This is a genomic window from Lacrimispora sp., assembly GCF_032078915.1.
Classification (GTDB): domain Bacteria; phylum Bacillota; class Clostridia; order Lachnospirales; family Lachnospiraceae; genus Lacrimispora.
Genome location: NZ_DAMAUN010000006.1, coordinates 1 through 115,343, shown reverse-complemented (window position 1 = coordinate 115,343; position 115,343 = coordinate 1). Strand labels below are relative to the sequence as shown.

Below are 115,343 nucleotides of genomic sequence, written 5' to 3'. Positions count from 1 at the left end.
GAGACTGGCTGGATGAAAAGGATTTTATTGCGGACAGTTACATTTTAGAGGTCAGCTCTCCGGGGCTTGGAAGACCGCTAAAAAAAGATAAAGACTTTAATAGAAGTATCGGAAAAGATGTGGATATTAAGTTATATAAGCCTTTAAACAAACAGAAGGATTTTTCAGGAACGCTTACATCCTTTGACAGGGAAACAGTGACCATTACCCAGGAAGACGGAATAGAGCTTGTGTTGAACCGCCCGGAAATCGCTTTGATCCGGCTGGCATTTGATTTCTAAACAGTAAGAGATATTAGGAGGATAAAAAAATGAATAAGGAACTGTTAGAAGCACTGAATATTCTGGAGAAGGAGAATAATATCAGCAAGGATACCCTGTTAGAGGCAATCGAAAATTCTCTCCTTACGGCGTGCAAGAACCATTTCGGAAAAGCGGATAATATCAAGGTCAGCATCAATCGTGAAACCTGTGATTTCAATGTATTTGCAGAAAAAGAAGTGGTGGAAACAGTTGAAGATCCCCTGTTGCAGATCAGCCTGGCAGATGCAAAGATGGCAGATCCGAAGTACGATATCGGCGATGTGATCCATTGTCAGATTGACTCAAAAAAGTTTGGAAGAATTGCTACACAGAATGCAAAGAACGTGATCCTGCAGAAGATCCGTGAGGAAGGCAGAAAATCTCTCTTTAACGACTGGTACTGCCAGGAGAGGGAAGTTGTCACAGGAATTGTGCAGAGATATCTGGGCAGGAATGTAAGCATTAATCTGGGCAAAGTAGATGCCATACTGAATGAAACAGAAATGGTAAAAGGAGAAGTGTTTAAGGCCACAGAGAGAATCAAAGTGTTTGTTCTGGAAGTAAAGGATACTCCCAAAGGCCCAAGAATTTCCGTATCCAGAACTCATCCGGACCTGGTAAAACGCCTGTTTGAATCCGAGGTTGCTGAGGTGAAAGACGGAACCGTGGAAATCAAGGCGATTGCAAGAGAAGCCGGTTCCAGAACAAAAATTGCTGTTAAATCCAATGATTCCAACGTAGATCCGGTAGGTGCATGTGTAGGCTTAAACGGTGCAAGGGTTAACTCCATAGTAAATGAGTTAAGAGGAGAGAAAATCGATATCATCAACTGGGATGAGAATCCGGCCTATTTGATCGAAAATGCATTAAGCCCTGCAAAGGTTATCTGTGTTGTTGCAGATGAGGAATCAAAGGAAGCTCAGGTAATTGTTCCGGATTATCAATTATCACTGGCTATCGGCAAGGAAGGACAGAATGCAAGGCTTGCAGCGCGTCTTACCGGATATAAGATTGACATTAAGAGTGAGACACAGGCAAGAGAACTCGGTCTGTTTGAAGAGCTGGGGCTTGATTATCAGGAAGCAGGAGCCGGATTTGAAAGCTTTGGAAATGAAAACCATGACAGTGGAAACAGCGAAACGCAGTACTACCAGGAAGAGTATCAGGACGGCTACCAGGAATAAGACCTGGCTGGTGATTACCAGTATAAAAAACAGGAAGTGATGGAAACGTGAGTACAAAGAAATTACCGCTCAGACAGTGCATCGGCTGTGGTGAGATGAAAAATAAAAAAGAAATGATTCGTGTTCTGAAAACCTCAGAGGATGAGATCCTTCTTGATACAACCGGACGTAAAAACGGACGGGGAGCTTATCTCTGCCCTTCTATGGAATGTTTTAAGAAGGCAGTAAAAAGCAAGGGACTTGAGCGTTCCTTCAAGATGGCGATTCCAAAAGAAGTCTACGAAGCATTGGAAAAGGAGATGGAACAGTTTGGATGACAGACAAAAGATCTTTAATCTGATTGGTCTGGCCACTAAAGCAGGAAAGACTGTAAGCGGAGAATTCATGACAGAAAAGACCGTAAAAACTGGGAAGGCATCATTAGTAATCATATCTGAGGAGGCCTCGGAGAATACTAAGAAAATGTTTACCAATATGTGTACTTACTATGAGGTTCCAATCTACTTTTTAGGGGGAAAAGATGAACTGGGCCACGCAATGGGAAAAGAGATGAGAGCATCCCTTGCTATCGTGGATCATGGGTTTGCAAAGGCAGTCGTGAAACTGATGAATACAAAGGTCGGTAGTGAATGTGAAGAGGACCTTTCACATCTACCGGTATGTGCTGCAGAGCGCGCACAGAATGGAGGAAAGCATGAGAGTATATGATCTGGCAAAAGAACTGGGAAAAGACAGTAGCAAGGAGATACTGGATATCTTGGAAAAACATAATATAAATTTAAAGAGCTCTTCCAATGTTACGGATGAGCAGGCGGCAATCGTGAAAAAAGAAGTGGGTGGCCACAGCCGGGGAACCGCTCCGGTACAATCCAATTCACCGGATGGGGATGATTCTGATGCGCCGAAGAAAAAAATTGCGGCGGTATTCAGACCGCAGAATGCGCAGATGAAGCCTCAGGGACAGCATTCCCAGTCACAGGGCGGAAGACCTTTTCAGTCTGACCGACAGAATGGAGATTCAAGAAATCGTCAGGTTTCAGAGCAGTCTGTATCAGGAACTGCTGATTTAACAAGAGAGCAGAATACAGAAAACCGGGAAGACGGAAGACCCCAGGGAGGCTATCAGGGAAACCGTGACAACCGGGAAGGAAGACCCCAGGGAGGCTACCAGGGAAACCGTGACGGAAGACCCCAGGGCCAGGGAGGCTACCAGGGGAACCGTGACGGAAGACCACAAGGCCAGGGAGGTTACCAGGGAAACCGTGACGGAAGACCACAAGGCCAGGGAGGTTACCAGGGCAACCGTGACGGAAGACCCCAGGGCCAGGGAGGCTACCAGGGCAACCGTGAAGGAAGACCCCAGGGTCAGGGCGGTTACCAGGGCAACCGTGATGGAAGACCACAGGGCCAAGGCGGCTACCAGGGAAACCGTGACGGAAGACCACAGGGCCAGGGAGGCTATCAGGGCAACCGGCCACAAGGCCAGGGAGGCTACCAGGGCAACCGGCCACAGGGCCAGGGCGGAGGCTATCAGGGCAACCGGCCACAGGGCCAAGGCGGAGGCTACCAGGGCAACCGGCCGCAGGGCCAGGGAGGCTACCAGGGCAACCGGCCGCAGGGCCAGGGAGGCTACCAGGGCAACCGGCCCCAGGGCCAGGGAGGCTATCAGGGCAACCGTGACGGAAGACCACAGGGCCAGGGAGGCTATCAGGGTAACCGTGACGGAAGACCACAGGGACCACGTACAGGCAGAGATGCTGCTCCTAAGACAGGTTCCTTTGATACTCCAATCCAGGCAAAGCCTACCAGCAACAGGGCCACAAAGAACGCTTACAAAAATGACAGATTTGATAAGAGAGATAAAGATGACGAGGCTAAGAAAAGAGCACAGGGCAAGGGTGGAAAGCCGTTAAAGGTTCCGTTTCAGCCTCCGGTGCATGTAGAGCCTAAGGTAGAAGAGATAAAGACCATAACCCTTCCGGATATCATGACCATTAAGGAACTGGCTGAGAAGATGAAGCTTCAGCCGTCTGTCATTGTAAAGAAGCTGTTCTTACAAGGTAAAATCGTTACCCTTAATACGGAAATCGATTATGACCAGGCGGAAGAGATCGCTATGGGATATGATGTTCTCTGCGAGAAAGAAATAAAAATAGATGTTATTGAAGAACTGCTGAAAGAAGCTGATGAAAATGAGGCAGATATGGTTTCCAGACCGCCGGTAGTCTGCGTTATGGGCCATGTTGACCATGGTAAAACATCCCTTCTTGATGCTATCCGCCAAAGCCATGTAACCTCCAGAGAGGCAGGCGGGATCACGCAGCATATTGGTGCTTATACCGTTGAAGTAAACGGAGAAAAGATCACATTTTTGGATACTCCGGGACACGAGGCCTTTACCGCCATGCGTATGAGAGGTGCTCAGTCTACTGATATCGCAATTCTTGTAGTAGCAGCCGATGACGGTGTGATGCCTCAGACCGTGGAGGCAATCAACCATGCCAAGGCAGCTGAGGTGGAGATCATTGTCGCCATTAATAAGATTGATAAACCAAGTGCCAATATTGACAAGGTAAAGCAGGAATTATCTGAATATGAACTGATTCCCGAGGACTGGGGCGGAAGCACCATATTTGTTCCGGTTTCTGCCCATACAAAGGATGGCATCAAGGAACTTCTGGAAATGATCCTTCTAACCGCAGAAGTAAAGGAATTAAAGGCAAATCCGAACCGCCGGGCAAGAGGTCTTATTATTGAGGCTGAGCTTGATAAGGGCAAAGGACCGGTAGCTACTGTACTGGTACAGAAGGGAACCCTTCGAGTAGGTGACACGGTTACCGCTGGCTCATGTTACGGAAAAGTCCGCGCCATGATGGATGACAAGGGCCGCAGAGTAAAAGAAGCAGGTCCATCCACTCCGGTTGAGATTTTAGGACTCAACGACGTTCCAAATGCAGGCGAAGTACTGGTTGGAACCGAAAATGAAAAAGAAGCAAGAACCTTTGCTGAGACATTTATTTCCGAAGGTAAGAATAAATTACTGGAAGATACAAAGGCTAAGTTATCACTGGATGATTTATTCAGCCAGATCAAAGCCGGCAACATCAAGGAGCTTCCGATTATCGTGAAAGCAGATGTACAGGGTTCCGTGGAAGCGGTAAAGCAGAGCCTTGTGAAGCTGTCTAACGAAGAGGTTATGGTAAAGGTGATCCACGGAGGAGTAGGCGCAATTAATGAGTCTGACGTTTCCCTGGCTTCCGCATCCAATGCGATCATCATCGGCTTTAACGTAAGGCCTGATGTAACTGCAAAATCCATAGCAGACCGGGAAAAAGTGGATATGAGACTTTACAAGGTGATCTATCAGGCTATTGAGGATGTAGAGGCAGCGATGAAGGGCATGCTTGATCCGGTATTTGAAGAGAAGATCATCGGCCACGCAATCGTGCGCCAGACCTTTAAGGCTTCCGGCGTAGGTACCATTGCAGGCTCCTACGTAATGGATGGTAAGTTCCAGAGAGGCTGCAGCGTCCGCATCACGCGCGCAGGAGAGCAGATCTACGATGGTCCTCTGGCCTCCTTAAAGAGATTTAAGGATGATGTGAAGGAAGTTGCAACCGGTTATGAGTGCGGCCTTGTATTTGAGAAATTTAATGATATTCAGGAAGACGATATGATTGAAGCATATGCCATGGTAGAGGTTCCCCGCTAGGAACCTGCATCCTGGAATTTTGAAAAGATGAGCCCGTAATGCGGGCTGGTCTTTTTGAAACTGCGGACAAAAAGCGAAAGGAATAACATGCGTAAAAACAGTATAAAGAATACCAGAATCAACATGGAGGTCCAGAGGGAGTTAAGTGAGATCATCCGTCTGGAAATCAAAGATCCAAGAATCCATCCCATGACTACCGTGGTTGACGTGTCAGTTACCCCGGATTTAAAATACTGTAAGGCATTCATCAGTATTCTGGGAGATGAGGAGGCCGGAAAGGCTACCATTGAAGGCTTAAAAAGTGCAGAAGGTTACATCCGCCGAGAATTGGCAAGGAGAGTTAACCTTCGCAACACGCCGGAGATCAAGTTTATTTTGGACCAGTCCATTGAGTATGGAGTAAATATGTCCAAATTAATAGACGAGGTAACAAAAGATATCAGAGATTAGGGAGGTGCCCTTGTGAGTTTTTTTGACACAGTGCTTGAAGATGTGAAAACGGTAGCAATCATGGGTCAAGTCCGTCCGGACGGGGACTGCGTTGGTTCCTGTCTGGCGGCTTACAACTATCTGGAAAAGCATCATCCGGAAGTGGAGGCGGTGGTTTATCTTGAGATCCCTCCTTCTAAATTTGATTATCTCAGGAATTTTGACCGAATTGTCAGTGACTTTTCAGAGGATAAGGAATATGACCTCTGTGTTTGCCTTGACAGCAGTGATACGCTCCGGTTCGGAGAGGCAGCAAAGTTCTTAAATACCGCAAAAAAAAGTCTCTGTGTGGATCACCACGTTACCAATTTAAGATACGCAAAAGAGAATATTGTACAGGATAATGCCAGTTCGACCTGCGAGGTGCTTTACGGCCTCTTAGATGAAAATAAGATTACCAGGGAAATAGCAGAATGCATTTACACCGGAATTATCCATGATACCGGAGTGTTTAAATATGACTGCACTTCAAAAAGGACGATGGAGATTGCAGGGAAGCTGATGGAAAAGGGGATCGACTTTTCAAAGATCATCGATGACAGTTTTTACCGGAAGACCTATATCCAGAATCAGATTCTGGGAAGGGCCTTATTAGAGAGCATAACCTTTCATGACAACCGTTGCATTTTCAGTGCCATCAGCAAAAAGGAAATGGATTTCTACGGTGTTACCGGTGCAGATATGGATGGAATTATTGATCAGCTTCGGATCACAGAGGGTGTGGAATGTGCCATATTCATGTATGAAGTCTCATGCAGGGAGTATAAGGTGAGTCTGCGCTCTACCACGGATCTTGATGTGAGCAGAATTGCCGTTTATTTCGGCGGCGGCGGTCATAAAAAAGCGGCAGGCTGTACCATGGCAGGAAGTGTTCATGATGTGATCAACAACCTGTCGAGTCAGATTGCAAAACAGCTTAACTAGGAGATGGATCTATGGCAGACGGTATCATCAATGTATACAAGGAAAAAGGATATACCTCTCATGACGTTGTGGCGAAAATGAGAGGTATTTTAAAGCAGAAAAAAATAGGACATACAGGAACCCTGGATCCTATGGCAGAGGGAGTATTACCCGTATGCCTGGGAAAGGCGACGAAGCTTTGCGATATGCTGACGGATAAGACCAAAACCTATGAGGCGGTCCTGCTTCTGGGCAGGGAAACTGATACCCAGGATACTACGGGAGAAGTTCTGGCGGAATATCCGGTCAATATAGATGAGGCGCTGGTGAAGGAAGCCGTACTCAGCTTTCTTGGTCATTACGATCAGATACCTCCCATGTATTCCGCCTTAAAGGTAGACGGAAAAAAGCTTTATGAGCTGGCCAGAGCCGGAAAAGAAGTGGAGCGGAAAGCCAGGCCTGTGGAGATTTTGGAGATCACTGTAGACCGGATCCAGCTTCCCCGGGTTACCATGACCGTAACCTGTTCCAAGGGAACCTATATCAGGACCCTTTGTTATGATATCGGGAGAAAGCTTGGCTGCGGAGGGTGCATGGAATCCCTTCTCCGCACCCAGGTTTCCGGGTTTTGTTTAGAGGATAGCCTGACCCTGGCACAGATCGAGGAACTTCGGGATGATGGAACCTTGGAGAACCATATCCTTGCTGTGGACAAGGTGTTTTCGGAATATCCGGCACTTAAGATGAAACAGGATTTTGACAAGCTGGTGCACAATGGGAACCCCTTTTACAGGAATCAGGCGGAGGGAGACTCCGGGTTACCTGACGGACCTGTAAGAGTATATGACAGCAGAAACCAGTTTATTGGAGTTTACGTGCCTGACAGGGAGAAGGTGCTTCTTAAGCCTCAAAAGGTATTTCTGGGAGGAACGTCTTAAGGCATACTTTGAGAAGCCGGGCAGGAGAGAGGAACGCCTTGGGGGCATACCTTTATGCCCAGAAAGCCGGGCAGGAGAGAGGAAATGAATCATGGAATATATAACCGGAACCAGAGAATTTCAGATTGAAGAGCCTGCAATCGTAACCCTGGGAAAATTCGACGGACGCCACAGAGGCCACCAGAAGCTGTTAAAGCTGATGGGTGAGCAAAAGGCAGCGAAAGGGTATAAGACGGCTGTCCTTACCTTTGACATGGCCCCCATTACCCTCATGACAGGAAGCCCCCAAAAGGCCATTACGACCAATCTGGAGAGAAAAAATAATCTGGAAAAGATCGGTATCGATTATTTAGTGGAATATCCCTTTACAGAGGAAACCTCGCATATGGATCCGGAGGAATTCGTAAAGCGTGTCCTGGCAGGCCAGATGAATGCCAGGATCATCGTCGTTGGTACGGATTGTTCCTTTGGATACCACGGAGCAGGTAATGCGGACAGCCTTTACCAGTGGAAAGACCGGTATGGTTATGAACTGATCGTTATTCCAAAAGAGCAGGATGACCACCGGGATATCAGCAGTACCTACATCAGAGAGCAGCTGGATGCCGGAAATATGGAAAAGGCCAACGAGCTTTTGGGAGAGCCGTATGCCATACATGGAACCGTGGTCCACGGCAACCATATCGGAGGAGCGGTTCTTGGATTTCCCACGGCCAATATCATGCCTTCGCCGGAGAAACACCTTCCTTTATTCGGCGTTTATGTGTCCAAAGTATATGTGGACGGTACTTATTATGGGGGAATTACGAATATCGGCAGAAAGCCCACGGTGGAGGGAACTTCACCTGTTGGAGCAGAAACCTTTATTTATGGTATAAATGAGGATATATATGGAAAGACTATAGAAGTACAGCTTTTGCATTTTGTCCGTCCTGAACGGAAATTTGAAGGGCTGGAACAATTAAAAGCACAGATCGGGAAGGATAGAGAATACGGGATGCGGTATTTAAAAGACCTTTCAGATCAGCAAATCACTCATTTGTAAAGGAAAGGCCAAAACTTGCGAGGAAAGTGCATATGACTGACAAAGCATGGAAGGTACTAGGCTTTGCTATAGCATGCGGCAGTGCCGTATGGATAGGAACAGCAGATGTACAGGCCGCAAAATCAGAACCTAACCTAAAGACCGGTTCGCCAGTAGCTGGAATTTCGGTCTACATGGATCAATATCAGGAATCCATGAAACAGGGAGGAGCGGAAACGCCGGCCGGTCTTACGCAGGAAAAAATGAGGTATGGAACCTTCAACTCAATCTTTCAGAATCTTGGGGTGAGTGTGGTGGAGGATTCCTTGAACATCAGAAAAGAACCAAAGAATGATGCGGAAATCGTGGGGAAATTGAGAAACCATGCCGGCAGCAGTGTGCTGTCAGAAGAAAATGGCTGGTATAAAATAAAGTCAGGGCAGGTAACCGGTTATGTATACGGAAAGTATCTGACCACCGGACAAGATGCCAGAGCAATTGCCTACTATAACATGAAGCTGATGCTCCGGGTAGACACCGAAACCCTTCGGGTCCGCAGCAAACCGAATACGGATTCTGAAGTACTCGGCAAGATTCATGAGGGTGAAACATATCCTTTTATCTCCCATAACGGGGGATGGGCAAAAATCCAATATAATGGTCAGACAGCCTATGCCTATGTACCAGAAAATGCCACAGTCGCATTTACCATACCTGAAGCGGAGAAATGCAGTGACCTTCGCAACCAGGTTGTAAACTATGCGGTCGGGTTTGTGGGGAACCCATATCGATGGGGCGGCACCAATCCTAATACAGGGGCGGACTGCTCCGGTTTTGTCCAGTATGTGATGGAGCATGCCGCAGGAGTTCATTTAGACCGTACCTCCAGGCAGCAGGCCGAAGAGGGAGAAGTCATACCAGCTTCCAGCATGGAGCCTGGCGACTTGCTGTTTTACGCAAGCGGAAGGCAGATCGACCACGTAGCCATGTATATTGGAAAGGGAAAAATCGTCCATGCGGCAAACCGCAGGAGCGGGATCAAAATCTCCACCTGGGATTACAGAAAGCCAGTTACCATACGGCGGGTGATTCCATGACAATGATATTAAAAAACATAAACAAAGGTTGCAGATTGGCGCCCCATATGGAAGGGGCCTCCTGACTGCAACCTTTGTTTTTAATTCTTCTTTTTTCCAAGATAAGCTGCTTTTACCGATTCATCGGCCAACAGCTTTTTACCGGACCCTGATAAGGTGATCCGCCCGGTTTCCAGAACGTAGCCGATATCAGCCGTGTGAAGGGCCATATTGGCGTTCTGCTCGATGAGAAGCACGGTTACACCTTTTTTATTGATCTCCCGGATTATAGAGAAGATATCCTTTACAATCAGCGGAGCAAGACCAAGTGAAGGTTCATCCATCATGAGGATCTTTGGCTGGCTCATAAGAGCTCTGGCAACTGCCAGCATCTGCTGCTCGCCTCCTGAAAGGGTACCGGAAAGCTGCCAGCTCCTTTCTTTTAACCGGGGAAATAAATCATAAATCCAGTCGATATCCTCCTTAAGATCATCGTTTCTTAAATAGGCTCCGATCTTGATATTTTCAATGACGGTCATATCCGGAAATACGTGGCGCCCTTCCGGTACCAGGGCTATTCCCCTGGAGATAATATCCGGAGTATCCTTGCCGATCAGTTCTTCCCCATCCAGGGTGATGCTGCTTCCAGCTGACGGCTTTACCAGGCCGACAATCGATTTTAAGGTCGTGCTTTTTCCGGCTCCATTGGCCCCAATCAGGGTCACAATGCTCTTATCCGGCACTTCAAAGGAAATTCCCTTAACGGCTTCAATTCCGCCGTAATTCACTCGCAAGTTATCAATCTTCAGCATCGTCGCTCACCCCCAGATATGCTTCAATTACCCGTTCATTGTTCTGGATATCCTCCGGCGTTCCCTGTGCGATCATCTTACCGAAATCCAGAACATAGATGCGGTCGGAAATCTGCATGACCAGATCCATATGGTGCTCGATCATGAATACGGTAAGATGGTAAGAATCCCGGATCTGTTTGATAAAATCCGTTAATTCCTGAGTTTCCTGGGGATTCATGCCTGCAGCCGGCTCGTCAAGCAGCAGAAGTTTTGGTTCCGTTGCAAGGGCTCTGGCGATTTCTAAGCGCCTCTGTAAGCCATAGGGAAGAGAGGTTGCAATTTCATCCTTTAAATGAAGCAGATTCTGTTCTTCTAAAAGGGCAGCGGTTTCCGCCCGCATCCGTTCCTCTTCCCTGCGGTTTAACCGAAGAGTTGCGGAAAATACATTCTGTTTTGCACGCATGTGCTTTGCAATGAGCACGTTGTCAAATACGGTCAGCTGTCCGAAAAGGCGGATGTTCTGGAAGGTACGGGCAATGCCTCTTTTTGTGATCACATCCGGCGTGCTGCTGATCACTGAGATTGGTCCTGGCGTTACTTCTCCCAGATAGTTTTTTTTCATTTTTCCCTTCGGGGTATTGGAAAGAATGGTTTCCCCCATAAAATCCACCTGCCCGAAGGTTGGTTCATAAATACCGGTAACACAGTTAAATGCGGTTGTCTTTCCAGCGCCGTTTGGACCGATTAAGGCCACGATTTCTCCCTGGTTTACGTCAAGGGTCAGACCGTTTACGGCCACAACACCGCCAAACTGCATGGTAATGTCCTGCATGTGGAGCACGTTGATTGGAGTTTTTGCCGTGTTTGACATTATGCGTTATCTCCCTTCTGTGCTTTGCTTTTTCTCTTCAGCCTGGATGGAATACTTCGGATAAGCCGCCCAAGCCCATCCCAGGAAAATTCGTTGCTGCCCATGATCCCGCGGCGGTAGAAGAGCACCACCATCATCAATAAAATAGAAAAGATGACCATACGGAAACCGGAACGGAACAGGGGTACTTCAAATCCTCCGATAACCAGGGGGTTATCAAAGAAACGGAGCCATTCCCTTCCTGCGGTGACCAGGAAGGCGCCGAGGACGCTTCCCGTAACGCTTCCGATTCCTCCAAGGACTACGATTAACAGGATATCGTAGGTTAAGTTGATGGAAAAGGTCTTCGAATCAATGGAGCGCATGAATATGGCCAGAAGTCCTCCGCCTACGCCTGTGAAAAAGGAAGAGATGACAAAGGCCAGCTCCTTATAACGGAATAAGTTAAGCCCCATGGCCTGAGCAGCCACTTCATCCTCACGGAGGGCCTTAAATGCGCGTCCGTAAGAGGAATTAATGAGAAGGACCATTAAAAGGATGCAAAGGGCCGGGAGCCCAAAGGCTGTAAAAAGGTTAGGAAACCCGGGAATACTTTTTAATCCGTAGGAACCGTTGGTGATCTTGTCTAACTGGGGAGCTGCAATGACAGCCCGGATGATCTCGGAAAAGCCCAGGGTTGCAATAGCCAGATAATCACTTTTCAACCGGAGAACAGGAATGCCGATAAGGGCGGCCATGGCTGCGGCAAGGAGTCCTGCGATAATTAAGGCCAGCCAATAAGGGCAGTGTAAGTTTGCGATGGCAGGAGAGATGCCGCTGACATAGTAAACGCTAGCCCTGCTTTCAACCGGAATGGTAAGGATGGCTACGGTATAGGCTCCGATCGCCATAAAACCGGCCTGGCCTAAGGAGAATAATCCCGTAAAGCCGGTAAGTAAGTTCATGGAAACGGCAACCACTGCGTAGATGGCACTACGCTCAAGGATGGAGATCTGATAGCTGTACTGGGCGCTGTTAGCCTGTAAGAAAGCCAGTAGGCCGATGATGACCAGAAGAGCGGCCAAAGTATAAAGTTTGTTTTTGGAAACTGCATTTTTCTTCATAGGGGGCACCTCACACTTTATCGGTCGTCTTCTCACCGAACAGTCCCGTAGGCTTGATCAGGAGAATGATGATTAGCAGAACAAAGGTAAATGCGTCGCTGAAGGTGGAATATCCCATAGCTACCAGGGCGGTTTCGCCAAGGCCAAGGATAAAGCCTCCGATCACGGCGCCTGGAATGCTGCCGATACCGCCGAATACTGCGGCAACAAAGCATTTTAAGCCAGGCAGGGAGCCGGAGAACGGGAATACGGTCATTCGGTCCGTAAAATAAAGCACGGAGCCGACAGCGGCTAAAAGGGAGCCAATGGCAAAGGTAAAGGTGATGATGCGGTTGATCTTGATTCCCATAAGGGCGGCAGTATCATAATCCTTTGCGACCGCGCGCATGGCCATGCCGATTTTTGTCTTATTGATCAGGGCAATAAGCCCATAAACAATGATAAGGGTCATGACCGGCGTTAAAAATGTTACAAAGGATGCGGAAAGACCGCCGATCTGGTAGATCTTCTTTAGAAACGGAATTTCCGGATATCCCTTTGGCAGGGCTGTGAACAGATAGGTAGCCAGATTCTGCAAAAGGTAGGATACACCGATGGCAGATATCATGACGGACATTCTGGGTGCAGTACGTAAGGGGCGGTAAGCCACCCGTTCAATGGATACGCCTAATAATACGGTGACCAGTAAAACCACTGGAATGGAAATGTACCATGGAAAACTAGCCATGGCAAATATCATAAAATAACCGGCCATCATGAAGATGTCGCCGTGGGCGAAGTTGATGAGCCGCAGGATACCGTAAACCAGGGTATAACCAATGGCTATCAGCGCATAAGCGCCGCCCAGGGAAATACCGGTCAGGCACTGCTGTAAAAAGGTTGTAAGACTCATGTGGCGAAATGCCTCCTATCTGTTGAGTATGTATTATGTAATGAATTACGGGGCATTCACCGAATAAACCTGCAGGCATTTTTATTCGGCTTATTGATCCCGCAAATGGAACGAGTGGGGAAGGAAATACGTCCCCACTCATCTGGTAATGACTGCATTGTCACGGTATCTCAGTTATTATTTAACCGTAGTAGTCGTTAAGAATTTAAATTTGCCGTCTTCAATGGTCTTTATGAACGCCATGTCTTTCTTGGCATCACCATTTTCATCAAAGGAAATGCTTCCGGTAACGCCGTCAATGGAAACGCCCTTTAATGCATCACGGATGGCGGAGCCGTCTGTGGAACCGGCGGTTTCAATGGCCTTTAATGCGCAGAGGTAAGAATCATAGCCGAGTGCAGATACAGCCGGGATGATTTCGTCCTGCTTATTTTCCTTTAAGTAAGCCTTAAAGCCGGAGATAAAGGCTGCTGCTTCTTCGTTGGCCGGTTCTGCTTCGTCAAAGAAGGTAGAAAGGACAACGCCTTCTGCGGAACTACCTGCGTTTTCGATGATGGTAGAGTTCTCCCAGGTATCACCGGCAGCGATGGTAGCTGTAATTCCAAGTTCACGGGCCTGCTTGATGATAAGAGGAGCCGTAGTTATGGAGGATGGTGCAAAAATGATATCAGGATTCTGAGCCTTGATGTTTGTAAGGATCGCCTTAAAGTCGGTTTGATTGGTCTGGAACTGTTCTTCGCTGATAATATTGCCGCCTAAGCCTGTGAATGCTGTTTTGAAGAAGGAACCAAGACCGGAGGAATAATCATCTCCTAACTGGGTGATGACGGCAGCCGTCTTTGCCCCGTTGTCATTGGCATAATTGGCCATAACCGTACCCTGGAACGGATCCAGGAAACATACCCGGAAATAGAAATCATTTCCCTGGGTTACCTGAGGGTTGGTACAGGAGGCGCCTATGGCAGGAATTTTGGCATCTGCAAATATCTGTCCTGCTGCAATGGAAACACCGGAACCATAGCTTCCCAGCACAACGGAAACCTTTTCGCTCACAAGCTTCTGTGCAGCGTTGACTGCTTCCGTTTTATCGGATTTGTTATCCACTTCCACCAGTTCCACCTTATACTCCTCTCCTCCGATTTTAACCGTCGGATGAGTCTGTCTTGCGTAGCGCATTCCCAGGACTTCCTGTAACCCGCCTCCTCCGTTTTCTCCGGTGGTAGGTTCGAACACGCCGATCTTAACGACCTTTTCGCCTCCGGAGGCAGAAGATGAGGAACCAGTGCTGCAGCCGGCGACCATGCTGGCGCTCATACATGCTGCAAGAGTGATTGCAAATACTTTTTTCAATTTCATAAATGATATCCTCCTTTATGTGTATCTCATACAAACACAACTGTCTCTGGTGCAGATACACGTTGCATTATATTATATACAGAAGATTGAAAAAGTGCAAGAAAAAAATGAAAGAAAATTATAATTTAAAGAAAAAAATTAGTTTTGCAATAAAATAAGGAGTCCGGACTCTTTGTTAAAAGTCCGGACTCCCTGCTATATGTTATAGTCTAATAGTTAACGGTTTTCAATGGCCGCGCCTATGAAATCCCGAAACAGCGGATGAGGTCTGTTAGGCCTTGATTTAAACTCCGGATGTGCCTGTGTGGCGAGAAACCAGGGATGAGATGGAATTTCTACCATTTCCACGATCCGTCCATCCGGGGAGATACCGGAAAGCTTCATCCCAGCGTTTACCAGATCATCACGGAAATCATTGTTTACCTCATAGCGGTGTCTGTGACGCTCATGGATCAGCTCCTCCCCATATACTTCATAAGCCTTGGAGGATTTGTCCAGCATACAGGGATAGGAGCCAAGTCTCAGTGTGCCTCCGATGTCCTCAATGCCGTTCTGGTCCGGCATTAAGTGGATGACCGGATGAGTGGTATCTTCATCAAGCTCTGAGGTATGTGCGTCGCCAAAGCCTGCTACGTGGCGTGCAAATTCCACGATGGCCATCTGCATGCCAAGGCAGAGGCCAAGGAATGGGATGTTGTTTTCCCGGGCATAACGGATGGATGAGATCTTTCCTTCAATGCCGCGGCTGCCAAAACCGCCGGGGACCAAAATTCCGTTCACATCACTGAAAAGGCTGGCAGCGTTTTCGTCGGTAACAAGTTCTGAATCGATCCATTTAATATGAACCTTGGCCCGGTGGAAGACACCTCCGTGTTTTAATGCTTCCACTACGGAAATATAGGCATCGTGAAGCTGGATGTACTTTCCTACCAGAGCGACCGTCACTTCCTTTTCCGGATGCTTCCAGTTTTCGATCATTAAGGTCCAGTCCGCTAAGTCTGGCTTGGGGCAGGGAAGGTTTAAGCTTTCACATGCGACTTCAGCTAAATGCTCTTCCTCCATGGCAAGAGGAAGCTCATACAATACTTCTACATCAAGGTTTTGGAGTACATGGGTTTTGGGAACGTTACAGAATTGTGCGATTTTGCTTCGGATTCCGTCATCAAGGGGCAGTTCGGAACGACATACAATGATGTCGGGCTGGATACCCATTCCCTGTAAGTCTTTTACACTGGACTGGGTGGGTTTGGTTTTCAGTTCGCCGGAAACCTTTAGATATGGAACCAGGGTCACGTGGATGAGAATGACATTCTCGTGGCCTGCTTCGCGTTGGAATTGACGGATCGCTTCAAGGAATGGCTGGCTTTCGATGTCGCCTACCGTTCCGCCTACTTCTATAATGGCGATCTCTGTTTCAGAGGAGTTGCTGTTGCTGCAGTGAAAACGGCTTTTGATTTCGTCGGTAATGTGAGGGATAACCTGTACGGTGCCTCCCCCGAAGTCCCCGCGCCGTTCACGGGTCAGTACGGTCCAGTAGACCTTACCGGTAGTAACGTTGGAATTTTGAGTCAGATTTTCGTCGATAAATCGTTCGTAATGGCCAAGGTCAAGATCGGTTTCAGCACCGTCCTCGGTGACGAAAACCTCACCATGCTGCACTGGATTCATGGTGCCCGGATCAATGTTGATGTACGGATCAAATTTCTGCATGGTGACCTTATAGCCTCTGGCCTTTAGCAGCCGTCCAAGAGATGCTGCGGTAATACCTTTGCCAAGCCCGGAAACAACTCCTCCGGTGACAAATACGTATTTCACTGACATAACAGTGTAACCTCCTTTTGTAATGGTATGGAATATTTTTAAAAAAGAAATTATACAGCTATTCTTTGAAAAAATCCAGTATTATATGAAAAAACTAAGAATATAAAGTATAAAATATTGTCTGAACCCTTTCTTATGGTAAAAATACATGGCTGTTAAATAAAACCAGCCCGGGTGTTTATAAGGATTTAATAATTCTTTTCTTGATTTATGGGGAAACTGACACTATAATGATAGAGGTATATAATGGGTAGAAACTATCCGGATTGGAGAATTCACACAGATGGATAACAAGAATCAAAATAATAATAATAAGATGCCGAAGAATACCCAGGCCATCGCCATATGGGTCATCGCGTTTCTTATTGCGGTAGCAGGGATTTCTTATCTGCACGGCGCGATTACGACGAGGACCAATAAAGAACTAAGTTACGATACCTTTATGAATATGGTAGATGAAAAGCAGGTGGAGTCGGTTAATGTAGAGGATACGAAGATTATCATAAACCCCAAGAAGACCTGGGAAGGTTATAAACCTGGCGTTACTTATTATACGGTAAGGATGGACAACGATTTAAATCTGGCGGAACGCCTTCGCACTGCCGGAGTGGAAACCCTAAGAACCCGCCGTGACGGCAACTTTTTCATTCAGACCATTGTCAGCTATCTGCTCTTGTTTGCAGCCATGGGATTCCTTTTGAACTTCATGATGCGCAGGGTCGGCGGAGGCGGACTCATGGGCGTTGGAAAGAGCAATGCCAAGGTTTATGTGCAGAAGGAAACAGGCATTACCTTTAAAGATGTGGCGGGGGAAGATGAGGCTAAGGAATCCTTAACTGAAATCGTGGATTTCCTCCATAATCCGGGAAAATATACAAAGATCGGTGCAAAGCTTCCCAAGGGAGCGCTTCTTGTAGGACCTCCCGGAACGGGAAAAACCCTCCTTGCCAAGGCGGTTGCAGGAGAGGCCCATGTTCCCTTTTATTCTCTGTCCGGTTCTGATTTTGTAGAGATGTTTGTAGGTGTGGGAGCTTCCCGTGTCAGGGATTTATTTAAGCAGGCCCAGGAATCTGCTCCCTGTATTATTTTTATAGACGAGGTAGATGCCATCGGTAAGAGCCGTGATTCCAAATTCGGCGGAGGAAACGATGAGAGAGAGCAGACCTTAAACCAGCTGCTTTCTGAGATGGATGGGTTTGATTCTTCCAAGGGACTTTTGGTGCTTGCAGCTACCAACCGGCCTGAAATCCTGGATCCTGCACTTCTCCGCCCAGGCCGTTTTGACCGGCGGATCATCGTGGATAAGCCGGATTTAAAAGGCCGTGTGGATATCTTAAAGGTTCATGCCAGGGATGTGCTTCTTGACGATACCGTTGATTTAGATGCCATTGCTCTGGCAACCTCAGGAGCCGTTGGTTCTGATCTTGCCAACATGATCAATGAATCCGCCATCCTGGCGGTGAAAAACGGCCGTCATGCGGTTGCTCAGAAGGACTTATTTGAGGCTGTGGAAGTGGTACTGGTAGGAAAAGAGAAAAAGGACCGTGTCCTTAACAAAGAGGAACGGCGCATTGTTTCTTATCACGAAGTGGGACATGCCCTGGTCAGCGCCCTTCAAAAGGATTCGGAGCCTGTGCAGAAGATCACCATTGTTCCAAGAACCATGGGTGCTTTGGGATATGTAATGCATGTGCCGGAAGAAGAAAAATTCTTAAATTCCAAGAAAGAGCTTCATGCCATGCTGGTAGGCTATCTGGCCGGCCGCGCGGCAGAGGAGATCGTCTTTGACACCGTTACCACCGGTGCAGCGAATGATATTGAACAGGCTACCAAGGTAGCGCGGGCCATGATCACCCAGTACGGTATGTCGGAGAAATTCGGCCTTATGGGCCTTGCATCAAAGGAAGACCAGTACTTAAGCGGACGTACCGTAATGAACTGTGCGGAAGCCACTGCTTCCCAGGTGGATGATGAAGTCATGAAGATGCTGAAAGAAGCATATGAAGAGGCCAAGAGTCTTCTCTCAGAGAACCGGGATGTGATGGATAAGATCGCAGAATTCCTGATCGAGAGAGAGACCATTACCGGTAAGGAATTCATGAAGATATTCCGTGAAGCAAAGGGAATTCCGGAGCCGAAGGAAGAAAATAAAGAATCTGAAAATGGGGAAGTGTCAAAGGAAGAGGAAGATGGCCTTTCCGATTGGACAGAAGAAAAGAAGGAAATGAAAGAATCCGTTATTGATGTTGGAAACGTTAAAGATTAATGCTTGAGAAACGTCAGGCAGCTGATGCATGGACAGAGCCGTGCAGCAGCTGCTTTTTTCATCCTTTGTCTGCCCGTTTAGTGAAAGGTATTGACCAAAGCAATAATACGTGTTATCATGTCTTGTATAGGAATACGTGTTAAGCTGTGTTGTTATTTTTACAGTAATATGTTAAAATATTCCATAGTGTATAGCAAAAATGGGTAAAGATTCGGAGCAGGAGGTTGCTATGGAGGAGTTTCACGATAATATTGCAACACCATTATATCAGCAGTTATATGATACCATATTGGCTAAAATAAAATCAGGGGAATATCCAGTAGGATACATGATTCCATCGGAAGCGAAGCTAAGTGAAATGTATAAGATCAGCCGCGTTACGGTACGCAGTGGCATACAGAAACTATGTAACGAGAACATTCTGGAAAAGAAGCATGGAAAAGGAACATTTGTCACCATGCCAGTTTATATGGATACAATATCGGAAGAAGGAAGCTTTACTAAGTCTTGCTTGAAAATGGGGAAAAGACCAAGTACGAAGATCATTTCAAAAGGGTTGATAGAGGGGGACAAGTGGATTACCAGACATCTGGGAATTGATGAAGGGGAAAGGGTGATCTGCATAAAGAGGCTGCGCTTGGTTAACGATGTGGCGTCCATTCTGGAAGAAGATTATTTTCATGCCAATCTGGAGTTTATCTTAAACGAAGATGTAGAGAATAATCAACTGATGGATATTATAAGAAAACGAACTGGCAAAAAAGCTCATTCTTTTAATGACATTATGGATATTAAGTATTCGAATAAAGAGCAATCGGAAGTGCTTGGCTGTGTAGTGGGAATGCCGCTTCTGTGCGTCAGCCAGAGCGTGCTTGGGGATCAGGGACAGATTCTATACTTTAACCAGCAGTATATCAGAACAGACATTTATAAATTCACAGTTAAATCTATTAATCAGTCCGATTAATCATTTTTCACCAGCAAAGAATGTAAAAAAACCTTTCAATTAGATATAAAATAATAAAAAGAATCATATTTTAAAAGCCCATAATTCCTCTGAGAAATATGGGCTTTTTCAGTGCTATCGGTTTTTAATGTAATAAATGCGTAATCACCAATGATAGTTATAATTTATCTGAAGATAAAACAAAGTGCGCAGCAGACAATAATCAAAGAGATTAATATGGTGGTGGTCTTTACTTTCTTACCTAATAGGAAGTACATGCCTCCAAACAGTCCAAGTTGAATCAGGCAAGGCATGATCTGGTCCAAATAGTTGGTCAAGGGCTCAGCAAAATCACCGCTTCCTACCATGATTGGTAAGTCAAGCCAGATTTGGTTACAAATCATACCGCCTATTACCATAAGACCAATGATACCTGCATAGTGGGATATTTTCTGCATGATTCCACTGTCAGCAACCTTGGAGATGAAGCTGGATCCTAACCCATAACCATATTTTAAACAGTAATAGCGGATAATAAAGGCTGGAATATTAAAAATCAGCAAGTACAGAAGTGGACCCATGATATTGCCTGATTGTGCAAAGGAGATTGCTATACCTGCAGCGATAATACGCAGGGTTCCAGGAATCAGTGAATCGCCAATCCCTGCCAAAGGTCCCATTAGAGAGGTTTTAACTGCGTTTATGGAATTACCATCAAATTCGGGGTTGCATGCGTTTTCTTCTTCCATAGCCGCATTGATACCCATAAGCAGAGTGGAAAGCTGTGGGGTAATAGCCATAAATTCCAGACCCCGTTTTAAGGCCTGTATGCGCTTTTCTTTATGTTCCTCGCCGGGATACAGTTTGCGGATAACAGGTGTCATGCCATAGGAGTAGCCAAGATGCTGCTGACGTTCATAGTCCCAGGAAATATCCAATTGGCAGGAGCGTATATAAATTTGTTTCAATTCTTTTTGGGATATTTTTTTCTTCTCAGAATTCGTTGTCATCGAATGAACCTCCTTCTACAACTGCCTTTTCTTCATGGGAATTAAAATGCAGGAATGCTACAATGCAGCACCCGATGCCAGCCAGGCCGATAACCGGCATTTTTAAATAGGCAGCCAGAAGGAAGCCAAGGAAAAGGAAGCAGGACAATTGTTTGTTCATAATCATTCTTGCTATCATGGCAAAACCAATGGCAGGAATAATCCCTGTGGCATAGTTTAAGCCGTCATTCAGCCATGCTGGTATACCGTTTACAATCTGTTCCATGACCGGTACTCCAAGATAGAAGCCCAGTGCAACAATCAGAGATTGAGGGATAACCTGGGCAATAATAGCCATATAATGCATATGATCCACACCATTGCAGTCACCTTTCTCTGCATAGCGGTCGGCCCGCGCACCAATCATGGGAACTACAAACATCATTAAGAAATTGGACAACATAGCGCAGAGAGTAGAGATTGGAACAGCAAGAAGTACCGCGGAGGCAGCATCGGAACCGGAAAGTATTACATAGGAGGTGCCGATCACTGCACCGGCAGTATAGTCAGGCGGATTGCTGGCACCGATAGGAAAGGCTCCCAGCCAGATTAATTCCAGGGTGGCACCTGTGATGATACCTAATTGCATGTCCCCCAATACAAGGCCTGTCAGTGTGGACATAATAATAGGGCGCCCAATGTTACCGCTTCCAAAGAAGCTGTTCAAATAACCGAATGCCGCAACTAAAAATAGCAGGGCGGCCTGGAATCCTAAGCTTTGCATATTTTATTCTCCTTTCGTAAGTATTATTTAGATTAAATCCATGGCATTTAAGGGTTTCTCGTCAGGAACCATGCGTATTTCCAATTTCACATCTTTGTCATTCATTTTGCGAAGCAGGTCGCAGTCATGATCAGATACAAAGATGGCTTTAGAAATCTGACGTTTATCAGAGGCAGATTTTATACCGCCAAGATTGATAAATTTAATTTCAGGAACCTCTTCTGTTAGGCGATAGGCATCCTCAATAGATTCCAGAAGGATAAAAAGGTTGTATTTGTCTGTTTTTCCTGCCTTAATGTTGGCTATGGAATCTTCCATGCTTTTGATTACTAATTTTACCCCGGACGGAGCGGCCATCCGAAGAGCACCCATACGCAATGTGTCCTTTGCCACCTCATCATTGGCAATGAGAATACAGTCTACGCCTAGAGTTTTGGTCCATGCAAATGCTACCTGACCATGAAGCAGCCTATGGTCCACCCTTACCATTTTAATCATATCATTACCTCCTTATATCGTTAACTAGTTCCATCAGTTCTTTTATATGACTGCCACAAAGCTCACCTGTATCTTTCCTTGTATCTTTAAAGTAGCTGCCTACGATCGCTCCATCGGCCACTTCAAATTGGCTGCGTATATTCTCCTTGGTTACTCCTGCTCCTACGATTAGCGGGAAATCTCCCAACGCGTTTCTGAACTGAAGGATCTTGTCCATGGAAGTTGCCTGTCCAGTTGCATCTTGTGTCACGGTCACTGCATCACAACGGCTTTTTGCAATCACCAGATCCTTTTCGGTTGTGTTTGCGGATAAGACAGGTTGGTATTTGAATCGTACACCGCCCATGACAGGTACGTTGCTGCGTTCACGGTACATATTTAAAAATGCTTCTACCGTAGCCTCATCTCTTGGTTTTACATGACCCACAACAGAATCAAGCTGAACAAAATAAGCACTGTGCCTTTTGGCCAATTCAAAGCCCATGACATCCATGTTCAGGCAGTTGACTCCATATGGTATGGGCAGGTTCTGAGTGTGGGCATATTCCAGTATTCTATCCAATTGGTAGTAGTTACCAAAATAATTCTCCAGAATAATACCATCAATTCCATTGTTCAAATAGATATCAATTTCTTTCTGTGCCCGTTGATAAACATCATTATCATCAATTCCTTTAAGATGTATCATGCCCATAACCGGTTTTGTTTTGGCGAATAACGCCAGAAAATCATTTTTTATCATTATAAAGAATCTCCTTCCTATTAATTTATATTAAAAATCTTCATCTTGCGATTCTGCCGCATCAGGTGCTACTTGCCGTAAGCCTTCCCTGGATAGCAATAACAACTGTTCAATATCTTCTTGTCTCAAAGGATTGGGGTAGGATACCATATACTCAATGATAAGGTTTAAGTTCATGCCTGCAAATAGAATTACATTAGGGTTTGCAGTCAAGGGATACATTGAGGTACATACACTTGCACCATATACATCGGTAAAGATAACGTACTCATCCTGCAGATTGGTTTGAACCTCCTCAGATATCTGTTTGGCAAAATCCAAAGCACTCTGGCCTGGATACAGGCTGTAGGTGACGATGGGGTCGGCCATAGATCCTAATATCATCTGAAGAGAATTTTTCATCCCTTTGGATAAATCTCCGTGAGACGCAATAATAATTTTTTTCATAGCTGGTCTCCTTAAAATAGGTTTCTGTTAACACAAAAGCTGTCTGTTGCTTAAATGAAATTATTTCATAACTCATGTTAACACGTATTGTTCAAACTGTCAATAATTTGCTAAAAAAAACTTGATTATCTAAAGTTAATAAGGATAAATGTTAAGATATACTTAAAGACGTTATAACATATGTTGTGAAAGTTGTATAAAATACTAAAAAACAGGCGGTATACAATGAGGATTAATTATCACAGGGTAATTCTGTTTTTTCATTTTCAAAAGTAAATTTACGCCGCCTGTTTCCATTATTTTATTGTAAGAAAAGGGGATTTTTGATATAATATAAAGAAGTAAGCCTTGGATTAAAAGAAAAACCAGTGAAAACGAAGATCAATCGGCTGTCAAAATGGTGATAGCCGTTTCTTTTTGTCTGCTTTTATAAGATAAAGCCGGTACTTCATGGTTTTAGTCAGAGGAAGCAGAAAAAACAGGAGATGAGGCAGAATCAAATGATATTAATGAATGAGATACCGGACCGGTTCTGGGGATTGTTCCGTTCCATTAACCGGTCCACCTACATAGAAGCTTTATTAAAAATCAATGAGGAATATGAATACAGCAACTACTTTTTAAGCAGGGAGGTGTGTATTCAGGTTCTGGAAGAATATTTTACGGCTAAACGGCTGGTCATCTGGCAGGATGAGCTGGAAGATGAGGCGGATGCCTTAGAGCCGACCGCGGTCAGGGTCTTAAACTGGCTGTTAAGGGCAGGCTGGCTTCGGAAAGTGGATGACTATGCCTCCATGACGGTCAATATCGTAATTCCTGATTATGCTGCCGTCATGATCGAGGCGTTTTTTAAGCTTGCAAGTGATGAAGAGGATGAGACCCAGATTTATATCCAGAACGTTTATGCAATTCTCTTTTCATTGAAAAATGATCCCAGGGCCGGCGTAAGCCTTTTGAATACGGCTTACATTAATACAAAGCGGCTTAACAAGACGTTGCAGGACATGCTTCACAACATGGACAAATTCTTTGCAAGCCTTTTGGAGAAGAGAGCGTATGGGGAACTGTTAAAGGAACATCTGGAAGGATATGTGGAAGAAATCGTAAAAAAGAAATACCATATGTTGAAAACTTCGGATAATTTCTATCTTTACAAAAATGATATCAAGCGGTGGATCAGCTCCATGCGGGAAGATACAGAATGGATCGGGCAGATGAGCCGCCGCAGCGGCCAGAAGGTAACGGCAGGGGATATTGTAGAAAAGCTGGATCAGATCGAACGGGGATTTGACGATATCGAGCACCGCATTGCCAACATGGACAAGGAGCATTCCAGGTATATCCGCGCTACGGTTACAAGGCTTAACTATCTGTTAAATCAGGAGGACAGCATGAAGGGGCTTGTTATCAGGCTTTTAAATCATCTGTCTGAAACAGAGGATCCGGATGAGGCTGTAAAGGAAGTGGGGGGCCTCATGAATTTATCCCAGGTATCTATACTCTCTGAGAAATCCCTCTATAAAAAGAGAAGGACCAGGACAGGCTTTAAGGAGAATTTAATGCCGGAGGAAGAGCCTGCAGAGCTTACCATGGAGGAGATCCTGAATTTAAACCGTTTAAAAAGCCGCTACAGCCGGAAGGAGATCGAAAGCTATATCGAAGCCCATCTGGAAAATGGCCGTATGGAAGTAAAAGAAGATACGGTGGGTTCTCCTGAGGAATTTGAAAAGCTGATCCTGGCCTATGATTACTCTACCAGAAGGAAAAGCATGTATCAGGTGGAGGAGCAGGAGGCGGAGCTCATTGACAACGGCAGATACCGCTATCCAAAGCTGGTATTTGTAAGGAGGAAAGAATCATGACCTATGAAGAAAGTGCTGGCATCATCTGCCAGATTCCATATTTTGACGCTTTGGGACAGGGAGAAAAGGAAGAGGTAAGAGCAGGTTTAAGGCTTCTTCAGCAGCAGACCTTTGTTCTGGAGCATAAGTACGACAAGCGTACCAACCGGTTTGCCTATAATCCGGAATTTAAAATCTGCAACAAGCATCTGGAATTTATCCGGGCCTATCTGGCAGTCAGCGGAGTGTCTGTTCTGGAAAACAGCCAGCTGGGCATTATTTATATCCAGGGAGAGAACACGGTGGGAGACAAGCTTCCCAAACTGGCTACTCTTTATTTACTGATCTTAAAACTGATCTATGATGAACAGATGGCGGAAGTTTCCACCAGTGTCAACATCTACACCACATTAAGCGAGATTCATGAAAAGCTGGGAAATTACCGTTTATTTAAGAAACAGCCTTCCCCGACGGAAATCCGTCGGGCAATCACATTGTTAAAAAAGTATCAGATTTTGGAGCCTCTGGATATTTTGGAGGACTTGGATGGGGACAGCCGCATGATCATCTATCCCAGCATCAATGTGGTGTTGTTCGGAGATGATGTGCGGGCCCTGTTAGAAGCACTTGGAGAAGGAGACGATGACGATGACGAATCAGAAATTTGAAGCCCTGTCCCGGATACTCCTTAATAACTGGCATTATATCAGCCGGAAAACCTTATCCTTTAACCAGGGGATCAACTTTTTTACCGGACATTCCGGCAGCGGAAAGTCTACGGTCATTGATGCCATGCAGATTCTCCTTTATGCCAATACTGACGGCCGGGGATTCTTTAATAAGGCAGCGGCTGATGATTCCGACCGGAGCCTGATCGAATATTTGCGCGGTATGGTGAATATCGGTGAGAACAATGAATTTGCCTATTTGCGGAACCAGAATTTCTCCACCACCATTGTGCTGGAACTAAAACGGACGGATACAGGAGAATGCCAATGCGTTGGGATTGTCTTTGATGTGGAGACGACCACCAATGAAATATCCAGAAAATTCTTCTGGCACAAAGGCCCTCTTTGGGAAAATGGCTACCGTACCGGTTCCAGGACCATGACCACTCAGGAAGTATCTGCTTATTTGCAGACCATTTACGCAAAAGAAGATTATTTTGCAACCTCCCATAACGAGCGGTTCCGCAGGCAGCTGTATGATGTATACTTAGGAGGTCTTGATTCGGAGAAATTCCCCCTTTTATTCAAACGTGCCATTCCCTTCCGCATGAATATCAAGCTGGAGGATTTTGTAAAGGAATACATCTGCATGGAGCAGGACATCCACATTGAGGACATGCAGGAAAGCGTCATGCAGTACGGGCGGATGCGAAAGAAAATTGAAGACACGGTTATTGAGATCGGTTATTTAAATGGAATGAGGGAAAAATTCTCAGCAGTTTGTGAAAAAGAAGCGGAGATAAGACAAAATACATATTTCTTCAGCAGGATGGAAATTCTGGATTATCAGGCAAGGATCCAGGCATTAACAGATAAGTCCAGGCTTGCCAGAGAGGATTTAGACCGTCAGGAAAGCCAGCGGACAGCGTTAGAAGGGCAGACGGAAGATCTGACCAGACAGGGAAATGAGCTCCTTGGGCGGATTTCTTCCACCGGCTATGAGGATCTTAAGAATCAGCTGGACACTGCGAAGGAATTATCAAACCATTTAAATAAGAGCGTTACCAAATGGTCTCAGACAGGGGAGCGGCTGAAGGAATGGATCGACGAAGAGGCAACCTCCAACCAGACCATATGGGATATAGAAGAATTTGAAAAAAATACCATTGATGAGGAAAAGTTAAACCGCCTGAAAAAATCCATTGCCGAGATGAGAAGGGAAACAGAAGAAGCTCAAAAAGAGGCAGAAGGAATTCTCCGGGATATCCGGAAAAAAGAGCGCCAGACAAGTGAAGAGCTGACCCAGCTAAAGGCCGGAAATAAGGCATATCCAAAATATTTAGAACGTGCCCGGTCCCTGATCCAGCAGCGGCTTTTGGAGGAAACCGGCAAGGCGGTGGAGGTCCATGTGCTTGCAGACCTTCTGGATATCAGGGATGAGACCTGGAGAAATGCGGTGGAAGGCTATCTGGGCAATAATAAGCTGTCCCTGGTAGTGGCTCCGGCCTATGCAGAAGCAGCCATGGCGGCTTACGGGGAACTGGACAGGACTGAATATTTTAATGTGGCAGTTCTGGATACGGAAAAGGCAGGGCAGAATTCCTATGAAGTAGTGAAAGATGGTCTTGCCGAAGAGGTTACGGTGAGAGAGGCTTATTTACAGCCGTACATTGACCTGCTTTTGGGAAAGGTTGTCAAATGCAGGAACTTAGAAGAGCTGCGCCGCAGCCGCATTGGAGTGACCCCTGACTGCATGCTATACCATACGTTCCGCCTGCAGCATATGAATCCAGATAATTATACCAAATTTGCATATATCGGCAAGGACAGCGTCAGGAGAAGGATCCGGCTTCTGGAAAAGAATCTGGTTTCCATGGAAGAGGAAAAAAAGCCTCAGGAACAGGTTTTAAAGGAATGCAAGCGTATCTTATCCATGGAGAGCTTAGGAGAAGACACGGTCGTTTACCTGGAATGGCAGCAGGATATGGAGGCCTTTAAAGAAAAGGAAAAAGAAATCAGGCGGCTGGAACAGAAGTTTGAAAAGCTGAAGGCCCAGGATGTAGAAGAATGGGTGAAGGAAAGGGAAGCCATCTTACAGCTCTGTGATAGAAAAAGGGCAGAGCAGAGTGCAGTGGCAGAACTGATTTTTGGCATCAACAGCGAGATCGAACGGTTCCGCAGAGAATCCTTGCAGCTGCAGGAAGAGCTGGTTTCAAAGGAACGGGAATTTGAACCGGATGAGGAGCTGGAAGTCAAGGTGAAAGAAATTTTGGAAAGCAGGGAAAATTGCCGGTATGACCGCCTTAAAAATGAATTTTTCGGAGAATTTAAGAAGTCAGAAGAAGCCCGTGATCAGGCATTCCAGGCCCTTGTAGGCTCCAGGGGTGAGTATGCCAGAAAATATCCAAATCGGAATTTTTCCCTGACTGCAAAAGATAATGGGGAATATGACCGACTTCTTGAGACCATGGAGTGCGGAAATCTGGAGGAATATAAAACCATGGCCGCTGAGCAGGCAAAGTCTGCAGTCCTTCATTTTAAGGATGACTTTATGTTCAAGATCCGAAGCGCCATAAGGGATGCACTTTTACGAAAAGATGAGCTGAACAAGATCATCAGCAGGCTGGATTTCGGCAAGGATAAGTATCAGTTTGTCATTGGAAGGAATAAAGGGCCTGATGGGAGATATTATGACATGTTCATGGACAATTCCCTGGAGGTAAATCCCGCTTATCTTACGGATTCCCTGGATGACCAGATGAACTTATTCACCATGGAGCATGAGAACCAGTACGGGGAAATCATCAATGACTTAATAAACATCTTCATCCCGCCGGAAAACGCCACACCGGAGGAGATGGAAGAGGCCAAGCGGAACATGGATAAGTATGCGGATTACCGGACGTACCTATCCTTTGATATGCAGCAGATCATTCAGAACGAGGATGAGGTCATTAAGATCCGTTTAAGCAAGATGATCAAAAAGAATTCCGGAGGAGAGGGGCAGAATCCTCTTTACGTAGCTTTATTGGCAAGCTTTGCCCAGGCTTACCGGATCAGCATGTCTCCAAAAATACAGAGAAATCCCACCCTCCGCTTAGTGGTGCTTGATGAGGCGTTTTCCAAGATGGATGCGGAGAAGGTGGCAAGCTGCATTGAGCTGATCCGGGGACTGGGCTTCCAGGCCATTATCAGTGCAACCAATGATAAGATTCAGAATTATGTGGAGAATGTGGACAAGACCTTTGTATTCGCCAATCCTAATAAGAAGTCCATATCCATTCAGGAATTCGAGCGGGAAAGCTTTCCGGAGCTGATGCGGGAGCTTGATGAAGGGGAGATCGACGAGGAGGAACTTGACGACAACCTTGATTTGCAGGATTCCTGAAAATAGCAGGGCTGCGGCTGCAGAGATTTTAGAATTGTAATTGTTTCATATAAAAAAGAGGGATCCCGAAAGTCATTCTACGACTTTTGGGATCCCTCTTTACTCTTTCACCGATCATGGCGATCTAATGGCTTTCGTTTAAATAGTTATAGATGCTGTATCTGGACAATCCCAAAAAGTCAGCCAGCTTTTCCGCTGCTTTTTTTATCAGGAAGAATCCCTTATCGTCTAAGGTATGGACAACAGACACCTTCTCTTCTTTTGTCAAATTCCCCACGGATTTTCCGGTCATGTTTACGGCATCTTTCATCATGATTTCCAGCAGTTCATCAACATTTCCCACAAACAGTTCCGGAGTCTGGGTAAGAGCCTGGGAGCTGGAACAGGTAAAGGTCCGTAAGGTGTTTTCACATTTGATCATATCTGTAATATCTAAATTAATGCACAAGCTTCCGTTCACTTTTCCATATTCGTCACGGAAGTACTTGCTGGAAGAGCGTAAGATCCGGCCGGTAGGTGTGGCGTTAACATAGCTGTACTGGTCATCCGGTGATGTGGATCCCTTTAAAATCTCTAATCCGGCATTGGTGCCTCCATCTCCGACTTTTCTTCCGGTCACATGCCCATTCCAGATTGCAACGATTGTCTGGTCATATGGCAGGGTAAGGTCATGCAAAACCACCTCACAGTTTTCTCCGAATTGCATCGCAATGCATTTAGCAATGTCAGACAACAGGTTTAGGTTATCAGAAACATATCCCATAGTAGTATTTTATCCTTTCAACAAAATGTCTAAATAAATTATAAATGAAATGTGAGATAAAGTCCAGTAATAATACAGTGTTTGTTGAATAAAAAAATTAACATTATAAAAAACAAACAAAAAAATATAAAGAACGCCATTATTATTGTTGACAAAATACATGAAGTATAGTATATATTGATTATGAGTTAAACAAAATGTTGAAAACTAATCAACAAAAAGTTCAAACCGTATTTTTCGAAGGAGGTATTTTATGAAAAGAGCAATTCGTATTATCATGGCTGCAGGTATGGCTGCATTGGCGGTCACAGGCTGCGGAAGCAGTTCACAGTCACAGGCCACCACCGCACAGACGACTGCGGCCGGCGGGGAGACAACCAGCGGGGAAACATCTGCTCCGGCAGAAAACAAGGAAGCACAGGTGATCACTTTCTGGTACAACAACACAGGGGATGAAGCGGCTGTCTATGAGAAAGCCATTAGTGAGTACAACGCTTCCCAGAGCAACTATAAGGTGGAAGGATTAAGCGTTACGGATGCACAGAAAGTAATCGTAGCCATGAGCAGCAACGAATCCCCCGATGTCATCAAAATAAGCAACCAGACCGTGGTGCAGTATCAGAAGAATGGCTTGCTGGAAAACCTGCAGCCATATGCAGACAAGGATTCCTTTGATTCTTCCATTTATTCTGAGCAGGCTATGAATGCAAATACCATTGACAGAAACATGTATGCCCTTCCCCTTGATGCATATACCATCCAGATGTATTACAACAAGGAACTGCTGAAGGAAGCCGGATATTCCGAGCCGCCAAAAACCATGGAAGAGATGTATGAGATGGCTGTAAAGGCTACAAAGGTAGATGGCAGCGGAAATATCGAGGTGCTTGGATATCCCTTATTCCCATATGCTTCTGCCAGACAGGAGCTGATCTACGGCTTTGGCGGAAGATGGTGGGATGAGGATTCTAATGTCACTCCTGATAACGCAGGCATTTTAGACAGTCTTAATATGAACGTAAAATACAGAAATCAGTTTGGCGGAAAAGCTCTTGATGGATTTATCGGTACGGCAAATACAAACCGCTATACAGAACAGGATATGTTCTTCCAGGGCAAGCAGTTGTTCCGTCTTGACGGTTCCTGGCTGCCGACCATGATGAAGAACTTTAATTCCACCGTTGATTACGGCATTACCCTGATTCCCGGTACACAGGCAAATCCGGAGCTGAGAGGAACCAGCCGCTATGAGACTGACTCTGTAGCAGTACCTGCAATGGCTAAGAATAAAGATGGAGCCTGGGACTTTACAAAATGGCTCTGCAGCCAGGAAGGCGCCAAGATCATTGACCTTGGAACCGGTAATCTTCCGGCTGTAAAAGCGTTATATGATGATGCTGATATCAAGGCAGTTCCTGGATTTACAGAATTTATTGACGCTCTGAAGCAGGAAAAGGGCATTCAGTATCCGGTAATGGCTGATTATGATGAATACATATCCATGATCAATGCAGCACTTGATACCGTATACTCAGGGTCAAAGACTCCGGAAGAGGCTCTGAAAGCTCTTGCAGGACAAAGCGCTAATTTAAAATAACAATTCACTTATTAAGGGCGCTGCAGGCAGAAATCTGCATAATGCAGTGCCCTGATCTTCATGTATGAGAGGGGAATAGGAATGAAGGGACGAAACGCGACACAGCGGGATTTTATAAATGGGCTGCTGTTTTCATCTCCGTGGATTCTGGGCTTTCTGGCTTTTAGTGTATATCCACTGATAAGCTCTCTGTATTACAGCCTTACAAAGTTTAATGCCGTAACAGCTCCGCAGTGGGTGGGACTTGATAATTTCAAAGACATCTTTAGTGATCCTCTTGTTTGGAAGAGCCTGGGAAATACCTTATTTATGGCCTTTGTATCTACGCCCATCAACCTGTTCGTAGCGCTGCTTCTGGCCAGCATCGTATGCGCCAATTTTAAGGGGCGGGGGTTTGTCAGGACAGCATTTTTCCTGCCTTCCGTAATCCCCATGGTTGCTGCGACTATGGTATGGATCTGGATGTTTGACCCTACCTACGGTTACATCAATAACGTATTAAGCTGGTTTGGCATCAACGGACCGGCATGGCTGATGGATGCCCATTATACCAAGTGGGCGCTGGTCCTCATGGGAACGTGGAACACCGGTACCATGATGCTGGTCTGTATGTCAGCTTTACAGTCCGTGCCAAAAAGTTACTACGAATCAGCCGAGATCGACGGAGCCGGAAAAGCTTCCAGATTCTTCTATATTACGGTACCATGCATTGCTCATGTTCTTGTGTATCAGGCCATTTTAAGCATCATAAATGCATTCCAGTATTTCCAGCAGGTATACATCATTATTACCGCTAATGCCGGAGTAAAAGGCGGAAGTGCCGCCGGCGGTCCTGAGAATTCCATTCTCATGTATCCGCTGTATGTATTCCATAATGCATTTACTTATTTAAAGATGGGTAAGGCTTCGGCAATGGCGTGGCTGCTGTTTGTCATTGTTGCGATTCTGACGGTTATTATGACAAAGGTAACAAGAAAAGCAACAGAAAATGCCGGAGGTGAATAAGGATGAAGAAATATATAAGCAAAATTTTATTTTTTGCTATGGTTGCCGTGCTGGCTTTGATTTTCATATCACCCTTTATGGTAATGGTGCTCACTTCTTTCAAGACCAACAACGATGCATTCACTATTCCGGTAAGGCTGTTTCCCCGTGAATGGGTGAAGGAAAACTATCCGGCAGCCTTTGCAGCAATCCCATATTTTAAGTACATGGGAAATACGGTGTTTATCACGGCTATTTCACTCATAGGCCAGCTTCTGGTCACGCCTATGGTCGCATATTCACTGGTGAAAATCAGATGGAAAGGCGCTGACATCATCTCAGGCCTGGTCATGGCGACGATGATGATACCTATAACAGTCACCATGGTGCCTTTGTATAAGATTTATTCTAAGCTGGGGCTTACCAATACATACGTTCCCCTGATCCTTCCTGCATTTTTTGGAAAGGCATATTATATTGTTATTGTCCGGCAGTTTTTTGCAGGCATTCCTAACAGCCTGATTGAGGCGGGGAAAATCGACGGTGCCACAGAATTCCAGCGTTATTATAAAATCGCACTTCCCCTTTGTAAACCGGTTTTGACTACGATCGGGATATATGCCTTTTTAGATGCATGGAGTGATTATTTGTATCCTTTGATTTTTATAACAAAGCCAGGTATGTATACCCTTTCTCTGGGTCTTCAGCAGTATATGAGTGAGTATTCCATAGACTGGGCAAGGCTGATGGCGGCGGCAGTTGTATTTGTTCTCCCGGTCATTGTATGCTTTGCGGTTTTCCAGAAAAACTTTGTGGAAGGAATTGCAACCAGTGGTTTGAAGGCGTAATGAGCAGGTGAAACTATGCGAAAAATACAATCATTAAATGGGGTTTGGAAATGGCAACCCGTAGGAACCTCCCACGATGCCGTATATACGGGAGAAGTGCCGGGAACGGTGATCAGCCATATGCTGAAACATAAGCTGATCGAGGATCCTTATTGGAGATGCAACGAGTATGCTGTCCGGGAATTGATGGCAAATGATTATCTTTATAAGAGAAGCTTTCCGGTGACAGGAGAGGATTTGGATTTTTCCCGCGCAGAACTTGTCTGTGCCGGGATTGATACCATTGCCTCCATCCGCATCAACGACTGCCTGGTGGCGGAAACCAGGGATATGCACAGAGCCTACCGTTTCCCTGTAAAAGAGTACTTACAGGAAGGGGAAAACCGGATAGAGGTCTTATTTCACTCCCCGCTGGAGTTTGTAAGGAAAGAGGATGAGGAAAATGATATCTTCTATGCCTCCACCGGATGTATCCACGGAAATGCGGCACTTCGCAAGGCTCATTATATGTTTGGATGGGACTGGGGTCCCCAGCTTCCGGATATGGGAATTTTCCGGGATATAGCCATAGAATATTTCAGCGAAGCAAAGCTTCAGGATGTCCATATCCGGCAGGAGCATGGGAGCAGCGGCAGAGTAGGACTGAAATTTGAGGTGAAAATCAATCAGCTGTCCCTTTATGAAGAAAGACAGGAAAACAGGCAGACATGGCTTACTGAGACTGAAATAACAGATCCGGAAGGCAGGCATGTATCCAGGACAGTCCGTAACAGCGGAGAATGGCAGTATGAAGAAATCATTCCCCACCCCCGGATATGGTGGCCCAACGGTTTGGGAGAGCATCCCTTATACAGGGTGAACATCCGCCTGCTAGATGAGGCGGGAACCTGCCATGATACCTATGAGTGCCGGATCGGCCTTCGGACCGTGACCGTCAGCACAGATAAAAATGAATACGGAAACGAGTTTGCCATTACGGTAAACGGTATAAAAATATTTACCATGGGAGCAAATTATATTCCGGAAGATAATATTTTAACAAGGGTGTCCAAGGAGAGGACTGCACGGCTGATCGAAGACTGTGCCTCCGCAAACTTCAATTGCTTAAGAGTCTGGGGCGGAGGTTATTACCCTGATGATTATTTCTATGATAAATGCGATGAAGAAGGAATATTAATCTGGCAGGACCTGATGTTTGGATGCAATGTCTATGCATTAAACGACACCTTTGAAGAGGACATTGTGGAAGAAACAAAGGACAATGTGCGCCGTTTAAGGCACCATGCTTGTCTGGCCCTGTGGTGCGGAAATAATGAGATGGAATGGGGCTGGGCAGATGAGTGGGCAAGGCTGAAAGGCCATCACCCCAAATATAAAGCGGACTATACAAAGATCTTTGAATATATACTTCCCCGGGCAATTAAGGCCTGTGATGACACTACCTTTTTCTGGCCATCTTCTCCGTCTTCGGGAGGAGCCTTTGACAATCCCAATGCGACCAACCGGGGAGATCAGCATTACTGGGAGGTCTGGCATTCAGGAAAGCCATTTACGGAATATGGTGACTTCAGCTTTTGCTCAGAATACGGATTTCAATCCTTTCCGCACAGCAAAACCATAGCCTCCTTTACCCTGCCGGAGGACCGGAATATTTTCAGCAGGGTCATGGAATCCCACCAGAAAAACCCGGCGGCTAATGGAAAAATATTAAACTACATAGCAGATTACTTCCTTTATCCAAAGGATACGGATTCTCTGGCATATATCTCCCAGATCCTCCAGTTAAAGGCTATTGAATACGGTGTGGAACATTGGAGAAGAAAGCGGGGGCAATGCATGGGCTCTCTCTACTGGCAGCTCAATGACTGCTGGCCGGTGGCATCCTGGGCGGGCATTGACTATTACGGACGCTGGAAAGCGCTCCATTACGGAGCGCGCAGGTTTTATGCGCCTTTTACCATTTCCATCGGTGAAGAGAAGGAACTCTCTCCTCATGTTTCCTATTATGTTCATAATGATACCAGGGAGGAACAGCAGTGCAGAGCGGAAATTTTCCTTAAGGATCATAAGTTCCGCGTATTATGGGAAGAAGCATGGGAAGGGAAACTGCCGGCGCTGTCGGTGTTAAAGTGCATGGAAACGGATTTTTCCCCATGGACCGGTGATGAGGCCCTTTGTTCTTCTGTTTTTTCCGTATTCCGGCTATACAGGGGAGAAGAACTTCTTTCGGAACGGACGGTGTTGTTTGTAAAACCAAAGCATTTTGATTATAATGCCCCGGCTTATGATGTTTCGGTTTCAGAATCAGAGCATAGCTTTGATATTACGGTGAAAGCTTCCTGTTTCTGCCAGTATGTGGAGCTTTACTTTAAAGACTTTGATGTTATTTTCTCTGATAACTTTTTTGATATCACTTCGCCGGAAGGAGTTACCGTTCACGTAAGCAAAAAAGACTTTAAAGACCAGATGAGCCCAGACCAGGTGAAAGAAAACCTGGTGGTACGGAGTGTGGCTGACAGTTATGAAAGCTGAGAAGGGAGGAAATAAAGATGAAACTTACACAGGAACAGATACAACAGTTAGAGACACCCTGCCTGGTTATTGATGTAGATCTGGCGGAAAAAAATATAAGAAGGATGCAGGAAGCAGCTGATCAGGCCGGCTGCCGGCTGCGCCCTCATATCAAGACCCATAAAATGCCCTTATTTGCCGAAATGCAGAGGAAGGCCGGTGCAAGCGGGATCACCTGTGCCAAGGTAAGCGAAGCGGAGGTCATGGCTGACGGAGGCATGGAGGATGTTTTTATAGCTTATCCTATGGTCGGGAATTTCCGTGTCCAGAGGGCGATTGCGTTGGCAAAAAGGATCAAAAGGCTTATTTTGACCATTGACAGCCTGGAAGGTGCGAAGGCGCTGAATCAGGCAGCTTCTGACCAGGATATGATCCTGGAAGTCCGTATGGAGATCGATACGGGAGCCGGACGCACGGGAGTGCCCATGGACCGGGCGGTGGAGCTGGCCCTTGCCCTTAAGCAGATGAAGCATTTAAACCTCACAGGTATATTTACGTTTAAGAGCCTGATCTTATCCGGCAAGCCAACGGAGGACAATTTGCTGGCTGCTGAGGAAGAAGGAAACATGATGGCTGAAACTGCCAGGATGTTGAAAGACGCGGGAGTGGAGATACAGGACATCAGCGCCGGTTCTTCCCCCACCGGTGTCCAGGTAGCACAGACGGGAATGGTAAATGAGATCCGCCCTGGCACCTATATTTTTGATGATTTTATGCTGACCAAGGAAAAGGTAGCCCATATCAGTGAGATCGCTGTCCGGTTCTATGCGACGGTAGTCAGCTGCCAGCATTCGGAATATGCCGTGGTGGACGGAGGAACCAAGTGCTTTCCAACGGATGTGGTTCCGGGACAGCCGCCGTTTTACTATCCCGGATATGCGGTGGTGGAAGGAGATGACAATCTAAAGCTGTCACGGATGAATGAAGAGCATGGGATCATCACGGCCATTAACGGGGAGACCGGGCTGCAAGTGGGTCAGGTTCTGTCCCTGATCCCTATCCATGTATGTACGGCTGTTAATATGCAGAATTCTGTTTATATTCTGGAAAATGGTTCTCTCAGAAAACAAAAAGTAGATGCAAGAGGGATGCTGATATGAGTTATATTCTGATCAAAAACGGACTGATTTATGACGGAAGCGGAGAACCGCCGTATCAGAGCGACATTCTCATAGAGGGGGAAAAAATTATTGATATTGCCACGGATATTGAAAAGAAAGACGCCCAGGTGATCGATGCTTCCGGGAAGGCGGTAACTCCCGGTTTCATTGACATTCACCGTCATTGCGATATTGCGCCTTTTACAAACCCTCATTTTGGGGAAATAGAGCTGGCCCAGGGGATCACCACCACCTTTGTGGGAAACTGCGGTCTTGCACCTGTGCCTTCGGTTCCTTCGTGGAGGAAGGAACTATATGATTACCTGGAGCCGGTGATCGGAAGACTTCCTGATGATCTGGCCTTTGAAACCTATGAAGATTACAGGAAAGCCCTGGAAGCAGCAGACCTGCCGCTCAACATGGGATTTTTTGCGGCTTCGGACAGCATCAAGGTAGCTTTAAAGGGGTTTGGAAGCAAAGCATATACGGAAGAAGAGCTTAAAAAGGCTCAGGAGTATGTGAAAGATGCATTGGCCCAGGGAGCCTTTGGGATTACGCTGGGAATCATGTATCAGCCGGAATGCTATTCAAACAGGGAGGAGCTTACGGCAGTTGTAAAGGCAGCTGCCGGAAATGGCGGCATTCTCTGTACCCACATCCGGGGAGAGGGGGACAGCCTGGTGGAGTCGGTGGAAGAAGTGATCGATGTGGCGGCAAAGGCAGGGGTTCCCTTAAATATCAGCCATTTGAAATCAACGGGAATCAAGAACTGGAATAGCAAGATATTCGAGGCGATTCAGAGGATTGAACAGGCAAGGGAATCAGGGCAGGATGTCACTGCGGATTTTTACCCCTATGACGGCGGTTCCACCACCCTCCAGTCCTTACTTCCACCAACCATTATGGAAGAGTCCTTTGAGGCTCTGGTTAAAGGATTATCAGGTCCAGAGGGGAAAGAGAGGCTGCGCTCAGAGTTAAATAAGGTTCACCAGGGCTGGGATAATATGTCGGAAAGCATTGGCTGGGATCGGATCATCATCAGCTCCGTCACCCTTGAGAAAAATGCATTTATGCAGGGACAGACAATCGGAGCGCTGGCGGAAAAGCTGGAATATGAAGAACCTTCCGATCTGGTGGCGGACCTACTTGTGGAGGAAAACGGGAAAGTGGGAATTATTGTGTTAAGCATGTCCCAGCAGGATGTGGATGCGGTGGCCTGCCTCCCCTTTACCCTATTGATTTCTGACTCCCTGTACGGCGGTGACGGAAAGAACGCCCATCCCCGCCTCCTTGGGACGACTGCCAGATTTTTAAATGATTTTGTTATAAAGCGAAAGGTGCTGTCCATGGAGCAGGCCATCAGTAAGATGACCTATCAGCCTGCAAAACGGATGGGCCTGGAAAACAGGGGGCTTTTAAGGCCCGGATACCAGGCAGATGTGCTGGTATTTCAGCCGGAGAGTTTCTTAGATCATGCAGATTACACCGGAAAGCATGACCCGTGTACGGGCATGGGCCTGGTGCTGGTGGGGGGAAAACAGGTGCTGGCAGACGGCATTCTTGTGGACCGCACCAGTGGGAAGCTGTTAAGAAAGGGCTTTAAATAAATTGAAGGAACCCCCTTCCAGGCATACTTATATGCCCTGAGAAGCCGGGCAGAAAAAAGGAAAGAAGGAAGCAGACATGAATATTTATGAAAAACTGAAGGAACTTAATTTGGAGATCCCGGCAGCTCCGCCTAAAGGAGGAGTATATGCCCCGTGCCAGGAATTTGGAAACAACCTGGTATATATATCAGGCTGCGGGCCGGTGATCGGAGGAGAAGGGATTCGTGGAAAGCTTGGAAATGAATTTACCGCAGAAGAAGGAAAAGCCTTTTCCAGAGATGCCATGTTAAATGTTCTTGCAGTGTTACAGGATAAAATCGGGGATTTGAACCGGGTTAAGCGTGCGATTAAAATTCTTACCTTTGTGGCAAGTGCAGATACCTTTTATGAGCAGCCGGCTGTGGCAAATGGAGGAAGTGAATTACTGTTACAGCTTTTAGGCCAGGAGAATGTACCGGCCCGTTCAGCCATAGGCGTCAACGTATTGCCTGGAAATATTCCTGTTGAGACGGAAGCTATATTTGAAATTGAAAAATAATCTTTTGGATGAGGGATAAAAATGGATCGTCAATTTAAAAAAAATTTAATAGAGTCATTATACGTACATTACCCCTTAAAACCGGAGTACGACAAAAGCATGGAGACCTATAATCTGAAAAAGCCGGTTTTGTCCTCCGTGAGTTTATGGGATGGAACCAGCCTGGAGCCATGGAGCTTTGACGGTGAGGGAGAAGTTCAGGTAAAGGCTGGAAATATATTGTATCTGGAAACAAAATCACGGGCAGACCACTGGCCGGAGAATGAAGTCAGGGCAAACGATGCGGCAGCAGGACTTTATGCTACCTTTGGAAGCTATATTGCAAGACTGAATGTGAAGGGGCTGGAACTGGGAAAAGGAAACCGGATATGGTTTAAGATCCGTCCCATTTGCCCCGGCCTTCACAGCCCAATCGTACGTGTCGGGTTTGTCAATAATGGGGCAACCAAGATACCGGATGTCTATTCAAGAGAAGGCTTTAATGCCATCAATCTGAAAAATAATGAATGGAATACCTGTACCTGGGAGATCGATTCCATTGCCCATGATGCAATCGAGGAAATTTCATTTAACATTCACCGCTATGGCAAGGAAGTGAGCACTGGCGATGACTTAAGATTCGAGCTTTGCGATATACAGCTTCAGGAGGTAAAACCAGGAGTCGTTCATGGATGGCAGTGTGAGGAAGAGGAAGTAGTATATTCTACAACCGGTTACTTTGCAGATGGCAGAAAAACAGCAATTGCCAATACCTCAGCCAAAGAGTTTGAAATCGTGAAAGAAGAAGACGGCTTAGAGGAAGAGGTGGCATACCGTGGACAGATTGAGAAGGTGGAAAACCATCTGGGAAGCTTCGGGGTATTGAATTTCTCGGACTTAAAAACCGAAGGTACATACAGGATCCGGTTTGGAAATACGGTAAGTGAGCGGTTTATCATAGGAAATGATGTCTTGAAAAGCACCTTATGGAAACTGACCAATTTCATGTACTGTGAGCGGTGCGGCTATCCGGTTCCTAACTGTCATGGAACCTGCCATCAGGATGTGATCGCAGAACACAACGGGGTGAAACTATTGTATGCTGGCGGCTGGCACGATGCGGCAGATGTTTCCCAGCAGACCATGCAGACGGCAGAGATCTTAGATGCCATGATCGCTTCCGCAGGGAAGGTGAAGGATTCTGATCCAATGCTGTACCGCAGAATGATGGAAGAAGCCAACTGGGGACTGGATTTTGTGCTTCGTATGCGTTTTGGAGACGGCTACCGTGCATCCCATGCGGCAATCCGCAGATGGACAGACAATTTTATCGGAAATATGGACGATTGTGAAGCAGATGTTCACAACCGGTCCTTTGAAAACTTTGTTTTTGCTGCGGTAGAAGCCGGAGCAGGAGAAGCCTTTAAGGAACTGGACCGGGAGCTGGCATGGAAGTGCGCAGATGCAGCGAAAGAGGATTTTCGTTTTGCCGATGAGCGGTTCCGGGAAGTTGGCGTGGAAGGACCCTATCATTTGCTGGAACATACGGCAGGCTCCAGTCTTTCCCAATACTATGCGGTTGCAGCATGGGCTGCGGCCAGGATTTACAAGATTACCGGAGACAGCTATTTTTATGATAAGGCTGCCGAATTTGCAGATAAGGTGATTTCCTGCCAGGAAACCAGGAATGACCTGCCCATGAGGGGATTCTTCTGCAGAGATGAAAGCAAAACACATATCGTCCATTTCTCCCATCAGGCGAGGGATCAGGTTTTTGCCATGGCCCTGGCAGAGGTATGCGGTGCACTTGCAGAGCATGAAAACAAGGCCGTGTGGGAAGAAGGCTTAAAGCTTCATGGGGAGTATTTAAAAGGCCTACAGAAATATACGGCTCCTTATGGCATGCTGCCGGCCGGAATCCATCACATCAGCGAGGCAGAGGACCAGGAAGCCTTCCATGTGGTGCACCCAAAGGTTGATTATGAAAGAGAACGGGGCAATTATGTGGAACAGCTGAAGCAGGGCATTGATCTTGGAGATGGATACTATATAAGAACCTTCCCGGTGTGGTTCTCTTACCGCGGAAACTCAGCGATCCAGCTGTCCATGGGAAAAGCGGCTTCCATCATAGGAACATATTTCGGTGATGGGGAGTTAATTGAAATTGCCAGAGAGCAGCTTTACTGGACCCTTGGAAAGAACCCCTTCGGCCAGTCTCTGATCTACGGGGAAGGAAACCATTACGGCCAGGAATATACGGCTTTGCTTGGAGAAACTGTTGGAGAGATGCCGGTTGGCGTCCAGACCAGAGGGAATGAAGACCTTCCTTATTGGCCGCCTGCTAATATAGCTACATATAGAGAAGTGTGGACAACGCCGCCGGGACGTTTTATGTGGGTCGCAGCTGATTTGATTTAAGTGTAAGGCGACTGCTTACGGCCAGTTATTTCGATATGAAGATCGGAATCCCGGAAAAACGGGCAATTGATGTGGCAGTTGATATGGCAGTTGATATGGCGGAAAGCTATATAAAAGAAATGTAAACGGATATCTTACAGAGGAGGTCTCAAAAGTAATTTTAAAACTCATTACAATATCTACAATATCATTGTATGAAGTTGAAAAAATTCGCTTTTGAGGCCTCCTCTTTCTTTGTGTATAGACTTAGAAATAAGCCGGGTTCTCCCTTCCTTCCCTTCCTCCCATCTGTGGTTATCGTATGATGAACGGAGAGGAAGGTGAGCAGCAGGAAGTCCCTGTTTTACTCTCTCTATCTATTTCTTCTCAGCATATTAAAAAGGGAAAGGCTATAAAACACAACTGCAGTACAAAGTAAGACCACAATGCTGGCCGTCGCCGTCACCTCATGCCCTCCAAAGCGGAAAGTCACTCCCATGTACTCCTTAAATTCTTCTAAATAGATGTCAGGTATTCCGTCAAAAGATTTCCCCATGGGCACCTCCATCATCACCTGGCGAAACAGAGATGCGCCATGGGAAACAGGAAATGCTTTTATAACCGTTTGCACCGATGCAGGCAAAGTTCCTATGGGAAGATATATGCCGGTCAGAAACCCGATCAGAGTGCCAAGAATGGTACTGGCTGTGCTGAATGCGCTATGGGTCTTGAAAAAAGACACCACAAAGCAAACCAAAGAGGTATTAGTTAATGCCGTAAGAAGTATTAACAAAAAGACCTTGATGAAGGCCATTGGAGTAAGCCATTCTCCGCCGCTGTTCACAATATAAATTTCCCCAACCACAGCCATAACAAGGGACATAATTACACCAATTAAAAAAGAGCTTCCAATATAACCTCCAGTTATGCTGCTTCTTTTGATGGGGGAAGAATCAAAATCCTTATTGATCTTTAGGACTTTATCATCGATCATAATACCAAACGCGCCCATTGTGGTTGTCATGGAAGTCACTGTAAGAAGTCCTGACACCAGCCAGCTGTTCATCAAGGCATGGGCATTCTTAAGATCCTTCATGGAATCGTTCATCCATACATCTCCTAAAAACAATGCATAAAGCCCGATTATTATGAAAACGGACATCAGAGAAAAAAATACTGTGAGTCTGTCACGAAAAAACAGCTTCAAATTACGTTCTATAAAAATATTCAATGTCTCAGCTCCTTTCCTGTAATGCTGATAAAGGCCTCATCCATGGTACCCTGCAGGACCTGAAAGCTGTTGATATAGCTTTGGCATTTTTCTACTATGGGAATAGCTGCCATAGTATCCGGCAGCTTTACAACAAACTCGCTTGCCGAAATGGTGAAATCCAGCTTTAGTTCCTCCAAGGTTTGCCGCAGGGATGTTTCATCCAGAATGGACATTCTCAAGGTGTCTGTGGTATACCGCGTCTTTAATGCGGCAGGCGTGCCCTTGGCTGCGATTTCCCCGTGATCGATGACAATCACATAATCCGATTCAGCGGCTTCTTCCATGTAATGGGTCGTCAGAAAAACCGTCATACCTGTTTTTATTTGAAGCTGTCTGATTGTATTCCAAATGCTTTTCCGAGTTTGAGGATCAAGACCGGTAGTCGGTTCGTCAAGGAACAGGATTTGGGGCGTATGGATCAGCGCACGGGCAATATCTGCCCTGCGACGCTGACCGCCTGAAAGTTTCCCGTAAGGCCGGTCTGCTAATTCACTCAATTCCGTTGCTGCCACGGCTTCAGATACGGCATTTTTGATCCTGGCTTTATCCGATGTATATAAGCCTGCCCGGATGGTCAGATTTTCTCTTACAGTCAGTAACGTGTCAAGCACACTGTCCTGGAATACTACGCCGATCATTTCCCGGATAGCCTGACTATCGTGCCGAAGGTCAAGTCCGTTGATCGTGATTTCTCCTTTATCAAAATCCAATAAGGTACATAAAATATCAATGGTAGTGGATTTTCCTGCCCCATTAGGACCAAGAAAGGAAAACAGTTTCCCCTGCTCCACATAAAAACTGATATCCTTTACCGCATTTATTTTGCCGTAATTTTTTCTTAGGTCGGCTACCTCTATAATTTTGTTCATAGTATGATCTCCCATAGGCAAAGCAGGTTTTAAAAAGGACGGAAAGCTTGAATGAGCAAACCGTCCAGGCATTATAATTATAATTGGTAATGTCGTTTCAGACTTTCATTTATCTGGAATGCCAGTGATTTCCGGCAACCTCGATTTTCTTCAAAGAACAAAAGATAACTTAAAAATAATCACTTGTTATAGACCGTAGCTTTTATGCTAAAGGACATTGGGAACTTATCCGTATTATAATCATAATTGAAAAGTCCATCTCCTGTATTGTGCAAGCCCCCGGCATCAAAAAAGTTTTCCTTAAATTCATTGAAATGCTCGATATGCAGTCCCGCAGAAGCAAGAGAATTGATTAAATCAGAAACCGTATACATCCAAAAATATGCCTTAACACCATGCTTTGGCTCAGAGGCATATCCGCCGATAGAATCATCAATATCGGGATATTTCCCGAAATAAGGATACTTTATTTCCATCACATTGTTGGCAAGCTTCTGTTCATCCATTGCAAGAAAAAACGGATGGCTGTCAAAAACGTAGAAAAATCCATCATCCTTGAGTAAATGCCGTATGGTTTCTCCCCATTTTTTAAGGTCAGGAAGCCAACCGATTGCCCCCTCGGATACGAATACGACATCATATTTTTCGTTATGACAATCCATAAACTTCATGATGTCGGATTCTATAAAATCAATATTAGTAATATTCAAATCTTCTGCCAGCTTTTTTGCATAGTGGATATTATCCGGCACCAGGTCAACGCCTGTGGCACTGGCTCCCATTCTGGCAAGCAATATCGTATCTGCGCCGGTATTACATTGTAGATGTATGATCTTTTTGCCGCTCAAGTCTCCAAGTTCATTCAGAATATATTTATTGAATTTATGGCTGCAATCCAAAAGAGATTTCTTAAATGCAAAATAGTGATCTTGTGAAACCTGGCTCCATGCGTGTTTGTTTGAATCAATCTCGTTCATATTCCCGCCTCCGTAATCATTGAAATTGTAAATTTCATTCATGGATTTTCAATGCTATGAATACCCTGTTACCGGACTATTTGGCTTTTGATCCATGATTCCATATTATACCATTCCTTGTATGGCAGAACAAGCTTTGCATGATTATTCAATATGCAAATTATAGCAGAAACCGGACGAAGAAAAAAAGGAGGAAATGCAGCAACCATGGGCAGAATGGGCAGTTAAACGAACAAGAATCAGTTTTTATTGTTGATTGTTGGTTCATGGTATTTGGCAAGAAGGTATGAGCCGGAATGGACACAATACGTGTTTGAAATTAAGGATTTTTCGAACAAATGTTTGCAATAAGAAAAAAGATATGATATAATAGAAAAAATCAGTTACTAAGTAATTCAGGTGCGGGCTAGATACGGTCCGCATTCTATTGTTCTCATATTCAGAATTATAGTTTATTACAGGAGTATATTATGGCTAAACAGTATATCAAGATAAGAGGCGCCAATGAGCACAACTTAAAGAATATTTCCGTGGATATTCCAAGGAATGAGCTGGTTGTTTTAACCGGCCTCAGCGGTTCGGGAAAGTCTTCCCTGGCTTTTGATACCATCTATGCCGAAGGGCAGAGACGATATATGGAGTCTCTTTCCTCCTATGCCCGGCAGTTCTTAGGGCAGATGGAAAAGCCGGATGTGGAAAGCATCGAAGGACTTTCACCGGCCATTTCCATTGACCAGAAGTCTACCAACCGCAACCCCCGTTCGACAGTGGGCACAGTTACAGAGATTTATGATTATATGAGGCTTTTGTACGCCAGAATCGGCATTCCTCACTGTCCAAAGTGCGGGCGGGAGATCCGCAAGCAGACCATTGATCAGATGGTGGATCAAATTATGGAGCTGCCGGAACGGACGAAGATCCAGCTTCTGGCCCCGGTTGTCCGTGGACGGAAGGGGGAGCATGCGAAGGTTTTGGAGCACGCCCGGAGAAGTGGATACGTAAGAGTGCGCATTGACGGAAATCTATATGAGCTTTCCGAGGAAATCAAGCTGGATAAGAATATCAAACACAGCATCGAGGTGGTAGTGGATCGTCTTGCGATTCGGGAAGGGATCGAAAAGCGTCTGACTGACTCCATTGAGACAGTTTTGGATCTGGCAGGCGGACTGATGACCGTAGATGTAGTGGATGGACAACCCATAAACTTCAGCCAGAGCTTTTCCTGTCCGGACTGCGGTATCAGCATTGATGAGGTGGAGCCCAGAAGCTTTTCCTTTAACAATCCTTTTGGCGCCTGCCCGGACTGTTTTGGGCTTGGATATAAGATGGAATTTGACGAGGATCTGATGATTCCGGATAAGAGCTTAAGTATTGACCAGGGAGCCATTGTGGTGCTGGGCTGGCAGTCCTGTACGGATAAGGGAAGCTATACCCGGGCTGTTTTGGAGGCTCTTGCCAAAGAATATAAATTCCGGCTGGATACTCCTTTTGAGGATTATCCTAAGGAAATCCATGATGTTCTCATCAATGGAACCAATGGAAAGGAAATCAAGGTTCATTACAAAGGACAGCGGGGAGAGGGCATTTATGACGTGGCATTTGAAGGCCTTGTTCAAAATGTTGCCCGTAGATACCGGGAGACTTACTCCGAGTCCTCTAAGGCGGAGTATGAATCCTTTATGCGTATCACTCCCTGTCCTTCCTGCGGCGGCATGAGGCTTAAGAAGGAGTCCCTGGCTGTAACAGTAGGAGATAAGAACATTTATGAAGCTACCAACATGTCCATTGTCAAGTTCCGGAATTTTATGGACGAGATGGAGCTGACCCCTATGCAGCACGCCATTGGAGACCTGATTTTAAAGGAAATACGGGCCAGAATTTCGTTCCTTATTGATGTTGGACTTGACTATCTGACCCTGACCCGTGCTACCGGAACCTTGTCCGGCGGCGAAGCCCAGAGAATCCGTCTGGCGACCCAGATCGGCTCCGGCCTGGTAGGCGTTGCTTACATTCTGGACGAGCCAAGCATCGGACTTCATCAGAGAGATAATGATAAATTGTTAAAGACCCTTTTGCACCTTAGGGATCTGGGAAACAGCGTGATCGTGGTGGAGCATGATGAGGATACCATGATGGCGGCAGATTACATTGTGGATATCGGCCCTGGAGCCGGGGAACACGGTGGAAATGTGGTGGCTACGGGGAATGCCAAGCAGATCATGAAGAATAAGGATTCCATTACAGGCGCGTACTTAAGCGGGCGGATTCAAATCCCGATTCCCAAGGAGAGAAGACAGCCTGCCGGTTATCTTACCGTTAAAGGAGCTGCGGAGAACAATTTAAAAAATATTGATGTGACCTTCCCCCTGGGAGTCATGACCTGCGTAACCGGTGTGTCCGGTTCCGGAAAGAGTTCTCTGGTCAACGAGATCCTTTATAAATCCTTGGCAAAAAAACTGAACCGAGCCAGGATCATTCCGGGAAAGCATAAGGCAATTGAGGGAACGGAGCAGCTGGATAAGATCATTGCCATCGACCAGTCCCCTATTGGACGGACGCCAAGGTCCAATCCGGCAACTTATACGGGAGTATTTGATTTGATCCGCGACTTGTTTGCTTCCACCTCTGATGCAAAGGCAAAGGGATATTCCAAGGGGCGTTTCAGTTTTAACGTAAAAGGCGGACGATGTGAAGCCTGCAGCGGCGATGGAATCATTAAAATTGAGATGCATTTCCTTCCGGATGTCTATGTTCCCTGCGAAGTCTGCGGCGGAAAGCGGTATAACCGGGAAACTTTGGATATAAAATACAAAGGAAAAAATATCTATGACGTCTTAAACATGACAGTAGAGGAAGCGCTGAAATTTTTTGAAAATGTTCCTTCTATTGCAAGGAAGATCGCCACGCTCAATGATGTGGGACTTTCCTATATCAGACTTGGGCAGCCGTCTACGGAGCTTTCCGGAGGTGAAGCCCAGAGAATCAAACTGGCTACAGAATTGAGCAAGCGAGGAACCGGAAAGACCATTTACATTCTGGACGAGCCTACGACTGGTCTTCATTTTGCGGATGTCCATAAGCTGATCGAGATTTTACGCAAGCTTTCGGATGGGGGCAATACAGTGATTGTTATTGAACACAACCTGGATGTGATCAAGACTGCGGATTACCTCATTGACATCGGACCGGAGGGCGGCGAAAAGGGCGGTACGATAATTGCCCAGGGTACGCCGGAAGAGGTTGCAGAATGTCCTTCCTCATACACAGGGTATTATGTAAAACGGTATTTGGAATAGGCTGCTGGCCGAATGAGATAAGACTTATAAGAACTTCTTTTCGCTTTCAATTTGTGAATCAAGTAGATGTGCAGGCATGTCTACTTGATTCATTCGTTTATAATAATGTTAAAAAGATGGAACAATAGAGCAGGGAAGATTTCAAGAAAATGCTTGTCAAGCAAGTGGAAGTAGAATATAATGTAACCCAAAGCTTTATTTGTTGAAGATGAAATTAGGAGGAATACCGTGGAAAGAGAAATGATTATCGTTCTGGATTTCGGTGGACAATACAACCAGCTGATTGCCAGAAGAGTCAGAGAATGCAATGTTTACTGTGAGGTTCATCCCTACACACTGTCACTGGATAAGATTAAGGAAATGAATCCGAAAGGAATCATTTTTACAGGCGGTCCAAACAGCGTGTATAAGGAGGATTCCCCACTCTGTTCAAAGGAAATCTTTGATATGGGAATACCGATCCTGGGAATCTGCTACGGCACCCAGGTTATGGCATATATGCTGGGCGGCAAAGTTGCCACAGCACCTGTCAGTGAATTCGGAAAGACAGAAGTTGACGTGGAGACTAACAGTAAAATTTTAGAAAATATAAGTTCCAAGACAGTCTGCTGGATGAGCCATACGGATTACGTAGAGAAAGCGCCGGAAGGGTTCCATGTTACAGCTCATACACCGGTATGCCCGGTTGCTGGTATGGAATGTGAAGAACGCGGCCTTTATGCCGTGCAGTTCCATCCTGAGGTTATGCATACCCAGGAAGGCACCAAAATGCTTTCCAATTTTATTTATAATGTCTGCAAGTGTTCCGGTGACTGGAAGATGGATTCCTTTGTGGAGGCTTCCATTGAGACCATCAGGGAAAAGGTTGGAGACGGCAAGGTGCTTTGTGCCTTATCCGGCGGTGTAGACTCTTCCGTAGCTGCAGTTATGCTGGCTAAAGCTGTAGGAAAACAGCTTACCTGCGTATTTGTTGACCATGGTCTTCTTCGTAAGAACGAGGGAGATGAGGTTGAGGCCGTATTTGGACCTGAGGGACCTTACGACTTGAATTTTATTCGTGTTAACGCACAGGAACGCTTCTATGGCAAGCTGGCAGGAGTGGAAGATCCTGAGACAAAGCGCAAGATCATTGGCGAGGAATTTATCCGCGTATTTGAAGAAGAAGCTAAGAAGATCGGAACAGTGGATTTCTTTGTACAGGGAACCATTTATCCTGACGTGATCGAGTCCGGTCTTGGAAAGTCAGCTGTGATCAAGTCCCATCATAATGTGGGAGGACTTCCTGAGCATGTGGATTTTAAAGAGATCATTGAGCCTTTGAGACTTCTGTTTAAGGATGAAGTGAGAAGAGCAGGTCTGGAGCTCGGGATTCCGGAATACCTGGTTTACCGTCAGCCATTCCCAGGTCCAGGACTTGGAGTCCGTATCATCGGTGCAATTACTCCTGAGAAGGTAAAAATCGTACAGGAGGCTGATGCCATCTATAGAGAAGAGATTGCCAAGGCTGGTGTTGATAAGGGACTGGGACAGTACTTTGCGGCATTGACCAATATGCGTTCTGTTGGATGCATGGGAGATGAAAGAACCTATGATTATGCCATTGCATTAAGAGCGGTGCTTACCTCTGACTTTATGACGGCTGAATCTGCGGAACTGCCTTGGGAAGTTTTGGGAACAGTGACCAGACGGATTGTGAATGAAGTGAAGGGCGTGAACCGGGTGCTTTATGATTGCACGGGGAAACCGCCGGCTACAATTGAGTTCGAATGATTAGAAACAAACCTCGAAACCCGCATAAATGCTGGGTTTTCGAGGTTTGTTTTTGCTTTGTGACATTAATATGATTTTACATAGGGATTTTGAAGCAGAAGAAAAGCATATTGTGAAATGGGCCAGCGCATGTTATAATTTTCCATGAGCACCGTGTACAGGGTGGAAGCCTCCCAACTTTAAGAAGAGGGGAGGTGGTGCATATGGATACATACCAGGCCTTAAGTATATTATTTTTAGGCGGGTCATTCCTGATCGCATTACTGACCTATATAGATAGGAACAATAAGCGAAAGTAAAAATGCCTACCCTGTCAGCCAACAGGATAGGCGGTGTCCGTAAGGACGCTTAATCTCTAATGGGCTTCCACCTTGTGGGCGGTCGCTCTTTTATATTGTTATTATAAACCATATCTTTGGAAATTTCAAGGCCTACAGATATTTTATTAGCATCCCCTGCTGGCAAGACAATAGACTAAGGCCGCCCCATTTGTGTATATTTTACATTTTTGGAAGGTTATGTTACGGTAAAACCACGCAGAGAGGTTCAATATAATTTAAGACCTATCTAGGAGGAGGTGATACCAATGGTTATTTAGCAATAAAAAATTGAAAAATCTCACATAAATGAAATGGATAGGAATATGAAAAAAAAAGTATTTATCTTTGCTTCCCTTGTTACATTTTTTTTGATTTTAATTTATAGAGACAATATAAATTATAAGGAGAAAAACGATATTGTCCCCAAAAGGTCTGAAAGTACATTAGTTTTAAATGATTTTAGTGGTGTAACTATGACTGTAGAAAGTGTAGTTGATACAAAAATTACAGTGCTTATTAATTGTTCTGCTGATGATCCAGTATTATTTGGTGCAAATTATATCCTTGAAGTAAAAGATGGTCAAAAGTGGTTTTCTTTACCGGTCAATGACGATATCATGTTTACTTCTATAGCATATGAATTAGAAAAAGGGAGCAGTTTCCCATGGTCTACTGATTTTGAAATATTATATGGTAAATTACCAGCCGGCCATTATCGAATAATTAAAGGATTTAATATCAAATCACAACGGGATGCACACGAAGAATATTTTGTAAGTGCAGAATTTTGGATTTAATAGGTATTTTCTCAACACATAATCAATAACAATCTAAAAACAATTAACATAATTCACTTCGATGATAAATCAATTAATCTAAATGATGTGTGTATGTCTCACACAGTATTCCCAATAGGTCAGATTTTACAAGCCTCAATTTATTGCAATATGATAGTAATAACACCAGCATTATCTTGCATTCTTTTTTGTCGGAATGTAGTAAACTATAACGGAAGGAGCAATTGACATATGATAAAAATTTTACTCTCTTCAAGGCTGGGTGATATGAGATGGACACAAGCTGATTTAGCTCGAAAAACGGGTATTCGGCCAACAACGATCTCGGAGCTGTACCATGAGATGGTAGAAAGGGTAAATTTAGAACATTTGGATCTGATTTGTGAAGCTTTGAACTGCGATCTCAGCAACCTGATTGTATATGTGCCCAATAAAGAGCCAAAGATTGTGCATACCATCAATGGATCACCGAAGCCAAAAGACATATAGTTATGTCCACAAAAGCTGCGTTGGTTTTCCAGCGAAGCTTTTGTGTTATTAAGCTTTTTATTTTTGTATACGGATTATGCAGGTGATACCAAAATGACACCTAAAAGGTGAAGCTGCTATTGGTTCTATTCGGAATGAGTGAACAATCTGAACTTGTTTGTGTAATCTTTTAATTCGTCTCTAAGGAATTCTGGTATAGATATAATGCGGATACTCATGGGTGTTTTCTTTTTACAAATTTTGTTGTATGATAAAAGGCAAAAAGAGGGAATGAGATATGAAAAATTATGATTTTGATGAAAAAAAAGAATATAAACAATATGGGGAAGTTGGTATAAAAGGTACCTATAAAAATTATACTGAATGGGATAATTACATTCGAAATAAATACAAAAATGTTACTTATAAAAGCATAATAAATTTTAAGGCATATTTAAAAGCAAAAAGTGATAATTATAAAAATAGACGTGATACATTAGTTCAGACATTGATTCCATTTTTAATATTAGTTATTAGTCTTTCAATAACATTTCCATCTATAATTGAAGGAATTACACAAAGACATGTAAATCTATTAAATGATATAAGCAGTACATTAAAAAATGTAGAATCAAGCAAAACTATAGATAAGGAGCTTGAGATTTTAGAAGTACGTATTAAACGGGAAGAGTCAAATGACAAGCTTATATCTTATAGCGTAATAATTTGTTATATCTTAATCATATTTTCAACAATTGCTTATTATTTAATTCATTTTTATCTATTAAAAAAAATAACTTTTTATAAAGATTATTGTAGAGTTTTAGAAAGTATAGAAAGAAGCATAAATGTCAAGTGACTATTTATCACATCTCTTATCTCTTTTTTTTAACAGAATTTGGTGTATGATGGAAGAAAACTATCGGGGTTTATAAGACATCAATTTAATAGATATGCATACAGTAGAGATGAAAGTATGTACGGAGATGCTTCCCCGCAGGTTGGGATGACATATTCAGGTTCTTCAAACTTTACATATTATTATCATACTAACTAGTATGGACGGATAACTACATAAATAAGTGAAGATTATTATTATGGGAGTTCTAAATACACTGCAAATGTAGATTTAAATTATGGAACATTATTAAGAAGATGATAAAAATATGTAAAAAAAGTTTTAAGTATACTGGATTTATTCAAAATTAAGTACGAGTACAAAGTATTCAGCCATAATAGTCAATGGGGAAGTTCGGGAAGTCGACGTGGCATGTTTGGGAATTTAGTCGAGTGATGTTAGATACCAGAACATTGGAAGATCTAGGGAGGGTTAGCTCTACTGTACGATTAAGAAGCAAAGGGAAAATATAGAATTAGGGTTTTCATATTTGTAATGTTCAGTGAAAACAGACTCTATTATAAACTGAGCCTTATTCAAGATGTTGTATCTGGCAATGATGGACATCACGAGAAAGTGGGAAGGAAAACCATGGAACTGGGGTCAGATACTGGAGCAGCTGTGTATATACCTTGAAGAACGGATTACCCCACAGGATCTGGATTAACCGGAATGGCAAAGAACAGGCTGCCAAAAGTTCTTAACTGCCTGTTCTCCATGTGCAACAATACAGACACAAAATCTAAAATCGATTTAACAGATATTTTTTCATTAATCCAATAGGTTTACATAAAATAACTTGCACTCTCATTAATATAGCGGGCCCGGAATACCGAGGCCCGCCCTTATTAATAACATCTTTTTGTCTGCACACAGTTGTCCTTTAAGTCTTACCAGTAGGCTTCTTTTATTTCTTATATTCACCATTCGCGTTCATGTTCGCATCCACATTCACGTTCATTTTCGAATTCGTATTCATTTTCATTTTCGTATTCGTAATCGTATTCACGTTCGTGTTCGCATTCACATTCGCATTTCGGTTTGCATTCGCATTCGCGTTTGCATTCACATTTTGTTTTGCATTCGCATTCACATTTTGGCTTGCATTCGTATTTTAGTTTGCATTCGCATTTTGGTTTGCATTCACATTTTTGTTTGCATTCGCATTCGCATTTAGGTTTGCATTTACATTTGCGCTCACATTCACATTTTGGTTTGCATTCGCATTCACGTTTTGGTCTGCATTCGCATTCGCGTTCACATTCACATTCACGTTTGGGTTCACATTTTTTACAACTTATTCTACATTTAATTGTTTCGCTTTTCATATACTTTAACTCCTTTCATGCCGTTCTACATTAATATTATATGGGACAAGCAGGCAAGGTGTGAATTTTGAGAATGGCTTACTATTACCGCATGAAGGCAGTCAAAAAATGATACGATTCTATGGATAGGCGAACCCAGTTACCAATTACCAGCCCAATAATGTTTTATTATCTGCCATAAAGGTTATTTATCTTAAATCCGCAATTACATCCAAAACATCTATTAAAACAGCACATAAATTATGTATTCTCCATAGAAAATCGTACTATAATGTATGAGCCAAATAGACAAAGTGTGTTAAAAGAGGTTTACCCTTAATAATTCAACCGGCCCTGGAAAATTTGAAGCCCCGTTCTGCTTCGTGAGGGAGCCTCATAGATTCCACAACCATCTAGCTTTACTGTCCAGATAGTAGACCTTTTCGGATTCCGCGGTCAAAGTACCATTAAGATAACACCGCCAGCATTAAGATAATACCAGCCGCCCTTGATTCTTACAAAGAGCTTGGATGTAAGACTAGCCCCACAGTGTCATACAATATTCTTATCCTCAATAGATTGTCAGATGGAGCGGTCAAATTTAAACGTGAATATGCATATGTGTACGCGAAAGGCTACTGGTCGATATTTAATTCAAATAAAATACTTAGAGCCAGACATCCTTGTAAATTCAAGGATGTCTGGCTCTTTTCTCTATAAAATGAAACTATAATGAAAAATGAGACATTATAAATTCGAAAGACCACTCCTCCAAAGGAACGGTCTTTCATTTGGCCTCCACTATATCGAATTTAAGTAAATAATATATAATAGAAAGATTCGTCAAACTCAAAAATTAGCAAAATTATATAACTTTACCACTGTATAATGCAAGTGTTTTCACGAGATTATGCTAAAATAAATACAAGAAAGCAAATCAAAAGAGGTGAACCTGTGAATCATTTAATTTATCCTTTAGATCAACAAAAAACAATCAACCGTTTTCTTACGACGGGCACATACTGCCAGCCACAGGAATTCAAAAAAGCGGTTCTAAAAGGCAATATCAATGAATGGCTAAAATATGGTTTTTCTATCCACGAAAACCCTTGCCGAGGTGAATTTCTCGAAAAAAGAAGGGCGCGGACACCAGAATACATCGATATCAGTCAATACAAGCTTCATGATACCATAACAGTATTTGACCAGGAGAGAACGCTTCAGGTCTACTACCCCTTCGGAAACGCAGGCCTTGATTTTTCAGAGTTTTATTTTAACCCTGCCTATCTGCGCAGCTACAGTTACTGCTGTCTGTTTTCCGACGCTCAGAGCAGCGAAGACTTTTTACTGGAGACTTGCGGAGGTGTCACTTTATGGCTAAATGATGCACTGATCACTGATTTTATCCCGTTCACGCGGAATATGGTCAAGCAGCAGAAGGTGACTCTTCCGTTGAAACAAGGCTTTAATAAACTGGTAATATGCCTGGATGACTTAGCTGAAAGAGATACTGATTACTATTTCCATCTGATTTACTTAGGTGAAGAAAAAATACGGATGTGTATCCCGGTACCGGCTGAGATTGAAGCGGAGAAGATCTATCAGATCGAACATATGATGGATGATATCTCCTTTGAAAAAGAGGTATACATCAGTGAACCTGTAGAACTTCAGATACACAATCCATTTCACGATCCGTTACAGATGACAGCTTTTTATAAGCCGGTGGCGGACAAGATGACCGATGCCGGAAGCCTGATAGAAAAACGGAACTTTGAGCTGACAAGTGACAAGACAAAGGTGTGTCTGTTTGAGGCAGATGACGTAAAACCCGGTTTTTATTACTTCCAAATAGAAGTTCTATACGAAGGTATTGCAGTAGGGCGTAGAATAGGCACCCAGGTATTTCATCGCAAACTGTTAGAAACTAAAACCTCTGGAATCAAGGAGCGTAAGCAGGAAGCACTTGCATACCTGCGGGATGTGGAAGTAGAGAATGTGTACAAAGCCGCTGCTATGCTTTATCTGGACGGAAATGCAAGAGCAGCCAACCAAATATTGTTAGAAGAGTTAAAAGGAATCGAGCTTCGCAAAGATTGCAGCGATTTCCATCTTGTTATCGTGATACAGATCTATATTCGGTTTTCCGGTCTTTTATGGGAGGAAACGAAGAAGCGGATCGAAGAAGTCTTGTTGAATTTCCGATACTGGTTTGATGAACCGGGGAACGATGTCATGTGGTTTTTCAGTGAAAACCATGCATTATTATTTCATATCTGCCAATATACTGCCGGGAGACTGTTTCCGGATCGAATATTTACTAACAGCGGTTTGACCGGAAACCAGCTGGTGGCAAAGGCGGAAGTACTGTTAGATAAGTGGTTTGCCGGATTCTTGGGAGAATATATAACCGAATGGAATTCCAATGCCTATATTCCGGTAGATGTACTGGGGCTTTGTTCCTTGTATAATCTGACAGAGGATGGAAACCAGTGGAAGGAAGCTGCCAGAAAGGCCCTTGACCATATCTTCTATGATATGGCGTTACTGGAACATAAGGGAACGGTCATGACTACCTTTGGCCGCAGTTATGAAAAGGAACTGAAAGGTAATTATACGGCAGGTACCACCTCTTTACTTTATATTGCATATAACAAAGGCTGTTTAAACCGTGCAGCTTTGGCCTACACATCCTTTGCCTTGGGAGAATATGAGCCGCCCGCAGAGTACCGGCAATTTATGGAACTTCCGGAGGGTGAGGCAATCATATATAAAAAGACCCAGGGATACGAAGGTTATGTAAACCTTTATCTGTATAAAGACTCCAAGGTACAATTATCGACAGCAGTAGATTTTTATCCCTTTACACCGGGGTATCAGGAGCATATCATGCAGGCGACTATCAACCCTACGGCCCAGGTATTCGTCAATCATCCAGGAGAAGTACAGCCTTACGGCAACGGACGGCCTAACTTTTTTGCAGGTAATGGAAGCAGGCCAAGAGGAGCACAGTACCGTGATTTAGGGATACTGCAATATAAAATTCCTCAGGAACATCCGGTTTCTTACACCCATGCCTATATTCCGCTCAGTGAATTTAAAGGATATATCGGTGATGATCAAGTGGTAACGGTGGAACAGGAGGACGGATATATCGGTGTGATTGCCCTAAACGGTCTGCATATGCAGCAGGAGGGCCCTTGCAAATACCGGGAATTTATAAGCCCCGGGCGGGAAAATATATGGCTGATCAAAATGGGAAGAAAAGATGTTTATGGAAGCTTACAAGCATTTTATCAGAAGATTAAGAAGATTCAATTGATAAAACAGGAGGATCGTGAGGTTTGGAATATTGTAGGAACCGAATATGGTGATGTGGTTCTTGCTGAGGAAGGACTTTTGATTGGCGGCAAAAGAGCGGCAGATTATCCCTATACCTATCAAGGGGTTATCGAAAAAACATGCAGCTAATGTAAATGGAGGAATCAAGGTGATTAGCAAGAATGAAATCGAAGGAATACTAGGCAGAGTAAGCGATAAAATGATGTATCTGAAAAATCCGGGAGTGAAAGAAAAGTTTCCGGTCAGCCTTATTGATATGAACTGTTGGGAGTGGCCTCAGGGAGTGGGCTTGTTTGGACTTTATAAGTATTACTGCAAATCTCAGAAACAAGAAGTGCTGGATTTTTTGATCCGTTGGTTTGACGAACGGATATCAGAGGGAATATCGGAGCGGAATGTGAATACGACAGCTCCCATGTTAACACTGACTTATATTTATGAGATTACCCAAAAAGAGTCTTACTTGGAATTGATACGTTCCTGGGCTGATTGGGTAATGGATGAAAACGGACTGTTAAGAACAAAGGACGGATGCTTCCAGCACATGATAACCGGAGATCCCAATGACGGAGAAATCCTGATTGATACCTTGTTTATGACTATTTTGTTCTTAAGCCGGGCTGGAAAATTGCTTAACAGGCCAGACTATGCGGAAGAGGCAGATTATCAGGTCGTCAATCATATCAAGTATTTATACAACAAAGAAGAAGGCCTGTTTTATCATGGCTGGAACTTTAATCATAACAACAATTATGGCAAAGTTTTATGGGGAAGAGGAAATAGCTGGTATACGGTTGGAATGATGGAATATCTGGAAGAAAGTGACGTTTATCCAGCCCTAAAAAGACATTATTTAAGTGTGTACCGTTACCAATGCCAGGCGATTAAACGCTATCAGGACAAGGCGAAAGGATTGTGGCATACGGTGGTCAATGATGAGAGCACTTATATTGAAATTTCCGCCGGCGCCGGTTTCCTGGCTGGTATGATGAAAGGGGTCCGTCTGGGATATCTGGAAGCAGAAGAATATCTTCCTGTGATTTCAGAAGGCGTCAAACATATCCTTGCGTACATACAGGAAGATGGAACCGTAGATCAGGTTTCTTATGGTACTCCCATTGGTATGAATGTATCATTTTATCAAAATATCCCCTGTTATCCGATGACTTATGGCCAGGCGCTTATGATATTAATGCTTCAGGAGATGATGGAGGATTATTGGCAGAGTTTATAAAGTAAGGAAGGAATGCCCTGAAAGGAAGAATACGGTGAAATCACGCATATTTTATGAGGAATTTGATTCATTTTACTATTATAGCGGCAGTACTCAGAATTGGAATATGCAAGGGTTCCATTTTCATAAGAATTATGAAATTATCTTGGTTATGAGTGATGGTGCCGGAATTTGTATTGACAACCGGGAATATGAGGTGGAAAAAGGGACCCTTTTTGTAATTAACAATCGGGAATATCATAAAACATCCGGTGTAAAAGGGCAGGATTATAACCGCTATGTGGTTATGTTTGACCCGGACCGTTTAAGGGATGTATCACAGGCGATGGATTATGACTTCTTTAAATATTTCGAACACCGGCCGGAAGGGTTTATTCACAAGCTGTATTTGAATAAAGAGCATCTTGGAGAAGTGATTGGGTTGTTTGAAAAGGTGGAGAAATGCAGTGTGTCCACGCAACAGGGTATGGACGGGGTTGTTTTAAATCTGGCTATTATGGAGCTGCTGGTTTACATTAACCGGCTGTATGATTTCTTCTCAGAAAAATCCATAGATGATGCAGAGATGGCAGCCTTTGCAGGTGAGAGCGGACCGGTTCATGACAGGGATCGAATCGAATTAATTAAGAAATATATCGCTGCTCATGTGGAAGATAAGCTGGATTTAGATGGTATCGCGGAACAGTTCTATATGAATAAGTACTATTTGAGCCATTATTTTAAAAAAGAAACAGGCTTTACCATCAGTCAGTATATCACTAATCTTAAGATAACAGCGGCGAAAGGAATGTTGAAGAATGGTTTTTCCGTGACTGAAACTGCGGTGGCTCTTTCTTATAACAGCGACAGCCATTTTATCAATACCTTTAAAAAGAATACAGGAACGACGCCAAAGAAATATGCGACCGAGAAGCAGTAGATGTTTGGTACGCAAGAGGGAAACAGGCCATGGGCTATGCTCTATCTGCCGAACGTGGGGCAGGTTTAAGTATAAAAATACAAATAAAAATTAAGGAGGAATTTACTATGAAAAAAGCATGGAAGAGAGTGGCAGCAGGAATGCTGGCAACCGTTATGGCTGCTTCTTTAGCCGCCTGCGGTTCTAAGGGATCGGGAACAGAGACAACAAAAGCACCGGAAACAACGGGAGCAGCAGGCGGGGCAGCCGCTGCCGGAACACTGAAAGTCCTGATGCCGGAGGAGCCGGGGGCAGAAAACTCACTGAATAATGCGCTTAAGGCCTGGAGTGAGGAAACCGGAAACCAGATTGATATGATTATCATTTCCCATGATGACCAGCTGACTAAATTCCCGGCTATGGCAAAGAATAAGGATCTGCCGGATATCATCGCAACTACCAGACTTCATCAGTTATATCCGGAAGAATTTATGGATATGGCCCAGGTAGTGGATTTAAGTTTATTTGAAGATTCTGCTTTAAAGATCGTAGGCAAGGATTATAAATCAGATAAGATATCAGGCCTGCCCAGACAGTTTACCACTACCTGTATGTATTACAATGAAGATGCATTTGCAGCAGCCGGAGTAGAGGCTCCGACGCTCGACAACCCATGGACCTGGGACGAACTGTATGAGAATGCTGCGAAGATCCAGGCCGGCGGTACTGTTAAATATGGCTTTGCGGCAGATGTATCGAGAGCCAGATATGATATTCTGATGTATGCCAATGGTGGTTCTTTAGTGGAAAAAGACGGAGACACCTTTAAAGTCAATGTAAACAATCCGGTGAACGTGGCTACTTTGGAGAAGTTTGTGGCTGCGAATGAAAGCGGTGTGATGCCAAAAGCCATCTGGGCCGGCGGTTCTACTGACAACCCGGTAGAGTATTTTAAGAATGGAGATGCTGCCATCCTTTTATCCGGTTCCTGGAACTATAATTCTTTGACCACGGATGTGTCTAAATTTAAGTTCGGTGTGATGCCGACTCCTAAAGGAAGTGCTTCACAGGCAGCTATTATCGGTGGTGAAGCTTTGGCTATACCGGAGAATGCAGCAGGAAAAGACCTGGCTGTTGAATTTGTAAAATGGTTCTACGATGAGAAAAATTTCAAGAATTATATTCAGGAAGACAAGGGTTTATCTTCACTAAAGTCAGTGATCTATGAACCAGCTGATGAAAAAGCAGCGGCAGACTTTAAGATTCTTCAGAATGAGGTTTCTTATGTGACAGACAGCTTTATGGTAGATGAAAGCTCTGCATGGAGAACCTACAAGGATAATGAATACCGGGATTACATAAAACGTGCGGTAAGCGGTGAGATCACGGCAAAAGAAGCTCTGGATGCATTTACAAAAGAATTGGCTGAATCATCAGGCTGGACAACCACTCAATAAGAATAAGCAGCAAAGTAAAAGGAGGAGACTTATATGGGGAAGAGAAGAAAGGCATTTTCGCATACCAGGGCATTCTGGATGTTTGTGGCACCGGCAGTGCTGTTGTTTTCCGTATTTTTCATCCTTCCTCTGATCTTAAGTATTGGATTTTCCTTTACAAATTATGACGGATGGAAGACGATGGATTTTGTAGGACTAAAGAATTATACGAAACTGCTGGTCAGTAAGGATTTCTATAAGGTATTGGGTAGAACCTTTGTATATATGCTGTTTAGCCTGCCCTTTAAAGTGATCATTCCTCTTCTTATCGCCACATTGGTTACCTCTAAGCAATTAAAGCTTACTACATTGGTCCGGACAGTGGTGTATATTCCGGTTTTATTATCAGCACTGGTAGTAGGTATTACGATTAACTGGATGTTTGGACAGGAATATGGATTGATTAATTATGTAATACAGTCCTTTGGAGGAGCTCCGCTTCAGTGGGCACTGAATTCGAAACTGGCTACTTTTGTAGTCAGTTTCGCCTCCAACTGGGCCTCGACAGGTTTTTATATGGTTATGTTTATCGGCGGTATCAATAATATTTCCAAGGAATTATATGAGGCTGCCAGTGTGGATGGCGCCAGACCGGTTCAGACTTTTTTCAGAATTACCGTACCGCTTTTGTCACCTGCTATTTTTATTGTACTGCTTCTTTCTACTGTTAACTTGTTGAAGGAGTACGCATTGGTACAAGGGATTACTTCGGGAGGGCCGGGAACCTCCACTACTTATATCGTTCAGTACATTTTTGACCAGGGATTTACCCAGGCCCGTTATGGATATGCATCGGCGATCGGAGTGGTAGTCAGTCTCATCTTTATTGCAATTGCCATGATTCAGTTTAAGATGACCAGAGGAGGTGAGGTATGATGAACAGCGGGAAGAAAAGACTTGCTTCGGTGCTTGTCACGGCAATCGGTATGGGGACTGTTTTTGTGATGATATTTCCCATTATCTGGCTGCTTATGAGTTCTTTTAAGGATTCTACGGAATTATTTGCCTATCCGCTGCACTTTTTTCCAAAGGAATTTACGTTTAAGTCTTATGAGAGTGTGATTGCAAGCGGCTTTTTTACTTATGTTAAGAACAGTTTGTTTTTAGCGGTAGTGGGGACGGCGATTACCTTAGTGATCAGTTCCATGTGTGGTTATGCCCTGGCTATTTACCGTCATGATATTCCGTATACAAATAAGGTATTTGGTATATTTTTACTTGGTACTCTGATTCCGGGAGAGATTCTGACCATCGCTCAGTTTTCCGTGATCAGTGAACTTCATCTGTATAATAATATCTGGGGTGTTATCCTTCCGGTAGTGACCACAACAACAGGAATTTTTATGTACCGTCAGCATTATATGTCTATTCCCCTTTCTCTGGCCGAGTCGGCAAGGCTTGATGGCGCCAGTGAGTTTCAGATTTTCCGGTCGATTATGCTGCCGCTAGGATCTTCTGTGACGGTAACACTTACTATTTTCTCCTTTATGTGGAGGTGGAATGACTATATTCTTCCGCTTATGGTACTGTCGGATCAGAAGAAGTTTACGATTCAGATTGCGATAAAGAGTTACATCGGTATGATGGGCGTGAATTGGAATGCAATTTTATCTTCTTCCATCATTTCTATTTTGCCTCTCATTATTATCTTTATGTTTTTGCAGAAGTATATTACCGGAGGAATCGCAGCAACTGGTGTGAAAGGGTGATGGGAGGAACGGTCTATGAAACGCTATATGGAACATATGATACGGTCGGCAGAAAAGAGAACCGAAGAGTTTCTGGCCCATCAGATGAAAGACAGAGGAAACATTGCCGATGGTGCTTATGAGACCCAGCTTTTAGAGGCAAAGCCTACGATATATTTGCTGTCTACAGCGGCAGCAGTTTATGTAAATCAGGAAAGCCGGTTCTATCATGAGCCGCATTTGTATGATGCAATGAACCGAGCTCTGGATTTTGTTGTTCGGTGTCAAAGGGAGGATGGAAGTTTTGACTATCCGTCCTGTAATTTTTATTCTGCAGCTGACACTTCATTTTGTTTCAAACGTCTGATTGCTGCCTATCGGCTGCTTGAGACCTATGAAAAAGAAGGGGATGCAAAAGAATTAAAGGATAAGTATCAATGGATTATGAGAAGGGCCTTAGATTCCATCGCCACAGGAGGTTTTCATACGCCCAATCACAGGTGGGGGATTGCAGCTGCACTTTTTCAGGGAAGTCATTTGTTTGAAGAGCCGGAGTTGTCTGAACGTCTGACCAAGAGAGCCATGATGTATATAAGAGAGGGGATAGACGGAAACGCAGACGGAGAATATGCTGAGCGGTCTACAGGGAATTATAATGCGGTGGTCAACAATTCTATGATGGCTCTTTATGAGGAGACCGGAAATGAAGAATATTTAGGATATGTAGAACGAAACCTGCAAATGATGCTTACCTTTATTGATCCGGATGATACGATATTTACCCAAAACTCAACCAGGCAGGACAGGGGAAAGGCGGATTATCCTGATAAGTATTTTTATCAATATCTTTACTTGGCAAGCCTTTCGTCTTCCTCTGAGGAGAATTGCAGATTGTTTGACGGAGCGGCCCATAAGATCATCAGAGACAATATGGAACGGGGAGATCTGGCGCCGGATTGTCTGCATATCGTTATGCTGCACCAGAGAATGAAGAATTTTGAATTTAAAGAATATGGGTACTTGGAACATTACCGTAAGTTTTATGAAGAATCAGGAGTGGTCCGGGTCAGGCGGGGGAACTTTGGATACAGTGTATTGAGAGGAAAGGATGAATTCCTCTATTTAAAATGGAAATCAACTCTAATTTATGTGCGGATTGGAGAAAGTATAGGGTATAACAGGGATTTTCAGGCGGATGAAATGAAGGTGATGATGGAAGACAGGGAATATGAGCTGTCTTCTACCGTGGAAAACCGCTATTACCTCCCCTGGAAGGAGGCCCCGGATACCAGTGATTGGTGGAAAATGGACCATACGGAGCGGGAGGTGCTGGTGAAGGGTGGTGTGAAGCTGTGGGTTGGAGTAACGGAAGCAGAGGGCGGTGTAGAATTATCCCTAAAAGCAGAGGGGATAAGCCGTGTACCTATTCGGCTTCAACTGTGTGTACCGTCCGGCGCAGTGCTAGAGAATAAGAGTTTTTGCATGGAGACTTATCCGGGAGCCTCAATGATTCTGAGGGAGGGGGATGTGGTTCTTCATCATGAGGGACAACGAATTAAGATTGGACCAGGATTTGGCCTGCATGCGTTTAAAGGGCATTATAGTGGGGAGAAGGTGAATTCCCGGGGGTATACCATTTACCTGAATGAATATGTACCCTTTGAGCGTAAGGTGAGGTTGGTGCTGCAGGGAAATGAAGGGGACATTTTAGAGTGAATAATGAGTTGAAACGCTGCAGCCCGGTATGTATGCGGGCTGCAGCGTTTTTTGAATGGAAGTGATTCCGTATTTCTTTTTTTCGTTTTGATCCAAAGCGGCTCTGTTTTACTATTTGAGAGTTTTATCGTGAAAATAATATTGAAATGCCTGGATAATATAATCGGAAGCACCGGCTCCATATTTTTTATCAGTGATTTCCCTGATTGTATCATGGGAATAGCTTTCTATTACCATATCCCAGAAGCCATCACCCATATCTATCCCTAAATTGTTTTCGCTGGAAAGCTCCACGATTTCGTGAACAATATCCTGAATTTCTCTGGAGGCAGCATCTTTTGTTAAATCAAAAGTTAAACTTACGTATAAATCATTGCCTTTCTGCAATATTTCGTCCTTGTTTTTGGCGAGTTCTTTTGATTGTTCCATTAAATCCGAAAAATGTTCCAGATTGTATTTCATGGCTTCTGTGTATTTTTCAATACTTCCAAATTGTTTCATGGCAAGTTTAGCTACGTTGGATTCATCATCTTTAATTTTTTGTATAAGCTGATTGAAGTTTTCGATGCTGCCCCAATGCTTTATAACATCCTCTTCTTTTTGATTTTTAAATTGCTCCAATGCTTCGATATATTCACTTAGGTCAAATTCTTTAAAACTCATACAAGGTTCTCCTTTTTCTAATCGATCCAAAAGCTCAATAAGTTTGTCTATCCGATCACGTTTTAAGCAGAGTAACTTCTTTTGCTTTTTAAATGCTTCAATTTTATCAAATTCTGGTTTTTGCAGTATTTCATTAATTTCTTTCAGTTTAAAATCCAGTTCTTTAAAAAACAAAATTTGCTGCAGCTTTTGCAAGACTTCATCGCTGTACAGACGATAACCAGATGGCGTTAATTCACTTGGTTTTAGAAGACCAATCTCATCATAGTATTGCAACGTGCGTGTGCTGATACCTGTTAATTCAGCAACCTGGCTTATAGTTTTCATGATTATCAGCCCCTTTCCCTTGAATAATTGAGAACAATACGGATATTTGCCGGCGAATATTCTGTTTTGTTCTATGACTAAATGGTACACTATCACGTTACGTAGTAGTCAAGGCTTTTCTGCATAATTTTTGTAATATGCAAATGTAAATCTTGATTGCAATATAAATTAATCATTAATAATCTTTTGATTATGTGCGGAATTTCCGGCATATTCAAACACAGAATTTCTCAAGCTAAACTCAAACGTTTCCCCGTCTATTGCGCCTATGGTTTGGTTGCTATCATATAGGCGCAATAAGAAATCTGCCGCTTGCGCGCTTGTATGATAGTTGCCAAAGCTTTTGCCGTAATCGTATTCTGATACGTTGTTTGCAATCATTCCAAATTCAGTCTGCGTAGCCGCTGGAGCAAATACTTTTGCCTGTAGTTTGGCTTGAACTGCTTTTAGCTCATGAGCCAGTCCTTCGGTGAATGCGTTTACATTGAATTTAGCGGCGCAGTAAGTAACAGCGTTTGGTACCATGATGTAACCGCCTCTGGAAGAAATGTTAATGAGCTGAGTCCCGTCTACCTCTTTGCAATCCCGGACGTAAAGAGAAGATAAAATTGTTAATGCTTCAACATTCAATTTCAGCATGGCTTCAATTTTACTTAAATCTTGACTGGCAACGCTACTGTAATTGCCAAATCCAGCATTGTTTATCCATGTTTCAATCTGATATTCCTTTAATTCATCATAAAACGGATAGAGGCTTTGAATTATTGTCAGTATACATACTTTGAGATATTATGAAAAAGAAAAACTAATTACACCAAGCCGCAATGAAAGCAATAGGCGCAGATATTCTGATAATGATATAACTTGGCTGCAATTCATTAAACGTCTTAAAGATACATGTATGCCTATCAAAGAAATCCAAAAATATGCTGAACTTCGCTCAATAGGCGGTTCTACTCTGGAAGCTCGTATGGAACTGCTGATTCAACACCGCACGATGCTCAAGAAAAATATTACAAAACTTCAAGAAAATCTTGATAATCTCGATGAAAAAATTTATTACTATCATACAGAAATAATTAAGCATAATAGCGGGCAGGTCCCTTCTGACAAGCCGTGAAAGCAGCTATGAGGTTATGTCCGGTGAAGCGGATTGCGAATATCCGATTGACCAGTAATTTACGGGTCTAAAATGGAACTATAAAGATTCTTTAAGTATTTCAGTTAAATCATCACATTTATATTGTAAAAACGGTCATTGATATAGTAAAGTAGAATTTGCAACCGCCAGTTGACAAATTATACAGCGCACTTGGTGGTTGTCAACCGTTAAAAATACTACAATGCAGACAGTCATATATCACCAGGTGAACGCAGATATTTATTATAGGACATTTGAAGATGGAATGACATAAATAAATTTTGAAAGGATGGTTCATTGTGATATTAGCAGAAAAAATTATTGCATTGCGTAAGAAGGCCGGATGGTCGCAGGAGGAGCTGGCTTACCAGATGGGTGTATCGAGGCAGTCAGTATCTAAGTGGGAGTCCGGAACTTCAATTCCTGATTTAGAACGAATTTTAAAACTTAGTCAGGCTTTCGATGTCAGTACGGATTATTTATTAAAGGAGGAGATGGAGGCAGATCCGGTATCTATTTCCATGGAAACGGATCACGATGAGGTTCAGAAGACAGTTACCCTTGAAATGGCCAGTCATTTCATGGATATCAAGATCCGAGGGGCGAAAAAGGCGGCCGTAGGTATCGCGGCTTATGTTCTGTCTCCGGTCATGCTGATTTTTCTGGGAGGATTATCAGAATTAAAAGATGTAAATATCAGTGTAAACATGGCAGGAGGATTGGGTGTGGCCATATTGCTGCTGATTGTCGGAATTGTCACAGTGTTTTTTGTAATGAATGGAATGAAAATGGAATCTTACCAGTATTTGGAGAAAGAAATCTTTCGCCTGGAATATGGTGTGGAAGGGATCATACGAAAAAGGATGGCAGAATATGAAGGAGCCTATAGAATCTGTAATGTGGCAGGTATTTTCCTATGTATAATCTGTATTTTGCCATTGATGTCCGCCGTTGCGTTAGGCAGCTCAGACTTTGTCTATGTTATGTGCGTAGTTTTTCTGTTGATCATAGTAGCCTGTGCTGTATTTTTATTCGTAATGGCAGGAGAGAAAAAAGGCTGTTTCCAGATGCTGCTGCAAGAGGGGGATTATACGGTAGAGAAAAAACTGGAAAAGAAGCGGACAGAACACCTGCATGTGATCTACTGGAGTACCATTACCGCAGTATATCTCGGCATCAGCTTTTATACGGGAAATTGGAGCAGGACATGGATTGTCTGGCCATGCGCAGGAGTTATGTATGCGGCGGTGCAGGCATCAGCTGCAGCATTGAAAGGTAAGATCAATTAAAAATCCAGACCCTTCCTCTTCCAAAGATAGGGTCTGGATTTTTATAATCAATATTATGGTGAGAAAAGCGTGATATAGTTACGCATAATGGCATACCGCCCTTCAGGCGTCAGTTTCACCAAGCCACCGGATAGCTGAACACAGTCCTCCCGTTCCAGGGATTTGATGATTTTCGAAGTATATTCACCAGTCCAGTGCAAATGCGTCTTTATGGTATCAATGCCTGCTTCCGCATGTTCTTCTGTACTGTTTTCGTGATTAGAAAGGTGAAATAACAGCGTCGCTTTAGCAAATTCCAGTTTCTGATTCCTCCGCCTTAAAAGTGAACGGATCAGTCCCCTGTGTGGCGCAAAAACAAACACAAGGAAGAATACGAATCCGGTAATTACAGCCATACTGCCTGCTATGGACACATCCAGCATAGCCGCTGCCTGATACCCAAGGATTCCATTAACTGCTCCTATGATCCCGCTTAAAATCAGCATTCGTTTGAGATCGTCTGTCAGCAGATAAGCCGTCACCGGAGGACCGATCATAAAGGCTACCACCAGCACAGATCCTACCGCCTGAAATGCTCCGACTGTGGTAAGGGATACCAGCGTCATCAGTCCATAATGTACCAGTGCAGGGGAAAAGCCCAGCACGGCGGCCAGCATGGGATCAAAGGTTGCTATCTTTAGTTCTTTAAAGAAAATGATGATTGCAGCAAGGTTGATCAGCAGCAGAATTCCTGTCGTGTAAATCGCCTTTGCACCTATATCCACGCCGCCTATGATCATACGGTCAAAAGGAGCAAAAGCCAGCTCTCCTAGTAGTACCGAATCAGTATCCAGGTGAACCGAGCCGGCATAACGGGTGATCAGGATAATGGCTATGGAAAAGAGCAAGGGAAACACCACGCCGATGGCGGCGTCTTCCGCCAGCAGCCGTGTCCGGCTTAGAAGCTCCGTCAGCCACACGGTCACCACCCCCATTAATGCGGCTCCCACAATCAGCAAAGGTGAGGAGAGATCGTGGGTGCCGAAAAAAGCGAGTACAATTCCCAAAAGAATCGTATGGGTAATGGAATCCGACATCATTGACATTTTTCGAAGTACCAGAAACGTTCCGGGGAGAGCGCAGGCCACAGCAACAATTACGGCTATGATTTGAATTTCAACTTGTGGTGCCATCCGGCACACCTCCTTCCAGTTTATATAAAACCTTATTTTTTCTACGTTGATATACCCTGTGCAGAACACCGCGCCCCGGAGCGAACAGTACGCTGATGATCACGATGGCACTAACGCAAACGACAATAGCCGGGCCTGTCGGCAGCTTTGGAACGAGAGAGCTGGCTGCTGTTCCCACGATACCGGACACCGCTCCGAAAAGCGCTGAGAGCGTTACCATGACCCACAGCTTATTGGTCCACTGGCGTGCGGCAACTGCAGGGGTAATCAGCATGGCGCTCATGAGAATAACGCCTACTGTCTGCAAACCGATAATGATTGCCAGCACAATCATAAATGACAGCAGGAGATTCAGCTTTTTTGGGGAAAAGCCAAGGCTCTGGGCAAAGTCGCTGTCAAAAGTGAAAAGTTTAAATTCCTTCCAGAACAGGAGCACCAGTGTCAATAATATAAGGCCGCAAATTACCATAAGAATGATATCCCGCTGTAAAAGCGTGGACGCCTGACCGAAGATAAAGCGTTTCAGCCCTGCTTGATTGGAGTTTGGAATCTTCTGTACGTAAGTGAGCAGCACCAGGCCAAGTCCAAAGAATACGGACATCACCAGCGCCAGCGCACTGTCAAATTTTACGCGGGTATGTCTCACAATACTGACAATAAACAGTGTTGCCAGCAAACCGGAAATAAGGGCGCCCATGAGCAGAACCTCTGTATTTTTACTGCCAGACAGAACAAAGGCCATCACCACACCGGGGAGGGCGGCGTGGGATACTCCGTCACCAAGCAGGCTTTGCCTGCGAAGCACTGCAAAGCTGCCGAGTACCCCGCTGATCAGTCCCAAGAGGGCGGAACCCAGAGCCACTGTCTGAAATGTATAGTCGGAAAATAACGAAATAATACTGCTTAACATCACATCACACCCCTTAGAAGCGTACCGGAGCTTTGGTAGGTCTTTTTTAAATTTTCTTCATGGAATACTTCCTCCACAGGCCCGCAGGCAACCACTCGCAAATTAATTAAGGTAACCCAGTCGAAGTAATCGGGTACCGTCTGCAGATCGTGATGGACGACCACCACGGTTTTATTCTGCTCCTTCAATTCTTTTAACAGTGCCACGATCGCACGTTCCGTTTGAGCGTCTACCCCCTTGAATGGTTCATCCATAAAGTAGACCTCTGCTTCCTGCGCCAGGGCGCGGGCCAGGAAAACCCGTTGCTGCTGTCCGCCGGAGAGCTGGCTGATCTGGCGGGAAGCATACTCCTGCATGCCTACCTTAGCCAGCATTTGTTTTGCCAGCTCCACATCCGGTTTACCGGGACGGCGGATCCAGCCTAACTTGCCGTAACAGCCCATCAGCACTACATCCTGCACCGTAGCAGGGAAATCCCAGTCCACACTGCCGCTTTGAGGTACATAGCCAATGCGGTTTTTTAAGGTACGTATATCATCATTTCCTTCCAGAAACCGGACGGCTCCGGTGACTGGCTTTAAGAGTCCGAGCATAGCTTTGATCAAGGTCGTTTTACCGGCTCCGTTTGGGCCGACCACCGCCATCAGTTTTCCCTTTGGGATTTTTAAGTCAATATCCCAAAGGACAGGCTTGGCGTCATAGGCTACGGTTAAATCCTCTACCTCCACTGCATAGTTTTGTTGTCTTTCCATATGATTCCCTCCTGTCACTTTAAGGCATCTACAATGGTGTCAATATTTGCTTTAACGGTCAGGATATAAGTGCCGGCTCCGGACTGGGCATCGCCCAGGGAGTCGGAATAAAGCTCCCCGCCGATGGAAACATCAAAGCCCTTCGCTTTTACCGCAGCCTGCAGCGCTTCAATGGTTTTCGGCGGCACGGAAGATTCTACGAAAATCGCCTTAATCTGCCGTTCCACAATGAAGCCTGCCAGATCACTTACATCGGCGGTACCTGCTTCCGCATCTGTGCTGATGCCCTGCAGACCCCGAACCTCAAAGCCATAGGCTTTGCCAAAGTATTGAAACGCATCGTGAGCGGTCACCAGCACGCGTTGTTCCTCGGGCAGCTCATCAGCCCGGCCGCGAATGTACGTATCGGTCTCATCAAGCTCTTTTAAGTAAGCTTCCAGATTTGCTTCAAAGTCTGCCTTTCCATTGGGATCGGCATCTGCTAATCCTTTTGCAACGGTTTTAGCTGCATCCTTCCATAGGGAAACATCGAACCAGATATGAGGATCGTGGATGGAGCTGTCATCCTCCCATGCCAGAAGCCTGGATTCGTCTAAGCCCTTTTCAATGCAGATGACTGCCGATCCCTGGTTTGACAGGTTTTCAAATATTTCCCCCATTTTTCCTTCCAGATGCAGGCCGTTATACACTACCACATCCGCTTTCTGCATCAGGGAAACATCTCCGGCACTGGCCTGATACAAATGCGGGTCAATACCTGGCCCCATCAGGCCGTTTACCGTAACCCGTTTTCCGCCGATGGATGAAACCAGATCAGCCAGCATGGTGGTGGTAGCAACTATATTTAATTTATCTTTTGATGAGTCTGTGTTTACCGCTGGGGCAGAACAGGCCGTAAGCAATAAGGTGAGACTCAGGATCGTACCTAGAATGCCTTTCATTTTTTGATTCATGAGAAACCTCCTAAAATATATTTGGTGTTATGCCCCCTATGTCTCATCTACATGGATTTGACAGGCGGCCTTATAACTGATCTGGACACGTTTTCCTTCCAGGTCGAGGGTTAGCGGCCCTTCGTATGGAGCAGCGTCTATAATGCGGACAGAGCATCCAATGGTGATTCCGCTTTCCTGCAGATAGTCTAACAGTTCCTTTTCTTCCTTTACACGCCTGATATGGGAAGCCGCACCCGCAGGAAGCAGGTTCAAGGTCAGCAGCGGAGCGTGGTCGATTTGGCCGTCAGGATGGGGAATTGCACTGCCGTGGGGGCAATAGGCAGGGTAATTCAGAAATTTATCCAGCCGGGTGGTCAGCCGTGACGGAGTGATATGTTCCAGCAGCTCCGCGTCTTCATGCGCCTCACTCCACGAGTAGCCAAGATGGCGCATCAGGAAAACCTCCCAGAGCCGGTGGCCCCGCACCAGCGAAATGGCAACCTGAATTCCCTCAGGCGTCAGGCATGAGCCTTTGTAAGGCTCATAATGGATCAGCCCCTCCCGTTTCAGCTTTCCAAGCATTTCCGTAACAGAAGCGGGGGCGATCTGCAATGTTTCCGCAATCTGCTTATTGCTTACCAGCTCTTCCATACCACCGAGCTTATAAATGGCTTTTAAATAATCTTCTTTGTTTGGCGTCATTTTATCTTCCTCCATTTTAGATATATAAACCCCGCCATCTGCGTGGGTAAAGAAATTGTTTGAAGAGAAAAGGTCTTTTATACCGCTAATATTTTCACAATTCCTCCAATCAGCAGGATAAGGGCGGTTACTATTAAAGTAGGTATCTTGCTGCGAAAAAGCTGTTTTGTATAAGTATCCATAAACTTCCTCCTGTTGTGTTGTAGTGTTTTTGCGTTTAGGCATACCTAAACTTTATTATATTATATGCCTAAACATGTGGAAATGCAAGTAGTTTGAACATAAAACCAATTATTTCATTATTCAGATCTGTTAGGGGAGGGAAATAACGTTTCCCTTGGCTAATTTATGAGACCTAAGTAGAAAGTGTTACGAATACACTATATAAAGTTAAAAAACAGAGGATGAATGACAATGAGCCAACTTCCGCCTCAGGAATTCCGTACCGTCCGGGGATATGAACTGAAAAAACAAAATGAGAGCAGACTCACACCTGCTCTTGAGGATTATCTTGAAATGGCGTACCGATTATGCATGGAAGAAAGCTGTACCCGCATAAACAGACTTTCTGGTCTGCTGCACGTCCGTCCATCGTCTGCGTCAAAGATGGTAACTAAGCTTGTCCAGCTTGGATATTTGAAATACGATAGCCTTGAAAATATCCTGCTGACTGATGAGGGAAAAATAACCGGCAATTATCTGCTGGAACGTCACAATACTTTGGAACGTTTTTTTACCATGCTTAAAAGCCCGCGCCCTTTGGAAGAAGCAGAATTGGTTGAACACATGCTGGGGGATTTGACTGTATTGGAAATAAAGGTGCTTATGGAGTTCTTTATCCAGAATCCGGATATTGAAAAACAGTTTAAGGATTTTAGGGATATGCTTATCGTTTCTAAAGAATAAATGATCTTCAGTAATGAAAGGATTGCAGCAAACGTTTGTTAGTTGAATGCAAAAAAGCCGACACTTCTGCAATGAAATAATTGCAGAAGTGTCGGCTTAATAAGCGGTTCGGCTAAAATCAGCACAGGGAGAACTTCATTCCCTTGGGCCATTATAGCAATAATATCTTATCGCAATACAACGCGTCATATCAAAAAATCTAATCAAGATCAAAATCACACATCCTTGTTTAAAAACTGTTCATCATACATCTTCTGCGCTTGCTCCAATGCAACTTTGGGCGATTGAACATTGCTGTAAGCATTTTTCACCGCCATACCGATAATGCTCAAGAATCGGCGCTCATCAAATGGAAAACCGGACAACTCAGGCACCCGCCGTCCTTTGGCCATTACAAAACAGTCTTTTGCAAAATTCAGCCACGGATAAGAATTGACGATTTCATAATTTTCATAGGATTTCTTACAGGGAGAAACGCTCCCCAGCAGTGTTTCGGCAGAAGCGATTGTTTCACTGCATATCCAGCGGATAAAGGACAATGCCTCATTGGCCCGGCGGCTGTATTTTGAAACGCCGAGAGTTCCGCCGCCGATGACTGGGTTGCCGCCGGGAACCAGAGCATATCCGATATTTCCCACAACCTTGGAAGTCGAACTGAGCAGGTCAGAAGCATAGTTGCTGTACAGCAGGGTCATAGCAATGTTTCCGCTGGCAAAAGAGGTGGCGGTATTGGTCCACCAGGAATTATACTTTGGGCTGGAATAATTGCGGATCTCCACAAGCTGTTCCAATGCCCGGACCGCGGCCGGGGAATTCAGGGCCACATTGTAGTGCCCGTCATACAGATTGTCCTGATAACTGAAAAAGCGGGCTAAAAATTCAGAGCCTGCAACTCCGGTGGAACCAAGGGTGAGAGTGGCCCCATAATCCACAGGGGATGCCGGGTTTGAGGATTTTGTAAAAAACGCGGCAATCCGGTTGAACTTATCAAAAGTGTCCGGAGGAAGCAGTTCTTCCCGGTATTTTTCAAAGTACGTGCGGCGGTAAATAGGGTCATTGAACAAATCTTTTCTGTAAAACAGAAGCTGCATACTTGGGGAGGTGGGCAATGCGTAAACATGTCCGTTGATCATTGAAAACGGTTCAATGGTGCCGTCTATAAATTCATTGAGGCATTGGGAGACCGAAGGATCAATTCCATCCAGTGGCTGCAATATTTTTTCTGCAAACCAGGATAACCAGGTCACATCCAAACGCAGGATATCGAATACGGAGTCCTTTGACATGTTTGTAAAAGCTTCATAGATTTCATCGTAGGAATAAATGGTAATATTAACCGGTATCCCTGTTTTTTGAGTATATAGGCGGGATAGGCTGCGAAGGGTGTAGGCGCTGGGGGTGTCAAGGGTCAGGATGTTTAAAGGCGATTTGTTATCGCTGTAGATGATGTTCGAAAACCAATCACGGAAACCTGAATTTTCAAGAATTCTTTTCTCCGGATGTTTACCTGGAAGATCATTTTCAATAAGGGTTTCTGCAGCGATTTTTCCCAACTGGCGGTAATTCAGTTCGTATTTATCAAAGTCGTTTTCAGGTAAGGTGAATACAGGAGAAACGGTGTGTATATTTAAGCTGAGCTCCGGGTAAAAGGTATTATGTATATCTTTTACCGATTCAGCAAAACCGTAATTGGATATAAAAATGGCCTGGGGCGTGGAATCGTGGAAGATCTGCATAATGTTCTGCAGTTTCCTGTAGGAGTCCGTTTGTATGTGGTACACGGAACAGGAGGAGCTCTTCATCGTGTCCATAAAGCCGTCATAAAATTCCAGCTCATTGGACAGACGAAGACTGCCGGTCAAGATACAGATATTTGTATATTTCTTTTCCAAAGCCTTCTTTGCTAATTCTTTTCCTGCCTGTCCGTAGTTGAATCCAATATATTTACAGGATATATCAGGATCCCGCTCAATGAAAATGATATTTTCCCGGATCTTTTTCTTTCCATCCAGGTATGGGATATAGTCTGACTGGGAGGTAAAGGAAGTAAATGATGCAATTCCGGCGGGCATAAGGGAACGTATGTCCTGTAAGGCATTGATCTCAGCCTCCGGCTGATCGTCATTGGTGAGATACTGGCATACGGAATAATTATGATTTTCGGCATACGCCTTAAAACTCATAAAAAAATCGATGTATTGTTTGGAACGCAGGTTTGGGAGAATTACGGCCAATAAATCGGAGCGCCCCTTGCGCAGTAATTTGGCTCTTTCATTGGGGATATATCCAAGAGAGGCAGCGGCATCCATTACCTGTTTTATTTTTTCGCTGCTGACGTTGCCTTTTTCATTTAGAACATTTGAAACAGTTCCCTGGGCAACACCGGCGGCCCTGGCAATATCTTTAATAGTAACCATAAAATACCTCCATAATTTACCAAAAACAAATGATTATCTATAGTATAACATATAAAATAAAAAATGAAACCTCTTTTTAAATGTGAAAAACAAACATTAAAACGCAAATATTTATAAATATATTGTATGAAATATATAAAAATATCATTGACACGTTTCAATTGCTGTGATAAACTACCCATGTAAACATCAATTGTTGAATTTAAGGAGGGGTTGTTTTGAAAAAAATGAAACATTTATCTGCGATCACATTGGCAATGGTCATGGCTGCGGCAGGAGTATTGACTGGCTGCGGCGGCAATTCAACAGGTGCAACAAAGGCAGAGCAAACGGAAACAAAAGCCGAGTCAGCCTCGGCGGACACAGATTCTGCAAAAGCAGAGACTCAGGGAAATACGGGGGATGTATTGCACCTGACTTTCTACTATCCGGTCAACGTAGGAGGATCAGCAGCACAGCTTATTGAGAAAATCTGCACGGATTTTAACTCGGAGAATCCGGGTATTGTCGTAGAACCGGTCTATACAGGAAACTATGACGACACCGTTACAAAAATCCAGACGGCCGTACAGGGAGGAACCCCGCCGGATGTGTTTGTAAGCCTGGCGACCCAGAGATTTACCATGTCATCTACAGGTATGGCTATGCCGCTGGATGATTTTATTGCAGCTGACGGAGAAGAAGGAAAAACATTCATCGCAGACTTTCTTCCCGGATTCATGGAAGACTCCTATGTAGATGGAAAGATCTATTCCATTCCCTTCCAGAGAAGTACGGAGATCCTCTATTATAATAAAGACTTGTTTAAGGAAGCCGGACTTGATCCGGAGAAGCCGCCCAGAACCTGGGAGGAGCTGGCGGATTATGGGGTGAAGCTGACAAACGGCGACCATTATGGTGTCGGCATCGCTTTGAATTCCGGCTCTGCCCAGTGGACGTTCACAGGATTTGCGTTACAGAACAGCAAAGACGGTAAAAACCTCATGAGTGAGGATGGAAAGACCGTTTACTTTAATACCCCTGAAAATGTAGAAGCCCTTCAGTTCTGGCTGGATCTCCAGAATAAATACAAATGCATGGCAGAAGGGATCGTACAATGGACCGACCTGCCCACACAGTTCCTGGCCGGGGAAGTAGCTATGATCTATCATACCACCGGAAATATGGCCAATATCAACAGCAACGCCAAGTTTGAATTTGGTACGGCATTCCTGCCGGGACAAGCGCGGGATGCAGCTCCCACAGGCGGCGGAAACTTCTATATCTCAAACGGAATTGCAAAGGAACGCGGGGATGCAGCTTGGAAATTCATTAAATTTGCTACTTCTACGGAAAGAGCAGCCCAGTGGAGCCTGGATACCGGTTACGTAGCGACCAGACAGTCTTGCTATGATACGGATCTGATGAAAGATTATTACGCAAAGGTTCCTCAGGCATCCGTCGCTTATGAGCAGCTTCCCTATGCAAAACCGGAGCTGACGACTTATAATGCGGCTGAAATATGGAGGATTTTAAATGATAACATCCAGGCGGCAGTAGTGGGAGATATGACAGCACAGGAAGCTCTGGATCATGCCCAGGAGGAAGCAGAGGAAGTTTTAGCAGATTTTCAATAATATAGGAAACCGAAAGGGGATTGCAGCTTGCAAACCCCTTTCTTTAAAGAAGGGTGACGGATCGATGAATGGTGATTTAAAAAAGAGGAAGGAATTGAAACATAATTTCACGGCGTGGTTGCTTGTTGCCCCGGCGCTGGGGTTTATGCTGGTATTTACGGCGTACCCTGTATTCAGGAGCCTGTATTTAAGCCTTATGAAATACAAAATGGGAATGGGGGCGCCGGAGCTTATAGGACTGGAAAACTATGCAAAACTGTTTTCATCAAAGCTGTTTTGGAAGGTAATGGGTAATACAGTCTTTTTTGCACTGATTACCGTATTGCCCAGCATGGCTGTGGGATTGGGCCTTGCCGTTCTGGTAAATAGAAGGAGCCGGACCATCGGTTTTGTAAGAACGGCTTTCTTCTATCCGGTTGTAATGCCTATGATAGCCATAGCCAGTGTCTGGATGTTCATCTATATGGCGAAAAACGGATTATTTGACCAGATGCTCATAAGCATGGGTTTTCGTCCATGGAACGTCCTGTCAAAGAAGAGTACGGTGCTGCCTGCCATGGCAGTCATGTACGTATGGAAGGAGGCAGGATATTTGATGGTATTTTTCCTGTCGGGGATCCAGAGCATATCAACGGAGGTCATGGAGGCTGCAAAGATCGACGGGGCTGGAAGCTTAAAAATCTTTAGAAAGATCACCCTGCCATTGCTGGCCCCTACTTTTCTTTTTGTATCGACCATTGCCTTTACAAATAGCTTTAAGCTTGTGGATCATGTAGTGATCATGACAGAGGGGGCTCCTAACAATGCCAGCACCCTCCTTCTTTATTACATTTACCAGCAGGGCTTTACGAATTTTAATTATGGTGTGTCTTCTGCACTGACGGTCATCATGCTTGTCTTGCTGTTAATTGTGTCACTGCCGAGATTTATAAGCCAGGATAAGAAGATCCATTATAATTAGAGGGGAGAAGGTTATGAAGAACTTGAAAAAACTATTAATATCCATTTGTTCCGTACTGCTGGCAACCGCGTGGCTGGCTCCCCTGTTTTGGCTTGTGTGCACAGCTTTAACGGAGCCTACGTTTAAAATGACGTTCTTTCCCAATTCCAGATTTACTCTGGGCAATATCATGTATGTGTGGAATGCCATACCCTTTGGAAGATATTATTTAAATACCCTCTTCCTTGTTGCGGTAACATTTGGTATTCAGTTTGTTACATCGACCCTGGCCGGATATGCCCTTGGTGTCATGGAGTTTAAGGGGCAGTATCTGGTGATGGCAGTGATTTTTATGCAGATCATTATACCAAATGATGTACTTATTACGCCTAACTTTATGACCTTATCGGAAATGGGGCTTACAGACACAAAGCTGGGCATCATGCTGCCGTTTTATGGAAGCGCCCTGGCGATTTTCCTTTTAAGGCAGCACTTTAAGACCATACCAAGGGCCTTAGCGGAAGCGGCAAGAATTGACGGCGCAAATATATGGCAGACCATCTGGCAGGTATATATGCCATGCGCAAAACCGGCATATATGTCATTTGCGGTCATTTCGGTCAGCTATCACTGGAACAATTATCTGTGGCCGTTAATTGTAACAAATTCCCCTGCAAACCGTACCTTGACGGTCGGCCTTGCTATTTTTGCAAAATCCAAGGAAGCAAATATGCAGTGGGCGAATGTCTGCGCTGCTACGTTAATTATCATACTGCCGTTATTAATAGCCTTTTTCATCCTGCAAAGACAGTTTATGAGCAGCTTTGTCAGTGCAGGCATCAAGGAGTAGGGGGAGAGGACAATGGAATTACATTTTTTAGGCAGTGGATCGGCATTTTATCCTCAGTATAAAAACACCAGTGCATATTTTGAATTAAACAATGATCTCTATTTGATCGATTGCGGAGAAACTGTATTTGAAACATTGCTCTCATTGGTTGGTCTTGAACAATACAGGGAAATTTACGTTGTGATCACACATCTGCACGCGGATCATGTGGGGAGCCTGGCTTCTTTGATTTCTTATACGTATTGCATGTTGGATAAGAAGCAGGTTACCGTTATTCATCCTAAACCTACGATTGCCCGGCTGTTAAGCCTTATGGGGATCGGAAGGGAGTTTTACCGTTATAAAGAGACTTATGACGGTAGCAGTGTAGAATTTGAAGCGATCCAGGTTCAGCATGTGGATAATATGGAGTGTTTTGGATATGTCATAAGAGTAAATGGAGAAACGATTTATTACAGCGGAGATTCCTCTCATCTGCCTCAAAGAATACTGGAGGATTTTAAAAAGGGGGAAATCAAGACCATCTATCATGACACAAGCACCCATGATTCTGACTATGCAACCCACTGTTATTATGGTAAACTGGAGGCATGGATTCCCCATGAGATGAGAAGGAGGGTATTTTGCATGCATTTAGATTCTGATTGTAAAGACTTGTTGGAAGGAAAAGGTTTTTCCGTAGTAAACGTGGATGGTGATTCGTATGCTGAACCTAGGTGATTTTCAGGAACTGAACGAAATTACAATTACAGTACGTATATGCCTGGCTCTGATCATAGGCGGCATCCTGGGCATGGAGAGAGAAGTCAGGAAGCAGCCGGCAGGGTTCCGGACGTATATGCTTGTATGTATGGGATCGGCAGCGGTGATGATGACCAACCAGTATATTTCCCAAACCTTTGGCGGCTCAGATCCCTCAAGGCTTGGCGCGCAGGTGGTCAGCGGGATCGGCTTTTTAGGGGCAGGTACCATCATAGTGACCAGAAATAATCAGGTACGGGGCTTAACCACTGCCGCCGGATTGTGGGCGGCTGCCTGTGCAGGGCTGGCTGTTGGCATCGGGTTCTACAAGGGAGCAATACTGGTGGGCTTGGCCATCAGCCTGATTATGACGGTTTTCCAAAAGGTGGACAACCGGCTTATGGCAACTTCAAGAATCTTTAGTCTGTATATGAACTTCACTGCTGCGTCAAATTTGAATCTGTTTCTGGAAAGCTGCAAAGAGAGGAATATACAAATTATTGATATCCAGGCATTTAAAGCTAAGGGTAAGGGAGAAGACGGTATCATTGTCATGATCACATTGAAAACTGCAAAAAGAGAGCCCCGGGGGAACGTACTGCAGTTTTTTGGTACGGCAGAGGGGCTTAAGTATATGGAGGAATTGTAGTTTGATGGATGAAGAATTACATATTGACAGGAAAGAAATTGAAGAGCTGGCACTTGGTACCAAACGCTTTTTTAATGACCAGCGGCTGGCGTCAGATGTCCGGTCTAAGGGTCCGGCGGATTACGTCACTCAGGTAGATATCCAGGTTCAAAAGTGGCTGAAAGAAAAACTGGAGGAGAGTTATCCCCGGATCCAATTCATGGGAGAAGAGAAGGACAATTCGGGCCTGGATTTTAACAGGCCGGTGTGGATCGTGGATCCGGTGGATGGAACCACCAACTTACTTCATGATTACAAACAAAGTGCCGTAAGCATAGGCTTATGGGATGGGAAAAGAATAGTGTTAGGAGCTGTATACCTGCCATTCTTAAATGAATTCTTCTGGGCGGCAGAGGGAGAAGGCGCTTTTTTAAACGGCAGCAGAATCAGTGTCAGCAATAATAAAACCCTGGAAGAATCGTTGATCGCCATAGGCACAAGCCCTTATTATAAGGAAAATGCGGAAAGAATCTTTGATATGAGCAGAAGGATTTTTATAAAATGCCAGGATATCCGCCGAGGCGGCTCGGCAGCCATTGACATGGTGTATGTAGCCTGCGGCAGGCTGGATGGATATTTTGAAATGAATTTGAATCCCTGGGATTATAGCGGAGCTTATCTGATTGTGAAAGAGGCTGGAGGGAGGGTGGCTGAATTTGACGGTTCACCGGTACAGTTTCATAAAAAGAGCCATCTCATAGTCAGCAATGGGTATATTTGGCATGAGATGCAAAAGGAGATCTGCGTCTAGATTTAAGTTATGATATGCTCCTTCCTGCAGCGGACCGTTTACATGATAAAAGCTGGCCGCTGCAGGAAGGAGCATATGCTTTTATTGGGGGAAAGCCTGCCAAGAGAAGGTTCAAAAAAACAGGAAATATCGCGGCGTGCTGCTCTTGTATTGCAAATATTCATCCCCAAAGGCACGAGGTAAATACTTTTCTTCCTCTAAAATCTGAAAATGCAGCAGAAGGATACCAATGAACGCGGAAAGGATGCTGATCATGTTTGGAAGGGCAAGTGCAGAGCCCATATATAGCAGATCAAAGCCCACAAAAGCCGGATTCCTGCTGACCTTATATATGCCTCTTGTGACAATGGAAGTTTTTTGGGTTTCGTCCACACCCGCGCGCCAGCTGTCACGCATGGAGGTGATAGCCAGTATAAAGAAAATAACCCCGCTTCCCGTGAGCACAATTCCTATCCACCGTACACTGACAGGAAAAGTAAGAGAGAGCATGAAACGGGAAAAGAACACACTTGCGTACTGAATAGCCGCGATGCCGTAGGTTGCTGCAAGAAGAGCCGTTTCTATTGCTGCTGTTTTAGGAGGTTTATGGCCCTTTGCCAGCCGGTTTGTGTGAATGCCCTTTTTCCGAAGAAAGATTTGCTTCATAAAATAGGCAATGTAAAAACAGGTTATTAACGCAAATATGCTGATCTGAAAAATCATTCTATCACCGCCTTGTATGTAATACTTCAAAGTATACCATGGAAACGTCAAGATGAACATCCATATAAGACTGATTGATACAGGCTAACTTATTCCAGGAAAGGGGAGAAATGCCGGCCGCCGGCCGGATAGAAAAAAGGCGATAACGAAACAAAAACGGCGCTGCTCATACTCATGTATCCCTGTTGTTTTTGTTTGCCTTTTTTTTAGATTAAAGGTACAATACCGTTATATAGCAAGATGGTATTCAGATTGCATTTTGTGGAGAAAATTGAATGGAAAGATATCATCGAAAATACCGGCGCAGGCATGGTTGTCTGCCGGCAGCAAATAAAACAGAAATTTGGAGGGCAATGCATTGACAGAATATAAAGATAAGCAGGAATTGATCGACGAGATATCAAATCGTGCTAAATTATTCATAGATGAATTTTCAGATATTCAGGAAACAGATAAGGACAAACAGATTGACGGAGTGGACAGGTCACCGGCGCAGATGATAGCCTATCAATTAGGCTGGTTAAACCTTCTTCTTCATTGGGAAGAACAGGAACAGCAGGGGAATACGGTTGTTACCCCTCACCCAGATTATAAGTGGAACAATCTGGGCGGATTATACAAGAGCTTTTACAGGCAATACGAAACATATAGTTTACAGGAATTATGTACCATGTTTAAGGAAACGGTACAAAAAATCATAAACCTTACGGAATATTATGCAGATACCGAGCTTTTTCAGCCTGGAAGCAGAAAATGGGCGTCTTCAACGCCTTCCAACTGGGCAGTCTGGAAATGGATCCACACGAATACGGTCGCGCCTTTTAAGTCATTTAGAAGTAAGATCAGAAAGTGGAAGAAGCAGAATGGCAGCTGAAAAGCTATTATCTATGTTACCGGTTCTTATGTATTTGGGGACTAATAAAAAAGAGCACCAGCCCTAATAATATCGTTGTTATCCCGATACCCTGCTGAAGAGAAATTGCCTCATGTAAGATAAAATAGGCCAGAATGCATGTGCCGATAGTTTCTCCCAGTATGCTCATGGAAATAACTGTCGCAGGAATCCACTTTAACAGCCAATTAAAAATGAATTGTCCAAAAACCGTTGATATAAGTGCTAATCCCCCAAAGGATATCCAGGTGGCTTTAGGATAACCGCTGAAAGAGTTACCATCAATGATTGCATAACACCCTAAAAAAACGGAACTGCTTAAATAGCTTATGACGGAATAAGGAACCGCTGATAATTCTTTTCTTATTGCCTGACCTATAAAAAAGTAGACACTGATAATTCCTGCCGCCAATAGCGCTAATGAATCACCAAAAAGAGCTTGAGAGCTTATTTGAAAATCCCCCCATCCGATGATAAAGCAGCCCAATATGGCGATCAGACATCCCCCAATCGCCAGCTTGTGAAATCGTTCCTTCAAAAAAGTATATCCGATAGCAATCGAAAAAAGAGGCTGCAATGTTACGATAACTGTTGAGCTTGCCACTGATGTATGCCTCAGGGATTCAAACCACAGCAGATAATGGGCAGATAAGAGAAGTCCTGACAAAATCCCAAGTGCCCATTGCTTTTTAGAGAGGGATAGCAATTGATTCTTATTTTGCTTGCTGCCCAATAAAAATGGCAATAGAATCATAGCTGCAAAAAATAAACGGAAAAATGCGGTTATAGCAGAAGGGGCATTAGCCAGGCGCACGAAAATCGCGGAGGTAGAAAGGGAAAAGACACCGAAAAGCAAAGCCAGGTACAATCCAATATTAGTCTTCAAAGTTTTTCTCCTATGGTTATGAATTATAAAATACAAAATACAATAAAAGCTTTAGTAATTATAGTATGATTGTTTGCTAAAAGCCAGTGTTATTTATCATTTCAGATAATCCAAAAATAAAGTGCTAAAAAACGCTAAAAAATAAAGCGCTAAAAAATACTGTATGCAGATGACCAAACTTCATCTCGCCGATAATCAACCTTTTTAATTAAGGCATGAATACGTTACATACAAATCCAAAATTACAGTCAGCGCCGCGAATCAACCTCGAATCGCGGAAAAAAACAATCCCTAATTCATGAAAGCCTGTGGCAAATTTGAAGAACAAATGGTATAATGAAAAGAACTAATTGTAAAAAACAAATGATAAGGAGCAGAAACAAAAGTTATATGGATAAATTTCAAGTATTAAAGCACTATTTCGGCTACGACAGTTTCCGGGAAGGGCAGGAAATTCTTATCGACAGTATTTTGTCCGGAAGAGACGCCCTTGGAATCATGCCCACCGGTTCCGGAAAATCCCTGTGCTTCCAAATACCAGCTCTTATGATGGAAGGAATCACACTGGTTATTTCGCCCCTGATCTCCCTCATGAAGGACCAGGTAACAACTCTCAATCAAGCAGGCATTCATGCCGCATATCTTAACAGTTCTTTGACTGCAAGTCAGTATTATAAGGCCCTGGCCTATGCACGGGAAGGGCGATATCCCATTATTTATGTAGCACCGGAACGTCTTGTAACGGATGAATTTCTTGATTTTGCATTAAACACAAATATTTCCATGGTAGCGGTGGATGAAACTCACTGTGTATCCCAGTGGGGACAGGATTTCAGGCCCAGCTATTTAAAAATCGTGGATTTTATTGATAAGCTTCCAAAACGTCCGGTCATCAGCGCGTTTACGGCCACTGCTACCAAAGAGGTTCGTGAAGATGTCATTGATATACTCATGCTCAGAGAACCAGCCGTGGTGTCTACGGGATATGACAGACCCAATCTCTATCTGGGGGTTCAGTCTCCCAAGGATAAGTATGCTACATTAAAGAACTATGTGGAATGCCACCCGGATCAGTGCGGGATTATTTACTGCCTGACCAGAAAACTGGTGCAAGAGGTATGTGACCGGCTGAATCAAGAGGGATTTTCAGCAACCAGGTACCACGCCGGGTTAAGCGATGAGGAGCGTCGGAAGAACCAGGATGACTTTATCTACGATAGAAGCCAGATCATGGTGGCGACCAACGCCTTTGGCATGGGGATCGATAAATCCAATGTACGGTTTGTTATTCATTACAATATGCCGAAGAACCTGGAATCCTACTATCAGGAAGTGGGCAGGTGCTCCAGAGATGGAGAGCCGGGGGAATGCATTTTGCTATATAGTGGTCAGGATGTCGTGACCAATCAGATGTTTATTGATAATAACCAGGATAATCAGGAGCTGGATTCCCTTACCCACCAGATGGTTATGGAGCGGGACCGTGAACGGCTTAAGAAGATGACCTTTTACTCCTTTACCAACGAATGCCTCAGGGACTACATTCTGCGGTACTTTGGGGAGTATGGGGAGAATTACTGCGGCAACTGTTCCAACTGCTTAAGCCAGTTTGAAACAGTGGATGTGACGGATATTGCAAAGGAATTGGTGGGATGCGTAAAGGCAAGCAGGCAGAGGTATGGAACTGCGGTCATTATCGATACGGTTCATGGAGCCAATACGGCAAAAATCAGAAACTACCGGATGAATGAGAACCCTCATTATGGAAATCTGGCAAAGGTTCCTGCCTATAAGCTGCGGCAGGTGATGAACCATTTATTTTTAAACGATTGGTTGGCAATAACCAATGATGAATACACCATTGTAAAGCTGACAGAGAAATCTAAGGCGGTACTGGAAGACGGTGAATCCGTGATCATGAAGATGGCTAAGGAACAGGAACCTGTGGAAAAGGTTAAGAGCGGAAAGAAGATAAAGAAATCAAGTGCATCTGCTCTGGAATTAACCGAAGGGGAGGCAGCTCTGTTTGAAACTCTAAGGGCGCTGCGGATGGAAATTGCCAAAGAGGAAAAAGTACCGCCCTATATCGTGTTTTCTGACAAAACCCTGGTACATATGTCCTTGAAGAAACCTAAGACAAAGGAAGAGATGCTGTCGGTGTCCGGAGTAGGGGAATTTAAGTTCGAGAAATATGGGGAAAGGTTTTTATCGATTTTCCTGTAATCGTTTCCTCCATTTTCTCAAAAGTCCGCTTCCTTTCTTTTGTCGGTGCTTCTAGTCTCTCTCTGTTAAGGAATATAGAGAGTATAAAATTTTGTCCTGTATAAAAAGAAATTTGGCGTCAGGGAGATCCCGGTGCTTGCCTTTGAGCTGGATGAAAAGGAACATCTGGTAAACATTTAAGATAAAAAATGCCTGGGAGGACACACTGGGGGTATATTCTTATGCCCCAAAACCACGGGCAGGAAAGAGGAAATATGAAGATTTTTCATTTATCTGATTTGCATATCGGAAAGCAGTTAAACGGCTACAGTTTAAAAGAAAACCAGGAAGCGGTCCTTAATCAGATTGTGGATTATGCAGCAACCCAGCATCCGGATGTCATCCTGATCTGCGGCGATATCTACGATAAAACGGCTCCTTCCGGGGAGGCCTATACCATGTTTGGCAATTTCCTGGAAGCCCTTTCCGGAATAAAGCCTGAGATCACGGTCCTTATCATTGCAGGAAACCATGATTCACCGGAACGTCTGTCCTATGCCTCGGCATTTCTGGAACGGCACCGCATTCATTTGTCCGTGTTCCCGCCCAGAAGCCAGGAAGAGTACTTAAAAAAGGTGGTATTACGGGATGAAAATGGTCCGGTGAATTTCTATCTCTTACCCTTTTTAAAACCAGGGTATGTCAGGCAGCTTTTTCCGGACAACCAGCCGGATGGATATGAAAGTGCCATAAGAGCTGTTCTGGAAAGAGAAACCATTGATGGCGGAGAGCGCAACATCCTTTTATCCCATCAATTTTACGCGGCAGGCAATAAAGACCCGGAAACCTGCGAGTCAGAGCAGGCGGTCATCATGGCGGGCGGTTTGGACCGGGTAGATGCTTCTGTTCTTTCTGAATTTGATTACATAGCTTTGGGACATCTCCACGGTTCCCAAAAGGTAGGCAAGACTTCTATTCGATACTGCGGGACTCCCTATAAATATTCCGTCAGCGAAGAAAACCATAAAAAATCAGTCACTGTGGTGAATATAGGAAAAAAGGGAGACGAACCGGAGTTTGAATTTCTTCCGCTCAATGGAATCCAGGATGTGAGGCGGGAAAGAGGATCCTTATCTGAAATTCTTAAAAGGGCCACAGAAGAAAACCGCCATGATTATGTCAGCGTCACGCTCACCGATGAAGAGGAGCCTTACCGGGTCAGGGAGCGCTTAGAAGAAGTGTTCGATCATTTGCTGGAGCTTCGGGTGGACAATGAGCGTACCAGGCAAAAGCGTCTGGAAGAGGGAGAGACCGTGCCGGTTCTTAAACCTTTGGAAGCATTCCGGCAGTTTTTTAAGGCGGTAAGAGGGGAAGAGATGACAATGGAAGAAGAACAGGCCATGGAGCGGATCGTACAGGAAGCAAAGGAGGAAGAAGGATTATGAAGCCATTGCAGTTGACCATGTCCGCTTTTGGTTCCTATGGAGGAAAGGAAACCGTGGATTTTGAGAAAATCGGCCACGGCATTTTCCTTATTACAGGAGATACGGGAGCAGGAAAGACCACCATTTTTGATGCCGTATCATTTGCCCTGTTCGGGGAAACCAGCGGACAGAAGCGGGAGCCTTCCATGATGCGCAGCCAGTATGCGGCAGAAGACCAGGAAACCTACGTGTCCCTGAAATTTTCTGAAGGGGGTGAGAGGTATGAAATTACAAGAAGCCCTTCCTATACCAGGATCAGCAAAAGAAAAAATAAAAATGGAGAGTATTCTGCAGTTCCCGTTCCGGCAAAGGCTTCCCTTCTCTTGCCTGATGGATCGGAGTACCCGGGCAACCTTCGGGATATCAATCAGAAGATCCAGGAAATTGTAGGTGTGGACTTAAACCAGTTCTCGCAAATCGCCATGATTGCCCAGGGAGATTATTTAAGACTTCTTCATGCATCTTCCAGAGAACGGAAAGAGATATTTTCCAGGATCTTTAACACCGGGATTTACAGCCGTATCCAGTTGAAATTAAAAGAGCAGAACAATCTTTTTTATGACAGCCTGGAAAACAACCGCAGGTTATGCTTTCATGAACTGGAAAATGTGGTGCTTTTGGATGAAAGCACTTATCAGGAACCATGGCGGGAGCTTTTGGATTTTAAGGAGACAAGGACAGAGGAGATCCAGAATCTTTTAGGCTCCATTCTGGCAGAGATAAAGGAAAAAGAACAGGAGCTTTGTGAGGAACGGGACCACAGGGGAAAGCTTCTTTCTGAAGTGGAAGGGCAGTTAAGCCGTGCCCAGGAAGTGAACCGTCTCTTTGACGGCCTTATGCAGGCAAAGGCCAGGCTGGATATTCTGGAGGGCCAGAAGGAACAATGGCTTGAGATAGAAGCCCAATTAAAGGAGGCCGTCCGTGCAGAAAAGGTGAAAGGCCCGGAGGACCAGTTCTTAGATAAAAAGAGGGAATATGAGACAGCCATAAAAAGGGCCGAACAGCTTAAAAAGGAATTGGCGGAAATAACCCTTGCCCTTGCATCTGCGGAAAAGGAGGCGAAGGAAAGCAGGGATGCCTCCCAGGGAGAAGTCCCCAGGCTGTCAGTTGTCATCGAACGGCTAAATGAGGCCATGCCGCTCTATGGCCGTTGGAAAACCATGGAGAGAGCTTCCCTTGATAAGAAAAGAGAGGAAGAGGAAGCTGGCCAGTATTTTCATAGAATTGAAGCCGAACTGATCCGGTTAAAGGAACGTCTGGCTGCAAACGAAGCAAGGCAGGAAAAGTTAGAAGAAGGTGCAAGGAGTCTGCCGGAGATAAGACAGAGAAAAACTGTGCTCCAGGAGCGGCAGCAGGCCATGGAAGACCTTGAGAAAACAGCTAAGGCAGGGGAGTCGGCAGACTTAAAACGAGAGGAATACCAGGAAGCGGTTCTATGCGCCCAGAAAGATTACGAACAGGCGGAAGCGAGCTATAATGACAGGTTTCGTGAGTTTCTGGCATTGCAGGCTGGAATTATGGCTAATGAGCTGGCAGATGGAGCCCCCTGTCCTGTCTGCGGTTCCGTCCATCATCCTCTAAAGGCAAAGCTGATAGAGGGAGCTGTCACCCAGGAAGAGGTGGAGCAGGCAAAGAAAGCCAGAAATCAGGCAGAGGAACGGCGTTCCCAGGCCGTTCAAACTGCCGTCAGGGCCTTGGAGGTCTGCCGCCACTTAAAGGAACTGCTGGAGGGAGAGGAAGAAAAATGGTTTGGGACTTCTTTCCCTCAGGATCAGCTTCATGTCCGTCTGTATGACGAGAGAGAACGGGCCGGCTTGCTTTTGCGGGAAGTGGAAAAGGAAGAGCAGGAAGCTTTTGAGTCGGACCGCCTTCTTAAGAAGCTTCTGGAAGAAAGGAAAGCGGACCGGGGGAGGCTTGAGGAACTGGAACTTAAAAAAGAAGAGACAATGAAGAACTGGCAGCAGAAACAACTGGATAGGGCAGCCGCTGTCGCAGAGGCGGATCACGTAAAGAAGCTTTTGCCATACCCTGAGGAAGAGGAAGCCATGGGGAAGCTGGCGGGCTTCAAAAAAAGGAAAGAAGAGCTGTTAAGAGCAGAGGAGCAGGCGGATAAACGATTCCAGTATATCTTAGTGAAAGAAAAGGAAGGGAAAGGCCGTCTGGCCTCGGAAGAGGAAAACAAAGAGACGCGAAGGCTTGCACTTGAGCAGGCAGATGCTGCGTTTCAATCCGCTTTGGTGGAGCTGGGATTTTTAAAAGAAGAGGATTACCACAGGGCAAAGCAGGCGCCGGAAATTGTAAGGCAGTGGGAGCAGGAAACAGGGAATTATGAAAAGGAACTGTTAAAGGCCCGCACCGTTTACGGCCAGTTTAAGGAGCAGACAATGGGGCGTGAAAGGATAGAAACGGAACATTGGAAAGGGCAGGCGGAAGCTCTTAAGGAGGAACAGAAGCAGCTGCAGACCAGGGAGGCAAGGATCACGGCTATTGGCAGCAGGGCTCTTCAGGCTGCTGAAAATCTGGGGCGGCTGTGGAAGGAGAGAGAGCAGCTGGAAGAGAAATACCGCCTGTACCATACCCTGTTTCAGACGGCCAACGGGAAAATGGCAGGCTCCGTCAGCCTGGACTTTCAGACCTATGTCCAGAGGCAGTACTTTAACCAGATGATCCATGCGGCTAACAAACGGCTTGACGTTATGACGGACGGCCAGTTCCTGCTTCAGTGCAGGGATTTGGAGACCCTTGGAAAGCAGGGGGAGGTAGGCCTGGATTTGGATGTATACAGCATGGCAACGGATAAGGTACGGGATGTTAAAACCCTTTCCGGCGGAGAATCCTTTATGGCAGCTCTTGCCATGGCTCTTGGCATGACAGATATCATCCAGCGCACGGCAGGAAATGTGAGTATGGATGCTCTTTTCATTGATGAAGGCTTTGGTTCTCTGGATGAGGAATCCAGACTTAAGGCAGTCCGCATCCTTCAGGAGCTGGCCGGGGGACAAAGACTGATCGGGATTGTTTCCCATGTGACGGAATTAAAGGAGCAGATCGGAAAGAAGCTCCTGGTGAAAAAAACAGAAAAAGGAAGCAGGATTTTGTGGGACTTAGATGTCCTTCCTGATGGCGTATGACAGGAAGACAGTAAAAAATCGGTACTTTTCAGGTGATATAAAAACTTGACAACAGAGAAGAAACCTGTATAATAATTGTGAAACGGGAATGAAGCGCTCCCATGATAGGATTATCAAAACCGCAATTTGCTGATGGCTTCTGTATATTTTGACTGAATATGCAGAAGGTATCAGCTTTTTTAATTGTCAGGGTTTGATCATCTTTAAAAATGCAAGAATATAAATGACCGGACCTTTTGTAAGTGGCCGGTTTCAGGGAGGAATTGTTTGATGCTGGAAAAAAAGCTGAAAAAGTACAGGGAATTGATGATCTTAGGAATTTGCGGAGTGGTGATCGGCGCAGCAGTGGGGATACTGGATACGGGATTTGGAAGAGTTTTGCTTTTTGTAACAGAATTACGGGAAGAATACTTTATCCCCCTGATCATTTTTCTTCCTGCAGCAGGAGCCTTGGCAGTCTGGCTGTATCACTGGGATGAGGGAATGTGTGTTAAGGGAATGGGATTAATTTTTCAGGTGGGTCATGGAGAAGAAGACAGGATTCCTTTGAGGCTGATCCCACTAACGATTCTAAGCACCTGGATCACTCATTTGTTCGGGGGAAGTGCCGGAAGGGAAGGCGTTGCCGTACAGATAGGAGCCACCTTATCGCACTGGGCTGGCCTTAAAATAAAAGTAAAGAATAACTCCAAAATCTTCCTGGTAACAGGTATGGCAGCTGGTTTTTCCGGCTTATTTGGAACGCCTGTCGCCGCCTGCTTTTTTGCATTAGAGGTTTTATCGGCAGGAACCCTGGAGTATTCTGCCCTGTTTCCGGCCATTGCCGCCTCCTTTACAGCCAGTACGGTCTCAAAAGCCCTGGGTTTGGAAAATTTTCATTATGCCCTGAATTCAAAAATTCAGATAGACGTTTTATTTGCATTGAAATTAATGGTGTTGGGGGCTTTGTTTGGTCTGGTCGGTTACCTGTTTGCTTACGGGCTGGGTTCTATGAATAATAAGCTGGGGAAAACTTTTCGAGATCCTGTTAAAAAAATAACCATTGTAAGTATCTTTCTGGCAATATTGTTTATTCTATTGGGAATGGGTAGATATTCCGGTCTGGGAACGAATTTGATTTCAGCCGGTTTCCATGGAGGCCGTATCTATGGCTGGGACTGGATTTTAAAACTTGTTCTGACCATTATTACGATTGCAGCAGGGTTTCAGGGAGGAGAGGTTACTCCTCTGTTTGCAATAGGTACAAGCCTTGGAGCCGCTGTTGCAGGGATTCTGGGATTGCCGCCTGACTTTGTTGCCGCAATGGGATATGCGGCGGTTTTCGGCAGCGCCACAAATACTCTTTTAGCGCCTGTTTTTATAGGAGCCGAGGTTTTCGGCTATTCTTATTTGCCATATTTTTTTGTGGTCTGCAGCATTGCATATCTATTTAATGGAGACAGATCCATATACACGGCCCAAAAGAAATTATATAATTAAAGACTTTTTTGAAAAATAAATCAATGGATGAATCGGGTATTTTGCTCTATAATGAATAGAGCCATGAAACAAGAATTAACATACAGAAAGGAAGATACCATGTTAAACTGCGAAAGAACCAGTGTTATGAACATAGAAAATGCCATTCGGGGTGCAAGAAATCCCATGAATAGCTGGGACCGGATGGACAGCGGATATAATGAGAAGGGAGAATACATCCTTGGACCCAATGATCTTGGCCTTGCAAAGCGGCTGAGAAAAGCTGGAAGCGACCACCGCAAATACATCCGCCAGATCCTGGTATCTGTGGATATCACAGCGCCGATCTACTGGTGGAAAGAATACGATACCTACAAAGTGGCTACTGTAGCCAATTCCACCAGCACCATGCATAAGATTCACAGCAAGCCATTTGAACTGGAAGACTTCAGCCATGACCATATGACGGAAGGAACGCTGGCTTTTATGGAAACTGTGGTTTCTGAAATGGAAAAGATCCGCCTCCGCTACATAGAGAATAAGAAGAAAGAGGACTGGTATGATTTAATCCAGCTCCTTCCATCCAGCTATAACCAGATGAGGACATGCACTTTGAATTATGAAACCCTGATCAACATATACTTTGCAAGGCGCAGCCATAAGCTGGAAGAATGGCATGATTTCTGCCGGTGGATCGAAACACTTCCTTATGCAAAAGAACTGATCATTGGAGAAGAATAAAGGAAAAGGAGGGGTTGACCTATGAATATCATTGTTGCAGTGGATAAAAACTGGTCCATCGGCAATCAGGGCCAGCTTCTTGTTTCCATCCCCGAGGATAAGAAGCTGTTCCGGGAGGAAACCATGGGTAAGGTGATCGTCATGGGACGAAAGACCCTTGAGAGCCTGCCTGGAAAGCAGCCGCTCTATGGAAGAACCAACATCGTATTGACCAGGGATCCGGATTACAAAGTAAAGGGGGCGGTTGTCTGCCACAGCCTTTCAGAGGCCCTTAAAGAACTTGGCAATTATCCTGAGGAGGATTGCTTTATCATAGGAGGGCAAAGTATCTACGAACAGTTTTTCCCATATTGTAATACGGCCCATGTGACTTATATTGACTATATGTACAGCGCTGATACACATTTCCCCAATTTAGACCAGGATCCGGCATGGGAAATGGCGGCGGAAAGCGATGAACAGACCTATTTTGATTTATGTTATACGTACCGCATGTATCAGAGGAAAGGTTAAATTCATGTGCTTTTCGGCCTTTTGCCTGTGAATTAACTGGATATACAAGCCTATCCAGTTGCACCATCAGGATACAAAGTCTGTAAGATTATAGGCAAAATTCGACCTAATCTATAAATTTTTATTGATATTTTTTTAATAAATGTTGTCAGTGCCATTGAAAAATGGTAATATGGTACGAGTACTATTTGGCCTGATTGTTGGGGAAGGCTATCAGGAAAGGTGTACAGGTATATTCACGAAGACATTAGGAGGATGAAGATGTACAAGATTTTAAAAGCAGAGATGTTAGCTGACAAGATCTATCTGATGGATGTGGAAGCACCTCGGATTGCCAAAGCCTGCCAGCCCGGAGAGTTTGTTATTGTTAAGATGGATGACAGAGGGGAGAGAATTCCCCTGACCATTTGTAATTATGATCGTGAGAAGGGAAGCATTACCATTGTATTCCAAACCGTTGGTGCAAGCACGGAAAAGATGGCTGTTTTAAAGGCAGGAGACAGCTTTGAGGATGTGGTGGGTCCTTTGGGCAATGCGTCTGAATTCGTACACGAAGATATAGAAGAATTGAAGAAAAAGAAATATTTATTTGTGGCCGGCGGTGTTGGAACTGCTCCTGTTTATCCCCAGGTAAAATGGATGAAAGAGCACGGCATTGACGTGGATGTCATCGTGGGGGCAAAGACCAAGGACTTATTGATTCTGGAAGATGCCATGAGAGAGCAGGCCGGAAATTTATATATAACCACAGATGACGGCTCTTATGAAAGAAAGGGCCTGGTAACTGAGGTAATCAAAGACCTGGTTTTAAACCAGGGGAAGAAATACGATGTGTGCGTAGCCATCGGACCGATGATCATGATGAAGTTCGCCTGCCTTGTAACCAAGGAGCTTGGTATTCCTACTGTTGTCAGCTTAAACCCGGTCATGGTAGACGGAACTGGCATGTGCGGTGCCTGTCGTGTTACGGTCGGCGGTGAAGTGAAATTTGCCTGCGTAGATGGACCGGAGTTTGACGGCCATCTGGTTAATTTTGATGAGGCCATGAAGCGCCAGATGATGTATAAATCAGAAGAAGGGCGCGCGGTTTTAAAAGAGAGTGAGGGCGATACTCATCACGGCGGCTGCGGATTGTGTGGAGGTAACGAGTAATGGATGTATTAAAGAAAGTACCAGTAAGAGAACAAGATCCTAAGGTAAGAGCGACGAACTTTGAAGAGGTTTGTCTTGGATATAATGAAGAAGAGGCAAAAGAGGAAGCCAGCCGCTGCATTAATTGTAAAAACCCGAAATGTGTAGCAGGCTGCCCGGTATCCATTAATATTCCCGGTTTTATTAAAGAAGTGGAGAACGGAAATCACGAAGAGGCTGCAAGGATTATTGCTGAATCCTCTGCACTTCCTGCTGTCTGTGGCCGGGTCTGCCCCCAGGAGAGCCAGTGCGAAGGCAAGTGTATCCGGGGAATCAAGGGAGAACCCATTTCTATCGGAAAGCTGGAGCGTTTTGTGGCGGACTATTCCAGAGAGCACGGTTTTGTACCGGCTGCCCCGGAAAAGACCAATGGCAAGAAGGTAGCCGTCATCGGTTCCGGTCCTTCCGGATTAACCTGTGCCGGTGACCTGGCTAAAATGGGCTATGAAGTTACTATTTTTGAAGCTCTTCATGAGCCGGGCGGCGTATTGACCTACGGCATTCCGGAATTCCGTCTTCCAAAGGAAGGTGTGGTTCAGCCGGAGATTGACAACGTAAGAAAGCTTGGCGTTAAAATAGAAACCAATGTGATCATCGGTAAGTCCGTGACCATTGACGAGCTTTTGGATGAAGAAGGATTCCAGGCCATATTCATCGGTTCTGGAGCAGGTCTTCCTATGTTTATGGGAATTCCGGGAGAGAACGCAAACGGCGTATTCTCTGCCAACGAATATTTAACCAGAAGCAACTTAATGAAAGCGTTCCGCAGTGACTATGATACCCCTATCGTAGCAGGCAGGAAGGTTGCAGTGGTAGGCGGCGGAAACGTTGCCATGGATGCAGCCAGGACGGCCCTTCGTCTTGGCGCAGAGGTACACGTTGTATATAGAAGAAGTGAGGCGGAGCTTCCGGCAAGAGCGGAAGAAGTTCACCACGCAAAGGAAGAGGGAATCATTTTTAATCTTTTATCCAACCCGTTAGAAATTCTCACCGATGATAAAGGCTGGGTAAATGGAATGAAATGCATTAAAATGGAGCTTGGAGAGCCGGATGCTTCCGGCAGAAGAAGACCTGTTGAGATAGAGGGATCTGAATTCGTCATTGATGTAGACACCGTTATCATGTCCCTGGGTACTTCACCGAACCCGCTCATATCCAATACAACAAAAGGACTGGATATCAATAAGCGCAAATGTATCATTGCTGAGGAATCTACAGGAAAAACCAGCAAGGAAGGCGTTTACGCCGGAGGAGATGCGGTAACTGGAGCTGCAACCGTTATTCTGGCTATGGAAGCCGGACGGGCTGGAGCAAGAGGGATTGATGAATACCTTTCTACTAAGGAATAATCCAGATAGTAAGAAATTTAAGGGCTGCCAGTTCACTGGCGGCCCTTTTGAAAGGTTGTTACATAATTTATGAATAAAAAAATTGATTTATTAAATGGACATATTTTTACATCGCTGACCGGTCTGGCCCTTCCCATCATGGTCACCGCTCTGGTGCAGATGGCTTATAATCTGACGGATATGGCCTGGATCGGGTTCGTCGGTTCCCCGGCTGTTGCAGCGGTCGGCGCAGGGGGAATGTATGTCTGGCTCTCCCAGGGCGTTGTCGCTCTGGCAAAAATGGGCGGCCAGGTAAAGGTAGCTCATGCGCTTGGAAGGGGAGACAGGAAGGAAGCGGCAGTCTATGCTTCCGGTTCAGTTCAGATGGGGCTTTTATTTGCTCTGCTGTATGGGGTAGTGACGTTTTTCGGGGCAAAGCCTTTGATCGCATTTTTCGGGTTGAACGATGCTTTCGTTGCCTATAATGCCCAGATCTATTTAAAGATTACCTGCGGTTTGATTGTATTTTCCTTTTTAAATTCGATTATTACCGGGATCATGACAGCGATGGGCGACAGTAAAACACCGCTGCTTGCGAATTTTATCGGCCTGGTTTTGAATATGGTACTGGATCCTGTCCTGATTTTTGGGGTGGGTCCGATAAAGGGCTCAGGAGTAGCGGGGGCGGCCATTGCCACGGTCATGGCCCAGGCAGTGGTTACCGCAGTATTCCTCATTGCCATTCGAAAGGACCAGGTTCTGTTTGATAAGGTGAAGGTGTTTCATAAGGTCCCCTGGGATTATTTGAAAGCCATGATCCGGATCGGTTTCCCTGCTTCCGTTCAGAACCTTATTTATACCAGCATTTCCATGATTCTCACCCGGTTTGTGACCGGATTTGGAGATATTGCTGTGGCGGTGCTGCGGGTGGGCGGTCAGATCGAATCCATATCATGGATGACAGCAGATGGATTTGCAGCCGCCATTAATTCCTTTGTGGGGCAAAATTATGGAGCAGGTCAGTATGGGAGAGTGAAAAAGGGCTATTATACGGCAATCGGAGTCATGTTTGTCTGGGGATTGTTTTGCTCAGCTCTTCTGATCGGCTTTCCGGAGCATATATTCGGATTATTCATCCATGAGCCAGAAGTTATTCCAATGGGAGTGCGCTATCTTGTGATCCTGGGCTTTTGCCAGATGTTTATGTGCATTGAATTGACAACAGTAGGGGCACTCTCCGGTCTTGGCAGGACCCTTCTCTGCTCGGTCATCAGCGTTTTGTTTACTTCCGCCAGGATACCTCTTGCCATGGTTTTAAGCAGTACAGCCCTTGGGCTGGACGGAATCTGGTGGGCATTTACTATTTCAAGTATCATCAAAGGGATTCTATTCCTCTTCTCCTTCCTTGTGGTGGCAAGAAAGCTGCCACAGGATAAGCAGCAGGCCCGGCTGGAAGCGGAACTTGAATAGATAACCGGAAGTTCATTTGGCAGTATCTTACAATTATCAAAATTTTCCAAAAAAGACTTGAATTTCACCCTGGTTATACGGTAACATATAAGGTAGAAAAAAGGGGAAAAGGAACTGACGATGAAACGAAAAATGCAGAATATGTATGAAAGAAACAGGAAAATGATTAAAAAGCTTCTCTGCGGCCTGTTGGTAAGTGCTATGGTCTGCGGCCAGACTGTTCCCGCCTGGGCCACGTCAAAAGCGGAAAAAGAAAAACAGGAAGCGCAAAAAAAACTGGAAGAGGCAAATAAAAAAGCCCAGGAAGCGGAAGGCAAAAAGAGTGCTGCTCAGAATCAGGTATCAAAGCTGACTTCTGATCTGACTGCACTTCTGGCTGATATCAAAGTTCTGGAAAGTGATATGGCCAACAAGGAAGCAGAGATCAAACAGGCAGAGCTGGACTATGCAGCGGCTAAGAAAGAGGAAGAAAAGCAGTACACTTCCATGAAGAAGCGAATCCAGTACATGTACGAGAAGGGAGATACAGAATATCTGGATATTTTCCTTCAGGTAAAGAACATGTCTGATCTTCTTAATAAGGCGGAATACGTAGAAGGAATTTATACATATGACCGGAATATGCTGATCACTTACCAGGAGACAAAGCAGAAGGTGGCCGATTATAAGGCAGACTTAGAAGAGGACAAGGCTGAGATGGAGGTCATGGAGCTGGAGTACAAGGAACAGCAATCTGCGCTTGAGACACTGATCTCCACGAAGAAAAAGGAAGTTTCCAATTTCGACAGCCAGCTTGCACAAGCCAAGCAGGATGCGGCGGTTTATGCCCAGACGGTAGCAAAGAAGAATGAGGAGATCCGCAAGACGAAAGAAGAGGAGGCCAGAAAGAAGGCAGCCGAAGAAGCCAGGAAAAAGGCGGAGGAAGAGGCCAGGAAGAAAGCTGCGGCAAACACAAGCTCAAAACCAAAATCATCCAATGCCAACAACAAGTACACCGGCCCGTCTGCCTCCAAAAGCAGCGGAGGATCAGCGGAAGGCCGTGCGGTTGCGGATTACGGACTTCAGTTTGTGGGGAACCCCTATGTATTTGGAGGTACCAGCCTGACGAGTGGTACGGACTGCTCCGGGTTTGTACTGTCTGTGTACAAGCATTTCGGCTACTCCCTGCCAAGAAGCTCTTCGGAGCAGCGCTCTGCAGGGCGTGAGGTATCCTATTCTGATGCCCAGCCGGGAGATCTTATCTGTTATGCAGGACATATAGGAATTTATATCGGCAATGGACAAATTGTTCATGCCAGCTCCCCGTCCACCGGAATTAAGGTAGGAACAGCCACCTACCGGACGATTTTATCCGTCAGAAGAATTGTATAGGGAATCTGTTTAACAGGGGGGGATCCGTTGATCCCCCCCTGTTTCCTTAAAAAGAGCTTGCGGAAATCGACATTATATGAGAAAATGTAATCAAGTATGATGTGATATATTTAACAAAGTACTGTTCACAATTATTACTTATTCGAAAGGAGTTTTAACATGATTTATTCACAGGAAGTAGAAGAGATGTGCACAGTGGCACAGGGCGTTCATCACGGCGCTGCTCCAATCCCAGAAGAAGCAAAATGGGTAAAATCTAGAGAAGTTAAAGATATCTCCGGTCTGACACATGGCGTTGGCTGGTGTGCTCCTCAGCAGGGCGCATGCAAGCTGACTCTTAACGTAAAAGAGGGTATTATCCAGGAAGCATTAGTAGAGACTATCGGCTGCTCCGGTATGACACATTCTGCTGCTATGGCAGCAGAGATTCTGCCAGGACTGACCGTTTTAGAAGCATTAAATACAGACCTTGTTTGTGACGCTATCAACACCGCTATGAGAGAATTGTTTTTACAGATCGCATACGGCAGAACACAGAGTGCATTTTCTGAGGATGGACTTCCGGTCGGTGCGGGACTGGAAGACTTAGGAAAGGGTCTCCGTTCACAGGTTGGTACCATGTACGGAACATTAAAGAAAGGTCCTCGTTACTTGGAGATGGCGGAAGGCTATGTAACCGGTATTGCTCTGGATGAAGAAGATCAGATCATTGGCTATCAGTTCGTAAGCCTTGGAAAGATGACTGACTTTATCAAGAAGGGTGATGACCCGACGACTGCTTGGGAAAAGGCAAAAGGACAGTACGGACGTGTTGCCGAAGCTGCTAAGATCATTGACCCAAGACATGAATAATCGGATTGGCAAAAGCCTGTCGGTTATCGGTTATCAAAGCGAAGATATTTGGCCAATAATAAGGAGGACAAGATAATGGCATTATTTGAATCATATGAGAGAAGAATTGACAAAATCAATTCTGTATTAAACAGCTATGGCATTGCTTCTGTTGAAGAAGCTGAAAAGATTACAAAAGATGCAGGTCTGGATGTATACGAGCAGGTAAAGAAGATCCAGCCGATCTGTTTTGAGAATGCCTGTTGGGCTTACATCGTTGGCGCAGCAATTGCAATCAAGAAAGACTGCAGAAAAGCGGCAGACGCAGCAGCAGCTATTGGAGAAGGTCTTCAGGCTTTCTGTATTCCAGGTTCCGTTGCCGACCAGCGTAAAGTAGGTTTAGGACACGGTAACTTAGGAAAGATGCTTCTGGAAGAAGAGACAGAGTGCTTCTGCTTTTTAGCAGGTCATGAGTCCTTTGCAGCAGCAGAAGGCGCAATTGGTATTGCTGAGAAGGCAAACAAGGTTCGTCAGAAACCATTAAGAGTTATTTTAAATGGTTTAGGAAAAGATGCAGCTCAGATCATTTCCAGAATCAATGGTTTTACATATGTGGAAACAGAGATGGATTATTACTCAGGCGAAGTAAAAGAGCTTTGGAGAAAGTCCTACTCAGAAGGCTTAAGAGCAAAAGTTAACTGCTACGGTGCAAACGATGTAACAGAAGGTGTTGCAGTTATGTGGAAGGAAGGCGTTGACGTTTCTATTACAGGAAACTCTACCAACCCAACCAGATTCCAGCATCCGGTTGCAGGAACTTATAAGAAGGAATGTTCAGAGAAGGGCAAGAAGTACTTCTCCGTAGCATCCGGCGGCGGTACAGGACGTACCCTTCATCCGGATAACATGGCAGCAGGTCCAGCTTCCTATGGTATGACTGATACTATGGGACGTATGCACTCTGATGCTCAGTTTGCAGGTTCTTCCTCCGTTCCGGCTCACGTGGAAATGATGGGTCTGATCGGTATGGGTAATAATCCTATGGTTGGAGCTACCGTGGCTGTTGCTGTAGGTATCGAGGAGAGTGCAAAAGAAGGTAAATTCTAATCCAGTATTTACAAGGGTTTGATGCACTTTTCCGTTTGAAAAGTAATCATGATTTGATTATATTCAAATAGCATTTTGTAGATAGGACACCAAAAAGAGTTAGACACGTTATTTTGACCAAAATCATTATAACGTGTCTATTTTTTTGACAAGGAAAAGGAGTGCTTTCTATGAAACGTATGCGAATGAGTATAAAAAATGACATTACCTTTAGACTGGGCTGTGAGGAGTATTTACAAGACTGTGAAGCGAGAAATTTAAGGCAAGGCACAATTAAGCATTATCAAGATTCTATGAATCAATTATATAAATATATTGATGAAGATATGCTAATAATGGATATGAACAAATCTACTATGGATTCTTTAATACTTGCTTTAAGAAAAAGAGATGATATAAATGATATAAGTCTATATACCTATGCAAGAGATTTAAAAACACTTATGTATTTCTTTATGAAGCGTGAATATATACCACCATTTAAGTTGATTTTAGCAAAAGCAGATAAACAGCCAATAGAAACATATTCAGATTCCGAATTACTAAGATTACTTAAAAAGCCTAACATAAAGCAATGTACCTTCACAGAATATAAATCTTGGGTAATTGTTAATTTCCTTCTATCTACAGGAGTAAGGCAAAATAGCTTGATTAATATTAAAATAAAGGATATTGATTTTGCTAATTGTGTTGTATATGTTAATGTGACTAAGAATAGAAAACCCCTCATTGTTCCTTTAAATGATGATATTCTGAAAATAGTGCAAGAGTATTTAAAGTACAGAGAAGGCAATGCAGAAGATTATCTTTTCTGTAATGTTTATGGTAAGCAATTAGCTAAAAGTTCTCTATATCATTCCATGTACGTCTATAATAAAAACAGAGGGATTGAATTAACAGGTCTACACCGATTCCGCCATACTTTTGCTAAGAAGTGGGTAACAATGGGGGGAAGTGTTGTTACCTTACAGAAAATCCTAGGTCATAGTTCATTAGCTATTACAGAAAACTATTTGAATATGTTGATTTGTGATATTAAAAAGGATGTAGATAAGTTTAACATATTAAGGGAATTAAAAAAGGAATCTATAAAATTAAAGTAACTTTGTCATATCTTGCGATGACATTTAACTTACAAGGCTCTAGCTGATGCTAGGGTCTTTTTATATTCTTATATTCAAAATTTAACCTCAATTTCAATTCAAACTAGCTTCAATAATAATTTTATCGTGTAAAAGTTAAAAACGAAAATAAAGGGGTAAAATTGAAAAATTATATATGTGAGGAAATTGTAAAGTTAGTGTTGTAAACATTAAAAATAGCTAAAAATGAATCAAAATCTGCACATCAACTCAAAGTCGACCATTAAAATTCCCTTATAAACATTACATATATTAGGTGTGTTCTAATCGGCACTAATGAGGAGATTGAAATTTATCAAGGATGGATAATTTAAATAGCGAAAAAAAGAACAATCAAAAATGACTTAAAATTTGCACACCTGAGCAAAATGGACCATGAAAATTCCATTATAAATACTATATATATTAGGTGTGTTCTATTCCCGTCTAATGAGAAAATCAATGTAAAAATAGCTAAAAATGATCCAAAATCTGCACACTTGAGTAAAATGGACCATTAAAGTTCCCTTATAAACACTATATATTTTAGTGGTGCTCTAAAGTCCGCTAATGAGGGGATGGATTGAAATTTTTCAAAAATGTGATCATAAGTGAGTAGTAATTAGTAAGAGGTAATTATAATGTATGAATGTAGATATAAATTAGGAGAGTTTGCACATTTACTTGGAGTGCATGAAAAGACTTTACAGAAATGGGATAGGCAAGGAATTTTAGTTGCTTATAGAACAAAAACAAATAGAAGATATTATACACATAAGCAATATATTGAATATCTTTCTGGTGGGCGGTAATGGTTTAAGATAAGGTTCGAGTCCTTACACTGCCATTTAAGTAGATTTGCCATATCTGCTTATAATTCCTTTATAAAGGGGATTCAATCATATATATCAAAAGCCATGATATAGGTAAAATGGGGGTTCAAATCCCCCCTCCTTTACCGTAAATCTAAGCACCATTGATTAATTTCATAGGTGCTTTTTTATATACATTTTTATTAAAAAGAGGGGTAAGAATCAAGCAACTAGGTAAGGGGTAGGTTTTATACAACTCTAAGAAAGGAAATGAAAATATGTTAGAAGAATTAACGCAAGAATTAGGACTTAACGAGGAACAGACACAAAAACTTACAGAAGAGGTAACTAAATCTATTCAATCAGAGACAGATAAGGTGAGGACTGAATATTCCAAAAAGGTAAAGGAATTAGAAAAATTTAAGCCTGTAGAAAAGTCTGAAATGGAAATAGAATTAGAAAATACCAAAAAGGAACTTGAAACAATTAGATTTCTGTCAAGTCTAAAACAGTTAGGTGTAACTGATGATTTGGCAAAATATATCCGTCAAGATATAGATATTGAAGAGTTTTCGCAGTTCTATAGAGGGTTTGCTTCCACTACTCATAATGATTTTATTCCTAATAAGCATAACACAGGAAATAACGGAGTTACAAAAGAACAGTTTTCTAAAATGGGGATTGCAGAACGTACAAAACTTTATTCTGAAAATCCTAGTTTATATCAGCAACTTAAAAATATGAAATAGAAAGAGGTATTTAACATATGGCATTATATATTAGTGAAGTATTTGCAGATGCAATTAATGAAAAATTAGGGGTGGCTCTTAAAATGGGTCAGTTAGCTACAGATGTAACAGGAGAAGTGGCAGACATAACAACTTGCGGAGATAAAATCCATTTCCCGAAGTATAACAGAGTGGCAAGTGTAGGTGAAGTCACTAAGGGAACGACTATGACCCCAGCGGAAGTATCTATGTCTGATAATGAAGCTACGATTAAACAGACAGGTGGTGCAATTCGTGTATACGATAAGGACGAAAAGCAGATCAAAAGTGCCACATTGGATAATATGGCACAACAGCTTGTAGATGCGATGGTTAAGGATCTAGATACATCTTTATCTAATACTATGGATGAGGAAACAATAAAGAAATCTCCAACTGCATCAGCAACAGCAATTACAAATTCAGAATTACTTAATGCATTTGCATTATTTGGTGATGATGTAGATTATGATACTTTTGCAGGAATCGCAATCAATAGTAGACTTTTACCTTCCTTCTTAGGTATGGATGAGTTTGTTTCAGTAGAGAAAACTTATAAGAGTGACGGAAACGGTCTTATTAAAAATGGTCTCGTTGGCTATTGGATGGGAATACCTGTAGTAGTAACAAACAACGGAACATTTGATACAACAGCTTCTGAATGTAAAACATATATGGTAAAGAAGGGTGCATTAGGCTATGTTAAGCAAAGTGAAATTACGCTTGAAGTTGAGAGAGAAGCCAAATTACTTTGCAATGACTTAGTTGTATCAAGTCTTTATGCAACAAAGGTAATGGATAGTGACGGCCTTGTTGTAATTCGTAAGACCGTAGCTTAATAAAGAAAGGGGATATTCTCAAAAGGTTTATCCCCCTTTTACTAAAATGTGAGCATTTAATTGAAAGGGTTAATTAATGAATAATATTGATAAATTTAAAGAATATATGAGCCTTTGTGGAATTGAAACACAAAAGGAGTTAAAGGAAAAAGGTTGTTATCCTAAATCAGTTCAGTATCTTGGCGGTGTATTAAGTGGAAAATATAAATTCACTGAAGATGAAGAAAAATTAATGTATCAAGCCTGTAATACGGCAAGAGCAAAGAGGTTATTAAATGATAAATCATAAATTTAGATGTACATATGTAACCGATAAAGAGTATGCCTTATTTCTGATAGATCGTAAAGTAAAACCACTAAATTATTTTATAAGAAAGAATAAAGAGATATGGGTATTTGACCATCAGGATACAAAAATTTATAGTATTGCCTTTAAGGCATTGAATTAATGAAGAGAGGTTAATTAATATGGAAGAATTGAAGATTGTTAATTTAAAACAAGTATCAAAATATTTGAAATATGGACTGCATCCTAAAAGGATTGAAAACGGAAGAAATGATAAGCTTGTCTTTATTTATAATAAAGATGAAGATACAAACAAGGCTTATACCAAGTGGTTAAATTATGACGAATCGTAATTAAAATAAAATACCTCCAAAATCAGGGGAGATTTTTCAAATATTAAAACAGAATACCTCCCTAGTTCGGGGGGATTTTAATACTCATAATAAACAATAAATATATAATAAACAATAAATATTTAGTGCCACGACCTACGGTCTAACAGCCTACGACCTTCGGTCTTTGGCTTGCACATACTTTTAGATAAAAATAATTAAGATTAATAGAATGGAGATTAATATGACAAATCAAGTAATTTTGCATCACAGATTATGTGGAAAACTAGCAAACCAATTATCTGAAAACGGAATTGTAACTTACATATCTTTACAGGCATTATATAATAATAATAAAGAAGAGCAATGGTTTACACTTAATGCTATTAATAGAGTATTGAAACCAGAGAAAAAAATTACTAAAGAAGATAAAATGAGTATAAAAGATGGTCTTGAAGAGTTGGAAAAGTATGGATATATAAAGATATTAAGTAATGACGTAAATGAATACCATTTAGATATGTCAGATTTATATGTTGAAGAAAAAAGTGCAGTAGGCTCTAAAATCAGTAATCCATTTGGTGATGAATATGATAAGGATATGGTTTGTTATAAAGATTTAAAAGGAAGAAATATTAATGAATATACAAATTATTTTACATATTATAACTTGGAATCTTTTATAAAAGTCTACAAAGAACAAGGAAACAAAAAGAGGATATTCAAGTATTTATTCTTTTACTTAGGTATGAAAGCAACTAATCTTAATAATAAAGACGGTAAAGAATGTTATTTCTTTCAAGCAACCAGAGAAGAACTTGCTTATGAATCAGGAATTAGTATTAATACAATTGATAAATACAATTCAACACTCTTGGAAAACAAGATTATTTATGTATGTAAATATGACCAAAAGTGGAAAGATAGTGGCAAACAGGTTAAGAATATTTACGGACTCTATAAGGATAAAGATAAATTAGAAGAAGAAAAAAGCAAGTTCCTTGAGGAACAGAAAGATGAACTTTGTTTTAGTCCTCTTCCTAAAAAGAAAGAAAAGAAAGAATCCAAAGAGGAAGTAGTGACCACTGAAGAAACAAAATATAGTATTTCCCGAACTGACCAAGAGGTAAATGATAGTAATATGATTACCAAATCAGAAACAGACGAAAATATACCTAAAGGAAAAGAAACCCAAAAGTCAAATATATATGACTGGAAGAAGAGTTTACAAGATACCGGATATATGAATTTAGAACCAAAAGTAGAACCGCAGAAATATAAAGAATTGGATATCTCTCAATTATTATAAGGAGATTGATAAATGAATACAGAACAAAGAATAGATAATATAGAATTAATGGTTAATGATGCCTTAGAACGTAATACGCAAGCGTTTCTACGCCTGATAGATACTATGGATTCTGTAAAAAATACAATGATTGAACTTACCCAAGTAACAATTGAAAATCAAAATATTACAGCAGAATTATCAGCAGAAGTTGAAAAGATCAGCAATAAAGTTAATCGGCTAGAAGAAAAGTTATCTTAGTATATAAAATATGATTCTCCGTGCATTTTGCATGGGGTTTTTTATTTTAGGAGGAGAGCCATATGCCAGTAGGAAAGAAACAGCAACTAAAGAATCAGCATGAGAAAAAGTTAATGGAATTATATGAAAGCTATTATAAGAAAGCCTTGGGGGGAGATACTGCATCATTTAAAGCATTTATCGATGTAAGTAAAGAATTGTTTGCTGACAAGGAAGAAAATTCTCTTATGAAATTATTAGAAAATGTAAAAATAGATGAATAAGATAGGAGATTAATATGACACCATTGGAGAAATTAAAAAGGGTTCTCTCTAGTCCCCTCCTATGGGGAGAAAACTTTTGCGAGGTAATAGATAAGCAAGGGAGAAGGGTTCAATTTATTCTTAATCCTCAGCAACGAGAATTAGTTGAAAACCTTGATAAATACAATATTGTGCTGAAGTCACGTCAATTAGGGATAACTACAGTATCGTGCATGCTATCCCTTTATTATGCCATTACGAGACCTTCAAGCCACTGTATGCTGATAAGTTATAGCCTTGATAGTGCTAATACAATCTTTGATAAATTAAAACAGATTTATGATGATCTACCACAAGCAATAAGGCCAAAAGATATCGCTAATAATCGTAAAGTCTTAAAGTTTGAAAATGGTAGTAAGATAACAGTTACAACCATGGGGAGCAAAGAGATAGCTAGAGGTTCAAGCCTAGCTTTTGTTCATATTTCAGAGGTTGCCTTCTGTAAGCAGGAATTAGTATCTAAGCAAATTTTGTCAATTGAACAAGCCTTATTACCTGATGGTAAGATAATTCTTGAATCTACGGCAAACGGATTAAATGAATTTTCTAATATGTGGGAAAGAGCAGAGCAAGGGGAAAGTTTATACCGCCCATTCTTCTTTTCGTGGATTGAAGATAAGAAAATGTTTGCGGATGAATATAAAGCCTTTACTAAAAGGTATATATCATTACATGGCAGTTCATTAACTTTTGAAGAATTAGAACCAATAGAAAGAACTTATCATGAATTAGGTGCAAGTTTAGAACAGCTAATGTGGCGAAGATTAAAAATTGCCAATAGTTCAGAACAAGAATTTAAACAAGAATATCCAGTAACTCCTATAGAAGCCTTTATAACAAGTGGAAATAATATATTCAATTCTGCGAAGATACAAGAAGAATATAATCAAAGAAAAATGATTGAACGGCTTACGGATATACCAAATATTCCGGTCATATTAAAACCTTATATAAGGTCATATTTAACAGTTTGGGAGGCTCCAAGGAATGGAGATAGGTATTATATGGGTGTAGATGCTTCCGAGGGAATTGGACAGGATTATTCTGTTATAGATATATATAATGAAGATGCTATTGAAGTGGCTCAATTTAGAAGCAATAAAATTCAGCCTTATGAGATTGCAAATATATGTAATGAATTGGGCTTATGGTATAATCGGGCTTTGTTAATCGTGGAAAAGGCTTCCGGTGGTCATATTATTTTAGATAGGCTTAGAAATACATACCATTATAAAAATATGTACAAACATAAGGACTATGACCAAAAGGGTAAAATGGTTAAGAAAATAGGATATAAGACAACTGCTAAAACAAAACCTATTTTAATTAATGACTTTGTGGAACTATGGGAAAGTAATGATATATTTATACGTTCATTAACAACTTTAAATGAAATGAAAACTTATATGTTTTCCAATGGGTCGATGAATGGGGAAGTCGGAACGCATGATGATACTGTTATTGCGACGGCCTTAGCAGTTCAGGGAATTAAGAGTGGAATAAATTATAAATGGTGAGGTAAACAATGTTAGAAAAAAATGATTTAGCACAATATGAAAACGCTGAATGTCAACGAATAAAAAACTATATAAATGGCTGCCATGAGGTATTATCAAGAAAAGATTTTGAATTTAATGGTAATACCTTTCATACTGCAAAGATTGTATTACAGAGTATAAAACCTATTATTGACTTTCATAGTGCCTATTTATTAGGTTCGCCTGTTAGTATCACAGGAGATGAATCTATAGTAAAAATGGTCCAGTCAGTTTACCGAAAAGGGTTTTTAAATAAAACTGATTATGAGATTGTTAAAAATGTAGTGACCTATGGGAATGCTTATGAATTTATTTATAAACAAGATGGAATCATCAAAAGCAAAGTAATTAATAATACGGATTCTTTTGCAATTTATGAAAATGGAGAATATACCCGTTTCATAGAAAGATGGTGCTATAATCCGGTTACTGATTCCTATATAGAAAGAGAATATACAACCACGCAGGTTAGAGAATATGAAAACGGAGTTTTAAAAGCTACATATAATAATCCAAGTGGTTTACCGATCCATTACATTAGCGGAGATATGGATAGAACTAATATATATGGAATCGGAATTGTAACATCACTTATTCCCATAATGAATCAGATAGAAGAATTATTATCGAAAATGAGTGATAGCGTTACAACTCTTAGTATGAATCCTATGGGGATTGTATCAGGACAACGTTTAGATGAATCTGTTGATAGTGATATCACAGGAGCGGTACTTAATTTAGATGATGGCGGTACTTTTAGTTGGGCTACTGCTAACCTTGATTATAACAGCATTAAACTGATTGTAGACAATTTAATCAATCAATTTTACACCGTAGCTAGTGTACCTAGTGGTCTTTATGGTAATGGAAATATTGCAAATATATCTGAAACAAGTTTGGAATTATTATTTAATAATAGTGATAGTTATGCAAAGAGGTTATCATTTTGTTTACTGGAAGGATTTTATAAAAGGTTACAATATATCAGTAAGATACTTGGAATAGATGTTTCAGAAGTTAATATAGGATTTAATTATAATAGACCAGTAGATAATAAAAGTATGATGGAAGCATTAAAATATCAATATGAAATGGGCGCAATTAGTAAGGAAAGTATTATCCGTGTTTCACCATATACATCAGACGTAAAGAAAGAGATGGAATTGATTGCTAATGATGATATGGTCAATAAAGTAGAAGAAGTATAATAATAGGAGTGATTATTGTTATATATAAAGATTACGTAGTATTTGATATATGTTTGTAATATTTACATTTCATATTACCCTATATATATAGCTATCATATGAGACAGGTGATTTTATATGGTTAATTTGTAAATATGATAGCTATTTCCTGTTGAAGTATATCCAATGTGCAATTTATCATCTAAAGGATATTAATTAAAATATGGGGTGAAAACTGATAAAAAAGTATATAACATATAATATGCACTATAAGAGATGTTATCGTGTTGATTCCCGTAGATTCCAGACTGACAGACGGTTGTTATCTTATATTACTACGGCTTGACTATATGCAGAATTATATAAAATAATCTAGGAAAATGCTACAAATCTCTTTTGAAATATCCTACAGGTATTAATTATCGTTTAGTATGTGATGAAGAAAATCAGGTATTAAATTTGATTTATTTATATATATTGTAGGCTATAACTATATGGCAACAGTACTGATAATAGGTGTTCATTTTATCAATTGGTTTTGTGAACAGGAGTTTCAGCGAAAAAGTTAGCCAGATAATCCAATATTTCCATTCCGACATGTTCATTAAAATGTTGACACCATTAAATGAACAGTAGTATAATTAAGTATAGTGGAAAGGGGGATTAATTTATATGATATATGGATATGCCAGATGCTCAACTAATGAAACAAAACAGGATATTAACAGGCAGAAGAGAGAGTTAATTAATAAGGGTGTTCCTGAAAATAATATATACTTTGAATATGAGAGCGGTACAAAGATAGATAGGGAACAGCTTAATAGACTGCTTGGTGTTGTTAAGCAAGGCGATACTATAATTGCTACAGAGTTAAGCAGAATAACACGCTCTACTAAACAGCTATGTGATTTAATTGAACAAGTAAAGGATAAGCATCTTAAAGTGGTTATTGGTTCTTTTGAAGTGGATTGCAGTAAGGACAAGTTAGATGCAATGACATTAGGTATGTTACAGATGATGGGGGTGTTTGCTGAATTGGAAAGGAATATGATTAGTGAACGTGTTAAAAGTGGTATGGTTAATGCAAAGGCTAGGGGTAGTGTAATTGGCAGACCTGTATTAACTTCCGATAATATACCTAATATATTTATGAAATACTATCCTAAGTATAAGCAAGGTGAAATAAATATATCAGAATTATCTAGGTTGTGTGATATGAGCCGTACAACTATATATAAGTATCTAAATATACTTGGAGATAAATAATAAATTGGAACAGCATCTACTTTCTGTAGGTGCTATTTTAATGTAATATTTTGAAAATCTATTTTTGATGAAATATCTTCCCCCTTTTTCTGTTAATGCCATTTAGCAGTATAATTTTTTTTATACAGAAAAAATTTAGACTATTTTATATAAATGTGATACAATAATACAAAAGTGGGGAAATTCTTATGAGTAATGATAAAAAGTTATTTTTTTGTATCTTCAATATGTTTTCTTAATACCATATTTATATACTGGCTAAAATTTCTATCATCATTTTCAGCCATTTCTTTAATTTTAATAATCACATCTTCATCTAAAGATACGCTTACTTTTACTTTATAAGGTTTCTCGGTCATACTTTTTACTCCTTCTTGCTACTTATAATATTGTAACTTATAAAGAAGGATGATATACTAAAGTGGTAAAAAGTAGTAAAAAGTAAGAAAAATACAAAGCGAGGTAAAAGTATGAAAAAACAAATTTTAATTTTATGTGTAGTATTAGTGATAGGGGTTACTGGTTGCGGTTCTAAAAAGGTAGCAGAAACAGAGCTGTCTAAAGAAACTGTACAACAATCTTCCAGTATTGAAGAGACAACTGAAGCAGCCACTACAGCGGAAGAATTAGTAAAACGTGAGAATACTAATTTTAGAAATACTTGTTGGGGTGATGATATTGAAACTGTTAAAAAGTATGAAACAGACATATCATGGACAGCAGAAGCGGACAATGCAATTATTGGTCAATCTAAATCAAAAGTATTAAACATGAATGCCGACATTGGCTTTACATTTGGAGATGGTAAATTATATCAGGGTGCAATAATGTTTAATGATGAACATACAAATGAGAATCTTTATATAGATGATTTTAACACTATTAAAAATGCTTTAAAAGAAAAATATGGAGAACCAACTGAAGATAAACAAGTATGGAAAAGTGATTTGTATAAAGGAGATGTTGGACGATATGGAAAAGCTATTTCATACGGACACTTACAATATTTAACAATATGGGAAAATGAAGATACTCGAATTGTATTAGGATTAATAGGCGATAATTATAAAATTAATTTAGGTATTGTATATGGAGATGTAAATCACAAAGAAGAAGTTAATAACTCCGGACTATAAAATATTTTAATTGAAAAGGGGATATATAGCATGGGGCGATTTGATATGGACGCTTATATGAAGGCTAATGATATAATGCGAAGTGCCGAAGCAAAAAATACAATAGAAAGTTTGTTAAAAGATTTATATGGTATTCCTAAACCGACAGAAGAGCAACAGCAATTAATAGATAAAATTAAGGAATCTATAAAAGAATTAGAATCTACATTATAAAAATTTATACGCACTTGCCTTAAAGGTAGGTGCTTTTTTAATACCCAATAGTAAGAGAGGAGATACAATGACAAATTTAGAACGATTAAAATTAGAATTATCGCAAAAGAATTACTTCACAGAAGAAGAGTACAACACGTTTCTAGAGGAAAACAGTCTTAGTCCTACAGAAATATACAATAAGAAAGAAGATGAATTATTTCTTCTACAGACTGTAATTGCTATCTTACAGGCTTTGACAAATAATATAGACCTCTATAGAACGATTGAAACAGAGTTTACGAATACAACTTCTGCATATAAGAATTTGAAGGACAGAATTGATGACTTATATAAAAGAATTTCTTTGATTCCAAACTATCAGCCCACAGCAAAAACTATTACATATTTATATCATAACTAAGGCGGTGAAACATGGATACACTTAATGATGTTTTTAATGAGACAATGGAACGTGAAGGAATTGATATTATTATCGGTTCTTCTAAGCATAAGGTTTTCCTAAGAAGAAATGATAAGGCTGATACAAGCCTTTATAGTACATTGTATACGTATTATAATGATAATATTGAACAGGGAAATACTTTCAGCCTTAATGGAAATAAGTATTTGATCCTGAAACGCTCAACAAGTGAAAACACAACTTACCAGAAATATACTTGTGTCATGTGTAATGCAACAATAAAGATGATGTATGGTGCAGGCGATTTTATTGTTTATGATGTCCGCATGGATGAAAATATACAGGATTCACTAAATGTCAATAGCAGTGTAATTACAACAGGTTCGAAGGGTGCATTTTTATTATCCCTAAATGATGAAAGTAAAAGGTTACGAATTAATTATCGTTTTTATTGTGGAGCATACATTTTGCCATGGAAAATAATAGATATAAATTATCTAAATAATATGGTATATGTTTATGCAGAAAGGACACCAGTATCGGATAATGACGATAGAGATGATGGAATTGCAGATAGGTGGAACTATGAAACGAAACCTAATAAATATGTGATTGATATTAAGGAATCTGCTGTTGAGATTCAAAAGGGTAAAACACAGCCATTGACAGTGACTGTAAGTAAAGACGATTCCACTATGAATCCTCAACCAACCGTGGAGTGGACTATTAATGATAATTCCATATGCTCTATTGATAGTTATAATATTGTAACAGGACTTTCAGTGGGTCAGACTAAAATAATAGGCTCATACAAAGTTAATGTAAATGATAAAGTTAAAACAGATAGCGTTAATATAACAGTAACAGAGCCATCAACAGAAGTAGGAGAAATACAAATAAATCCACCATATGATTACAGTAGCTATTATGGATTGTTTCAAGGTGATACAGAAACATTTATATGTTCAATTAATGGTGTTTCGAGCCCGCAATGGAATATAACACTTAATGCTAGTGGTATTGCATCAGCAAATTATACAAGTACTATAGATAATGCCACTGGAACATTTATCGTACAGAATAATAAGCTTACGGCTGACAAGTATTTGATTTATACAATTAGAGAGTTGAATACAGGTAAATCAGTAACATATAATATCCAACTTAGGGGGTTATTTTAGAAATATATGTTGAAATAGAAAGAACTATATGATATCATGATTATAGAAATAACGTGTCTGATATTATCAGAAATAATGTGTCTAAGTGCTTATTTTAGCGGTTTACAGCTAATATTCTAAACAGTCACGTGGAAATGATGGGTCTGATCGGTATGGGTAATAATCCTATGGTTGGAGCTACCGTTGCTGTTGCTGTTGGGATCGAGGAAAGTGCAAAAGAAGGTAAATTCTAAGGAAAACCTTGATTATTAAGGTATTTTACTTTTAGAAAAGGAAAGAGGAGTCGCTTTGCCGGTTCCTCTTTTTGCTTATTAAATATCCAGACAGAGAGAAGCTGTATGACCATTGAAAGATCTTCCGGTGGAAGAATGAAAACCTTCAAACAGACAATATTATAATCATCGGTTTGAAGGTTTAATTTTATAATCCGGAATATCCATATTAAGAATTAGCACTGATGCATGCTTTGTATCGTTCGTCCGCTGCTTCCCAGCTTACCACATGGAACCAGTCTTCTATGTATGCGGCCCTGTCGTTGAACCGCTTCAAAAAATAGGCGTGCTCCCAGCAGTCGATACCGGCAATAACACAAAGGCCATCTGAGATAGGGGAATTCTGGTTAGGTGTTGTTACGAGTTTCAGCACGCCATTTGAATCCACCACCAGCCAGGCATACCCGGATCCAAATATAGCCAGTGCATATCTTTTAAATTCATCAAAAAACTGTTCCACCGTCCCAAAATATTGTATAATGGCAGGATACAATACTTCAGCCTGAGTCCGGGTCATGGAATTGGTCATCCCGAAGAAATAGATGATGTGATTATAAACTCCGCCCGCATTATTAATGATGCTCTGACGGACTTCCGAAGGAAGGCTTTCCGTGTCCGAAAGCAGATCCTCCAAAGACTTGTTTTGCAGCTGCGGATAATTCGTCAGGATCCCGTTAAGATTTGCCACATATCGTTGCTGCAGCCTGTCGTGGTGCAGGTACATGGTTTGCGTGTCTATGTAGGGTTCCAGCGCATCGTATGGATACGGCAGCGGCACGTTTACAAAGGGGTAATGTTCATTCATAGGTTATTGTCCTTATTATTATTTGTATATATATATTCAGTACTCAGGGATATATGATGGATAAGCAGGATGCTTGTAACAGAAATCTATGCTGGCCCTGGCTATAGGTTTTTCCTATAACCAGGTCATAATTATATCAATTAACACTTAGCTATGAAACCAGGTATAATACCAACTAAGAAGATACGAAATAAATAATCACTATAACATTTGGGAGGAAATTCATATGGCTAAGAAGATAAGAGCTGAGAGAAATTTAAAATTTGAAACATTGCAATTACATGTTGGGCAGGAACAGGCGGATCCGGTAACAGATGCCAGGGCAGTACCCATTTACCAGACATCTTCCTATGTGTTCCATAATAGCGATCATGCTGCGGCCAGATTCGGTCTGTCAGATGCAGGTAATATTTATGGGAGACTGACAAATCCAACCCAGGACGTCTTTGAGCGCAGGATTGCAGCTTTGGAAGGCGGAGTGGCTGCCCTGGCAGTGGCTTCCGGAGCTGCCGCAGTTACCTATTCTATTGAGAATATTGCAAAAAGCGGGGATCATATTGTAGCAGCAAAGAACATCTATGGCGGTACTTATAATCTGCTGGAGCATACTCTGCCAGAATACGGAGTTGAAACGACCTTTGTGGATCCTTTTGATTACGAAGCCTTTGACAAAGCCATTCGGGAAAACACAAAGCTGGTATTCATTGAAACTCTGGGCAATCCCAATTCCGACGTGGTCGATATTGAAAAACTGGCAGGCATCGCCCATGCACATAAAATTCCGCTGATTGTAGACAATACCTTTGCAACTCCTTATCTGGTAAGACCCTTTGAATACGGAGCGGATATTGTAGTCCATTCCGCCACAAAATATATTGGAGGCCATGGAACAGCCATTGGCGGCGTCATTATTGACGGCGGAACATTCGATTGGGAGGCTTCCGGAAAATTCTCTTCCCTTACAGAGCCGAACCCAAGCTACCATGGAATCAGCTTTACCAAGGCAGTAGGAGCGGCCGCTTATGTAACAAAGATCCGCGCCATTTTACTCCGTGATACAGGAGCAGCTCTTTCTCCCTTCCATGCGTTTTTATTCCTCCAGGGCTTAGAAACCTTATCTCTTCGTGTTGAACGCCATGTGGAAAATGCGCTGAAGGTGGCTCAGTATTTAAAGAACCATCCTCAGGTGGAGAAGGTGCACCATCCTTCCGTTTCAGAGGATCCGGAGCAGCAGGAATTATACGGTAAATATTTCCCCAATGGCGGAGGCTCCATATTTACTTTTGAAATCAAGGGAGATGCCAGGAAGGCAAAAGACTTTATTGACCAGTTGGAATTATTCTCCCTGTTAGCCAATGTAGCAGACGTAAAATCTTTAGTCATTCATCCGGCCTCCACGACCCATTCCCAGATGTCGGCAGAGGAATTGGAGGATTCAGGAATCAAACCGAACACCATCC

General features: G+C 43.2%; 101 protein-coding genes, 3 pseudogenes and 1 riboswitch (1 of these 105 running past the window's edge). Of the genes and pseudogenes, 76 read left to right on the top strand and 28 right to left on the bottom strand.

Going from position 1 to position 115,343, the window contains the following annotated elements; genetic code table 11:
• The 10 genes and pseudogenes from rimP to RT269_RS04235 form a co-directional block, all read left to right on the top strand.
• Positions 1-281, top strand: the 3' portion of a protein-coding gene (gene rimP / locus RT269_RS04280) for a ribosome maturation factor RimP (RefSeq protein ID WP_313180745.1). It extends 187 nt beyond the left edge of the window; the window shows 281 of its 468 coding nt (coding positions 188-468); the start codon falls outside the window, past its left edge; it ends in the stop codon at positions 279-281.
• A 29-nt stretch (positions 282-310) separates the two neighbouring features.
• Complete coding sequence (gene nusA, locus RT269_RS04275; RefSeq protein ID WP_313180744.1) at positions 311-1,486, top strand: transcription termination factor NusA; 1,176 nt, start codon at positions 311-313, stop codon at positions 1,484-1,486.
• Positions 1,487-1,533: 47 nt separating this feature from the next.
• Positions 1,534-1,803: an RNase P modulator RnpM gene (gene rnpM / locus RT269_RS04270; RefSeq protein WP_054790290.1), complete on the top strand. Its 270-nt coding sequence runs from the start codon at positions 1,534-1,536 to the stop codon at positions 1,801-1,803.
• Positions 1,796-2,122: pseudogene (locus tag RT269_RS04265) on the top strand (L7Ae/L30e/S12e/Gadd45 family ribosomal protein); the annotation flags it as partial. The gene rnpM and the pseudogene RT269_RS04265, both read left to right, overlap by 8 nt.
• A 58-nt stretch (positions 2,123-2,180) precedes the next feature.
• The gene (infB, locus tag RT269_RS04260; RefSeq protein WP_313180743.1) at positions 2,181-5,198 is read left to right on the top strand and encodes a translation initiation factor IF-2; all 3,018 of its coding nucleotides are present in this window, start codon (positions 2,181-2,183) and stop codon (positions 5,196-5,198) included.
• Between the two features lie 87 nt (positions 5,199-5,285).
• Entirely contained in the window at positions 5,286-5,648 is a 363-nt protein-coding gene (gene rbfA / locus RT269_RS04255; RefSeq protein WP_025234370.1) for a 30S ribosome-binding factor RbfA, read from the top strand.
• A 12-nt stretch (positions 5,649-5,660) separates the two neighbouring features.
• Positions 5,661-6,611, top strand: a complete 951-nt coding sequence (locus tag RT269_RS04250; protein WP_313180742.1) for a DHH family phosphoesterase — start codon at positions 5,661-5,663, stop codon at positions 6,609-6,611.
• Positions 6,612-6,622: 11 nt separating this feature from the next.
• Positions 6,623-7,528: a tRNA pseudouridine(55) synthase TruB gene (gene truB, locus RT269_RS04245; protein WP_313180741.1), complete on the top strand. Its 906-nt coding sequence runs from the start codon at positions 6,623-6,625 to the stop codon at positions 7,526-7,528.
• A gap of 91 nt (positions 7,529-7,619) precedes the next feature.
• A complete protein-coding gene (locus tag RT269_RS04240) occupies positions 7,620-8,573 on the top strand; it encodes a bifunctional riboflavin kinase/FAD synthetase (RefSeq protein ID WP_313180740.1) in 954 nt (317 codons plus the stop codon).
• 32 nt (positions 8,574-8,605) lie between these two features.
• Positions 8,606-9,649 carry a C40 family peptidase gene (locus tag RT269_RS04235; RefSeq protein WP_313180739.1) on the top strand — a complete coding sequence of 348 codons (1,044 nt, stop codon included), beginning with the start codon at positions 8,606-8,608 and terminating at the stop codon, positions 9,647-9,649.
• 80 nt (positions 9,650-9,729) lie between these two features.
• On the opposite strand, the gene RT269_RS04230 is transcribed toward RT269_RS04235, so the two are convergent.
• From RT269_RS04230 to RT269_RS04205, 6 genes are all read right to left on the bottom strand, one after another.
• On the bottom strand, positions 9,730-10,440 hold the full coding sequence (locus RT269_RS04230; protein WP_313180738.1) for an ABC transporter ATP-binding protein: 711 nt from the start codon (positions 10,438-10,440) through the stop codon (positions 9,730-9,732).
• Positions 10,427-11,293: an ABC transporter ATP-binding protein gene (locus RT269_RS04225; protein ID WP_313180737.1), complete on the bottom strand. Its 867-nt coding sequence runs from the start codon at positions 11,291-11,293 to the stop codon at positions 10,427-10,429. The genes RT269_RS04230 and RT269_RS04225 overlap by 14 nt, the downstream gene beginning before the upstream one ends.
• Positions 11,293-12,396 carry a branched-chain amino acid ABC transporter permease gene (locus RT269_RS04220; RefSeq protein ID WP_313180736.1) on the bottom strand — a complete coding sequence of 368 codons (1,104 nt, stop codon included), beginning with the start codon at positions 12,394-12,396 and terminating at the stop codon, positions 11,293-11,295. The genes RT269_RS04225 and RT269_RS04220 overlap by 1 nt, the downstream gene beginning before the upstream one ends.
• Positions 12,397-12,406: 10 nt before the next feature.
• Positions 12,407-13,288 carry a branched-chain amino acid ABC transporter permease gene (locus tag RT269_RS04215; RefSeq protein ID WP_313180735.1) on the bottom strand — a complete coding sequence of 294 codons (882 nt, stop codon included), beginning with the start codon at positions 13,286-13,288 and terminating at the stop codon, positions 12,407-12,409.
• A 177-nt stretch (positions 13,289-13,465) separates the two neighbouring features.
• Positions 13,466-14,644: an ABC transporter substrate-binding protein gene (locus RT269_RS04210; RefSeq protein WP_313180734.1), complete on the bottom strand. Its 1,179-nt coding sequence runs from the start codon at positions 14,642-14,644 to the stop codon at positions 13,466-13,468.
• 216 nt (positions 14,645-14,860) lie between these two features.
• Positions 14,861-16,465 carry a CTP synthase gene (locus tag RT269_RS04205; RefSeq protein WP_313180733.1) on the bottom strand — a complete coding sequence of 535 codons (1,605 nt, stop codon included), beginning with the start codon at positions 16,463-16,465 and terminating at the stop codon, positions 14,861-14,863.
• A gap of 283 nt (positions 16,466-16,748) precedes the next feature.
• Here RT269_RS04205 and ftsH point away from each other — a divergent pair, with 283 nt between their 5' ends.
• Both ftsH and RT269_RS04195 read left to right on the top strand, forming a co-directional pair.
• A complete protein-coding gene (ftsH, locus tag RT269_RS04200) occupies positions 16,749-18,731 on the top strand; it encodes an ATP-dependent zinc metalloprotease FtsH (RefSeq protein ID WP_313180732.1) in 1,983 nt (660 codons plus the stop codon).
• Between the two features lie 229 nt (positions 18,732-18,960).
• The gene (locus RT269_RS04195) at positions 18,961-19,698 is read left to right on the top strand and encodes a GntR family transcriptional regulator (protein ID WP_313180731.1); all 738 of its coding nucleotides are present in this window, start codon (positions 18,961-18,963) and stop codon (positions 19,696-19,698) included.
• Between the two features lie 164 nt (positions 19,699-19,862).
• Here RT269_RS04195 and RT269_RS04190 read toward each other — a convergent pair whose 3' ends face one another.
• From RT269_RS04190 to RT269_RS04170, 5 genes are read right to left on the bottom strand one after another with little or no spacing between them, the layout of a single operon-like run.
• Positions 19,863-20,687, bottom strand: coding sequence for a PTS system mannose/fructose/sorbose family transporter subunit IID (locus RT269_RS04190; protein WP_313154445.1), 825 nt, complete (start codon positions 20,685-20,687; stop codon positions 19,863-19,865).
• Positions 20,671-21,450 carry a PTS mannose/fructose/sorbose/N-acetylgalactosamine transporter subunit IIC gene (locus tag RT269_RS04185; RefSeq protein ID WP_312448309.1) on the bottom strand — a complete coding sequence of 260 codons (780 nt, stop codon included), beginning with the start codon at positions 21,448-21,450 and terminating at the stop codon, positions 20,671-20,673. The genes RT269_RS04190 and RT269_RS04185 overlap by 17 nt, the downstream gene beginning before the upstream one ends.
• 27 nt (positions 21,451-21,477) lie before the next feature.
• Complete coding sequence (locus tag RT269_RS04180; protein ID WP_313180730.1) at positions 21,478-21,948, bottom strand: PTS sugar transporter subunit IIB; 471 nt, start codon at positions 21,946-21,948, stop codon at positions 21,478-21,480.
• A 4-nt stretch (positions 21,949-21,952) separates the two neighbouring features.
• On the bottom strand, positions 21,953-22,690 hold the full coding sequence (locus RT269_RS04175; protein WP_313180729.1) for a BtpA/SgcQ family protein: 738 nt from the start codon (positions 22,688-22,690) through the stop codon (positions 21,953-21,955).
• A gap of 30 nt (positions 22,691-22,720) precedes the next feature.
• Positions 22,721-23,137, bottom strand: coding sequence for a PTS sugar transporter subunit IIA (locus RT269_RS04170; RefSeq protein ID WP_313180728.1), 417 nt, complete (start codon positions 23,135-23,137; stop codon positions 22,721-22,723).
• 500 nt (positions 23,138-23,637) lie between these two features.
• Here RT269_RS04170 and RT269_RS04165 point away from each other — a divergent pair, with 500 nt between their 5' ends.
• Genes RT269_RS04165 through RT269_RS04155 form a run of 3 tightly spaced genes read left to right on the top strand, consistent with a single transcriptional unit; the run spans position 23,638 to position 29,034 of the window.
• Positions 23,638-24,999 carry a Wadjet anti-phage system protein JetA family protein gene (locus RT269_RS04165; protein WP_313154452.1) on the top strand — a complete coding sequence of 454 codons (1,362 nt, stop codon included), beginning with the start codon at positions 23,638-23,640 and terminating at the stop codon, positions 24,997-24,999.
• Entirely contained in the window at positions 24,996-25,646 is a 651-nt protein-coding gene (locus tag RT269_RS04160) for a DUF4194 domain-containing protein (RefSeq protein WP_313180727.1), read from the top strand. The genes RT269_RS04165 and RT269_RS04160 overlap by 4 nt, the downstream gene beginning before the upstream one ends.
• A complete protein-coding gene (locus RT269_RS04155; RefSeq protein WP_313180726.1) occupies positions 25,627-29,034 on the top strand; it encodes an ATP-binding protein in 3,408 nt (1,135 codons plus the stop codon). Before RT269_RS04160 ends, RT269_RS04155 begins: the two co-directional genes overlap by 20 nt.
• A 124-nt stretch (positions 29,035-29,158) precedes the next feature.
• Here RT269_RS04155 and RT269_RS04150 read toward each other — a convergent pair whose 3' ends face one another.
• The gene (locus tag RT269_RS04150) at positions 29,159-29,797 is read right to left on the bottom strand and encodes a helix-turn-helix transcriptional regulator (RefSeq protein ID WP_313180725.1); all 639 of its coding nucleotides are present in this window, start codon (positions 29,795-29,797) and stop codon (positions 29,159-29,161) included.
• A gap of 253 nt (positions 29,798-30,050) precedes the next feature.
• On the opposite strand from RT269_RS04150, the gene RT269_RS04145 reads away from it, so the two are divergent.
• From RT269_RS04145 to RT269_RS04110, 8 genes are all read left to right on the top strand, one after another.
• Positions 30,051-31,394: an ABC transporter substrate-binding protein gene (locus tag RT269_RS04145; protein WP_313180724.1), complete on the top strand. Its 1,344-nt coding sequence runs from the start codon at positions 30,051-30,053 to the stop codon at positions 31,392-31,394.
• Positions 31,395-31,475: 81 nt separating this feature from the next.
• Complete coding sequence (locus RT269_RS04140) at positions 31,476-32,399, top strand: carbohydrate ABC transporter permease (RefSeq protein WP_313180723.1); 924 nt, start codon at positions 31,476-31,478, stop codon at positions 32,397-32,399.
• A 2-nt stretch (positions 32,400-32,401) separates the two neighbouring features.
• The gene (locus RT269_RS04135; protein ID WP_313180722.1) at positions 32,402-33,226 is read left to right on the top strand and encodes a carbohydrate ABC transporter permease; all 825 of its coding nucleotides are present in this window, start codon (positions 32,402-32,404) and stop codon (positions 33,224-33,226) included.
• Between the two features lie 15 nt (positions 33,227-33,241).
• Complete coding sequence (locus RT269_RS04130) at positions 33,242-35,758, top strand: beta-mannosidase (RefSeq protein WP_313180721.1); 2,517 nt, start codon at positions 33,242-33,244, stop codon at positions 35,756-35,758.
• Between the two features lie 17 nt (positions 35,759-35,775).
• A complete protein-coding gene (locus tag RT269_RS04125) occupies positions 35,776-36,897 on the top strand; it encodes an alanine racemase (RefSeq protein WP_313180720.1) in 1,122 nt (373 codons plus the stop codon).
• Positions 36,894-38,504, top strand: coding sequence for an N-acyl-D-amino-acid deacylase family protein (locus RT269_RS04120; RefSeq protein WP_313180719.1), 1,611 nt, complete (start codon positions 36,894-36,896; stop codon positions 38,502-38,504). Before RT269_RS04125 ends, RT269_RS04120 begins: the two co-directional genes overlap by 4 nt.
• A gap of 76 nt (positions 38,505-38,580) precedes the next feature.
• Positions 38,581-39,042, top strand: coding sequence for a RidA family protein (locus RT269_RS04115; RefSeq protein ID WP_313180718.1), 462 nt, complete (start codon positions 38,581-38,583; stop codon positions 39,040-39,042).
• Between the two features lie 21 nt (positions 39,043-39,063).
• Entirely contained in the window at positions 39,064-41,439 is a 2,376-nt protein-coding gene (locus RT269_RS04110; RefSeq protein WP_313180717.1) for a glycoside hydrolase family 9 protein, read from the top strand.
• Between the two features lie 352 nt (positions 41,440-41,791).
• Here RT269_RS04110 and RT269_RS04105 read toward each other — a convergent pair whose 3' ends face one another.
• The 3 genes from RT269_RS04105 to RT269_RS04095 all read right to left on the bottom strand — a co-directional run bounded on the left by RT269_RS04105 (position 41,792) and on the right by RT269_RS04095 (position 44,537).
• The gene (locus RT269_RS04105; RefSeq protein ID WP_313180716.1) at positions 41,792-42,649 is read right to left on the bottom strand and encodes an ABC transporter permease; all 858 of its coding nucleotides are present in this window, start codon (positions 42,647-42,649) and stop codon (positions 41,792-41,794) included.
• A complete protein-coding gene (locus RT269_RS04100) occupies positions 42,646-43,560 on the bottom strand; it encodes an ABC transporter ATP-binding protein (RefSeq protein ID WP_313180715.1) in 915 nt (304 codons plus the stop codon). The genes RT269_RS04105 and RT269_RS04100 overlap by 4 nt, the downstream gene beginning before the upstream one ends.
• A 179-nt stretch (positions 43,561-43,739) precedes the next feature.
• Positions 43,740-44,537, bottom strand: a complete 798-nt coding sequence (locus RT269_RS04095) for a class I SAM-dependent methyltransferase (protein WP_313180714.1) — start codon at positions 44,535-44,537, stop codon at positions 43,740-43,742.
• A gap of 470 nt (positions 44,538-45,007) precedes the next feature.
• Between RT269_RS04095 and uvrA the strand changes: the two genes are divergently transcribed.
• The 6 genes from uvrA (at position 45,008) to RT269_RS04065 (ending at position 52,047) form a co-directional block, all read left to right on the top strand.
• On the top strand, positions 45,008-47,833 hold the full coding sequence (uvrA, locus tag RT269_RS04090) for an excinuclease ABC subunit UvrA (RefSeq protein ID WP_313180713.1): 2,826 nt from the start codon (positions 45,008-45,010) through the stop codon (positions 47,831-47,833).
• A gap of 228 nt (positions 47,834-48,061) precedes the next feature.
• Entirely contained in the window at positions 48,062-49,603 is a 1,542-nt protein-coding gene (guaA, locus tag RT269_RS04085; protein ID WP_313180712.1) for a glutamine-hydrolyzing GMP synthase, read from the top strand.
• Positions 49,604-49,806: 203 nt separating this feature from the next.
• Positions 49,807-49,902, top strand: coding sequence for a putative holin-like toxin (locus RT269_RS04080; RefSeq protein ID WP_235839083.1), 96 nt, complete (start codon positions 49,807-49,809; stop codon positions 49,900-49,902).
• A gap of 344 nt (positions 49,903-50,246) precedes the next feature.
• The gene (locus RT269_RS04075; RefSeq protein ID WP_313180711.1) at positions 50,247-50,720 is read left to right on the top strand and encodes an immunoglobulin-like domain-containing protein; all 474 of its coding nucleotides are present in this window, start codon (positions 50,247-50,249) and stop codon (positions 50,718-50,720) included.
• A 231-nt stretch (positions 50,721-50,951) separates the two neighbouring features.
• Positions 50,952-51,209 carry a helix-turn-helix domain-containing protein gene (locus tag RT269_RS04070; protein WP_313180710.1) on the top strand — a complete coding sequence of 86 codons (258 nt, stop codon included), beginning with the start codon at positions 50,952-50,954 and terminating at the stop codon, positions 51,207-51,209.
• A gap of 277 nt (positions 51,210-51,486) precedes the next feature.
• Positions 51,487-52,047, top strand: coding sequence for a hypothetical protein (locus tag RT269_RS04065; RefSeq protein ID WP_313180709.1), 561 nt, complete (start codon positions 51,487-51,489; stop codon positions 52,045-52,047).
• 1,802 nt (positions 52,048-53,849) lie between these two features.
• Here the strand turns inward: RT269_RS04065 and RT269_RS30330 are convergent.
• Positions 53,850-53,915 (bottom strand): annotated as a pseudogene (locus tag RT269_RS30330) (hypothetical protein); the annotation flags it as partial.
• A gap of 432 nt (positions 53,916-54,347) precedes the next feature.
• Here RT269_RS30330 and RT269_RS04060 point away from each other — a divergent pair.
• From RT269_RS04060 to RT269_RS04030, 7 genes are all read left to right on the top strand, one after another.
• Positions 54,348-56,864, top strand: a complete 2,517-nt coding sequence (locus tag RT269_RS04060) for a hypothetical protein (protein ID WP_313180708.1) — start codon at positions 54,348-54,350, stop codon at positions 56,862-56,864.
• 19 nt (positions 56,865-56,883) lie between these two features.
• Complete coding sequence (locus RT269_RS04055) at positions 56,884-57,969, top strand: glycoside hydrolase family 88/105 protein (protein WP_313180707.1); 1,086 nt, start codon at positions 56,884-56,886, stop codon at positions 57,967-57,969.
• 34 nt (positions 57,970-58,003) lie between these two features.
• Positions 58,004-58,888, top strand: coding sequence for an AraC family transcriptional regulator (locus RT269_RS04050; RefSeq protein ID WP_313180706.1), 885 nt, complete (start codon positions 58,004-58,006; stop codon positions 58,886-58,888).
• 107 nt (positions 58,889-58,995) lie between these two features.
• On the top strand, positions 58,996-60,324 hold the full coding sequence (locus tag RT269_RS04045; RefSeq protein ID WP_313180705.1) for an ABC transporter substrate-binding protein: 1,329 nt from the start codon (positions 58,996-58,998) through the stop codon (positions 60,322-60,324).
• A gap of 33 nt (positions 60,325-60,357) precedes the next feature.
• The gene (locus RT269_RS04040) at positions 60,358-61,239 is read left to right on the top strand and encodes a carbohydrate ABC transporter permease (RefSeq protein WP_313180704.1); all 882 of its coding nucleotides are present in this window, start codon (positions 60,358-60,360) and stop codon (positions 61,237-61,239) included.
• Entirely contained in the window at positions 61,236-62,072 is an 837-nt protein-coding gene (locus tag RT269_RS04035) for a carbohydrate ABC transporter permease (RefSeq protein WP_313180703.1), read from the top strand. Before RT269_RS04040 ends, RT269_RS04035 begins: the two co-directional genes overlap by 4 nt.
• Before the next feature lie 15 nt (positions 62,073-62,087).
• The gene (locus RT269_RS04030) at positions 62,088-63,767 is read left to right on the top strand and encodes a hypothetical protein (RefSeq protein ID WP_313180702.1); all 1,680 of its coding nucleotides are present in this window, start codon (positions 62,088-62,090) and stop codon (positions 63,765-63,767) included.
• Between the two features lie 111 nt (positions 63,768-63,878).
• Here RT269_RS04030 and RT269_RS04025 read toward each other — a convergent pair whose 3' ends face one another.
• Together RT269_RS04025 and RT269_RS04020 are read right to left on the bottom strand one after the other, a co-directional pair.
• On the bottom strand, positions 63,879-64,757 hold the full coding sequence (locus RT269_RS04025) for a MerR family transcriptional regulator (RefSeq protein ID WP_313180701.1): 879 nt from the start codon (positions 64,755-64,757) through the stop codon (positions 63,879-63,881).
• A gap of 168 nt (positions 64,758-64,925) precedes the next feature.
• A complete protein-coding gene (locus RT269_RS04020; protein ID WP_331664064.1) occupies positions 64,926-65,474 on the bottom strand; it encodes an SDR family NAD(P)-dependent oxidoreductase in 549 nt (182 codons plus the stop codon).
• A gap of 64 nt (positions 65,475-65,538) precedes the next feature.
• Between RT269_RS04020 and RT269_RS04015 the strand changes: the two genes are divergently transcribed.
• Both RT269_RS04015 and RT269_RS04010 read left to right on the top strand, forming a co-directional pair.
• Complete coding sequence (locus RT269_RS04015; RefSeq protein ID WP_313180700.1) at positions 65,539-65,877, top strand: MerR family transcriptional regulator; 339 nt, start codon at positions 65,539-65,541, stop codon at positions 65,875-65,877.
• 320 nt (positions 65,878-66,197) lie between these two features.
• Complete coding sequence (locus tag RT269_RS04010; RefSeq protein ID WP_313180699.1) at positions 66,198-67,187, top strand: helix-turn-helix domain-containing protein; 990 nt, start codon at positions 66,198-66,200, stop codon at positions 67,185-67,187.
• A gap of 53 nt (positions 67,188-67,240) precedes the next feature.
• Here the strand turns inward: RT269_RS04010 and RT269_RS04005 are convergent, their stop codons facing one another.
• From RT269_RS04005 to RT269_RS03985, 5 genes are read right to left on the bottom strand one after another with little or no spacing between them, the layout of a single operon-like run.
• A complete protein-coding gene (locus RT269_RS04005; RefSeq protein ID WP_313180698.1) occupies positions 67,241-68,359 on the bottom strand; it encodes a metal ABC transporter permease in 1,119 nt (372 codons plus the stop codon).
• Complete coding sequence (locus RT269_RS04000; RefSeq protein ID WP_313180697.1) at positions 68,343-69,269, bottom strand: metal ABC transporter permease; 927 nt, start codon at positions 69,267-69,269, stop codon at positions 68,343-68,345. The genes RT269_RS04005 and RT269_RS04000 overlap by 17 nt, the downstream gene beginning before the upstream one ends.
• Positions 69,269-70,021: a metal ABC transporter ATP-binding protein gene (locus tag RT269_RS03995; protein WP_313180696.1), complete on the bottom strand. Its 753-nt coding sequence runs from the start codon at positions 70,019-70,021 to the stop codon at positions 69,269-69,271. Before RT269_RS03995 ends, RT269_RS04000 begins: the two co-directional genes overlap by 1 nt.
• A gap of 14 nt (positions 70,022-70,035) precedes the next feature.
• On the bottom strand, positions 70,036-70,974 hold the full coding sequence (locus RT269_RS03990; RefSeq protein WP_313180695.1) for a metal ABC transporter solute-binding protein, Zn/Mn family: 939 nt from the start codon (positions 70,972-70,974) through the stop codon (positions 70,036-70,038).
• A gap of 36 nt (positions 70,975-71,010) precedes the next feature.
• Positions 71,011-71,658, bottom strand: a complete 648-nt coding sequence (locus tag RT269_RS03985) for a metal-dependent transcriptional regulator (protein WP_313180694.1) — start codon at positions 71,656-71,658, stop codon at positions 71,011-71,013.
• 414 nt (positions 71,659-72,072) lie between these two features.
• Between RT269_RS03985 and RT269_RS03980 the strand changes: the two genes are divergently transcribed.
• A complete protein-coding gene (locus RT269_RS03980) occupies positions 72,073-72,564 on the top strand; it encodes a metal-dependent transcriptional regulator (RefSeq protein ID WP_313180693.1) in 492 nt (163 codons plus the stop codon).
• 215 nt (positions 72,565-72,779) lie between these two features.
• On the opposite strand, the gene RT269_RS03975 is transcribed toward RT269_RS03980, so the two are convergent.
• The gene (locus RT269_RS03975; RefSeq protein ID WP_313180692.1) at positions 72,780-74,981 is read right to left on the bottom strand and encodes an extracellular solute-binding protein; all 2,202 of its coding nucleotides are present in this window, start codon (positions 74,979-74,981) and stop codon (positions 72,780-72,782) included.
• Between the two features lie 227 nt (positions 74,982-75,208).
• Here RT269_RS03975 and RT269_RS03970 point away from each other — a divergent pair, with 227 nt between their 5' ends.
• The 6 genes from RT269_RS03970 to RT269_RS03945 all read left to right on the top strand — a co-directional run bounded on the left by RT269_RS03970 (position 75,209) and on the right by RT269_RS03945 (position 80,567).
• Positions 75,209-76,597 carry an ABC transporter substrate-binding protein gene (locus tag RT269_RS03970; RefSeq protein ID WP_331664062.1) on the top strand — a complete coding sequence of 463 codons (1,389 nt, stop codon included), beginning with the start codon at positions 75,209-75,211 and terminating at the stop codon, positions 76,595-76,597.
• Between the two features lie 64 nt (positions 76,598-76,661).
• Complete coding sequence (locus RT269_RS03965; protein WP_313180690.1) at positions 76,662-77,558, top strand: carbohydrate ABC transporter permease; 897 nt, start codon at positions 76,662-76,664, stop codon at positions 77,556-77,558.
• Positions 77,559-77,571: 13 nt separating this feature from the next.
• Positions 77,572-78,387 carry a carbohydrate ABC transporter permease gene (locus RT269_RS03960; RefSeq protein ID WP_313180689.1) on the top strand — a complete coding sequence of 272 codons (816 nt, stop codon included), beginning with the start codon at positions 77,572-77,574 and terminating at the stop codon, positions 78,385-78,387.
• A 12-nt stretch (positions 78,388-78,399) separates the two neighbouring features.
• Positions 78,400-79,107 (top strand): MBL fold metallo-hydrolase, encoded by a 708-nt coding sequence (locus RT269_RS03955; protein WP_313180688.1) that lies wholly within the window; start codon positions 78,400-78,402, stop codon positions 79,105-79,107.
• Entirely contained in the window at positions 79,091-79,777 is a 687-nt protein-coding gene (locus RT269_RS03950) for an MgtC/SapB family protein (RefSeq protein WP_313180687.1), read from the top strand. Before RT269_RS03955 ends, RT269_RS03950 begins: the two co-directional genes overlap by 17 nt.
• Positions 79,778-79,781: 4 nt before the next feature.
• Positions 79,782-80,567: an inositol monophosphatase family protein gene (locus RT269_RS03945; RefSeq protein ID WP_313180686.1), complete on the top strand. Its 786-nt coding sequence runs from the start codon at positions 79,782-79,784 to the stop codon at positions 80,565-80,567.
• A gap of 111 nt (positions 80,568-80,678) precedes the next feature.
• On the opposite strand, the gene RT269_RS03940 is transcribed toward RT269_RS03945, so the two are convergent.
• Positions 80,679-81,269, bottom strand: coding sequence for a methyltransferase family protein (locus RT269_RS03940; RefSeq protein ID WP_313180685.1), 591 nt, complete (start codon positions 81,267-81,269; stop codon positions 80,679-80,681).
• A 358-nt stretch (positions 81,270-81,627) separates the two neighbouring features.
• Here RT269_RS03940 and RT269_RS03935 point away from each other — a divergent pair, with 358 nt between their 5' ends.
• Complete coding sequence (locus RT269_RS03935; protein ID WP_313180684.1) at positions 81,628-82,143, top strand: ClbS/DfsB family four-helix bundle protein; 516 nt, start codon at positions 81,628-81,630, stop codon at positions 82,141-82,143.
• 16 nt (positions 82,144-82,159) lie between these two features.
• Here the strand turns inward: RT269_RS03935 and RT269_RS03930 are convergent, their stop codons facing one another.
• On the bottom strand, positions 82,160-83,047 hold the full coding sequence (locus tag RT269_RS03930) for a DMT family transporter (RefSeq protein ID WP_313180683.1): 888 nt from the start codon (positions 83,045-83,047) through the stop codon (positions 82,160-82,162).
• A 390-nt stretch (positions 83,048-83,437) separates the two neighbouring features.
• On the opposite strand from RT269_RS03930, the gene recQ reads away from it, so the two are divergent.
• From recQ to RT269_RS03810, 24 genes are all read left to right on the top strand, one after another.
• Positions 83,438-85,270, top strand: a complete 1,833-nt coding sequence (gene recQ, locus RT269_RS03925; protein ID WP_313180682.1) for a DNA helicase RecQ — start codon at positions 83,438-83,440, stop codon at positions 85,268-85,270.
• 254 nt (positions 85,271-85,524) lie between these two features.
• A complete protein-coding gene (locus RT269_RS03920) occupies positions 85,525-86,694 on the top strand; it encodes an exonuclease SbcCD subunit D (RefSeq protein WP_313180681.1) in 1,170 nt (389 codons plus the stop codon).
• Positions 86,691-89,864, top strand: coding sequence for an SMC family ATPase (locus RT269_RS03915; RefSeq protein WP_313180680.1), 3,174 nt, complete (start codon positions 86,691-86,693; stop codon positions 89,862-89,864). Before RT269_RS03920 ends, RT269_RS03915 begins: the two co-directional genes overlap by 4 nt.
• 75 nt (positions 89,865-89,939) lie before the next feature.
• A riboswitch (Fluoride riboswitch) is annotated at positions 89,940-90,013 on the top strand.
• Between the two features lie 121 nt (positions 90,014-90,134).
• Positions 90,135-91,343: a chloride channel protein gene (locus RT269_RS03910; RefSeq protein ID WP_313180757.1), complete on the top strand. Its 1,209-nt coding sequence runs from the start codon at positions 90,135-90,137 to the stop codon at positions 91,341-91,343.
• Positions 91,344-91,442: 99 nt separating this feature from the next.
• Positions 91,443-92,063, top strand: a complete 621-nt coding sequence (locus tag RT269_RS03905; RefSeq protein WP_313180679.1) for a hypothetical protein — start codon at positions 91,443-91,445, stop codon at positions 92,061-92,063.
• Between the two features lie 21 nt (positions 92,064-92,084).
• Positions 92,085-92,576 carry a dihydrofolate reductase gene (locus tag RT269_RS03900; RefSeq protein WP_313180678.1) on the top strand — a complete coding sequence of 164 codons (492 nt, stop codon included), beginning with the start codon at positions 92,085-92,087 and terminating at the stop codon, positions 92,574-92,576.
• A gap of 261 nt (positions 92,577-92,837) precedes the next feature.
• On the top strand, positions 92,838-93,728 hold the full coding sequence (locus tag RT269_RS03895; protein ID WP_313180677.1) for a sulfide/dihydroorotate dehydrogenase-like FAD/NAD-binding protein: 891 nt from the start codon (positions 92,838-92,840) through the stop codon (positions 93,726-93,728).
• Complete coding sequence (gene gltA / locus RT269_RS03890) at positions 93,728-95,116, top strand: NADPH-dependent glutamate synthase (protein WP_313180676.1); 1,389 nt, start codon at positions 93,728-93,730, stop codon at positions 95,114-95,116. The genes RT269_RS03895 and gltA overlap by 1 nt, the downstream gene beginning before the upstream one ends.
• Before the next feature lie 69 nt (positions 95,117-95,185).
• The gene (locus RT269_RS03885) at positions 95,186-96,565 is read left to right on the top strand and encodes an MATE family efflux transporter (RefSeq protein ID WP_313180675.1); all 1,380 of its coding nucleotides are present in this window, start codon (positions 95,186-95,188) and stop codon (positions 96,563-96,565) included.
• A 120-nt stretch (positions 96,566-96,685) separates the two neighbouring features.
• Positions 96,686-97,936: a C40 family peptidase gene (locus RT269_RS03880; protein ID WP_313180674.1), complete on the top strand. Its 1,251-nt coding sequence runs from the start codon at positions 96,686-96,688 to the stop codon at positions 97,934-97,936.
• A 159-nt stretch (positions 97,937-98,095) separates the two neighbouring features.
• Positions 98,096-98,788: an iron-sulfur cluster assembly scaffold protein gene (locus RT269_RS03875; protein WP_025234293.1), complete on the top strand. Its 693-nt coding sequence runs from the start codon at positions 98,096-98,098 to the stop codon at positions 98,786-98,788.
• A gap of 75 nt (positions 98,789-98,863) precedes the next feature.
• Positions 98,864-99,874 carry a GGGtGRT protein gene (locus RT269_RS03870; RefSeq protein WP_313180673.1) on the top strand — a complete coding sequence of 337 codons (1,011 nt, stop codon included), beginning with the start codon at positions 98,864-98,866 and terminating at the stop codon, positions 99,872-99,874.
• A 170-nt stretch (positions 99,875-100,044) separates the two neighbouring features.
• Positions 100,045-100,977 carry a tyrosine-type recombinase/integrase gene (locus RT269_RS03865; RefSeq protein ID WP_313180672.1) on the top strand — a complete coding sequence of 311 codons (933 nt, stop codon included), beginning with the start codon at positions 100,045-100,047 and terminating at the stop codon, positions 100,975-100,977.
• Between the two features lie 659 nt (positions 100,978-101,636).
• Positions 101,637-101,807 (top strand): MerR family DNA-binding transcriptional regulator, encoded by a 171-nt coding sequence (locus RT269_RS03860; RefSeq protein ID WP_313180671.1) that lies wholly within the window; start codon positions 101,637-101,639, stop codon positions 101,805-101,807.
• Between the two features lie 278 nt (positions 101,808-102,085).
• Complete coding sequence (locus RT269_RS03855) at positions 102,086-102,556, top strand: hypothetical protein (protein ID WP_313180670.1); 471 nt, start codon at positions 102,086-102,088, stop codon at positions 102,554-102,556.
• A 17-nt stretch (positions 102,557-102,573) separates the two neighbouring features.
• Positions 102,574-103,413, top strand: a complete 840-nt coding sequence (locus tag RT269_RS03850) for a phage major capsid protein (RefSeq protein WP_313180669.1) — start codon at positions 102,574-102,576, stop codon at positions 103,411-103,413.
• A 76-nt stretch (positions 103,414-103,489) separates the two neighbouring features.
• Positions 103,490-103,702 carry a hypothetical protein gene (locus tag RT269_RS03845; RefSeq protein WP_313180668.1) on the top strand — a complete coding sequence of 71 codons (213 nt, stop codon included), beginning with the start codon at positions 103,490-103,492 and terminating at the stop codon, positions 103,700-103,702.
• Positions 103,703-103,881: 179 nt separating this feature from the next.
• On the top strand, positions 103,882-104,052 hold the full coding sequence (locus RT269_RS03840) for a hypothetical protein (protein ID WP_313180667.1): 171 nt from the start codon (positions 103,882-103,884) through the stop codon (positions 104,050-104,052).
• A gap of 223 nt (positions 104,053-104,275) precedes the next feature.
• Complete coding sequence (locus RT269_RS03835) at positions 104,276-105,340, top strand: hypothetical protein (RefSeq protein ID WP_313180666.1); 1,065 nt, start codon at positions 104,276-104,278, stop codon at positions 105,338-105,340.
• 12 nt (positions 105,341-105,352) lie between these two features.
• Positions 105,353-105,580: a hypothetical protein gene (locus RT269_RS03830; RefSeq protein WP_313180665.1), complete on the top strand. Its 228-nt coding sequence runs from the start codon at positions 105,353-105,355 to the stop codon at positions 105,578-105,580.
• Positions 105,581-105,642: 62 nt separating this feature from the next.
• Complete coding sequence (locus tag RT269_RS03825) at positions 105,643-105,843, top strand: hypothetical protein (protein WP_313180664.1); 201 nt, start codon at positions 105,643-105,645, stop codon at positions 105,841-105,843.
• Between the two features lie 14 nt (positions 105,844-105,857).
• Positions 105,858-107,399: a terminase large subunit domain-containing protein gene (locus RT269_RS03820; protein WP_313180663.1), complete on the top strand. Its 1,542-nt coding sequence runs from the start codon at positions 105,858-105,860 to the stop codon at positions 107,397-107,399.
• 8 nt (positions 107,400-107,407) lie between these two features.
• Positions 107,408-108,628 (top strand): phage portal protein, encoded by a 1,221-nt coding sequence (locus RT269_RS03815; protein ID WP_313180662.1) that lies wholly within the window; start codon positions 107,408-107,410, stop codon positions 108,626-108,628.
• Between the two features lie 651 nt (positions 108,629-109,279).
• Positions 109,280-109,873: a recombinase family protein gene (locus RT269_RS03810; RefSeq protein WP_313180661.1), complete on the top strand. Its 594-nt coding sequence runs from the start codon at positions 109,280-109,282 to the stop codon at positions 109,871-109,873.
• Positions 109,874-110,079: 206 nt separating this feature from the next.
• On the opposite strand, the gene RT269_RS03805 is transcribed toward RT269_RS03810, so the two are convergent.
• Positions 110,080-110,232, bottom strand: a complete 153-nt coding sequence (locus RT269_RS03805; protein ID WP_313180660.1) for a toxin-antitoxin system protein — start codon at positions 110,230-110,232, stop codon at positions 110,080-110,082.
• 111 nt (positions 110,233-110,343) lie between these two features.
• On the opposite strand from RT269_RS03805, the gene RT269_RS03800 reads away from it, so the two are divergent.
• The 5 genes and pseudogenes from RT269_RS03800 to RT269_RS03780 all read left to right on the top strand — a co-directional run.
• Complete coding sequence (locus RT269_RS03800; RefSeq protein ID WP_313180659.1) at positions 110,344-111,009, top strand: hypothetical protein; 666 nt, start codon at positions 110,344-110,346, stop codon at positions 111,007-111,009.
• A 30-nt stretch (positions 111,010-111,039) separates the two neighbouring features.
• Positions 111,040-111,222, top strand: a complete 183-nt coding sequence (locus tag RT269_RS03795; RefSeq protein ID WP_313180658.1) for a hypothetical protein — start codon at positions 111,040-111,042, stop codon at positions 111,220-111,222.
• A gap of 67 nt (positions 111,223-111,289) precedes the next feature.
• A complete protein-coding gene (locus tag RT269_RS03790; RefSeq protein ID WP_313180657.1) occupies positions 111,290-111,625 on the top strand; it encodes a hypothetical protein in 336 nt (111 codons plus the stop codon).
• A gap of 11 nt (positions 111,626-111,636) precedes the next feature.
• Complete coding sequence (locus RT269_RS03785) at positions 111,637-112,806, top strand: Ig-like domain-containing protein (protein ID WP_313180656.1); 1,170 nt, start codon at positions 111,637-111,639, stop codon at positions 112,804-112,806.
• A 122-nt stretch (positions 112,807-112,928) separates the two neighbouring features.
• Positions 112,929-113,039: pseudogene (locus tag RT269_RS03780) on the top strand (GGGtGRT protein); the annotation flags it as partial.
• A gap of 208 nt (positions 113,040-113,247) precedes the next feature.
• Here the strand turns inward: RT269_RS03780 and RT269_RS03775 are convergent.
• Positions 113,248-113,883, bottom strand: a complete 636-nt coding sequence (locus tag RT269_RS03775) for a superoxide dismutase (RefSeq protein ID WP_313180655.1) — start codon at positions 113,881-113,883, stop codon at positions 113,248-113,250.
• Positions 113,884-114,109: 226 nt separating this feature from the next.
• On the opposite strand from RT269_RS03775, the gene RT269_RS03770 reads away from it, so the two are divergent.
• Positions 114,110-115,343, top strand: a 1,234-nt coding sequence (locus tag RT269_RS03770) for an O-acetylhomoserine aminocarboxypropyltransferase/cysteine synthase family protein (RefSeq protein WP_313180654.1), incomplete at its 3' end; no start/stop codon positions are given.

Bases quoted from the DNA above. Each gene is read 5' to 3' on its own strand.
- nusA (WP_313180744.1), top strand. From the start codon at position 311: ATGAATAAGGAACTGTTAGAAGCACTGAATATTCTGGAGAAGGAGAAT.
- infB (WP_313180743.1), top strand. From the start codon at position 2,181: ATGAGAGTATATGATCTGGCAAAAGAACTGGGAAAAGACAGTAGCAAG.
- rbfA (WP_025234370.1), top strand. From the start codon at position 5,286: ATGCGTAAAAACAGTATAAAGAATACCAGAATCAACATGGAGGTCCAG.
- truB (WP_313180741.1), top strand. From the start codon at position 6,623: ATGGCAGACGGTATCATCAATGTATACAAGGAAAAAGGATATACCTCT.
- RT269_RS04240 (WP_313180740.1), top strand. From the start codon at position 7,620: ATGGAATATATAACCGGAACCAGAGAATTTCAGATTGAAGAGCCTGCA.
- RT269_RS04235 (WP_313180739.1), top strand. From the start codon at position 8,606: ATGACTGACAAAGCATGGAAGGTACTAGGCTTTGCTATAGCATGCGGC.
- RT269_RS04230 (WP_313180738.1), bottom strand. From the start codon at position 10,440: ATGCTGAAGATTGATAACTTGCGAGTGAATTACGGCGGAATTGAAGCC.
- RT269_RS04225 (WP_313180737.1), bottom strand. From the start codon at position 11,293: ATGTCAAACACGGCAAAAACTCCAATCAACGTGCTCCACATGCAGGAC.
- RT269_RS04220 (WP_313180736.1), bottom strand. From the start codon at position 12,396: ATGAAGAAAAATGCAGTTTCCAAAAACAAACTTTATACTTTGGCCGCT.
- RT269_RS04215 (WP_313180735.1), bottom strand. From the start codon at position 13,288: ATGAGTCTTACAACCTTTTTACAGCAGTGCCTGACCGGTATTTCCCTG.
- RT269_RS04210 (WP_313180734.1), bottom strand. From the start codon at position 14,644: ATGAAATTGAAAAAAGTATTTGCAATCACTCTTGCAGCATGTATGAGC.
- RT269_RS04205 (WP_313180733.1), bottom strand. From the start codon at position 16,465: ATGTCAGTGAAATACGTATTTGTCACCGGAGGAGTTGTTTCCGGGCTT.
- ftsH (WP_313180732.1), top strand. From the start codon at position 16,749: ATGGATAACAAGAATCAAAATAATAATAATAAGATGCCGAAGAATACC.
- RT269_RS04195 (WP_313180731.1), top strand. From the start codon at position 18,961: ATGGAGGAGTTTCACGATAATATTGCAACACCATTATATCAGCAGTTA.
- RT269_RS04190 (WP_313154445.1), bottom strand. From the start codon at position 20,687: ATGACAACGAATTCTGAGAAGAAAAAAATATCCCAAAAAGAATTGAAA.
- RT269_RS04185 (WP_312448309.1), bottom strand. From the start codon at position 21,450: ATGCAAAGCTTAGGATTCCAGGCCGCCCTGCTATTTTTAGTTGCGGCA.
- RT269_RS04180 (WP_313180730.1), bottom strand. From the start codon at position 21,948: ATGATTAAAATGGTAAGGGTGGACCATAGGCTGCTTCATGGTCAGGTA.
- RT269_RS04175 (WP_313180729.1), bottom strand. From the start codon at position 22,690: ATGATAAAAAATGATTTTCTGGCGTTATTCGCCAAAACAAAACCGGTT.
- RT269_RS04170 (WP_313180728.1), bottom strand. From the start codon at position 23,137: ATGAAAAAAATTATTATTGCGTCTCACGGAGATTTATCCAAAGGGATG.
- RT269_RS04165 (WP_313154452.1), top strand. From the start codon at position 23,638: ATGATATTAATGAATGAGATACCGGACCGGTTCTGGGGATTGTTCCGT.
- RT269_RS04160 (WP_313180727.1), top strand. From the start codon at position 24,996: ATGACCTATGAAGAAAGTGCTGGCATCATCTGCCAGATTCCATATTTT.
- RT269_RS04155 (WP_313180726.1), top strand. From the start codon at position 25,627: ATGACGAATCAGAAATTTGAAGCCCTGTCCCGGATACTCCTTAATAAC.
- RT269_RS04150 (WP_313180725.1), bottom strand. From the start codon at position 29,797: ATGGGATATGTTTCTGATAACCTAAACCTGTTGTCTGACATTGCTAAA.
- RT269_RS04145 (WP_313180724.1), top strand. From the start codon at position 30,051: ATGAAAAGAGCAATTCGTATTATCATGGCTGCAGGTATGGCTGCATTG.
- RT269_RS04140 (WP_313180723.1), top strand. From the start codon at position 31,476: ATGAAGGGACGAAACGCGACACAGCGGGATTTTATAAATGGGCTGCTG.
- RT269_RS04135 (WP_313180722.1), top strand. From the start codon at position 32,402: ATGAAGAAATATATAAGCAAAATTTTATTTTTTGCTATGGTTGCCGTG.
- RT269_RS04130 (WP_313180721.1), top strand. From the start codon at position 33,242: ATGCGAAAAATACAATCATTAAATGGGGTTTGGAAATGGCAACCCGTA.
- RT269_RS04125 (WP_313180720.1), top strand. From the start codon at position 35,776: ATGAAACTTACACAGGAACAGATACAACAGTTAGAGACACCCTGCCTG.
- RT269_RS04120 (WP_313180719.1), top strand. From the start codon at position 36,894: ATGAGTTATATTCTGATCAAAAACGGACTGATTTATGACGGAAGCGGA.
- RT269_RS04115 (WP_313180718.1), top strand. From the start codon at position 38,581: ATGAATATTTATGAAAAACTGAAGGAACTTAATTTGGAGATCCCGGCA.
- RT269_RS04110 (WP_313180717.1), top strand. From the start codon at position 39,064: ATGGATCGTCAATTTAAAAAAAATTTAATAGAGTCATTATACGTACAT.
- RT269_RS04100 (WP_313180715.1), bottom strand. From the start codon at position 43,560: ATGAACAAAATTATAGAGGTAGCCGACCTAAGAAAAAATTACGGCAAA.
- RT269_RS04095 (WP_313180714.1), bottom strand. From the start codon at position 44,537: ATGAACGAGATTGATTCAAACAAACACGCATGGAGCCAGGTTTCACAA.
- uvrA (WP_313180713.1), top strand. From the start codon at position 45,008: ATGGCTAAACAGTATATCAAGATAAGAGGCGCCAATGAGCACAACTTA.
- RT269_RS04080 (WP_235839083.1), top strand. From the start codon at position 49,807: ATGGATACATACCAGGCCTTAAGTATATTATTTTTAGGCGGGTCATTC.
- RT269_RS04075 (WP_313180711.1), top strand. From the start codon at position 50,247: ATGAAAAAAAAAGTATTTATCTTTGCTTCCCTTGTTACATTTTTTTTG.
- RT269_RS04070 (WP_313180710.1), top strand. From the start codon at position 50,952: ATGATAAAAATTTTACTCTCTTCAAGGCTGGGTGATATGAGATGGACA.
- RT269_RS04065 (WP_313180709.1), top strand. From the start codon at position 51,487: ATGAAAAATTATGATTTTGATGAAAAAAAAGAATATAAACAATATGGG.
- RT269_RS04045 (WP_313180705.1), top strand. From the start codon at position 58,996: ATGAAAAAAGCATGGAAGAGAGTGGCAGCAGGAATGCTGGCAACCGTT.
- RT269_RS04040 (WP_313180704.1), top strand. From the start codon at position 60,358: ATGGGGAAGAGAAGAAAGGCATTTTCGCATACCAGGGCATTCTGGATG.
- RT269_RS04035 (WP_313180703.1), top strand. From the start codon at position 61,236: ATGATGAACAGCGGGAAGAAAAGACTTGCTTCGGTGCTTGTCACGGCA.
- RT269_RS04030 (WP_313180702.1), top strand. From the start codon at position 62,088: ATGAAACGCTATATGGAACATATGATACGGTCGGCAGAAAAGAGAACC.
- RT269_RS04025 (WP_313180701.1), bottom strand. From the start codon at position 64,757: ATGAAAACTATAAGCCAGGTTGCTGAATTAACAGGTATCAGCACACGC.
- RT269_RS04005 (WP_313180698.1), bottom strand. From the start codon at position 68,359: ATGGCACCACAAGTTGAAATTCAAATCATAGCCGTAATTGTTGCTGTG.
- RT269_RS04000 (WP_313180697.1), bottom strand. From the start codon at position 69,269: ATGTTAAGCAGTATTATTTCGTTATTTTCCGACTATACATTTCAGACA.
- RT269_RS03995 (WP_313180696.1), bottom strand. From the start codon at position 70,021: ATGGAAAGACAACAAAACTATGCAGTGGAGGTAGAGGATTTAACCGTA.
- RT269_RS03990 (WP_313180695.1), bottom strand. From the start codon at position 70,974: ATGAATCAAAAAATGAAAGGCATTCTAGGTACGATCCTGAGTCTCACC.
- RT269_RS03985 (WP_313180694.1), bottom strand. From the start codon at position 71,658: ATGACGCCAAACAAAGAAGATTATTTAAAAGCCATTTATAAGCTCGGT.
- RT269_RS03980 (WP_313180693.1), top strand. From the start codon at position 72,073: ATGAGCCAACTTCCGCCTCAGGAATTCCGTACCGTCCGGGGATATGAA.
- RT269_RS03975 (WP_313180692.1), bottom strand. From the start codon at position 74,981: ATGGTTACTATTAAAGATATTGCCAGGGCCGCCGGTGTTGCCCAGGGA.
- RT269_RS03970 (WP_331664062.1), top strand. From the start codon at position 75,209: ATGAAACATTTATCTGCGATCACATTGGCAATGGTCATGGCTGCGGCA.
- RT269_RS03965 (WP_313180690.1), top strand. From the start codon at position 76,662: ATGAATGGTGATTTAAAAAAGAGGAAGGAATTGAAACATAATTTCACG.
- RT269_RS03960 (WP_313180689.1), top strand. From the start codon at position 77,572: ATGAAGAACTTGAAAAAACTATTAATATCCATTTGTTCCGTACTGCTG.
- RT269_RS03955 (WP_313180688.1), top strand. From the start codon at position 78,400: ATGGAATTACATTTTTTAGGCAGTGGATCGGCATTTTATCCTCAGTAT.
- RT269_RS03950 (WP_313180687.1), top strand. From the start codon at position 79,091: ATGCTGAACCTAGGTGATTTTCAGGAACTGAACGAAATTACAATTACA.
- RT269_RS03945 (WP_313180686.1), top strand. From the start codon at position 79,782: ATGGATGAAGAATTACATATTGACAGGAAAGAAATTGAAGAGCTGGCA.
- RT269_RS03940 (WP_313180685.1), bottom strand. From the start codon at position 81,269: ATGATTTTTCAGATCAGCATATTTGCGTTAATAACCTGTTTTTACATT.
- recQ (WP_313180682.1), top strand. From the start codon at position 83,438: ATGGATAAATTTCAAGTATTAAAGCACTATTTCGGCTACGACAGTTTC.
- RT269_RS03920 (WP_313180681.1), top strand. From the start codon at position 85,525: ATGAAGATTTTTCATTTATCTGATTTGCATATCGGAAAGCAGTTAAAC.
- RT269_RS03915 (WP_313180680.1), top strand. From the start codon at position 86,691: ATGAAGCCATTGCAGTTGACCATGTCCGCTTTTGGTTCCTATGGAGGA.
- RT269_RS03910 (WP_313180757.1), top strand. From the start codon at position 90,135: ATGCTGGAAAAAAAGCTGAAAAAGTACAGGGAATTGATGATCTTAGGA.
- RT269_RS03905 (WP_313180679.1), top strand. From the start codon at position 91,443: ATGTTAAACTGCGAAAGAACCAGTGTTATGAACATAGAAAATGCCATT.
- RT269_RS03900 (WP_313180678.1), top strand. From the start codon at position 92,085: ATGAATATCATTGTTGCAGTGGATAAAAACTGGTCCATCGGCAATCAG.
- RT269_RS03895 (WP_313180677.1), top strand. From the start codon at position 92,838: ATGTACAAGATTTTAAAAGCAGAGATGTTAGCTGACAAGATCTATCTG.
- gltA (WP_313180676.1), top strand. From the start codon at position 93,728: ATGGATGTATTAAAGAAAGTACCAGTAAGAGAACAAGATCCTAAGGTA.
- RT269_RS03885 (WP_313180675.1), top strand. From the start codon at position 95,186: ATGAATAAAAAAATTGATTTATTAAATGGACATATTTTTACATCGCTG.
- RT269_RS03880 (WP_313180674.1), top strand. From the start codon at position 96,686: ATGAAACGAAAAATGCAGAATATGTATGAAAGAAACAGGAAAATGATT.
- RT269_RS03875 (WP_025234293.1), top strand. From the start codon at position 98,096: ATGATTTATTCACAGGAAGTAGAAGAGATGTGCACAGTGGCACAGGGC.
- RT269_RS03870 (WP_313180673.1), top strand. From the start codon at position 98,864: ATGGCATTATTTGAATCATATGAGAGAAGAATTGACAAAATCAATTCT.
- RT269_RS03865 (WP_313180672.1), top strand. From the start codon at position 100,045: ATGAAACGTATGCGAATGAGTATAAAAAATGACATTACCTTTAGACTG.
- RT269_RS03860 (WP_313180671.1), top strand. From the start codon at position 101,637: ATGTATGAATGTAGATATAAATTAGGAGAGTTTGCACATTTACTTGGA.
- RT269_RS03855 (WP_313180670.1), top strand. From the start codon at position 102,086: ATGTTAGAAGAATTAACGCAAGAATTAGGACTTAACGAGGAACAGACA.
- RT269_RS03850 (WP_313180669.1), top strand. From the start codon at position 102,574: ATGGCATTATATATTAGTGAAGTATTTGCAGATGCAATTAATGAAAAA.
- RT269_RS03845 (WP_313180668.1), top strand. From the start codon at position 103,490: ATGAATAATATTGATAAATTTAAAGAATATATGAGCCTTTGTGGAATT.
- RT269_RS03840 (WP_313180667.1), top strand. From the start codon at position 103,882: ATGGAAGAATTGAAGATTGTTAATTTAAAACAAGTATCAAAATATTTG.
- RT269_RS03835 (WP_313180666.1), top strand. From the start codon at position 104,276: ATGACAAATCAAGTAATTTTGCATCACAGATTATGTGGAAAACTAGCA.
- RT269_RS03830 (WP_313180665.1), top strand. From the start codon at position 105,353: ATGAATACAGAACAAAGAATAGATAATATAGAATTAATGGTTAATGAT.
- RT269_RS03825 (WP_313180664.1), top strand. From the start codon at position 105,643: ATGCCAGTAGGAAAGAAACAGCAACTAAAGAATCAGCATGAGAAAAAG.
- RT269_RS03820 (WP_313180663.1), top strand. From the start codon at position 105,858: ATGACACCATTGGAGAAATTAAAAAGGGTTCTCTCTAGTCCCCTCCTA.
- RT269_RS03815 (WP_313180662.1), top strand. From the start codon at position 107,408: ATGTTAGAAAAAAATGATTTAGCACAATATGAAAACGCTGAATGTCAA.
- RT269_RS03810 (WP_313180661.1), top strand. From the start codon at position 109,280: ATGATATATGGATATGCCAGATGCTCAACTAATGAAACAAAACAGGAT.
- RT269_RS03805 (WP_313180660.1), bottom strand. From the start codon at position 110,232: ATGACCGAGAAACCTTATAAAGTAAAAGTAAGCGTATCTTTAGATGAA.
- RT269_RS03800 (WP_313180659.1), top strand. From the start codon at position 110,344: ATGAAAAAACAAATTTTAATTTTATGTGTAGTATTAGTGATAGGGGTT.
- RT269_RS03795 (WP_313180658.1), top strand. From the start codon at position 111,040: ATGGGGCGATTTGATATGGACGCTTATATGAAGGCTAATGATATAATG.
- RT269_RS03790 (WP_313180657.1), top strand. From the start codon at position 111,290: ATGACAAATTTAGAACGATTAAAATTAGAATTATCGCAAAAGAATTAC.
- RT269_RS03785 (WP_313180656.1), top strand. From the start codon at position 111,637: ATGGATACACTTAATGATGTTTTTAATGAGACAATGGAACGTGAAGGA.
- RT269_RS03775 (WP_313180655.1), bottom strand. From the start codon at position 113,883: ATGAATGAACATTACCCCTTTGTAAACGTGCCGCTGCCGTATCCATAC.